General features: G+C 70.6%; 97 protein-coding genes and 4 pseudogenes (1 of these 101 only partly in view). 63 read left to right on the top strand and 38 right to left on the bottom strand.

Annotated features, from left to right (window positions below; all coding sequences use genetic code 11):
• Positions 1-203 precede the first annotated feature (203 nt).
• The 22 genes from ACFY8U_RS05510 (at position 204) to ACFY8U_RS05405 (ending at position 25147) form a co-directional block, all read left to right on the top strand.
• A complete protein-coding gene (locus ACFY8U_RS05510) occupies positions 204-866 on the top strand; it encodes a hydrolase (RefSeq protein ID WP_389565916.1) in 663 nt (220 codons plus the stop codon).
• 5 nt (positions 867-871) lie between these two features.
• Positions 872-1378, top strand: coding sequence for a DoxX family protein (locus tag ACFY8U_RS05505; protein ID WP_389565914.1), 507 nt, complete (start codon positions 872-874; stop codon positions 1376-1378).
• 92 nt (positions 1379-1470) lie between these two features.
• Complete coding sequence (locus ACFY8U_RS05500; protein ID WP_389565911.1) at positions 1471-2049, top strand: Dps family protein; 579 nt, start codon at positions 1471-1473, stop codon at positions 2047-2049.
• On the top strand, positions 2049-3476 hold the full coding sequence (locus ACFY8U_RS05495; protein ID WP_389565909.1) for a dihydrolipoyl dehydrogenase family protein: 1428 nt from the start codon (positions 2049-2051) through the stop codon (positions 3474-3476). The genes ACFY8U_RS05500 and ACFY8U_RS05495 overlap by 1 nt, the downstream gene beginning before the upstream one ends.
• A 79-nt stretch (positions 3477-3555) precedes the next feature.
• Positions 3556-4395, top strand: coding sequence for an alpha/beta fold hydrolase (locus ACFY8U_RS05490; RefSeq protein WP_389565906.1), 840 nt, complete (start codon positions 3556-3558; stop codon positions 4393-4395).
• A gap of 47 nt (positions 4396-4442) precedes the next feature.
• Positions 4443-5396: an alpha/beta hydrolase gene (locus tag ACFY8U_RS05485; RefSeq protein ID WP_389565904.1), complete on the top strand. Its 954-nt coding sequence runs from the start codon at positions 4443-4445 to the stop codon at positions 5394-5396.
• Positions 5393-7279, top strand: coding sequence for an amidohydrolase (locus ACFY8U_RS05480; protein ID WP_389565901.1), 1887 nt, complete (start codon positions 5393-5395; stop codon positions 7277-7279). The genes ACFY8U_RS05485 and ACFY8U_RS05480 overlap by 4 nt, the downstream gene beginning before the upstream one ends.
• Before the next feature lie 16 nt (positions 7280-7295).
• Entirely contained in the window at positions 7296-8033 is a 738-nt protein-coding gene (locus tag ACFY8U_RS05475; protein ID WP_389565900.1) for a GPR1/FUN34/YaaH family transporter, read from the top strand.
• Positions 8034-8078: 45 nt separating this feature from the next.
• Complete coding sequence (locus tag ACFY8U_RS05470) at positions 8079-8393, top strand: GNAT family N-acetyltransferase (protein WP_389565898.1); 315 nt, start codon at positions 8079-8081, stop codon at positions 8391-8393.
• A 64-nt stretch (positions 8394-8457) separates the two neighbouring features.
• Positions 8458-9183 carry an alpha/beta fold hydrolase gene (locus tag ACFY8U_RS05465; protein ID WP_389565896.1) on the top strand — a complete coding sequence of 242 codons (726 nt, stop codon included), beginning with the start codon at positions 8458-8460 and terminating at the stop codon, positions 9181-9183.
• Between the two features lie 102 nt (positions 9184-9285).
• On the top strand, positions 9286-10617 hold the full coding sequence (locus tag ACFY8U_RS05460) for an ABC transporter substrate-binding protein (protein WP_389565893.1): 1332 nt from the start codon (positions 9286-9288) through the stop codon (positions 10615-10617).
• Positions 10617-11582: a carbohydrate ABC transporter permease gene (locus ACFY8U_RS05455; protein ID WP_389565889.1), complete on the top strand. Its 966-nt coding sequence runs from the start codon at positions 10617-10619 to the stop codon at positions 11580-11582. The genes ACFY8U_RS05460 and ACFY8U_RS05455 overlap by 1 nt, the downstream gene beginning before the upstream one ends.
• Positions 11579-12466, top strand: coding sequence for a carbohydrate ABC transporter permease (locus ACFY8U_RS05450; protein WP_389565886.1), 888 nt, complete (start codon positions 11579-11581; stop codon positions 12464-12466). The genes ACFY8U_RS05455 and ACFY8U_RS05450 overlap by 4 nt, the downstream gene beginning before the upstream one ends.
• Positions 12463-15231: an ATP-binding protein gene (locus ACFY8U_RS05445; protein WP_389565883.1), complete on the top strand. Its 2769-nt coding sequence runs from the start codon at positions 12463-12465 to the stop codon at positions 15229-15231. The genes ACFY8U_RS05450 and ACFY8U_RS05445 overlap by 4 nt, the downstream gene beginning before the upstream one ends.
• 134 nt (positions 15232-15365) lie before the next feature.
• Complete coding sequence (locus ACFY8U_RS05440; RefSeq protein ID WP_389565881.1) at positions 15366-16202, top strand: alpha/beta fold hydrolase; 837 nt, start codon at positions 15366-15368, stop codon at positions 16200-16202.
• 104 nt (positions 16203-16306) lie between these two features.
• Positions 16307-17392, top strand: coding sequence for an LLM class flavin-dependent oxidoreductase (locus ACFY8U_RS05435; RefSeq protein WP_389565878.1), 1086 nt, complete (start codon positions 16307-16309; stop codon positions 17390-17392).
• Complete coding sequence (locus ACFY8U_RS05430) at positions 17389-18003, top strand: FMN reductase (RefSeq protein WP_389565875.1); 615 nt, start codon at positions 17389-17391, stop codon at positions 18001-18003. Before ACFY8U_RS05435 ends, ACFY8U_RS05430 begins: the two co-directional genes overlap by 4 nt.
• Before the next feature lie 60 nt (positions 18004-18063).
• Positions 18064-20937 (top strand): AAA family ATPase, encoded by a 2874-nt coding sequence (locus tag ACFY8U_RS05425; RefSeq protein WP_389565872.1) that lies wholly within the window; start codon positions 18064-18066, stop codon positions 20935-20937.
• Between the two features lie 137 nt (positions 20938-21074).
• Entirely contained in the window at positions 21075-22322 is a 1248-nt protein-coding gene (locus ACFY8U_RS05420; RefSeq protein WP_389565869.1) for a PucR family transcriptional regulator, read from the top strand.
• Positions 22323-22460: 138 nt separating this feature from the next.
• Positions 22461-23312, top strand: a complete 852-nt coding sequence (locus ACFY8U_RS05415; protein WP_389565866.1) for an alpha/beta fold hydrolase — start codon at positions 22461-22463, stop codon at positions 23310-23312.
• Positions 23313-23354: 42 nt separating this feature from the next.
• Positions 23355-24263, top strand: a complete 909-nt coding sequence (locus ACFY8U_RS05410) for a helix-turn-helix domain-containing protein (protein ID WP_389565863.1) — start codon at positions 23355-23357, stop codon at positions 24261-24263.
• A 170-nt stretch (positions 24264-24433) separates the two neighbouring features.
• Positions 24434-25147 carry an alpha/beta fold hydrolase gene (locus ACFY8U_RS05405; protein ID WP_389565861.1) on the top strand — a complete coding sequence of 238 codons (714 nt, stop codon included), beginning with the start codon at positions 24434-24436 and terminating at the stop codon, positions 25145-25147.
• Positions 25148-25306: 159 nt separating this feature from the next.
• Here the strand turns inward: ACFY8U_RS05405 and ACFY8U_RS05400 are convergent.
• Positions 25307-25537, bottom strand: a pseudogene (locus tag ACFY8U_RS05400) (DNA-binding protein); the annotation flags it as partial.
• Positions 25538-25762: 225 nt separating this feature from the next.
• Positions 25763-25948, bottom strand: a pseudogene (locus ACFY8U_RS05395) (CorA family divalent cation transporter); the annotation flags it as partial.
• Positions 25949-26428: 480 nt separating this feature from the next.
• Between ACFY8U_RS05395 and ACFY8U_RS05390 the strand changes: the two are divergent.
• On the top strand, positions 26429-32797 hold the full coding sequence (locus ACFY8U_RS05390) for an AAA family ATPase (protein ID WP_389565859.1): 6369 nt from the start codon (positions 26429-26431) through the stop codon (positions 32795-32797).
• A gap of 81 nt (positions 32798-32878) precedes the next feature.
• Positions 32879-34939, top strand: a complete 2061-nt coding sequence (locus tag ACFY8U_RS05385; RefSeq protein ID WP_389565856.1) for a Shedu anti-phage system protein SduA domain-containing protein — start codon at positions 32879-32881, stop codon at positions 34937-34939.
• 160 nt (positions 34940-35099) lie between these two features.
• Here the strand turns inward: ACFY8U_RS05385 and ACFY8U_RS05380 are convergent, their stop codons facing one another.
• Together ACFY8U_RS05380 and vsr are read right to left on the bottom strand one after the other, a co-directional pair.
• Positions 35100-36710, bottom strand: a complete 1611-nt coding sequence (locus ACFY8U_RS05380) for an AAA family ATPase (protein ID WP_389565854.1) — start codon at positions 36708-36710, stop codon at positions 35100-35102.
• 766 nt (positions 36711-37476) lie between these two features.
• Positions 37477-38004 (bottom strand): DNA mismatch endonuclease Vsr, encoded by a 528-nt coding sequence (gene vsr, locus ACFY8U_RS05375; RefSeq protein WP_389565852.1) that lies wholly within the window; start codon positions 38002-38004, stop codon positions 37477-37479.
• Positions 38005-38206: 202 nt separating this feature from the next.
• Here vsr and ACFY8U_RS05370 point away from each other — a divergent pair, with 202 nt between their 5' ends.
• The 6 genes from ACFY8U_RS05370 to ACFY8U_RS05345 all read left to right on the top strand — a co-directional run bounded on the left by ACFY8U_RS05370 (position 38207) and on the right by ACFY8U_RS05345 (position 43597).
• The gene (locus ACFY8U_RS05370; protein ID WP_389565849.1) at positions 38207-38335 is read left to right on the top strand and encodes a hypothetical protein; all 129 of its coding nucleotides are present in this window, start codon (positions 38207-38209) and stop codon (positions 38333-38335) included.
• Positions 38336-38398: 63 nt separating this feature from the next.
• A complete protein-coding gene (locus ACFY8U_RS05365; RefSeq protein ID WP_389565846.1) occupies positions 38399-39040 on the top strand; it encodes a Crp/Fnr family transcriptional regulator in 642 nt (213 codons plus the stop codon).
• A gap of 129 nt (positions 39041-39169) precedes the next feature.
• Positions 39170-40069, top strand: coding sequence for a hypothetical protein (locus tag ACFY8U_RS05360; RefSeq protein ID WP_389565844.1), 900 nt, complete (start codon positions 39170-39172; stop codon positions 40067-40069).
• 134 nt (positions 40070-40203) lie between these two features.
• Positions 40204-42138, top strand: coding sequence for a hypothetical protein (locus ACFY8U_RS05355; RefSeq protein WP_389565842.1), 1935 nt, complete (start codon positions 40204-40206; stop codon positions 42136-42138).
• Entirely contained in the window at positions 42135-43058 is a 924-nt protein-coding gene (locus tag ACFY8U_RS05350; RefSeq protein WP_389565840.1) for a hypothetical protein, read from the top strand. The genes ACFY8U_RS05355 and ACFY8U_RS05350 overlap by 4 nt, the downstream gene beginning before the upstream one ends.
• A complete protein-coding gene (locus tag ACFY8U_RS05345) occupies positions 43058-43597 on the top strand; it encodes a Pycsar system effector family protein (protein WP_389566187.1) in 540 nt (179 codons plus the stop codon). Before ACFY8U_RS05350 ends, ACFY8U_RS05345 begins: the two co-directional genes overlap by 1 nt.
• A gap of 125 nt (positions 43598-43722) precedes the next feature.
• Here the strand turns inward: ACFY8U_RS05345 and ACFY8U_RS05340 are convergent, their stop codons facing one another.
• The 7 genes from ACFY8U_RS05340 to ACFY8U_RS05310 form a co-directional block, all read right to left on the bottom strand.
• Entirely contained in the window at positions 43723-44754 is a 1032-nt protein-coding gene (locus ACFY8U_RS05340) for a serine hydrolase domain-containing protein (RefSeq protein WP_389565839.1), read from the bottom strand.
• 88 nt (positions 44755-44842) lie between these two features.
• Positions 44843-45940: a glycosyltransferase family 4 protein gene (locus tag ACFY8U_RS05335; protein ID WP_389565838.1), complete on the bottom strand. Its 1098-nt coding sequence runs from the start codon at positions 45938-45940 to the stop codon at positions 44843-44845.
• Entirely contained in the window at positions 45937-46473 is a 537-nt protein-coding gene (locus ACFY8U_RS05330; protein ID WP_389565836.1) for a deoxycytidine triphosphate deaminase, read from the bottom strand. Before ACFY8U_RS05330 ends, ACFY8U_RS05335 begins: the two co-directional genes overlap by 4 nt.
• A complete protein-coding gene (gene dcd / locus ACFY8U_RS05325; RefSeq protein ID WP_389565833.1) occupies positions 46470-47006 on the bottom strand; it encodes a dCTP deaminase in 537 nt (178 codons plus the stop codon). Before dcd ends, ACFY8U_RS05330 begins: the two co-directional genes overlap by 4 nt.
• Entirely contained in the window at positions 47003-48223 is a 1221-nt protein-coding gene (locus tag ACFY8U_RS05320) for a metallophosphoesterase (RefSeq protein WP_389565831.1), read from the bottom strand. Before ACFY8U_RS05320 ends, dcd begins: the two co-directional genes overlap by 4 nt.
• The gene (locus ACFY8U_RS05315; protein ID WP_389565828.1) at positions 48220-49539 is read right to left on the bottom strand and encodes a UDP-N-acetylglucosamine 1-carboxyvinyltransferase; all 1320 of its coding nucleotides are present in this window, start codon (positions 49537-49539) and stop codon (positions 48220-48222) included. Before ACFY8U_RS05315 ends, ACFY8U_RS05320 begins: the two co-directional genes overlap by 4 nt.
• Positions 49540-49543: 4 nt before the next feature.
• Entirely contained in the window at positions 49544-49984 is a 441-nt protein-coding gene (locus tag ACFY8U_RS05310) for an ATP-binding protein (RefSeq protein WP_389565825.1), read from the bottom strand.
• Positions 49985-50160: 176 nt separating this feature from the next.
• Between ACFY8U_RS05310 and ACFY8U_RS05305 the strand changes: the two genes are divergently transcribed.
• Together ACFY8U_RS05305 and ACFY8U_RS05300 are read left to right on the top strand one after the other, a co-directional pair.
• Positions 50161-51438: a helix-turn-helix domain-containing protein gene (locus ACFY8U_RS05305; protein WP_389565823.1), complete on the top strand. Its 1278-nt coding sequence runs from the start codon at positions 50161-50163 to the stop codon at positions 51436-51438.
• On the top strand, positions 51435-51989 hold the full coding sequence (locus ACFY8U_RS05300; protein WP_389565820.1) for a flavoprotein: 555 nt from the start codon (positions 51435-51437) through the stop codon (positions 51987-51989). The genes ACFY8U_RS05305 and ACFY8U_RS05300 overlap by 4 nt, the downstream gene beginning before the upstream one ends.
• A 109-nt stretch (positions 51990-52098) precedes the next feature.
• Here ACFY8U_RS05300 and ACFY8U_RS05295 read toward each other — a convergent pair whose 3' ends face one another.
• From ACFY8U_RS05295 to ACFY8U_RS05275, 5 genes are all read right to left on the bottom strand, one after another.
• Positions 52099-52482 (bottom strand): hypothetical protein, encoded by a 384-nt coding sequence (locus tag ACFY8U_RS05295; protein ID WP_389565817.1) that lies wholly within the window; start codon positions 52480-52482, stop codon positions 52099-52101.
• A 112-nt stretch (positions 52483-52594) separates the two neighbouring features.
• The gene (locus ACFY8U_RS05290) at positions 52595-54295 is read right to left on the bottom strand and encodes a relaxase/mobilization nuclease domain-containing protein (protein ID WP_389565814.1); all 1701 of its coding nucleotides are present in this window, start codon (positions 54293-54295) and stop codon (positions 52595-52597) included.
• Entirely contained in the window at positions 54292-54648 is a 357-nt protein-coding gene (locus tag ACFY8U_RS05285) for a plasmid mobilization protein (protein WP_389565811.1), read from the bottom strand. Before ACFY8U_RS05285 ends, ACFY8U_RS05290 begins: the two co-directional genes overlap by 4 nt.
• Positions 54649-55537: 889 nt before the next feature.
• Positions 55538-56236 carry an ATP-binding protein gene (locus ACFY8U_RS05280; protein WP_389565809.1) on the bottom strand — a complete coding sequence of 233 codons (699 nt, stop codon included), beginning with the start codon at positions 56234-56236 and terminating at the stop codon, positions 55538-55540.
• Positions 56233-57153 carry a hypothetical protein gene (locus tag ACFY8U_RS05275; RefSeq protein ID WP_389565806.1) on the bottom strand — a complete coding sequence of 307 codons (921 nt, stop codon included), beginning with the start codon at positions 57151-57153 and terminating at the stop codon, positions 56233-56235. Before ACFY8U_RS05275 ends, ACFY8U_RS05280 begins: the two co-directional genes overlap by 4 nt.
• A gap of 568 nt (positions 57154-57721) precedes the next feature.
• Between ACFY8U_RS05275 and ACFY8U_RS05270 the strand changes: the two are divergent.
• The 3 genes and pseudogenes from ACFY8U_RS05270 to ACFY8U_RS05260 all read left to right on the top strand — a co-directional run.
• Positions 57722-57958, top strand: a pseudogene (locus ACFY8U_RS05270) (helix-turn-helix domain-containing protein); the annotation flags it as partial.
• Between the two features lie 249 nt (positions 57959-58207).
• Positions 58208-58486 (top strand): helix-turn-helix transcriptional regulator, encoded by a 279-nt coding sequence (locus ACFY8U_RS05265; protein WP_389566184.1) that lies wholly within the window; start codon positions 58208-58210, stop codon positions 58484-58486.
• A 57-nt stretch (positions 58487-58543) separates the two neighbouring features.
• Positions 58544-59821: a tyrosine-type recombinase/integrase gene (locus tag ACFY8U_RS05260; RefSeq protein ID WP_389565804.1), complete on the top strand. Its 1278-nt coding sequence runs from the start codon at positions 58544-58546 to the stop codon at positions 59819-59821.
• Between the two features lie 26 nt (positions 59822-59847).
• Here ACFY8U_RS05260 and ACFY8U_RS05255 read toward each other — a convergent pair whose 3' ends face one another.
• Complete coding sequence (locus ACFY8U_RS05255) at positions 59848-63876, bottom strand: hypothetical protein (RefSeq protein ID WP_389565801.1); 4029 nt, start codon at positions 63874-63876, stop codon at positions 59848-59850.
• Between the two features lie 440 nt (positions 63877-64316).
• Entirely contained in the window at positions 64317-65444 is a 1128-nt protein-coding gene (locus ACFY8U_RS05250) for a magnesium and cobalt transport protein CorA (protein ID WP_389565798.1), read from the bottom strand.
• 154 nt (positions 65445-65598) lie between these two features.
• Here ACFY8U_RS05250 and ACFY8U_RS05245 point away from each other — a divergent pair, with 154 nt between their 5' ends.
• The gene (locus ACFY8U_RS05245; RefSeq protein WP_389565795.1) at positions 65599-66720 is read left to right on the top strand and encodes a winged helix DNA-binding domain-containing protein; all 1122 of its coding nucleotides are present in this window, start codon (positions 65599-65601) and stop codon (positions 66718-66720) included.
• Positions 66721-66775: 55 nt separating this feature from the next.
• On the opposite strand, the gene ACFY8U_RS05240 is transcribed toward ACFY8U_RS05245, so the two are convergent.
• Positions 66776-67801: a response regulator transcription factor gene (locus ACFY8U_RS05240; RefSeq protein ID WP_389565792.1), complete on the bottom strand. Its 1026-nt coding sequence runs from the start codon at positions 67799-67801 to the stop codon at positions 66776-66778.
• A 91-nt stretch (positions 67802-67892) separates the two neighbouring features.
• Here ACFY8U_RS05240 and ACFY8U_RS05235 point away from each other — a divergent pair, with 91 nt between their 5' ends.
• Both ACFY8U_RS05235 and ACFY8U_RS05230 read left to right on the top strand, forming a co-directional pair.
• Positions 67893-69593 (top strand): AMP-binding protein, encoded by a 1701-nt coding sequence (locus tag ACFY8U_RS05235; protein WP_389565789.1) that lies wholly within the window; start codon positions 67893-67895, stop codon positions 69591-69593.
• Positions 69590-71173 carry an AMP-binding protein gene (locus ACFY8U_RS05230; RefSeq protein ID WP_389565787.1) on the top strand — a complete coding sequence of 528 codons (1584 nt, stop codon included), beginning with the start codon at positions 69590-69592 and terminating at the stop codon, positions 71171-71173. The genes ACFY8U_RS05235 and ACFY8U_RS05230 overlap by 4 nt, the downstream gene beginning before the upstream one ends.
• A 28-nt stretch (positions 71174-71201) precedes the next feature.
• Here the strand turns inward: ACFY8U_RS05230 and ACFY8U_RS05225 are convergent, their stop codons facing one another.
• The 4 genes and pseudogenes from ACFY8U_RS05225 to ACFY8U_RS05210 form a co-directional block, all read right to left on the bottom strand.
• A complete protein-coding gene (locus tag ACFY8U_RS05225; protein WP_389565783.1) occupies positions 71202-71813 on the bottom strand; it encodes a GNAT family N-acetyltransferase in 612 nt (203 codons plus the stop codon).
• 20 nt (positions 71814-71833) lie between these two features.
• Positions 71834-72664, bottom strand: coding sequence for a TIGR04222 domain-containing membrane protein (locus ACFY8U_RS05220; RefSeq protein ID WP_389565780.1), 831 nt, complete (start codon positions 72662-72664; stop codon positions 71834-71836).
• 106 nt (positions 72665-72770) lie between these two features.
• The gene (locus ACFY8U_RS05215; protein WP_389565778.1) at positions 72771-73346 is read right to left on the bottom strand and encodes a hypothetical protein; all 576 of its coding nucleotides are present in this window, start codon (positions 73344-73346) and stop codon (positions 72771-72773) included.
• Positions 73347-73392: 46 nt separating this feature from the next.
• Positions 73393-73911: pseudogene (locus ACFY8U_RS05210) on the bottom strand (hypothetical protein); the annotation flags it as partial.
• 880 nt (positions 73912-74791) lie between these two features.
• Here ACFY8U_RS05210 and gcl point away from each other — a divergent pair.
• On the top strand, positions 74792-76579 hold the full coding sequence (gene gcl, locus ACFY8U_RS05205) for a glyoxylate carboligase (RefSeq protein WP_361443422.1): 1788 nt from the start codon (positions 74792-74794) through the stop codon (positions 76577-76579).
• A gap of 68 nt (positions 76580-76647) precedes the next feature.
• Here the strand turns inward: gcl and ACFY8U_RS05200 are convergent, their stop codons facing one another.
• A complete protein-coding gene (locus ACFY8U_RS05200; RefSeq protein WP_389565775.1) occupies positions 76648-77664 on the bottom strand; it encodes an ArsR family transcriptional regulator in 1017 nt (338 codons plus the stop codon).
• A 76-nt stretch (positions 77665-77740) separates the two neighbouring features.
• On the opposite strand from ACFY8U_RS05200, the gene ACFY8U_RS05195 reads away from it, so the two are divergent.
• Positions 77741-78943 carry an MFS transporter gene (locus ACFY8U_RS05195; protein ID WP_389565772.1) on the top strand — a complete coding sequence of 401 codons (1203 nt, stop codon included), beginning with the start codon at positions 77741-77743 and terminating at the stop codon, positions 78941-78943.
• Here ACFY8U_RS05195 and ACFY8U_RS05190 read toward each other — a convergent pair.
• The 4 genes from ACFY8U_RS05190 to ACFY8U_RS05175 form a co-directional block, all read right to left on the bottom strand.
• Positions 78879-79544, bottom strand: coding sequence for an HNH endonuclease family protein (locus tag ACFY8U_RS05190; protein ID WP_389565769.1), 666 nt, complete (start codon positions 79542-79544; stop codon positions 78879-78881). The two genes, ACFY8U_RS05195 and ACFY8U_RS05190, sit on opposite strands and share 65 nt — an antisense overlap.
• A gap of 505 nt (positions 79545-80049) precedes the next feature.
• A complete protein-coding gene (locus tag ACFY8U_RS05185) occupies positions 80050-81507 on the bottom strand; it encodes a catalase (RefSeq protein ID WP_361594323.1) in 1458 nt (485 codons plus the stop codon).
• 180 nt (positions 81508-81687) lie between these two features.
• Complete coding sequence (locus tag ACFY8U_RS05180) at positions 81688-82578, bottom strand: 2-hydroxy-3-oxopropionate reductase (RefSeq protein ID WP_389565766.1); 891 nt, start codon at positions 82576-82578, stop codon at positions 81688-81690.
• 84 nt (positions 82579-82662) lie between these two features.
• Entirely contained in the window at positions 82663-83496 is an 834-nt protein-coding gene (locus ACFY8U_RS05175; protein ID WP_389565763.1) for a TIM barrel protein, read from the bottom strand.
• Positions 83497-83636: 140 nt separating this feature from the next.
• Here ACFY8U_RS05175 and ACFY8U_RS05170 point away from each other — a divergent pair, with 140 nt between their 5' ends.
• The 9 genes from ACFY8U_RS05170 (at position 83637) to ACFY8U_RS05130 (ending at position 91897) form a co-directional block, all read left to right on the top strand.
• On the top strand, positions 83637-83885 hold the full coding sequence (locus ACFY8U_RS05170; protein ID WP_361443585.1) for a hypothetical protein: 249 nt from the start codon (positions 83637-83639) through the stop codon (positions 83883-83885).
• Positions 83886-83929: 44 nt separating this feature from the next.
• Positions 83930-84268 carry a helix-turn-helix domain-containing protein gene (locus ACFY8U_RS05165; RefSeq protein WP_389566181.1) on the top strand — a complete coding sequence of 113 codons (339 nt, stop codon included), beginning with the start codon at positions 83930-83932 and terminating at the stop codon, positions 84266-84268.
• A 156-nt stretch (positions 84269-84424) separates the two neighbouring features.
• Positions 84425-84952, top strand: a complete 528-nt coding sequence (gene uraD / locus ACFY8U_RS05160; protein WP_389565761.1) for a 2-oxo-4-hydroxy-4-carboxy-5-ureidoimidazoline decarboxylase — start codon at positions 84425-84427, stop codon at positions 84950-84952.
• Positions 84949-85341, top strand: coding sequence for a hydroxyisourate hydrolase (gene uraH / locus ACFY8U_RS05155; protein WP_361443398.1), 393 nt, complete (start codon positions 84949-84951; stop codon positions 85339-85341). The genes uraD and uraH overlap by 4 nt, the downstream gene beginning before the upstream one ends.
• 5 nt (positions 85342-85346) lie before the next feature.
• Complete coding sequence (pucL, locus tag ACFY8U_RS05150) at positions 85347-86270, top strand: factor-independent urate hydroxylase (RefSeq protein WP_361594331.1); 924 nt, start codon at positions 85347-85349, stop codon at positions 86268-86270.
• Between the two features lie 70 nt (positions 86271-86340).
• Positions 86341-87867, top strand: coding sequence for a nucleobase:cation symporter-2 family protein (locus tag ACFY8U_RS05145; RefSeq protein WP_389565756.1), 1527 nt, complete (start codon positions 86341-86343; stop codon positions 87865-87867).
• Between the two features lie 48 nt (positions 87868-87915).
• Positions 87916-89307, top strand: coding sequence for an 8-oxoguanine deaminase (locus ACFY8U_RS05140; RefSeq protein WP_389565753.1), 1392 nt, complete (start codon positions 87916-87918; stop codon positions 89305-89307).
• Between the two features lie 299 nt (positions 89308-89606).
• Complete coding sequence (locus tag ACFY8U_RS05135) at positions 89607-91055, top strand: nucleobase:cation symporter-2 family protein (RefSeq protein WP_389565750.1); 1449 nt, start codon at positions 89607-89609, stop codon at positions 91053-91055.
• A gap of 56 nt (positions 91056-91111) precedes the next feature.
• A complete protein-coding gene (locus tag ACFY8U_RS05130) occupies positions 91112-91897 on the top strand; it encodes an aspartate/glutamate racemase family protein (protein WP_389565747.1) in 786 nt (261 codons plus the stop codon).
• Between the two features lie 61 nt (positions 91898-91958).
• Here the strand turns inward: ACFY8U_RS05130 and ACFY8U_RS05125 are convergent, their stop codons facing one another.
• On the bottom strand, positions 91959-92555 hold the full coding sequence (locus tag ACFY8U_RS05125; RefSeq protein WP_389565744.1) for a TIGR03086 family metal-binding protein: 597 nt from the start codon (positions 92553-92555) through the stop codon (positions 91959-91961).
• Between the two features lie 30 nt (positions 92556-92585).
• Entirely contained in the window at positions 92586-93164 is a 579-nt protein-coding gene (locus tag ACFY8U_RS05120; RefSeq protein ID WP_389565742.1) for a hypothetical protein, read from the bottom strand.
• Positions 93165-93295: 131 nt separating this feature from the next.
• Here ACFY8U_RS05120 and ACFY8U_RS05115 point away from each other — a divergent pair, with 131 nt between their 5' ends.
• Together ACFY8U_RS05115 and ACFY8U_RS05110 are read left to right on the top strand one after the other, a co-directional pair.
• On the top strand, positions 93296-94246 hold the full coding sequence (locus ACFY8U_RS05115) for a fibronectin type III domain-containing protein (RefSeq protein ID WP_389565739.1): 951 nt from the start codon (positions 93296-93298) through the stop codon (positions 94244-94246).
• Positions 94247-94300: 54 nt separating this feature from the next.
• Positions 94301-96187 carry a hypothetical protein gene (locus ACFY8U_RS05110; RefSeq protein ID WP_389565737.1) on the top strand — a complete coding sequence of 629 codons (1887 nt, stop codon included), beginning with the start codon at positions 94301-94303 and terminating at the stop codon, positions 96185-96187.
• Between the two features lie 25 nt (positions 96188-96212).
• On the opposite strand, the gene ACFY8U_RS05105 is transcribed toward ACFY8U_RS05110, so the two are convergent.
• The 3 genes from ACFY8U_RS05105 to ACFY8U_RS05095 all read right to left on the bottom strand — a co-directional run bounded on the left by ACFY8U_RS05105 (position 96213) and on the right by ACFY8U_RS05095 (position 100154).
• Entirely contained in the window at positions 96213-97367 is a 1155-nt protein-coding gene (locus ACFY8U_RS05105; RefSeq protein WP_389565734.1) for a GDSL-type esterase/lipase family protein, read from the bottom strand.
• Between the two features lie 314 nt (positions 97368-97681).
• Positions 97682-99313: a malate synthase A gene (gene aceB, locus ACFY8U_RS05100; RefSeq protein ID WP_389565731.1), complete on the bottom strand. Its 1632-nt coding sequence runs from the start codon at positions 99311-99313 to the stop codon at positions 97682-97684.
• A gap of 226 nt (positions 99314-99539) precedes the next feature.
• Positions 99540-100154 carry an NTP transferase domain-containing protein gene (locus ACFY8U_RS05095; RefSeq protein WP_389565728.1) on the bottom strand — a complete coding sequence of 205 codons (615 nt, stop codon included), beginning with the start codon at positions 100152-100154 and terminating at the stop codon, positions 99540-99542.
• Positions 100155-100345: 191 nt separating this feature from the next.
• Here ACFY8U_RS05095 and ACFY8U_RS05090 point away from each other — a divergent pair, with 191 nt between their 5' ends.
• Together ACFY8U_RS05090 and ACFY8U_RS05085 are read left to right on the top strand one after the other, a co-directional pair.
• Positions 100346-100669 carry a DUF5955 family protein gene (locus ACFY8U_RS05090; protein WP_389565726.1) on the top strand — a complete coding sequence of 108 codons (324 nt, stop codon included), beginning with the start codon at positions 100346-100348 and terminating at the stop codon, positions 100667-100669.
• 81 nt (positions 100670-100750) lie between these two features.
• Positions 100751-102118, top strand: a complete 1368-nt coding sequence (locus ACFY8U_RS05085; RefSeq protein ID WP_389565723.1) for a pyridoxal phosphate-dependent decarboxylase family protein — start codon at positions 100751-100753, stop codon at positions 102116-102118.
• Positions 102119-102152: 34 nt separating this feature from the next.
• Here ACFY8U_RS05085 and ACFY8U_RS05080 read toward each other — a convergent pair whose 3' ends face one another.
• Together ACFY8U_RS05080 and ACFY8U_RS05075 are read right to left on the bottom strand one after the other, a co-directional pair.
• Positions 102153-102791, bottom strand: a complete 639-nt coding sequence (locus ACFY8U_RS05080) for a response regulator transcription factor (protein WP_361594359.1) — start codon at positions 102789-102791, stop codon at positions 102153-102155.
• Positions 102788-103960, bottom strand: coding sequence for a sensor histidine kinase (locus ACFY8U_RS05075; RefSeq protein WP_389565720.1), 1173 nt, complete (start codon positions 103958-103960; stop codon positions 102788-102790). The genes ACFY8U_RS05080 and ACFY8U_RS05075 overlap by 4 nt, the downstream gene beginning before the upstream one ends.
• Positions 103961-104072: 112 nt before the next feature.
• Here ACFY8U_RS05075 and ACFY8U_RS05070 point away from each other — a divergent pair, with 112 nt between their 5' ends.
• Positions 104073-105158 (top strand): ABC transporter permease, encoded by a 1086-nt coding sequence (locus tag ACFY8U_RS05070; RefSeq protein WP_389565718.1) that lies wholly within the window; start codon positions 104073-104075, stop codon positions 105156-105158.
• A complete protein-coding gene (locus ACFY8U_RS05065) occupies positions 105155-105835 on the top strand; it encodes an ABC transporter ATP-binding protein (protein ID WP_389565715.1) in 681 nt (226 codons plus the stop codon). Before ACFY8U_RS05070 ends, ACFY8U_RS05065 begins: the two co-directional genes overlap by 4 nt.
• Before the next feature lie 175 nt (positions 105836-106010).
• On the opposite strand, the gene ACFY8U_RS05060 is transcribed toward ACFY8U_RS05065, so the two are convergent.
• The gene (locus ACFY8U_RS05060; RefSeq protein ID WP_361443344.1) at positions 106011-106820 is read right to left on the bottom strand and encodes an IclR family transcriptional regulator; all 810 of its coding nucleotides are present in this window, start codon (positions 106818-106820) and stop codon (positions 106011-106013) included.
• 327 nt (positions 106821-107147) lie between these two features.
• Here ACFY8U_RS05060 and allB point away from each other — a divergent pair, with 327 nt between their 5' ends.
• Positions 107148-108482 carry an allantoinase AllB gene (gene allB, locus ACFY8U_RS05055; protein ID WP_389565712.1) on the top strand — a complete coding sequence of 445 codons (1335 nt, stop codon included), beginning with the start codon at positions 107148-107150 and terminating at the stop codon, positions 108480-108482.
• Between the two features lie 3 nt (positions 108483-108485).
• Positions 108486-109601, top strand: coding sequence for an allantoicase (gene alc, locus ACFY8U_RS05050; RefSeq protein WP_389565709.1), 1116 nt, complete (start codon positions 108486-108488; stop codon positions 109599-109601).
• 249 nt (positions 109602-109850) lie between these two features.
• On the opposite strand, the gene ACFY8U_RS05045 is transcribed toward alc, so the two are convergent.
• Positions 109851-110591, bottom strand: a complete 741-nt coding sequence (locus ACFY8U_RS05045; protein ID WP_389565706.1) for an SDR family NAD(P)-dependent oxidoreductase — start codon at positions 110589-110591, stop codon at positions 109851-109853.
• A 195-nt stretch (positions 110592-110786) separates the two neighbouring features.
• Here ACFY8U_RS05045 and ACFY8U_RS05040 point away from each other — a divergent pair, with 195 nt between their 5' ends.
• The 3 genes from ACFY8U_RS05040 (at position 110787) to ACFY8U_RS05030 (ending at position 112801) form a co-directional block, all read left to right on the top strand.
• Complete coding sequence (locus tag ACFY8U_RS05040) at positions 110787-111395, top strand: dihydrofolate reductase family protein (protein ID WP_389565704.1); 609 nt, start codon at positions 110787-110789, stop codon at positions 111393-111395.
• Positions 111396-111497: 102 nt separating this feature from the next.
• On the top strand, positions 111498-112424 hold the full coding sequence (locus ACFY8U_RS05035; protein WP_389565701.1) for a DMT family transporter: 927 nt from the start codon (positions 111498-111500) through the stop codon (positions 112422-112424).
• 11 nt (positions 112425-112435) lie between these two features.
• Positions 112436-112801 (top strand): hypothetical protein, encoded by a 366-nt coding sequence (locus tag ACFY8U_RS05030; RefSeq protein ID WP_361594379.1) that lies wholly within the window; start codon positions 112436-112438, stop codon positions 112799-112801.
• Between the two features lie 6 nt (positions 112802-112807).
• On the opposite strand, the gene ACFY8U_RS05025 is transcribed toward ACFY8U_RS05030, so the two are convergent.
• Positions 112808-113026, bottom strand: coding sequence for a hypothetical protein (locus ACFY8U_RS05025; RefSeq protein ID WP_389565699.1), 219 nt, complete (start codon positions 113024-113026; stop codon positions 112808-112810).
• Positions 113027-113172: 146 nt separating this feature from the next.
• Here ACFY8U_RS05025 and ACFY8U_RS05020 point away from each other — a divergent pair, with 146 nt between their 5' ends.
• The 3 genes in view from ACFY8U_RS05020 to ACFY8U_RS05010 are tightly spaced (at most 32 nt apart) and all read left to right on the top strand, a layout consistent with a single transcriptional unit that may run on beyond the window.
• Positions 113173-114390: a sensor histidine kinase gene (locus ACFY8U_RS05020; RefSeq protein WP_389565696.1), complete on the top strand. Its 1218-nt coding sequence runs from the start codon at positions 113173-113175 to the stop codon at positions 114388-114390.
• Complete coding sequence (locus tag ACFY8U_RS05015) at positions 114387-115055, top strand: response regulator (protein WP_389565694.1); 669 nt, start codon at positions 114387-114389, stop codon at positions 115053-115055. Before ACFY8U_RS05020 ends, ACFY8U_RS05015 begins: the two co-directional genes overlap by 4 nt.
• A 32-nt stretch (positions 115056-115087) precedes the next feature.
• Positions 115088-115343 carry the 5' end (the start) of a cytochrome P450 gene (locus ACFY8U_RS05010; RefSeq protein ID WP_389565691.1) on the top strand. The gene runs 923 nt beyond the window's last position, so 256 of the gene's 1179 nt are visible here — the first part of the coding sequence; it begins with the start codon at positions 115088-115090; its stop codon lies beyond the right edge, outside the window.

The raw sequence follows: 115343 nt of genomic DNA, 5'->3' as shown, positions 1-115343 counted from the left end.
CTCGGGGCGAGTGTGCTGGCGTCGCGACCTTGCGCGTTCGCGCCCGTGACACTGCGGGGCTCTGGCCCTTGACCGGTTGTGCGCTGTCGTGCCAACCCCTGGGCGCAGGAGGTCAACGCGGTCGGTCGGGTCGCTCGTAGCTTGAAGAAGTGCCGAGCCGCGGACGTGGCGGGCACGATACCGATTGCTTCGAGAGGACCCTCATGTTCGACATCACCAAGGTGCAGGCCGCCCCGAGCAAGGACCTGCTCACGCCCGACAACTCGGTCATGCTCTTCGTGGACCACCAGCCGCAGATGTTCTTCGGCACCGGCAGCGGCGACCGTGCCGCGATCATCAACAGCACCGTGGGTCTCGCCAAGGCGGCTCAGGCTTTCGACGTTCCGACCGTTCTGACCACGGTGGCCGCCGAGTCGTTCTCCGGGCCCCTGCTGCCGCAGCTCGCCGAGGTGTTCCCCAAGAACGAGATCATCGACCGCACCACCATGAACGCCTGGGAAGACGAGGCGCTCGTGGCGGCGGTCAAGGCGACGGGGCGCAAGAAGATCATCCTGTCGGGTCTGTGGACCGAGGTCTGCCTGGTGCTGCCCGCGCTCTCGGCGCTTGAGCAGGGTTACGAGGTGTACGTCGTGACCGACGCTTCCGGTGGCGTCAGCCCGGCCGCCCACGAGCACGCGCTGCAGCGGATGATCGCCGCCGGCGCCGTCCCGGTGACCTGGGTCCAGGTCCTCCTGGAGCTGCAGCGCGACTGGGCGCGTCAGGAGACGTACGGCGCGGTCATGGAGATCGTCAAGGCTCACGCGGGTGCGTACGGCCTGGGCGTCGTGTACGCGCAGAGCGTCATCGGCGCGCACGCGGCCGGCTGACCCCTGTGGACACCGGCATTCTGATCCTGCGTCTGCTGGTGGGACTGCTCGTCGCCGGCCACGGTGTGCAGAAGATCAGCTCGCACCTGGGCGGCAAGGGACTTGAGGGCGGTACGGAGGAGTTCCGCGCCGACGGCTTCCGCGGCGGTGCCCTCACCGCCCTGGCGGCGGGCGGCGGCCAGATCGGGTCGGGTCTGCTGCTCGCGGCCGGCCTCCTGACCCCGCTCGCCGCGACCGGGGTCATCGGGGTCATGACGGTCGCCCTCACCGTGAAGTGGCGCCACGGCCTCTGGGTGCAGAACGACGGGTACGAGTACCCGCTCGTCCTCATCGGCACCGCCGCCGCCCTCGCCGCCACCGGACCCGGTGACTGGTCCCTCGACGCGGCCCTCGGCCTCACGCCGTACCCGCTGTGGTGGGCGGCCCTCGCGCTCGTGGCCGGTCTCGGCAGCGGCCTCCTCACCCGGCTCGTCCTGCACCGGACCGCCGCCCCGGCGATCGCCGAGCACTGAGCGCGAGCCGCACAGACCGGGTCCGGCCGCCCGCGTACCCCCGACCGGGCGGCCGGGCCCTTCCCGCCTTCCCTCCCGAACAGGAGCACTCGATGGACACCCTCACGACCCCGCACGGCGGCGGCCAGCCGCTGCTGCACCAGAAGGGCGCCGAGACCCAGGCGTTCGGCACGCTCAAGCAGTTGCCGATCGGCCTCGGCCACGACACCCGCATGTACGCCTGCCAGCGGCTGAACCGCGTCCTCGCCGACACGCAGATCCTCTACTCCCTCTACAAGAAGCACCACTGGCTCATGCGCGGGGCGACCTTCTACTCGCTCCACCTGATGCTGGACAAGCACGCGGAGGCCCAACTGGCCATCGTGGACGAGCTGGCCGAGCGGGTCCAGAGCCTCGGCGGCGTCGCCGTCGGAGACCCGCGCCACGTCGCGGAACTGACCGCGATACCCCGGCCGCCGGACGGCGTCGAGCCGGTGCCCGTCATGCTGTCGCGGCTCCTCGACGCGCACGAGCGGATCCTGATCGACGCCCGGGACGCCGCCGCCCGGCTCTCCGGGGAGGGCGACGAGGGCAGCGCCGACCTGCTCGTCTCCGATGTCATCCGCACCGGCGAGGCGCAGGTGTGGTTCCTGGCCGAACACCTGGTGGACACCCCACTGGTGCACGGCTGATGGAGGACACGTACGACGTCGTCGTGGTCGGCGGCGGGCCGGGCGGCGAGGTCGTCGCCGACCGGACCGTCCGGTCGGGGCTGACCGCCGTAGTCGTCGAGGCCGACGCCGTCGGCGGCGAGTGCTCCTACCGTGCCTGCGTCCCGAGCAAGGCCCTGCTGCGACCCGGCGCCGCCCGAGCGGTGGCCCGGTCGGTCGACGGGGCCCGGCAGGCGGTCACGGCAGCACTCGACCCGGCGCGCGTCCTGGCCCGCCGTGACCGTTTCACCGGGCGGGGCGACGACACCGGCCAGGCCCACTGGCTCGACGGTGCGGGCATCGCGCTCGTACGGGGGCACGGACGGCTCGCCGGTGAGCGCCGGGTGGAGGTGACCGGGGCCGACGGCACGGTCCGTACCCTGCGGGCCCTGCGCGCGGTCGTGGTCTGCACCGGCACGGAGCCCGCCCTTCCGCCGGTCGAAGGGCTCGACCGGATCGGTGTGTGGACCAACCGGCAGGCCACCACGGCCGACGCGGTGCCCGAGCGGCTCGTCGTCATCGGCGGGGGAGTGGTGGCCTGCGAGATGGCCACCGCGTGGCGCACGCTCGGCTCCTCCGTCACGCTGCTCGTCCGCGACCAGACCCTGCTGACCGGCTGGGAGCCCTGCGCCGGCGAAGAGGTCGCCCGGGGTATGAACGATCTGGGCGTCACGATCCGCTTCGGGGTGTCGGCCGTCCGGGTCGCCCGTGACGAGGACACCCGCGCGGTGACCGTGGACACCGACGACGGCACCGCCCTCGTCTGCGACGAGGTCCTGGCCGCGGTCGGCAGACGCCCGCGGACCGCGGACCTCGGCCTGGGCTCCGTCGGACTGGCGGCACGCGACTGGCTCCCGGTCGACGACACCTGCCGCGTCACGGCAGTCGAGGGCGACTGGCTCTATGCCGTCGGCGACGTGAACCACCGTGCGCCGCTGACCCATATGGCCAAGTACCAGGCCCGCGCCTGCGCGGCGGCGATCGCCGAGCGAGCCGCGGGGCGCCCGGCCGTCACCGGAGGCCGGCAGCCGTGGAGCGCGGAAGCCGACCACGTCGCCATCCCGCAGGCCGTCTTCACCCGTCCCGAGGTCGCGAGCGTCGGTCTCACGGAACGCGCGGCACGCGAAGCGGGTCTCGCGGTACGCGTGGTCGAGTACCGCATCGACGACGTCGCCGGTGCCGCGCTCCACGCGGACGACTACCGCGGCCTCGCCAAGCTCGTCGTCGACGAGACCCGAGGAGTCGTCGTCGGCTGCACGCTCACCGGCCCGATGGCGACCGAACTCATCCACACGGCAACGGTCGCCATCGTGGGAGAAGTCCCGCTCGAACGCCTGTGGCACGCCGTCCCCGCCTTCCCGACGGTCAGCGAGATCTGGCTACGGCTCCTGGAGGCGTACGGCCTCTGAGGTGAGGTCTTGCCCGACCGAGGCACCCCCGCCCGCCCGAGCGCACCCGAATGCTTCACCACCCGACAAGGGAAACCCCATGCATCCCAAGAGGCGCACCCTCGCCCTCGCCCTGCCGGCCACGCTGGCCGCCCTGATGGGCGCCGCACCCGCCACACCTGCCGAACCCGCGAGCGGCCCGGCCGCCGCCGGCGCCGACCGGCACGGACCCAAGCCCACGATCGTCCTGGTCCACGGGGCGTTCGCCGACGCCTCCAGCTGGAGCGGCACGATCAGGCGGCTGCAGCGCGCCGGCTACCCCGTCCTGGCCCCCGCCAACCCGCTGCGCGGTCTCGCCGCGGACACCGCCTACCTGCGCAGCGTGCTGGCCGCCGTCGAGGGACCCGTCGTCCTGGTCGGCCACTCCTACGGCGGCGCCGTCATCAGTGGCGCCGCGCTGGGCGACATCCGTGTGAAGGCCCTCGTCTACATCGCCGCGTTCACCCCGGACAAGGGCGAGAGCGCGGCCGAGCTCGCCGCCATGTTCCCCGGCTCCACCCTCGGCGACACCGTGAACCCGCGGTCGTACCCGCTGCCCGGCGGTGGCACCGGCACCGAACTCGTCATCGAACGGGCCAAGTTCCACCGGCAGTTCGCCGCCGACGTCCCCGCCGCCGACGCGGCCGTCATGGCCGCGACCCAGCGCCCGGTCGCCACCGCCGCGCTGGAGGAGAAGGCCGGGGAAGCGGCCTGGAAGACGATCCCTTCCTGGGCGCTGATCGTCACCGCCGACAAGAACATCCCGCCGGCCGCCGAACGGTGGATGGCCCGGCGCGCCGGCTCGCACATCACCGAAGTGGACGCGTGGCACGCCGTGGCCGTCTCCCGTCCGGCCGTGGTCACCGACGTGATCCTCGACGCCGTACGGGCGACCCGCTGAGCCCCCGACCTGCGACCTCCCGTACATCCCCAGAAGGAGAACCCCTGATGAAGAACCGACCGATCCTCGAACCCGCTGCCCAGGCCTTCGCCGACGCCACCGCCCAGCCGCCGTTCCTCTACCAGATCCCCGTCGCCGAAGGCCGTAAGGCCGTGGACGGCGTCCAGAGCGGTGAGGGCGTCCCCCTGCCCGAGGTCGACGAGGAGTGGGTCACCGTCCACGGCGGCCCGACCGGCGACGTCCGCGCCCGGATCGTCCGCCCCCGCGGCGCCACCGGCCCGCTTCCCGTCATCCTCTACATCCACGGCGCCGGCTGGGTCTTCGGCAACGCCCACACCCACGACCGGCTCGTCCGCGAACTCGCCGTCGGCACCCGGGCGGCCGTGGTGTTCCCCGAGTACGACCTCTCGCCCGAGGCGCGCTACCCCGTCGCGATCGAGCAGAACTACAGCGTCGCCCAGTGGGTCGCCCGCGAGGGCCACCACAAGGACCTCGACGGCACGCGGATCGCCGTCGCGGGCGACTCGGTCGGCGGCAACATGAGCGCCGCCCTCACCCTCATGGCCAAGCAGCGCGGCGACGTCACGCTCGTCCAGCAAGTCCTCTTCTACCCGGTCACGGACGCGAGCTTCGACACCGACTCGTACCACCGGTTCGGCGAGGGCTACTTCCTGCGCCGCGACGCCATGAAGTGGTTCTGGGACCAGTACACGACCGACGAGGCCGAGCGCGTCCAGATCACCGCCTCCCCGCTGCGCGCCTCCACCGAGCAGCTCACCGGCCTGCCGCCGGCCCTGGTCATCACCGCCGAGGCCGACGTCCTGCGTGACGAGGGCGAGGCGTACGCGGCGAAGCTCCGCGCCGCCGGCGTCCCCGTCACCGCCCTGCGCGTCCAGGGCGTCATCCACGATTTCGTGATGCTGAACGCACTGCGCGAGACGCAAGCCGCGGAACTCGCCATCGGTCTCGCCACCGACATCCTGCGCAAGGCCTTCGCATGACCGGGCCGTCGACGAACATGCCGGTGGCGGGCCTCGTCCCCGCCCCGCGTCGGGAACACGAGCACGCCGACCTCCTCGTCCGTAACGCCAAGGTCTTCACCGGTGACCCCGACCGCCCCGAGGCCCGTGCCGTCGCACTCCGTGACGGCCGGGTCGTGGCCCTCGGCGACGACCACGACCTCGCCCACCTCGTCGGGCCGGGAACGACGGTCGTCGACGCCCTCGGCCGCCGGGTGATCCCCGGCCTCAACGACTCGCACCTGCATGTCATCCGGGGCGGCCTGAACTACGTCCTGGAGCTGCGCTGGGACGGCGTACGAAGCCTCCGACACGCCCTCGCGATGCTGCGTGAGCAGGCCGGCCGCACCCCGAAGGGGCAGTGGATCCGGGTGGTGGGCGGCTGGACCGCCGAGCAGTTCGCCGAGCGCAGGATGCCGACCGTCGCGGAGCTGAATGCCGCCGCCCCCGACACCCCGGTCTTCGTCCTGCACCTGTACCAGTCGGCGCTGATGAACCGGGCCGCGGTGCAGGCAGCCGGATTCACCCGCGACACCCCGGATCCCCGCGGCGGGCAGATCGTCCGCGGCCGGGACGGCGAACCCAATGGCGTGCTCCTCGCGGCGCCGAGCGCCCTCATCCTGTACTCGACCCTGGCCAAGGCGCCGGCCCTCGACGAGGCCGACAAGCGGACGTCGACGCGCCACTTCCTGCGCGAGCTGAACCGCTTCGGACTGACGTCCGCGGTCGACGCCGCCGGCGGGTTCCAGAACTTCCCCGACAACTACGCCACGGTCGTCGACCTCGCCCGGTCGGGGGAGCTGACCCTCCGGATCGCCTACCACCTCTTTCCGCAGACGGCCGGTCAGGAGCTCGCCGACCTGAAGCGCTGGACCGAGATGGTCAAGCCCGGGGACGGGGACGAGTGGCTCCGGCTCAACGGCGCGGGAGAGAACCTGACTTGGGCCGCCGCCGACTTCGAGAACTTCTCCGAACCCCGGCCCGAACTCGCCGCCGGCTACGAGACCGAATTCGAGAGCGCCGTCCGGCTGCTGCTCGAGAACGGCTGGGGCTTCCGGCTCCACGCGACCTACGACGAGACGATCCGCCGCGACCTGGCCGTCTTCGAGAAGCTCGCGGCCGAAGGGCTCTTCCCCGGCGGCAACCGCTGGCTCTTCGACCACGCGGAGACCGTCTCCACCGACAGCCTCGACCGGATCGCCGCCCTCGGCGGCGCCCTCTCCGTCCAGAACCGCATGTCCTTCCAGGGCACCGCGTTCCTCGGCCGCTACGGCGCCGAGGCTGCCGCCCACACCCCGCCGGTCCGGGCCATGCTCGACCGAGGCCTGACCGTCGCTGCCGGAACCGACGCCACCCGCGTCTCCTCGTACAACCCGTGGGTCGCACTCCACTGGCTGGTCACCGGGCGCACCGTCGGCGGCACGGCCCTCTACCCGGCCGGCAACCTGATCGACCGGGAGACCGCCCTCGGCCTCTACACCCGCGGCGGGGCGGAGCTCACCGGCGAACAGGACGTCAAGGGCGTGCTGCAGGAGGGGCGTTACGGCGACCTCGCGATCCTGTCGGACGACTACCTCACCGTGCCCGAGGCCGTCATCCCCGACATCGAGTCCGTCCTCACCGTCGTCGGCGGCCGCATCGTCTACGCGACCGCCGAGTACGAGGGCCTCGACGAGGCAGTCCCGCCGGTGAGCCCTGAGTGGAGCCCGGTGGCCCACTTCGGCGGTTACCGGAGCGGTGCGCAACAGGCGGTGTCCGTGGCCGAGGCCGTCGCCGAGTCCGAGCAGCACCGCCGCTGGCGCGTCGCCCGCGGCTCCGTCCCCGACAGGACGCCGTCCTTCGTCGACCCCTGCTTCGAGCACTGAAAGAGAGATCCACCCGATGTCCGCAGCCTCCCCCGCCGCCGACAGCGGCGACACCCCGGCGGCCTCGCCGGACGCGCCCCAGGGACGCCGTTTCGAACCGGACCTCCGGTCGATGACACGGATCAACCTGCGCCCCATCGCCTCACCCATGCCGCTCGGCTTCTTCACGATAGCCATCGCCTCCGTGATGACAGGCTGCCTGCAGCTCGGGATCTTCGACGAGACGGCCCGCAGCGCCGTCGCCTTCACCGTGCTGCCGGCCTTCGCCCTGCAACTCCTGGTGAGCTTCCTGGCCTTCGGTGCCCGTGACGTGATCGCGGCGACGCTGATGGCGGTCTTCGCCGGCAGCTGGCTGCCCTACTCGCTCATCATGCTCAGCGGCGCGGCCGACGGCCTTCAGGTCCTCGGCGTGTTCAACCTGGCGCTCCTCTGCTTCGGGGCCCTGATGACCGCCGTGACCCGGCCCAAGCGCGCGCTGTGGCTCGTCCTCGCGGTCTCCCTCCCTCGCTGGGCGGCCACCGGCCTCTCGGGCATCACCGGCGCCGAATGGCTGACGCGCACGTCCGGTGCGCTCGGCCTCGTGGTGGCGCTCGTCGCGATGTACACGGCGTTCGCCCTGATGCTCGAGGACATGCGCAGCGAGCAGGTCCTGCCCATCGGCCGCAGCGGCCCCGCCCACCTCGCCGTGGAAGGCGACCTGTCCGTCCAGCTCCGCAACCTGGAACGCCAGGCAGGCGTACGCCGCACGCTCTGACCGCACCCACCCACCCCGTCACACCACGACCGCACAGGAGCACCCATGGAACCCCGAGTGACCGACCGGCCCGAGAAGTCCCGGTACGAGATCCTCGCCGGCGAGGACGGCGCCGAGACCGCGGGCTTCGCCGAGTACCACCTCTCGGAGGGCGAGATCGCCTTCATCCACACCGAGATCGACGGCCGGTTCGCCGGCCGGGGCCTGGGCGGGCTGCTCGCCCGCGGGGCCCTCGACGACGCTCGGGCCCGAGGGCTGCGTGTCCTGCCGTACTGCCCCTTCATCCGGGGCTGGATCGGCAAGCACCCCGAGTACACCGACCTGGTGCCCGAGGCGAGGCGCGCCCGCTTCGGCCTGTGAATCACCACACGAACACCACACATCCGCCTCCCGCATCCCCCATCACGCACTAAGGAGTTCCCCCGTGCCCCGACACGCCCGCCCCACCGTCGTCCTCGTCCACGGCGCTTTCGCCGACGCCTCCAGCTTCGCCCGCGTCATCCCCGAACTGACAGCCGCCGGCATGGAGGTGCTGGCCCCGGCCGTGCCCAACCGCAGCCTCGTCGACGACGCCGCGTACATCGCCTCGGTGATCCGCGCCGTCGAAGGCCCCGTGATCCTGGTCGGGCACTCCTACGGCGGTGCCGTCATCACCCTCGCCGGCGCGGAGGACAACGTCCGTGCACTGGTGTACCTCGCGGGATACGCACTGGAGGAGGGTGAGAGCCTGGGCGAGCTGCAGGGCCGCTTCCCCGACTCCGGTCTCGCCGACGCGCTCGTCTACACCCCGTTCCCGGTGGCCGGCTCCACCGAGACCGGCACCGACGTCTCGGTGGAGATCGAGAAGTTCCCCTCCCTCTTCGCGGCGGACGTCGACCCCGACCTCGCCGCGGTGCTCGCCGTCTCCCAGCGCCCCCTGGCCGCACGTGCCTTCTCGGAGGCGGCGCCTGTCGCGGCGTGGAAGACCAAGCCCTCGTGGGGCCTGGTCGCCTCCTCCGACCGCACGATCAACCCCGATGTGGAGCGCTACGGGTACGAGCGCGCCGGCATGACCACCGTCGAGGTCGACTCCTCCCATCTGGTCATGCTCGCCCAGCCCAAGGCCGTGGCGGAGCTGATCCAGGACGCGGCCCGGTCCACCGCCCACTGATCCGATCGTTCAGGATCGAACGATTAGTCGATGATGTTCGAGCGCTGGTAGCTTCTGATCGCCCCCGAGGAACCTTCGGCGGGCGATCGGAGAAGATGCACCATGAGGTTCGGCGCGAGGCTCGCGCTCGCCGTCATCGCCCTCGCCGCCCTCGCCACCGCCTGCGGTGTTCCGCAGGACAGTGGCTCGCAGTCGCACACCGCCGTGGACTGTGGGCCGTACGCCAGCTACGGCAAGCACCCCGGCACCAAGGTCACCGTCTACGCGGAGAACCGGGACCGGGAGGCCGACCTGTTCGAAGAGACCTGGGCGGACTTCGCGGACTGCACGGGAATCGACGTCCAGTACGAGGGGGACGGGGAGTTCGAGGCCCAGATCCAGCTCCGGGTCGACGGCGGGAGTGCGCCGGATGTGGCGTTCTTCCCCCAGCCCGGGCTCCTGGAACGCTTTGCGCGAGCAGGGAAGCTCAAGCCGGCGAGCGCCGGGGTCGTGGCCCTCGCGAAGCAGGGCTGGTCGGCTGACTGGAACAGTTACGCGACCGTGAACGGCACCCTCTACGGCACGCCGCTGGTCGCGAACGTGAAGTCGTTCGTCTGGTACTCGCCGAAGTTCTTCCGCGACAGGGGACTGAGCGTTCCCCGCACGTGGTCCGAGCTGGTGGCCGTGACGGAGAAGGTCGCGGCGTCGGGAGTCAAGCCGTGGTGCGCGGGCATCGAGTCCGCCGAGGCGACCGGCTGGCCCGTGACGGACTGGATCGAGGACGTCCTGCTGCGTCAGCAGGGCGCGGACGTTTACGACCAGTGGGTCGCCCACAAGATCCCGTTCAACGACCCGCGGGTGATCAAGGCCATGGACACCGTGGGGTCCATCCTCAAGAACGACCGGTACGCCAACGGCGGTTTCGGTCCGGCCCGTTCGATGGCGTCGATCTCCTTCCAGGAGGCCGGCACACCGATTCTCTCCGGCGACTGCGCGATGCACCGCCAGGCCTCGTTCTATGCCGACATGTGGCCGAAGGGCACCGAGATCGGATCGGACAAGGACGTCTACGCCTTCCTCCTGCCGGCGGCCGACCCGGCCAACCGCCCCGTACTGGGCGGTGGAGTGTTCACCGCGGCGTTCGCCGACCGTCCCGAAGTACGGGCCTATCAGGAGTATCTGGCCTCCGCGGACTTCGCGAACGCGCGTATGAAGAAGGGCCCGTTCGTTTCGGCGAACAGGGGCGTGGATCCGGCGAACGCCGCGACCCCGGTCGACAGACTCTCGATCCAGCTGCTCCAGGACCCCGGGACACAGTTCAGGTTCGACGGTTCGGACCTGATGCCCGCGTCGGTCGGCGCCGGGACGTTCTGGAAGGGATCCGTCGACTGGATCGGCGGCGCGAGCACCCGGCAGGTCGCCGACTCCATCGAACGGTCCTGGCCGAGCCACTGATGTCGTTCGACGTCGTCGCCCAGCAGCCCAAGCTGCTGTACCTGCTCCAGGGCGTCGCCGCCTTCGCGGCGGTGGTCTCCCTGATCCTGCTGGCGCTGCACCGGGGACCGGTTCGGAGAAGGGCCGCGGCCCTTCTCCTGCTGGCCCCCGCGCTGCTGCTGCTCACGGTGGGTCTCCTCCTGCCCGGTCTGCGAACCCTGGCGCTGTCGTTCACGGAGAACGGGGGAGACGCGTGGGCCGGCTTCGACAACTACGTGTGGATGGTCACCGACCCCCGGGCGCTGGTGGCGCTGCGCAACACCCTGGCGTGGGTGGTGCTCGTGCCGTTGCTGGCAACCTCGGTCGGTCTGCTCTACGCGGCGGCCGTCGTACGGTCGCGGATCAGAGCGTTCGCGCTGTCCCTCGTCCTGATGCCGATGGCGATCTCCTTCGTCGGCGCGGGTGTCGTCTGGAAGTTCGTCTACGCCTACCGTCCCGCGGAAGCCGGGCAGATCGGGCTGCTGAACCAGCTCGTCGTCGCGTTCGGCGGTGAGCCGAGGCAATGGCTCGTGGACACTCCCTGGAACGTCCTGTTCCTCATCGTGGTGATGGTGTGGACACAGGCGGGCTTCGCGGCCGTCCTGCTGGCCGGCGCGATCAGGGCCGTTCCCGGAGAGCTGACCGAGGCGGCCCGACTCGACGGCGCGTCCCCCCGGCAGATCTTCTGGCGGATCACCATGCCGTCGATCAGGCCCACTCTGCTCGTCGTGGTCCTCGCCCAGGCGATCGGCACCTTCAAGGCCTTCGACATCGTCAAGACCATGACCGGCGGACAGTTCGACACGGGCGTCATCGCCCACGAGATGTACGACCAGGCCTTCCGCTACGGCGATACGGGCCGCGGTGCGGCACTCGCCGTGCTCCTCTTCGTCCTCGTCACCCCCTTCGTCGCCCACCAGGTCCGGGCACAGCGGAGGGCAGCGTGAACGGCGTCCGGGAGCGTCTGGCCTCCCGCGCCTTCACGTCGATCGCCGTGGTGATCGCGGTCCTCTGGACGACACCGACCCTCGGCCTGCTGCTCTCCTCGTTCCGCCCCGAGGAGGAGATCAAGACGACAGGCTGGTGGACCGTGTTCGGCACGCCGCACCTCACGCTCGACAACTACGGCGAGGTGCTGTCCGGCGGCGGGAACGGGTCGGGGCGGCTCGCGGAGTACTTCGTCAACTCCGTCGTCATCACGCTTCCCTCGGTGCTTTTCCCGCTCGTGCTGGCGTTCTTCGCGGCGTACGCCCTGGCGTGGATCGACTTCAGAGGGCGGGACGCGCTCGTCGTCGGCATCTTCGCGCTCCAGGTCGTGCCGCTCCAGATGGCGCTCGTCCCCCTCCTGAAACTGTTCTCCCAGGGCTGGCTGTTCCTGCCCGCGTGGAACCTCACCGGTCCCGCGCGTTTCGGCCAGGTCTGGTTCGCCCACACGGTCTTCGCGCTGCCGTTCGCGGTGTTCCTCTTGCACAACTTCCTGGCAGGGCTGCCCCGGGACCTGATCGAGGCCGCCCGCGTCGACGGGGCCTCGCACGGGGCGCTGCTGCTCCGGATCGTGCTGCCCCTGGCCCGCCCGGCCCTGGTCTCCTTCGCCATCATCCAGTTCATCTGGGTGTGGAACGACCTCCTCGTGGCACTGACGCTGTCGGGCGGAACGGCCGAGACCGCGCCGATGACGGTCAGACTGGCGAGCCTGGCCGGGACGTACGGCAACGAGTGGCAGCGGCTCACCGCAGGAGCCTTCGTGACGGCGTTCGTCCCGCTGCTCGTCTTCATCTGCCTCCGGCGGCACTTCGCACGGGGACTGCTCGCCGGATCGGTCAAGGGATGAGCCCCGACCGGCCCGAGGGAGAAGGCATGGCGGTGCCCGGGAGCGCGGTGCTGAGCCGGCCCGGGCTGCGGGGCCGTGAAGCCGAGCTGGAGCGGCTGCGGGCCCTGATCGAGGCGGTGCGCGACGGCGAGGGAGGAGCGATCGCGCTGCTCCTGGGCGAGCCCGGGATCGGGAAGACCGTACTGCTGCAGGAGACCGTCTCGATCGCGCGGGCTCACGGGTTCGTCGTCAGCCATGGACGCGCCGAGGAACTGCACGAGCTGGCACCACTCGCCTCACTGGCCTCCGGCCTCCTGCACGGTGACCCGCCGCTGCTGTCCAGCACGGACTTCGCAGACCTCGCGGGCCATCACGACCAGCGCATCTGGCTCGTCGAACGACTGGCCCAGCTGATCGAGGAACGCTCGGCGGGCACACCCGTACTGATCGCGGTCGACGACGTCCAATGGGCCGACCCGCTGAGCCGGTTCGCCCTGAGTGTCATGCCGGCACGGCTGCTCAGCTCCCCGGTCCTCTGGCTGCTCACCGGCAGGATCGACCCGGAACTGTACGGGCAGGGGCCGCGGACGACGACCCTCCCCCTCCGGCCGCTGTCCGACACGGCCCTGGCCGAGCTGGCACGGGACGTCCTCGGCGGGGACGTGCCGACGCAGGTCGCGGAACTTCTCGACGGGGCGGGAGGCAACCCTTTCCTCGCGGCCGAGATGCTCACGGGCATCGCGGCTTCGGGCGCGGACGCGCCGGAGCCGCCGGAGCGGCTGGTCCTCGGTGTACGCGACCGGCTGGCCGACCTCCGGCCGGACACCCTCCACTTCCTGCGGATCGGCTCGGTCCTCGGCCGCGCGTTCTCGCTCGCGGACGCCGCCGCCCTGTGCGGCCGGCCCGCCTCCGGACTCAGCGCCGAAGTGGACGAGGCGATCGCGGCCGCCCTCCTCCACGACGACGGCGAACGACTCCTGTTCCGCCACGACCTGCTCCGCCAAGCGGTGTACGCCGATCTCGCCCCCTCCGTACGCCGGGCGCTCCACCGTGAGGCAGCGAGCCGGCTCGTCGCAGCGGGCCGGAGCTCCACCGACGCGGTCCCGCATCTGCTGAAGAGCGCCGAACCCGGCGACCAGGAGGCGATCGGGCTGCTCGGCACGGCCGCCACGGACGTGATCGCCGTGATGCCCGACCTCGCAGCCGACCTGGCCGTACGCGCCCTGGAACTCGTACCGCCCCATGCACCCATGGCGTTCGACGTGGGAGAACGGGCCATCGTCGCGCTGACCCGCGCGGGCCGGTACACTCAGGCGCGGGATACCGGCGACACGCTGCTCGCCCGGCAGCCGCCCCTGGATGTCTTCGCCCGTCTGCAGTCCGTACTCGGCGACACGCTGTGGCACCTCGACGACATCCACGAGCTGATCCGACGGTCGACGGCAGCACTGGCCGCCGTCACCGACCCGACGATCCGCGCCCGGCTCACCGCCCGGCACGCCCTCGCCCGGTCCCGCGGGCGCGACCTCGGGGCCGCTCGCGAGACCGGCGAACGGGCGCTCGCCGAGGCGGAGCGGTCCGGTGACCGGGAGGCCCGTGTCCTCGCGCTGTGGGGCCTCGGCGAGATCGCCCTCAACGCGGGCGACTGCGCCGCCGCCGTCGAACACCACACGGTGCTGAGCGTGTTCGACACGGCCTTCCTGCCCGAGGAGGCCGTCGCCCGGATACACATGGACGACTTCGACACCGTACGGCGACTGCTCCGGACGGCGGGCGACGCTCCCCTGCGCCCCGCCATGCTGATCTGGGCCCAGGGAACCCTGAACATGGGGCTCGGCCGGCTCGACGACGCGGACGCCGACCTCGTCACCGCCGAGCGTCTCGAAGCGGACCTCCACCTGCCCGGCAACCTGGTCAACATCCGCGTCAACCGCGGCCTCCTCGCGATGCTGCGCGGCGACCGCGAAGCCGTCTGGGAACACCTGGACGTCGTGCGGGCGACCGTGGCCGACCGCCCGAACACGGGCAACCACGCCACGCACCAGTACTTCGAGGCCGTCGTCGCCGACGCCGACGGCGACCACGCGGCAGCGGCCGAACTGGTCCGATCCGTGCAGCGTGACCACCCCTTCTTCCGATGGCGGCTCCTGCGCCCCCATGTCGTCCAGGCCGTGCGGATCGCCCTGCGCGGCGGGGACCGGAACCTGGCCGAGGACCTCGCGGCCCAGGCGGCAGAGCACGCCACCCGCAACCCTTCCGTGCCGACCGCACAGGGGACGGCCGCCCACGCGGCCGGCCTGGTGAACGCCGTCCACGGCCTCCTGGAGCGATCGGTCCGCGTCCTCATCACCGGCCCCCGGCCGCTGCCCCTCGCCGCCGCATCCGCCGACCTCGGGCGCGCTCTTCTTGCGGCAGGCGACCCCGCTGCGACACCCGCCCTGACCAGGGCCCACGACATCTACGCCCAGGCGGGGGCCGATGTCGAGGCCGACCGGGTCCGGGCCGATCTGGAACGGGCCACCAGCCGCTCCGGCCGGCGCACCGGAGGCATCCGGCCGCGCCCCGGCCAGGGCTGGGACGCGCTCACGGCCTCGGAACGCAAGGTGGCCCGGCTGATCGCCGCAGGCCACACCAACCGGTCGGCCGCGGAGGCCCTCGTCGTCTCCCCGCACACGGTCAACACCCATCTGGCGTCGATCTTCCGCAAGCTCTCGGTGCGCTCGAGGGTCCACCTGGCCCGGATCGTGCTTGCGGAGGGCGACGCCGGAACAGCCACCGGCGGCTGAGTGACCTCTGCGCCCCCGTGCAAGGTGTGGTGCGCGGTACGGCAACAGGAGGTGCAGGACCGGTCCTAGCGTGACGGGCATACCGCGCCGCTTCGACGCGCGGACCAGCCGACCCGAATCGAGGAAGCATCCCCATGCCGTACATCACCGTGGGCCAGGAGAACACCAACCCCATCGAGCTGTACTTCGAGGACCAGGGTGCCGGGCAGCCCGTCGTCCTCATCCACGGCTTCCCGCTCGACGGCCACTCCTGGGAGCGCCAGAGCGCCGCGCTGCTCGACGCCGGCTACCGCGTGATCACGTACGACCGCCGCGGTTTCGGGCGGTCCTCGCAGCCGACCATCGGCTACGACTACGACACCTTCGCGGCCGACCTGAACACCGTGATGGAGACCCTCGACCTGAAGGACGCCGTCCTGGTCGGTTTCTCCATGGGCACCGGCGAGGTCGCCCGCTACGTGTCCGCGTACGGCTCCGGCCGTGTCGCCAAGGTCGCCTTCCTGGCCTCGCTCGAGCCCTGCCTGCTGAAGAGCGACGACAACCCGGACGGCGTCGCCCCGAAGGAGTTCTTCGACGGCGTCGTTGCCGCCGTCAAGGCCGACCGCTACGCCTACTACACGGCCTTCTTCAACGACTTCTACAACCTCGACGAGAACCTGGGCACCCGCATCAGCGAGGAGGCCGTCCGCAACAGCTGGAACACTGCGGCCCGCGGCGGCTCCTTCGCCGCGTCCGCCGCGCCGGCGACCTGGTACACCGACTTCCGCGCCGACATACCGTCCGTCGACGTGCCGACCCTGATCCTGCACGGCACCGCCGACCGCATCCTGCCGGCCGAGGGCACGGCGCGCCCGTTCCACAAGGCGCTCCCGTCGGCCGACTACGTCGAGATCGAGGGCGCCCCGCACGGTCTGCTGTGGACCCACGCCGAGGAGGTCAACACCGCCCTCCTCGCCTTCCTGGCGAAGTGACGCCGCACCGTTGACCCGCCGGGTGACGCCGGAGCCCCCGGCGCCACCCTGGCCCCCGGTTCCCCGGCGCGGGAACCGGACGAGCTCAGGAGAGCAGACACCCCATGCAGTTCGGCATCTTCACCGTCGGGGACGTGACCCCCGACCCCACCAACGGTCGCACGCCGACCGAAGGCGAGCGCATCAAGGCGATGGTGGCCATCGCGCTCAAGGCCGAGGAGGTGGGCCTGGACGTCTTCGCGACCGGTGAGCACCACAACCCGCCGTTCGTACCGTCGTCGCCGACCACCATGCTCGGCTACATCGCCGCTCGCACCGAGAAGCTGATCCTGTCCACGTCCACGACGCTGATCACCACGAACGACCCGGTGAAGGTCGCCGAGGACTACGCGATGCTCCAGCACCTGGCCGACGGCCGGGTCGACCTCATGCTGGGGCGCGGCAACACCGGTCCGGTCTACCCGTGGTTCGGCCAGGACATCCGCCAGGGCATCAACCTCGCCAAGGAGAACTACGCGCTGCTGCGCCGGCTGTGGCGCGAGGACGTCGTGGACTGGGAGGGCACGTTCCGGACGCCGCTCCAGGCCTTCACCTCGACGCCGCGGCCCCTGGACGCCGTCCCGCCCTTCGTCTGGCACGGCTCCATCAGGTCCCCCGAGGTCGCGGAGCAGGCCGCCTTCTACGGGGACGGCTTCTTCCACAACAACATCTTCTGGCCGGCCGACCACACCAGGCGCATGGTGCAGCTCTACCGGCGCCGGTTCGCGCACCACGGCCACGGCCGGCCGGAGGACGCCGTCGTAGGCCTGGGCGGACAGGTCTTCATGCGCAAGAACTCCCAGGACGCCGTACGGGAGTTCCGTCCCTACTTCGACAACGCTCCCGTGTACGGCCACGGCCCGTCGCTGGAGGACTTCACCGAGCAGACCCCGCTGACGGTGGGCTCTCCCCAACAGGTCATCGAGCGGACCCTGTCGTTCCGGGAGAGTGTCGGCGACTACCAGCGCCAGCTGTTCCTGATGGACCACGCGGGCCTGCCCCTGAAGACCGTCCTTGAACAGCTGGACATCCTCGGCGAAGAGGTCGTGCCCGTGCTGCGGAGGGAATTCGCCAAGGGGCGTCCGGCCGACCTGCCGGAGGCTCCCACGCACGCGTCCCTTCGAGCCGTCCGGGAGGTGTCCGCCGCATGAAGCTGATCGTCGTCTCCGCGGGGCTGAGCACCCCCTCCTCCACCCGCCTGCTCGCGGACCGGCTGGCCGAGGCGGCCCGCGACGAACTCGCCGCCCGGGGGCAGGCGCCGTCGACCCAGGTCGTGGAGCTGCGGGAGCTGGCCGGCGACATCGCCAACCACCTCGTGACCGGCTTTCCGCCGCCGCGACTGAGCGCCGCGATCGACGCGGTGACGGCGGCCGACGGCCTGATCGTGGTGACTCCCGTGTTCGCGGCTTCCTACAGCGGTCTCTTCAAGTCCTTCTTCGACGTGATCGATCCGGACTCCCTCTCCGGGAAGCCGGTCCTGATCGCGGCGACGGGCGGTACCGCCCGCCACTCCCTGGTCCTTGAGCACGCCGTGCGCCCGCTCTTCGCCTATCTCCGCGCCGTCGTCGTCCCCACCGCCGTGTTCGCGGCCTCCGAGGACTGGGGCTCGGGGGGAGACGAGTACACCGACGGCCTGCCCGGCCGCGTCCGCCGGGCCGGCGTCGAGCTCGCCGCGCTCATGGCGGCGCGCCCGGTCAGTGAAGAGCCAGAGGACGACGTCACCGTCCTCGAACGGCAACTCGCCGACCTGCGCTTCGACTGAGACGGGCACCTGGGGCGGGCGACGGCGGGGTGGTTCATGTGGTTCATACTGTTCCGCCGTATGAGCGTGAACCGAGCGACGACAAGGACCGTGCCCGAGGAACTCGAGGGTGTACGGACGCCCCTCCGCGGCAGGGACGCCGAACTGGCGTTCATCCAGGCGCGGCTCGACGCGCTCGACCGGGGCGAAGGCGGGATCATCCGCGTCGAAGGCCCCGCCGGCATCGGCAGGTCCAGGATCCTCGCGGAGGCCGCGGCAGCCGCGAGGCGGCGCGGGGCGAGGGTGTTCGAGGGAGCGGCGGACCCCGACGAACAGTTCGTGCCGCTCGGCCCGCTCCTCGACGGTCTGCTCTCCGGCGAGGAACCGCTGTCGGGCGCCGTCCGTCTCAGGGACCTCGCCACGACGCCCGGCCAGCGCTTCTGGCTGCTCCAGGAACTGGGGGACCGCCTGAGGGAGACGGCTCGAAACGGCCCCCTGCTCGTCGTCCTCGACGACCTCCAGTGGTGCGACGACCTGACCCTTCTCACCTTCAACACCCTCGCGGCCGGACTCTCGGCGCACGCCATCCTGTGGCTGGTCGCCGTGCGCGGCGGCAGCGTGCCGTCGGGAGTGCGCACGACCCTGGACCGGATCCGGCAGGCAGGCGCACACGAGCTGGCGCTGGGAGCGCTGGACGACCAGGCGACCACACGGATCACCGAAGACGTCCTCGGCGCCGCTCCCGACCCGGACGTCCTCCGCGTCGCCCGCCGCGCCGAAGGAGTCCCGCAGCTGCTGGTCGAGCTGCTCGGCTCGCTGCGGGAGGCAGTGACGATCGAGAACGGCACGGCCAAGCTGTCGGCCGGACTCCGCGCCCCACGGGAACTGCCCTCTGTCGTGCGCCGCCTCGACCAACTGTCCGGCGAGGCACGGGAGCTGGTGCAGACGGGGGCCGCCGTGGGCGGCCCGGTCACCGTCGCGCTGCTGGCCGAACTGCTCGGCAGGTCCCCGGCGGCGCTCATCACAGCGGTACGGGAATCCCTCGACGCCGAGCTGCTCACCGAAAGCGGCGATCGCCTCGCCTTCCGCCACGACCTGATCCGTGAGGCGGTGGAAGCCGGCCTCCCCCTGCCCCTGCGTCAGGCCCTGCGTGGTCAAGCCGCCGAGCTGCCGCCGGGTAGCGCGGCCTCCCCCGTCGAGCGTCCCGGGCCGTCGGCCGGAAGAGCACCGGCAGATGCGGCGGAGGCCGGGAGAGTGGGGCCGGGAGACGCGGCGGAGGCCGACCGGCTGCGCGCTGCCGCGGCGGAACTCGCGGCCACCGCTCCCGGACCCGCTGCGGAACGCAGCCTCAAGGCCCTGGAACTCACCACGGCGGACGCTCCGGAGCGGCCGCGGGTCATCGCCGAGACGATCCCGCTGCTCTGGCAGACGGGCCGGGCCGCCCAGGCGCGTGAGCTGGGAGCCTCCGCCCGGGCGACCGGCGGTCTCGGACCTGAGGACGAGGCGCGCATACGCCTTGCCCTGGCACGCCTCGCCGTACCGTTCGACTTCTCCGAGGCGGTCCGGCAGGCCCGCGCCGGGGCGGCACTTCCCGGGATCCCCGTGGACGTGAGGGGGCGACTGCTCGCCATGCTCGCTGTCGGCCTGTCGATGGCGGGCGAGCACTCGGCGGCCGAGCAGGTCGCCGCAGAGGCGTGGGAGACCGCAGCGGCAGCGGGGGACCGCTCCGCCGAGGCCACGTTGACGACGGTCCGCTCGGCAGTGAGTTTCCACCGCATGGACTTGACCGAGGCGTTCCGGCAGGCCGAGCGGTCCGCCGCGCTGGCCGACGCCCTGGGCGTCAGCACCTCGCTGTGGGTTCCGGAGGCCTTGTGGCACGCTCTCCTGTCGAACACCACCGGACGCTCCGCGGAGGCGCTCGCCGCCGCGGAGGACGGCATACGGATCACCAGGGAGCAGGGCCGTACGGCGGCCACCCGTATGTGGCTCATGACCCGCTCCCGCATCCTTCTGGAGGCCGGACGGCTGACGGACGCCCGGGCCGACGCCGAAGCCGCGTCCGCGACGACCGACGATCTCGGCCCGGGCAACCTCGCCGATGTCACGCTCCGGTACGTGATGATGCGCGTCGCTCTCCACACCAACGACCAGCAGACCGCACGAGCGTACGCGGCGGAGGCGAGGCGCATGCGGAGCGACGGCGCACCCGTCGTCCGGCACTTCGGCTCCTGGATGCTGGCACTGATGGCCGACTTCGAAGGCCGGCCCGACCGTGCCATGGCCGAACTCGACGAGGTGATGACGTCGCCCGCCGCGGACCGGCCGGCCTACGCCGGCTTGGTCGACCCCGCCGACGCCCCGGTCCTCGTCCGCCTGGCGCTGCGTGCCGGCGCGCACGAACGGGCCGCGCAGGCAGTCGCCCTGGCCGAGCGACTGGCCGTGCTCAACCCGGACCTCACGTTCCTCGCCGCCACCGCCGCGCACGCCCGGGGGCTCCTCGACAACGACCTCGCCCCTCTCGTACGCGCCGTCCGGCTGTATGAGGACTGTCCTCGGCCGTTGGCCCGGGCGTCGGCGCTGGAGGACGCCGGACGCAAGCTGGCGGCCACCCGCACGTCCGAAGCGGTGCCGTACTTCGACACGGCCCTCGCGCTCTACGCGCGAGCGGGCGCCGAGCGGGACCTCGCACGCGTCCGCCGGCGCCTGCGGGCCGCTGGTGTCCGCCGCCGGCCCTCGACGGCCGGACTCTCCGGTGCATGGCCCGAGCTGACGGCCGCGGAGATACGAGTGGTACGGCTCGTGGCCCGAGGGCTGACCAACCAACAGGTGGCCGAGCACCTCTCCCTCTCGCCGCACACGGTGAGTTCGCACCTGCGCCGGGCCTTCACCAAGCTGGACATCACCTCGCGCGTGGAGCTGACCCGGCTGGTGAAGCATCGCGACAGCGGAGAGTAGTCGCTTCGTATCCCCCGTGGGTGTCATGGCAATGGACGATTCGTGTGATGTGCCGACGTCGTCGCTTCCTCAGAATGATCAAGAGCCGCGGAATGGAGAAGTTCGCGGGGAACCGTTGGTCGAGAGAGGAACAGCGCATGACCGTAAGGCTCCAGCGAGCCCGCCCCGGCAGCCCCGAGCTCCAGGAGCTTGTCGACGAGCTCGCGGAGCGGCTCGGCCGGTCCGTCGCCGTCGACGACCCGCTGGTCCGCATGGTCTGCACGAGCCGCCACTTCGGCGACGAGGACCCGGTCCGCATCGGCACCCTGTTGCAGGGCCGCGCTGACAACGCGACCATCCGCTACGTCCTCGCCCAGGGCGTGACCCAGTGGTCCCGAGCCGGATTCATCGACGGCCGTGACGATCTCGGACTGCTGCCCCGTTATGTCGTGCCCCTGCGCGAGCGCGGGCATCTCCTCGGACTGCTCCTGGTGGTCGTGCCCGAGAAGACGCTCGCAGAGCACGAGACACGTGCCATCGCCCGGGCCGCGGACGCCATGGCCGCGCAGATGCACGGAGAGCACATCGCCACCGACACCCGGAAGGCCGACGAGCGGGACCTCGTCCTCGAACTCGTCGGCACCGACGTCGCCGCCCGTACCACCGCACGGCGGCGAGGCAAGGAAATCGGACTGCTCGGAGCAGCCGAGCACGTCCTGGTCACCGTCGTCCAGCTGAGCTGCGCGACCGAGCTCGTGCGGCAGTCCGAGGCGGCCCTGTGGGGGGCACTGGAGGGTTTCCGGCAGACGCGTTCGGCCCAGGGCCTCATCGCGATCGGCAAGGAGCGGGCGACACTGCTCCAGCTGCGCGACCGCCCACCCGGCCAGGACGAGGTCACCGCACAGTCCGCTCGCATCCTGGACGAACTCCGCACCTTCCTGGGCCCGTCGGCGGACCCCGTGATCGGCGTCGGCGGCCGGCACCCCAGCCTGGACGACGCATGGACGTCGTACGAGCAGGCGCTCGTGGCGGCACGCGCGGCACGCCGACTGCCCACCCTGAAGAGCGCCGGTAACTGGGAGCTGCTCGGGGAGCTCGCGGTGCTGCTCCAGCTCCCCGAGCACGCCCTGAACGCGTCTTTGGTCCCGAAGCCGCTCCGTACCCTGAGCGACACTCATGGCGGCGACCGCCTGCGGGACACCCTGCGCTGCTTCCTCGAACACGCGGGATCGATTCCCCGGACCGCGGACACGCTGGGAATCCACCGCACCTCGCTCTACTACCGCCTGCGCCAGATTCAGGAGATCACCGGACTCGACCTCGACGACGGCGCCCACCGGCTCACTCTGCACCTCGGCCTCAGGATCGAGGAACTCCTCGCCCCGGGCGGCGACGGGGCCGTCTGACCACGGACTCGCTTCGACAAAGCGAGGAGGATCCACGGCCCGATTCCTACAGCTCGCGGTGGTGCGGGCGGCGGGCCCCATTCGATGATGTTCGGGACGGGCGGGAACGATGTACCGCCTCTGACCAGGGGAGAGGTCATGAAGGAACTGATCACGACGGACGGCGCACGGCTCGCGTACCAGGACACCGGCGGCGAGGGCGTCCCGCTGGTGATGCTGCACGGCTGGGGGCAGACGCAGGCGATGTTCCGTCACCAGATCGAGGGGTTGGCGCCCTCCCGTCGCGTCGTCACCGTCGACCTCCGAGGCCATGGGAAATCCGGCAAGCCGCGTCACGGCTACCGGATCGCCCGGCTCTCCCGCGATGTGCTCGAACTCGTCGACCATCTCGGGCTTGACCGTTTCGACGCACTGGGCTGGTCCATGGGTGCCTCGGTGTGGTGGAGCTTCATCGACCAGTACGGGACCGGACGGATCCGGCGCTTGGTCGCCGTCGACCAGCCCGCGGCGGTCGCCGCCGTGCCCTGGATGACCGAGCGGGAACAGCGGGACTCCGGCGCCATCTTCGACGTGTCGGGGCTGCTGTACCTGGGTGCGGCCCTCGCGGGGCCGGAGGGCGACACGGTCCGCGCCGACTTCGTGCGCAGCATGTTCTCCGGGGAGCCCGACCCCGAGGTGCTGGCCTTCGTCGGCGAGGAGATCCGGTCGACACCCGCCTACGCGGGCGTACCGCTGCTGTTCGACCACTGCGCGCAGGACTGGCGAGACGTGCTTCCCCGGATCGATGTGCCGACCCTGGTGATCGGCTGCGAGGGAAGCCATGTGCACCCCGATTCGCAGCGCTTCGTCGCCGAACGGATTCCCGGCGCACGCCTGCACGTCTTCGCCTCCGACGTGGCGAGCTCGCACTTCCCCTTCCTGGAGAACCCGCCGGCCTTCAACGCCGTGGTGGACAAGTTCCTGGCCGAGGAGCCGGCAAGCCTGGCCTGAACTCGCCCGCCGCCCGCCCGAACCGTACGGCTTGGAGTTCCCATGACCCTCTCACTGATGTCACGTGCGCCCGAACGGGTGCCCCGGCAAGCGCCCGATGCGACCTCGCCCTCCTCCCGCTCGGGGTGGCTGGTCCAGGTGCTCTCCGAGATGCCGGGCACGAGTGACCGGAACCACGTCTACCTCGGCGTCCATGTCCGGGGGCGCGTCACCGTCGTCCACGAGCGTGCCAAGACCCCGTTGGAGCCGAACGACCTGGTCTTCTGTGACCCGGCCCGACAGCACCTGCTGCAGTTCGGCGAAGACTGCCGAATGATCTTCTTCCGCGTGCCCCGCTGCTATCTGGGCGTCTCGGAGTCGGAACTGAACCAGGTGCTCGGCGTACCCGTGCGCGGCGGGGAGGGGGTGGGGGCGCTGGTGTCCGACTTCCTGACCGCCCTCGCCGCCAAGGCGGAGTTCCGTCAGTCCGCGATCGGGGACCGGCGTGCCCGGACGGCCGTACATCTCCTCTCCGTCCTGGTCATGGAGCTCCTCGAAGCGGACACGACGGACGAGGCCGACGACGCGTCAGGGACCGTCAACGAGATGCTGTCCCGTATTCGCGCCTACATCGAAGAACATCTGATGGACCCGGACCTCTCACCGGAGTCGATCGCACGCGCCCACCACATCTCCGTCCGGTACCTGCAGAAGCTCTTCCAGAACGACGGCAGCACGGTGAGCCAATGGGTGCGGGAACGCAGGCTCGAGTTCTGCCGGCTCGAACTGGGCCGCTCCAACCGGAGAATCACCATGGCCGCGGTGGCCCACCGCTGGGGCTTCAGCAGCCCCTCGCACTTCAGCCGCACCTTCCGTGGGGCCTATGGCATGAGCCCCAGCGAATGGCAGGCGCTGGCGACCTCGGCCTTCGCACCGACGACTGCCGACGCCCAGGACGAGCGAAGGCGCTGAGCCGCGTGTGCGCCGTCATGACAGCGCGGATGCGCGCACGTACAAGAGGTGCTACTTCCACGGCTCTACCGTGAGCAACAGTCGCACGGACCTCTTGCCGGGTTCCGGGCCGCCCTCAGACCGTCGTGACGACGCCCCCCACGTGGCCCGACACCGAGAAGAGAACTCGCATGACCAACCCCACCGTCGTCCTCGTGCACGGCGCCTTCGCCGACGCGACAGGCTGGATAGGAGTCATCTCGGAACTGCGCAGCAGCGGTATCCCGGTGATCGCTCCGTCGAACCCGCTGCGGGGGCTGACGTCGGACGCCGCCTACCTCACCTCCGTCCTCGCGCAGGTTGACGGCCCGGCCGTACTCGTCGGCCACGCCTACGGCGGTGCGCTGATCACCGTGGCCGGCACCGCGGAGAACGTCGTCGCGCTGGTCTACGTCGCGGCCTACGTGCCCCGCGAGGGCGAGAGCCTGGGCCGGCTCCAGGCGAGCTTTCCCGAATCCCCCGTGACGGGCAACCTGAAGGAGTGGACGTACCCGCTCCTCGACGGTGACTCGGCGGTCGAGGTCACCATCGAGGAGTCGGCCTTTCCCTCCGTCTTCGCGGCGGACGTGCCCGAGAACGTCGCCGGCGTCCTGGCAAAATCCCAACGCCCGCTCGCCACGGCCGCCTTCACCGAGACCGCGTCCGCGGCGGCGTGGCGGACCAAACCGTCATGGGCCCTGGTGGCCGGGGCGGACCGCACGATCAGCCCCGAGGTCCAGCGCTTCGGCGCCGCACGGGCCGGCGCCGTCGTCGTCGAACTTCCGGACGCCTCCCACGCCGTCGTCCTCTCCGAGCCCACACGGGTCGCCGACCTGATCAGGGACGCGGTACGGGCGGCGAGCTGACCGACCGACCTCCGCGACGACAGGGGCGGGACCGGGCCGGTCGGGGTGCCACCCCTCGCTCGGGCCGGGCTCGGACCGGAAGGCCTGCCCACCTGGCCGCGCGAGCGCAAGTAGCGGTAGCGGTGCCGGCGCTGGCGTAACGGATCGAAGGGGCGCGACGGCGGCGGACTGGGCGACGGCCTGGGTGACCGGTTCGACCCGCAGCCGGGACAGCGTCCGCCTCAAGGCGGCGTCGTCGATCCGGGGGTGGATCACCTCGACGAGCACCGCGGCCGAGGTGATCGCCGGTATGTCGGCGTCACGGGCGGCGGTGAGCCACTCGTGGACCTCACGGTCGCGCTGCACGGCCTTGGCCAGGCCCTCGCTGTCCAGGACGAGCGCGCCGCTCACGCGGCTGCTCCGGCATCGGAGGACGTACCGCCGGTGAGCTTGGCCCTCTTGGCGGCCACAGCCTCGGGATCGGCGGGGCCGTTGACTTCGTCGAGTCGGCGATCAACTCGTCGAGGTCGTCCCGCTGTTAGCCGCTCCGCTTCTCCCCAGACCCCGAAATGGACGGTTTGTGGAGGGGGTGCAGAAGCAAACCATGCGCGCGGCATGAGCGGGATCGATCGCTTCCTAGAGCCAGTCCCGCCGCTTGAAAATCACGTACAAACCGGTGCAGACAACCGCCATCAAGCCGATCGCGAACGGATATCCGCCCGTCCAGTGCAGCTCCGGCATGGTGTCGAAGTTCATGCCGTAGATGGTTCCGACGAGTGTGGGTGCAAAGAGAATGGCGGCCCAGGCGGAGATCTTCTTGAAGACGTCACCCTCACACCGCTGACCTGCGGAAATCGACTGTGGAGGCCGTCTGACCTGCGACGATCCGCCTTTCCAGTCCTTTCGCCGTGCTGCTCGTTGATGCGGCCGATTCTCCCCAGCCGCTCCCCAAAGAGGCTTCATTCTCCCCAGATTCTCCCCAGCGGGGGTGGTCCTCGAAGGGTTAGTGCCGCTTGTCGGGACCCCGTGATTCGCACGTCAAGGCAGGCTACGCGGCGTAGTGAATGCGAGGCAGGAGCGGGGCGGCCGCTTGGCGGTGCATGAGGTTGGGTGTGGCGGCCCTTCATGACGGGGTGTCTCTCGGCCTTGGTGTCGACCAGCGGTGGCGGCAGTGGTTCCTTGGGGCAGAGCATGCCCACGCTTCGCTGGACTCCTGACTTCCTGCCCCGACTGCAGAGGTCGCCTCGTAACTTTCGGAACTTCTCCCTCCGGTAGGGTCCGACCGGAGATAATGCTCACGACATGGGTGACCTGACTGCCGCGCATCGCGGGTACGAGTACCAGGATCTGCTAGAGGCCTGTCGCGTGGTGGATCTGCCACTGGGCGGGATCGTCGCCGTGCACGTCGACGAGAAACTGGTGCCGGACGACCGCTTCGACGACCTCACAGTCATCGGAGCGGACGGATGCCGTGAGCGAACCCAGTTCAAGCACTCAGACAACGACGATCACCCCCTCGCTTACAGCACGTTCACGTCAGACAGCCGTGGACTGCAGCTGGATCGTCTCGTGGCGGCAGCCGTCGCCGATCGTGACGGGCCGGGGGCCTCCGCGCGTACGGTCCGGCTGCGCATCGTGATGCGAGACGCACTCCCGGACGATGCCGTACTGCGCAACGTTATGGTGCCCGCACGTGCGTCCGACGCGCCGTTTCTGGCGGGCATGAACACGACGCTCATGCGGTTCGATGCCAAGGCACTCTGGCAGGGGGTCGAGCTGCCGGCACAGGGTAGGCGTAAGGCCGGAAACGTCTTCGGGTTCCTGACTGAAGGTGACACGGCCGTGTCCAGGGAGGACCTGGAGTGGCTCTGCGAGCACCTGGTGGTGGAGCTTGCCGCGCCGCCCATGACGATGGACCTCCAGCGGCCGGGGGCGGCCGAGCAGCTCCTTCTCCAACGGGTGCGCCGCGAACTCGGCGCGGGGATCCACCCCAACGAGGGGCGCTCGGCCGTCGACGTGGCGGAGGCGCTGATCCGCACGGTACGGGCAGCTCGTCAGCGAGGCATCGAAGTCACGTCACAGGAGCTACTACGCCGGGCCCAGCTGCGTCAGGACTTTGGCGCCGTCCGTCGTGCGCATCCCGTCGACCGGACCTTGGAAGTGGCGCGGCCCGATGCGGTCGGTGCCCTGGTGGAGGCTTCCGGGACCGCCGCAGCCGATGGGGGCGTTCTGTTGGTGACCGGCCCGCCGGGGCAGGGAAAGTCCTGGGCGTGCCAGCAACTGGTTGAACAGCTCACCCGTGACGGATGGCTGGTCGCCGAACACTACTGCTACCTGGGCGACGCCGACGGTGACCAGCTGACTCGGGTGATGACCGAGGCGGTTTTCGGCAGCCTGCTCGGCCGGCTGGCCGAGGCGGATCCGGGACTTGTCCACGAACAGCGCCCGCGGTTCGCCGCCGACGAGGAGGCGCTGACCAACGCGGTGACGGCCGCCCTACGCAAGGATCCCGCCCGGAGGGTGGCCCTAATCGTGGACGGGCTGGACCACGTCACCCGTGTACGCGGCGGGAGGACCAGAAGAACGGACCCATCCCTGGCGCTCGCCGAGGTACTCAGCTCGCTGCCGCTTCCGACTGGCAGCGTGCTCATCGTCCTCAGCCAGCCCGGGACCCATCTCGCCCCCTTCAGGCAGGCAGGTGCAGCCACCCTAGCCGTACCGCCGCTCGCGCCGGAAGATTTCCGCAGCATGGCCGAGCGGCTCGGGCTCATCCCGAGGGCGGGAAGCAGCACCGAGGCACTCCTGACCGATGCCCGGGACGTCACGGACTTCCTCCACGCGATACAGGAACGCTCGGGCGGGAACGCCCTGTACACGACGTACCTCTGTCGTGAGGTCGCTCTCCGCCCTGAGGTTGTCACGAACGCCGCGGCGACCATCCGGGCACTCCCTCCGTACCGCGATTCACTAGAGGACTACTACGCGCACCTTTACGAGACCCTCGGCGCCGAAGCGGATGTCGTCGCGGACATCATTGCCCTTCTCGGCATGCCGGTCACCCGAGACGAGCTTGGGCAGATCATTCCGGACCGGGACCACCGGATCGACGGTGCGCTGAAGGTCCTGGCTCCGGTGCTCTCTGAGCGGACCGGGCACGGCGAAGTCCGCGTTTACCACGAGTCGTTTGCCCGCTACCTGCGCCTGGGGTACGAGGACCATCACGGCGCCCTGGAGTCAACGCTGGACCTGATCGCCACATGGCTGTCCGGGAAGGGACTGTTCGAGGACCCGAGAGCCTTCCGCCGACTCCTGCGCATCCTCGCCGAGGCTGGGCGAGACACAGAGGTGCTCGGCCACATTGGCCGGGACTTCGTTGCCCGTGCCGTCTCGGCCGCGTTCCCGGCCTCGGCGATCAGGGACAACCTGGCCACGGGGTTGCGCTGCGCCGCCAGATCGAGCGACTGGCCGCTCGTGGTGCGCTGCGTCGAGCTCGCCCGGGCAGCGGATACATACGAGGGCGAGCGCTACGACTCAGTGCTGGTGGACTTCGTCGACGTACCGATTGCCCTGATCGGGGCCCAGAGCATGGCGGACCGGCTCCTCCACGATGGCCGGACGGTCATGCCTGCCCGGGCGGGCCTGCAGATGTGCGCGGCTCTCGATGCGGCGGGTGCTGTAGCACCCTGGCGCGCGTATATGACGGCACTCGAGCACGAGGACGAGTCCGACAACACCTCATACGGCGAAGACTCCGACCGGGCCGTCAGTCTGGCCTGGCTGCGCGGCCGACTGCGACTGTCCGCGGCGTGCCGGGAAACAGAGGAGGGGTCGGGGCAGGACGGACTCGGCGCGCCAGTGTCCCCGGACGCTGTTGCCCAGTGGCTCGATGAGCACAGTGACCAGGCAGCGGCCGATGTCGTCATGAAGGTGCTGCTCGACACCGAGGGAGCCGATGCCGTCACTGGCCTGGTACCGCGACTCGCAGCGGGGGGCCCGATGTGTCTCGCATTCGCCGAGCAGATCGCTACCGGTGCGGTCCCCGGACAGCCGGGCAGCGCAGCACAGTGGGCCCGGAAGGCCGCCAGTCTGGGGCATCTGCCCGGAACGGCGCACCGGCTGTTGGCGCTGGGGGCCTCTGCGGACGACATTGCCAGAGACTTGGCGGGAGCCGGGTCCCCAGCCCGGCGCGACATGCTGCTCTCCCTTACCCGCGACGTACAGCAGGAGCGCGTCCGTTGGAGTCCTGAAGCAGTTGCCCAGTGGCTCGATGCGCTGGCGGTTGGGGCGGGGGCCGATCCCGTGGTGCTGGGCGCAGCGGAGGCGCTCATCCAAGGGCCCGGCTGGTACCCCTGCTGGCTGCGGTTCGCGATCGCCCTAGTACGCGCCGAATCCGCGGCGGCAGGCCTCCGGTCCGGTCTGGCGGTGGAAGCCTTGAGGCTCCTGACAGAGGACCTCCGGCCGTTCGCAGGCAATCCGCGTGCCTGTGACCTCTACGCGATCCACCCGCTTGTCGAGGGGACTGTACGCCGGGCAGCCATGCTCGTGTCCGACGAGGACTGGTCGCAGGCATGGGACACGCTCACCGACGTCAGCCGGGGAATCAGCACCACCCTGCGCGGTGAACTCGGCGGGCCGATGCCCACCGACGTACTGCTCTCGATCGCCGTCGAGCACGCGACGCCCGCACGCCGGGCGAGTGTGGACGAGGCCATCCGGAGCGAGTTCGAGCACCAGGCCGGCGGACGCTACTACAGCGACCTGGCCGGGTACCTCCTCATCCACGCGCGCCTCGCCCTTGCCGTGGGCGATCCCGCAGGGGCGGAGGCACGCTGGCTGGAGGCCTGCCGCTTCCTAGCGGCCTACGGTTGGCACAAGGACATCACCATCTACGAGGTCCTGGACCCCCTGCCCGCCCTGGTCGCCGCCGACCCGGCCCGTGGCAGGGCACGGGTGGCGCAGTTGCAGTCGTTGTGTGAACGCCTGGTCCTCCACACTGACGGGAAGGAGACCCGCGCTGCGCGGCCGCGGTGGTGGAGTGTACTGGCCGGGGCAGATCCTCGGGCTCTCGCCAAGCTCGCCGCCACCGGGCTCCTCAGCGACTGTAACGGCCCGAACGACCTCCTCCACGGCGCGCGCGAGGACCTCTGGCACAGATGGAGGGACGATGCCGATCCGGTTGTTGCAACGGCGCTTCGCCTCACGCTGGACAGCCCGCTCTTGGAAGGGGACGCGGGGGTGCTGGAGCGGCTCGTGCGGACGGCCGGCCCTTCGATGCCTGATGGGGTGTCTGAGCTGCTCCGCTGTGCACTGAGCCGGGCGGACGAGCGACAGGTGCGCTACGACTCCTCCAACGGTGACGAGATGAAGGCGTTGGACGAGCGACGGGTCGCGGCGCTGAACAACGCGGCCGAATCTGCCGGTGCCCCGAGCATCGAGTCCCTTCCCGACCTGCCGGTCGCAAGGGACTCCGGGCGCTGGAGCGGTCCGCCGAGGCCAACGCGGCCACCCAGGGCCAGAGACTTGCTGGCCGGTTTGGTCGTTTCACCCGTACCCAGTGGTCCTGTCGGTCTGATCCGGGCACTGAGGGAATGGCGTCTGCGGCCTTACGGCGCCGGTACACCACAGCAGGACCTCGACTGTATGACGAACCTCGTCGGTTACCGGCTGCTCGGCCTCGCCAGCGAAGGACGTGTCGATGAGGCCGCACAAGTCCTGCGGGCCATCGCTGGGCCGTTCGACTTCCGCGACGGCCCCCTTCTCCTGCGCCAGATCGCGGAGGGACTCGAACGGCATGGCCAGGACGGCCTGGCCGCCGAAGCATACGCACTGACCTGGGTGCGGACACGCGGGCAGGGCGGGTGGCTGAACTTCGGCGGGGAGACGTCCCTCGACGCCCTGAGCAGAGCCGCGCAGATCGATCCGGCCCTCACCTTCCGTATCGTCGCAGAAGAGGCGGAAGCCATCGTGGGCACCGGCCGGTACGGTACCCACGGTGTCACGCAGGCGCTGATCCTCGCATTCATCCGCCAAGCCGTCAGCTTGCCCGAGCACAGCTCCCTTGATCTGGGGTTCGCGCTGTGGGACGAAGCGGCGGCGGTGATCGAGGGCAGGGCACCCCGGGTCCACGACAGCGACGACCCTGATCACCTTTACCACGCTCCTAGCCGGGACACTGGCGCAGCTGTACGCGGGAATTTGGATTGCGCCTTCGCGACCGCAGCGCTGGCGGGGCTGGCCCATGCGGGACGCGAGGCCAAGCGGAGGTCGCTGATCGCCGCGCGGGCTCTTGTCTCTCTGCGTCCGCAGACAGCGGCACCCGCTGTCGCCCTGGTGCTGGAGCATGCGTCCGATCCGGCGACCCTGACCTGGCTGCTGTGCCTGCTCGAGGAGCAGGGGGCGGCCAGCCGGCCCGTCGTGGAGCACTGCCAGGAAGCGCTCGAAGCGCTGGCCCGAGGACCTCTGCTCACCGTCAGGGCTCTTGCGCGACGACTGCTCATTGACGCGGGGGACATCCCCATCGGGCCTTCGAATCCGGATTCGTTGAAGTATCCGAGCGGCCTGTGGACATCCTCCGGAGTGGAAGACGGCCGGGACGATCAGACCCTGGAAGGGCTCGTAGGAGAACTGGCCGGCGCGCGGCTGTACGAAGCCGAGCAGTTGCAGCCGGGGCTGGCCCGGGCGGTCCTGGCCGACGCCCGCCGCAGGCTTGGAAGCGAGCGCACGAAGGGCAGGTGCACGGCCCAGCTCCGTGCCTACCGGGGCGCCGACGAACAACTGCTGCCAGACGCCTACCTGGCCACCGAGGAGGCAGTCGAAGAGGCGGTCCAGAGGACGGCGGCAGGCAGCCGCGCTCACCGTCTCTCAGCCGGTCTGGGAGTGTCCGACCCGCGCGCTTGGGAGGACCGACTGGCCACCGCGCTGACGGACAGTCCGTCTGTCTCCCTGACCTTTGAGGCAGCGCGCTGGCCACGCCCCAGCCTTCGGATGCCGCCCGGCCCGGACGATCCAGTCGGCTCGGCGGCCGAAGCATGTGCGGAGACCGTTTCCGTACGGCCTTTGGCGGAAGCGGAGGTCCTGAGCGGCCAGCCGCTGACCGGCTGGTACATCCTCGGTTCCGTGGAGAGGCGTAGGTTCCTGTCGCCGCACAGTCGGACGATCGGCTTGGTCAGCCTGAGGTTCTCGGGCCCGGAGGTATTGGGCCGCGGGAGCCAGGGGCACCTGGGCGTTCCTCCGTTCTCGGACGGTGACCTTGAGGAATGGGCCGAGGGGCCGGAACAGCCTCTTCCGGGATTTCCACAAGGCGGCCTTCCGCTGCTTGGCGTCGACCGCGACATGCTCGCGGCGGGGGACGCCGCTCACGGTCTGGGACTGCCCGACCTCACGCTGACACCTGGCTGGTGGCTCCGTGCCGCGCTGAGCCTGCGGCCCGGGGTTCCCCTGACCCTGGAGGACGACGGCGGACCGGCTCTCCGGCTCATCTGCTGGCGCACCGAGTATGAAAGGAGTTCTTACCAGCTGGCCTGGCCACGGACGACCGGCTGTGCCGTCGTGATTCGCCCCGATCTGCTCGAAGTCCTGTCCGAACGGGCGCCTGCACCCGTCGTCATTCGGGACTTCGTCATGCGCCTGAGGTACGGGGGAGAGGAGAAGAGTCGCGGGAGCTCTGCATAACGCCGGCACCCATTGAAGTCATGAGGTTCAAGAGTCTCCAACAGCCCCCGTGGTGGACCGAAGAACGTCCATCCTGGGTGCATGACTCAGTCCGAACCCTTCCCTACGCCGCGTAGTAAGCCGAGGATCACGTCGGTGACGCGACGCGGCATCTTTGACTATCTGCATGGCGAGGGCGGCCCCTGGTGGGGACGGCTCGACGAGATCGACTTCCTGGAGAGCCTGTACGACCTGGATAGCTTGCTGTCGACAGACTCCAGGTTCACGACGGCGCGTGACGACATCGTCCAGCACCGAGTCAACAATCCGTTGGACTGGCTCGACGACTGGATCTTCGAAGATCCTCGCTTCCAACTCCTGGACGGTCCCGACGAGGTGCTTCTCGCCTTCCTGGCGCGGCTCGTCCATCCAGAAGCACAGCCCGATGTCGACCACTCGTCCCAACGTGCCGAGAGGCTGAACCACCTCCTTGGACCCGACGGCTGGGCCCTCCGAGCCTTCGAGTTCCTCTCGGGCCGGCCCGTTTACACGCCGGTCCCCACGCAGGCCACCGGCCCGCTGGTCTCGCTTCCCCTTGATGACGACGACACCGGCAAACTCGACCTCGTTCTCGGGCAGACGTACAGCCTCCTCGATCGTGACGGAGAGGAAGCCGCCCGAGACCTGCTCCGCCCGGCAGTTCTGACGCTGCGCCGTGACGGTGGCTTCTACCACCCTATGCCTGGTGATGGTTGGACGGCCGATACGTACGAAGCTGTCCTCATGGTGGATTCCGTGCTTCTGCCTGCGTTCGCCAAACCGGTCACTGACGCGATCTGGCAGCGGCTGCAAGCCGTGCTCACGCGCCTCCGCCGCGCAGATGTCCAGTCCCTCGTGGTCGAGGGCGACATAGGGCCGCTCCCAGCCATCCCGCAGGACTGGAGCAGCCGTACGGCCCAGCCCGATCCCCAGGTCGTTCGTGGCTTCCGCATCAGCTTCCCGTCGACAGAATTCGATGTCACACGCCAGGACTTCGCCGACCTTGAAGTCCGAGGCGACGGATTCTCCTACTTCTACGACACCCACACGGGGCGGATGGTCACTGACTTCCTCCTCGACGACCGGCCGCTGGTGGCAACACTCTGCAACGTCACCCTCATCAACAAGGACGGTGTCCTCTCGCCGAGGATCAAACTGTGGAAGAAGGACAAGGCCAAGGCCGCGAGGGCAGCGGTCATGGAGGTCATACCCGGCACCGAGACCACTCAGATCGTCAAGGCGCTCGTAGACACCAGCGATGTCCACGAGAACTTTTGGAAGGTCATCTGCTTCGTACAGAACTGTGTGGGGTTGGAGAACATCCCGGGAGGCAGACGACGGCTGGCAGTCGGCGACGAGGCCGAGTTGGCCCGCCTGCTCGCTGACCAGGACCGCAGGACGCTCCTCGAAGCCGTCAGGACCGCCATCGGTGGCACCCTCACTGATGAGGACATTCGCCGAATCAGTAACCGCAAGTCGCAACTCCAGCGGTTCAAGAATCTGCTGGCTGACCCCGAGTTCTTCGAGCAGGAGCGCGGCCAGCTGGCAGGGCCGGAGGCGGTCTGGCAGAGCTTCTTCGAGGAGAACCCATGGATCTTCGGGTATGGCCTCAACCTCGTCGCCTGCGAACCCCTCGACGACGGCAAACTGGAGCGCATCACGACTGGCGCCAACATCTTCACTGGGGCGGGAAAGCGTAGTGACGCCGTCATGCGTTCCAAGGGCTTCATCAGTAGCCTGCTGCTCTGCGAGATCAAGACCCACATGACCCCCTTGCTGGCCAGTGCGCCGTACCGGCCTCCGGACGTCTACCAGGTCTCCAAGGAGGTCGTTGGTGCCGTGGCGCAGGTGCAGAAAACTGCCCACAAGGCTCTACGACTGGTCACAGGCCAACTACACAGGCTCTACCAGGACGACGGTGCCCCGACCGACATTGAAATCTCCACCGCCCGCCCCCGACAGGTGTTGGTGATCGGAACCCTCAGCGAGTTCACCGAGCGCGGTGCGGCGAACCCGGAGAAGATCACCTCCTTCGAGCAGTACAGGCGGTCGATTCAGGACGTCGAAGTCATCACCTTCGACGAACTCTACGAACGGGCGTGCTTCATCGTGGAGGACCGCTGAACACCCCTGACCGTACCAAGGTGGGACGTTGGTCGGCCCCTGCCCTCGGGGCCCCGCAGCCGCGGTGTGCCCCGCTGGAGCCGTATGACCCCGTGGAAGGCCGTGCGATCCAGAAGCTGCGGTTCAGCCGAGGTGGAGCCGAGCAGGCGAAGCCACGGCATCACCCCGGCACGGCCACAGCCACTAGCTTGCCGTCGCCGAGATGTAGCCAGCCCCGGCCCGGGGCGATGGGCCGGCCGATGACGGAGTCGCCGACCCTGACGCCTATCACATCGCCGGTGCTCCGTTCCTGCGGGGACAACAGAAGGCCACGATGGGCTTTCACCGTTTCTCCGAGCCAGCCGAGGCGGAGATGGCGTGTGTCTTCGCGGAGGGCCGCGACCAGGGCCGTACCCTCCTGAAATCCGTGCTGCACCAGGCTCTCGAGTAGACGCCTCGCTTCGCACTCGGCGAGGACGTCCGCGTCGTCGATCAGCACGACGACCGGTTCATCGGGGGACGCCGACGCCAGAACCTCCTCCAGATCTTCGCTCCCGAGTTCGTCGCTCACCCAGCAAGCCAATACGTCGCTTCGGTCAGCCAGTTCTCGCATTGGGGATGCTTTGGGTGCAGCCAGCGCGACGCGGGTGCCAGCGGCGAGCAGCGAGAGTGCGATGTTCATCAGCGCAGTCGATCGTCCAGATCCCGGCGGTCCTGTCACGACGAAAGCCGGCGCAGTTCCGGTCGCCAGGTCAGGGCCGCAGACTCGTTGCTCTTCCCCCGCGACGCCCGCGAGCACCCATGTCCGCGGGGTCGCCGACTCTCGCATTGACCACGCCTCTTCGAAGCTGATCCGTGTCGGCAGAGCATCGAAGCGACGCTGCGCCTCCAGTGCTTCATGGGCAGCGTCCCAAAGGCCGAGCAGGAGGACGTGGTCTTCAAGCGTCAAGCGTGCTACGTGAGAGAAGGCCACGATCGCGTCACGACGTGGTAGTTCCTTGTGTGTATACCAACGGATCCATTCGTCAGACGAGACAGCAGTCCGATTCCCCAACTCGGTGAACGACAGGCCGAGCTTCATCCTGCGTTCGTTGAGAAGGCGGTGCAGCATGACAAGCTCGTGTCGTGCCGGAGAAGGATCAACCTCGAACTCCCTGCTCCTGACTCCGTAGAATGTTGCGTTCGCCGGCCGGCGCTCGGACACTGCGTCAGCCATCCTGACGAACCCCTCACTGCGACGCACGATGCCGAGGAAGACCCGCAACGCATCCTTGTCATCCCATAGGGCCTGCGCCGCGTTGATGATCAACCCCTTCAGGGACTCCTCCGCGTAGTTGACGCGTGCAGCCGCTTCGTCGACGTCAGGAGGCGTCTCCTCATCGGCTGATGTGCCTTGCTGATGCGCTTCTTCGGCCTCTTGTGCAGGTGCATCCACAGGATCGGTGGGGATTCTCGCTTCGTCGCTGACGCCCGAAGCGGCGGCTTCGGTCGGTGGCTGCACGGATGCTTGCGCGACCGTCTCGTCGTACGCCTGCTTCCATAGCCCCTTGAACCGTTTGACTTCGCCGTCGGGGTCGTCGCGACCCGCGTCCTCAGACAGGACGGCGACGATGAGCTCCAGACGGCCAAGCTTGGGGAGGTCCGGCCTCTGGAAGGTGTCCAGCACCGCCTGGTGGTTCACGATCCAATAGTCCTGCGCGTCCTTCCCGATCCGGTCGCGGATGCTTCGTGCAGACGGGAGCCCAGCGTCCAGTCGTAGATCGTGCAGGCCGTCGTTGAGCCTCTTGAGCACGGGGCGCCCGTGTAGGTCCGGCTTCCTCCAAGACGGGACACCCGCCATGCGATTCCCCCTTGTCGGCCTGTGTCAGATCCTGTCAATCAGACGGGCCGACAGGTATGCACGAGATCTGCGATTCTCGGCCGAGATCATGTCGGGCGGCGGGGAATTTTGGCCGAAGCTGTCAGGTGGCGTCTCAGGTCGTCAAGGTCTTCGGTGAGGGACACACGCTGGATGCACATCCCCGTTCTCTCCCGTACGGAAGGCGAATGTCCATGGAACCCGCAAGTGTGCGTGTTGCTGTCCTTCTGCTGGTCGGTGTGATCGTCACAGTCCTGGCTCTGTACGCACCAGAGGCTGGTGCCGCTGTCGTGGGAGCCGCCACGGTTGTGGCCCTCCTCGCCGAGCTCACAGCCCGCAAGTGATTCCGGGCCGTTCGAGCGGATCGCCCAGGAGTCCTGGTTCCATGATGCGCCCGGAGACGGCCATGGTGAGCCTCTGGGTCGCCCGGCCCGATCGCTTCTGTCCCCCGCCGATACGGATTGCGCGGGGATGGCCGTGGTAAGCCAGTAGCGTTGTCACTCTGGCGAAGGCGTCTTCAACGCTCCGTGTTCCTAGATGCGGAGCGATGAACAGCCCGATAGGGAGAGGCGGGCATCAGTCTCCTCGCAGTAGCCGTCCCGGCACTCAGGAAGATGGGCAGCTCCACCGTTCTCGTGGTCCTCCGCAGGTGGGCTGCTGCTGGAGGCGTGTGAGGGGATTCGCCAAGGTGCGGACGGTGTCACGTCCACCGGTCAGCCGCGGACGACCGGTGGCCAGCTGCTGGGCGATTCTCATCCTTCCTGATGCAGGACGGGTACTTCGTGTTCTTTTCGATCTGCAGCCGCAGGGCCAGGGGATGGTCACGAGCGGCGAGGGTTGCCGTTACTTTGCCAACAGCACCATCTACGCTTTCGTGCTCCCAGATGCGCAGCGGCAGCCAGCCCAGGAGTAAGAGATGTGCGTCGGTCTCCTCGTCCCGGAGAACGTTGCCCTGAAGTTTCTGGCTCCACCACTCGGAGTTGTGGTTCGGCGCGTGTAGGTGTTTTTGGCACGCGTGCCAAAAACAGCCTTGGACGAACACTGCGGTCCGCCACCTAGTGAAGGTGACGTCGGCACGGCGCCGCGGCATCCCAGGGATGGGCAGGTTCACGCGGTATCGGAAGCCCAATGCGTGCAGGGCACGCCGCAAGGCGAGCTCCGGCGCCGTGTCTCGGCTGCGCTGGGCCACCATCACCTTCCGCGCATTGGCGTCTCGCGGTGCCGGCACGCCAATGCGCCTCTCTTGGATCCCCACCTCCAGACAACTGCTGAGCGATCGATTCGGTCACTAGTCGTGGTCCGGCGCCGTAGGTGGTCCGTCATGAACAGACTCACCTGGCCGCCCCGATGGCGGTGCGGTGCATGGTTTGATCTGGAGAGCTTTGGCACGCGGCCCGAGATCCCCCATCGAGAAGCACGGCGGGTCACCGATGGGCTACGACGAGCCGTTGTCGGCCTTTACCAAGAGCAGGCACCGGCCCCTGCGTTCGAGCGGCGAGCTGAGCTGGACCTTCACGATTGCTTTCGGCCAACGTCACTTGATCGTCGATGCCGCCTGACACATCGGCGTAGAACTCGTGGGTCCGATGTGCACCGGTGTGGGCGTGACGGGAAGGCGACACGTGCTGTCCGATGAAGTCTGGCGTGACCTGCGCAGTCAAGGCGTGACCAGGATGTTTCCGGAGCGCAGCGTGATGCTGCGGCAAGGTTCGCCCGGGACACACCTCCTGGCCCTCACCTCCGGGTTAGCCAAAGTGGTGTGCCGAGAGCCCAACGGTGCCAAGACCTGGCTCGCGTTCCGAGGGCCGGGGGACCTCCTTGGCGAGGTCTCGGTCTTCAATGGAACTTCACGCACGGCAGACGTTGTCGCCTTAACGCCCTGTGTTGCGGTCGTCCTGGACGCCGAGCGCTTCGTGCGGTTTGTCGAGGAACGCGGACTGGTCATCCATCTGATGCGCCAGGCACTCGCCAGGATGCGTGAGTCAGACCTCCACCGAGGTGAACTGCAGACCATGCCCCTGGTCGTGCGACTGGCGCGCACGCTGCTGAGGCTGGCCGTGCTCACTGATCAGATGCCCGGGAGCAGCCCCGTCCGGCTAACGGGACTGAACCAGGAAGAGGTCGCGCAGGCGATCGGTGTCACACGCAATGCGGTCATCAGCGGGTTGGGGCAGCTGCGGGCCGTCGGGCTGGTCGAAACGGCGCGGCGGGTGATCGTCATCAGGGACGTGGAAGCCCTGAAGCGCTGGGCGGCGGCCGACTGAGGACGGCAGCCTGTGACCCGGGACACATCCTGTGCGCCCAGCACTGTGCACTCGGTGGAGCGGCGCGGATGGAACCTCGAAGCAGCCCGACTACGGCTGCTTACCGGACCATCCGTGAGGAGATCCCGCATGTCTGTACCCATGCCTGTCCCGTACGCCGAAAGCCGACCGCTCCCGCCCTACCGCGCCCTGTTCGCCGTTGACGCGAAGGACTTCACCGGCCTGCCGGCCGCTCAACACGGCCCGGTCAGCCAGCTCATTCCCCAGCTGGTGGACCAGGCCCTGGAGCGGGCCGGCCTGCACCAGCTGCGCGATGCCCAGCGCTTTCCCGCCAATACGGGGGACGGCGTCGTCTTCGGGTTCGATCCGGTGCACCTGCCCTTCGTGCTCTGGCCGTTCCTGGGCGTTCTGGACGACGTGCTCGGTTCGTACAACCGGCAGGCCGTCGGTCCGCGGATCAGGCTCCGGGCCAGCATCCACGTCGGCCCGCTGCCCGACGGGGGCGAGCCCGGGGACGGCAACGGTACGGCCCGCAACGACATGCACCGGCTCCTGGACTCGCGTCCGGTCAAGGCGATCCTCGCCGCGGCAAGCGAGGAGGTGACTCACCTCGCCGCAATCGTCTCGGAACGGGTCTACGAAGACGTCGTGCTGGGCGCCTACACGGGGCTCCACCCCGACCGGTGTGTCGAAGTGTCCGCCACCGTCGAAGGCAAGAACTTCTCGCAGCGGGCCTGGCTGTACGTTCCTTCGCCCTCCGGGAACCTCGTGCGGGCGGGCATCCAGCCGCGTGAGGAAACTATAGGCGCGGTGCCGACTGCGCCCGCCGTGGCACCGGACAAGGGTTCCGGAACGGAGTACCGCGGGAACTCCCAGCACGTCGGGGAAGGAGCCGCAGTGATGGGCAACGTCGGTCGTGACTTCACCTATACCGCGCCCGCGACCACGTACCGCGGTACCAACCAGCACTGGGGCAGCGGAGACAACGTTGCGGGTGACAAGCGGACCGGTGACGGGGACCACCGGTGAACGCCGGACCTGGACCGGCCGCCGAGCCGGACGACCAACCGGACGCCGATCAGTCCGATCCGTCTGGACCGGGGACCGGGCAACAGGGCTCCCTCCGTGAGGGCCACCAACGGGTGGACAGCGGAGTTGCGTTGATGGGGAACGTGGGAGGCGACTTCAACTTCCTGCACATCGCCGCGTCGAACGACGAAGCCATCGAGGGAATCCTCAAACCGCGCCTGCGCGAGGGGCCTTATCCGGCGGAGGAGGTGCGCGACCGGCTGCACGGATTCGTCGAACCGCCGTCGTACGTACGCTGCCGGAAGGCGCTGGACAGCCGGATCGTGCTGCTCAGGGCGAGGGCCGGAACGGGCGCCGGCACGGCGGCGTTCGCCCTTCTTGCTGAAAGGCACGGCGAGGACGGTGTCACGGGCCTGGATGCGATGGCGGATCTGTCGGCATGGCGGCCGAAGGCCAGCCGCGGGTACCTCCTACAGGGGTTGCCGGCGGCTTCGGCCTGGGCGCTCGACGAAGTGCGGCTGACGGGCCTGGCCGAGGCTTTGCACGGCGCCGGGGCTCACCTGGTCGTCACCATGGCGCAGGATGCCCGGTTGCCGCCAGACGCCAGCCGGTGGGAAGAAGCACATGCCGCACCCGGACCGCACGAGGTCGCAGAGAGGCGACTACGGCTGGTGGCTGCCAAAGGGGGGCTCGATAGCCCGCAACTCGACGCCGCACTGGAGCACCTGGCCTCCCCCGAGTCCACTGACTACCTCTCGACCCATCCACTGCCCGGTGACGCCGTCGACCTGGCGGAGGGGTTGCGGCAGGCCGCGAAGACGTCGGCACCGATCGGGTCCGTGCTCGAGGAACTCCTGACCGGCACCGAGGCCGCCGCCCGGTCCGCGCTCGCTCAGGCTCGGCACAGTGCCGACAAGGTCTCCTTGATGGCGGCCGTCGCTCTGCTCCCGGGACAGGACCGCACGGTGATCGAGCAGTTCGCCACCGCGATGCGGCCATTGCTCGGTGCACGTGCTGCCCAGACGGGGCAGAGCCAGGCCCCGGACGATCAGTTGCCGGATATCCTCGGCCCCTCGTTCGAAGACCGGCTCGAAGCCATCGGTGCACGCCCGGAGACACCACGCAGTTCTCCCGCGGACCGGTTTCGATACCCGGTGCAGCCGATCGTCTTCTCGGGCAGGCACCGCTCGGCGACACTTCTTCGCCACCTTTGGCTGGACTTCGAAGGCATGCCGGCGGCGCTGTGGGGAGCTCTGGAGCAGCTGAACTATCAGCCGGGCCTCGATCTGGCAGCTGGAAAGGCGATCGGCCGGGTGCTCGCGCATGCCACCGGCCCCGGCGTGCTGACTCAGCTGGACCGATTCGCCTCCTCGGAGGACCGCTGGCGCCGACGGCTGGTCGCGGTGGCGTTGGGAGAGCTCGTCCAGTACCCCTTGGTTTCCGGTGTGGTCAAGGAGCAGATGCGTCGGTGGAGCAGCCGGTCATCCGTAGTTCTCCGCTGCACGGTCGCCGAGACCTGCGGGGGCAGCTACGGTCTCGCCCGGCCGGCCGCGGCACTCAAACTCCTGGACAACGTCCTCGGTGGCTCCTCTCCCGAGTTGGACGCGAAACTGCGTTCCGCCGTCTCCTTCGCGCTGGGCGCCCTCCTCACCGAGCAGGCGAACCACATCGAGGTCCTGGCGGCGGTGACGAGGTGGCTGGGAGACGGCCAGGGAACACCACGTCACACGCTGGCGGTGCACGTGATCCACTCCATGTCCCTCTCGACGTTCCCTCAGCCGGGTACACCGGGTGCGGTCCGGATGAGCCTGGCCCGCATTCTGGAGTGCCACCCGGCTCAGGGTTTTGCCCTCGTCGTGCTGGGTCTTGACGACCCGGCCACGTACGAAGCGGTGGCCCAAGGGCTTGGGCGGGTCGAAGCCGACCCCGACATGTTCCAGAGGACCGCCTTCGACCTCGTGGTAAGCGAGCTCTCCCGTACCGCTCGCCATCGTCGGGGAGTCATCCGCTTCTTACTGGGGCGCCACCGAGATCACACGAACACATCGCGAAGGAGGAGTGCGTCATGAGCAGGCCACTGTTTACGTCGGTCAGGTCTTCACCAGTTCGGCTGCTGCTGCGGCAACGGTTCGGATCGTCTTCGGACCGCGCGCTCGTCTTCCTCTCGGATCAGGAAGCGGACCGCCTCGAGCCGCCCCGGGGCGGAGACATCTGGGGATACCCCCGACCGTCGATCGGGGCGGCCTTCCGAAGGGAGTTCGACTCGATCGGGTGGGTCTCGCTGGCAGAACGCCGGACCGTGGTGGAGGTGACACGCCGGGGTCCTGCGACATCAACGCCTTCGCGAGCGCGCTACGAAGTCGCCTGGAACGTCAGCAATCCGGTGGTCGCGGCACGCAGCGGTCTGACGGAGGACGCCGCGCGTCGGCTGATCGACCAGGCCATCCGTGGAAGTGCCGGACTGCCGGGTGCTTCTGATCCCTTTCGACAGCCGCCGACCCTGTACGGGACCGCTCAGGTCGAGCCCCCCGGTCAGCCGCGGAACATCGACGGGGCGGGCCTGACCTACTGGTTCCTGGACCCTCCAGCCGGCCTCCTACCGGCTTCGAACCATCCTGCCGAGCTCCTCCTTCCGCCGGGCTTCGGCGAGGCCCATCGCGAGGCGTACCGCTTCTACCGCGAGGTGGTGGCTGGTGGGCCGGTCGGCCTGGCGGCGCTCTGGCTGCTCCACCATCCCGACCAGGCCAGAGAGGTGCTCGACTGGACGGTCGCGCACGACAAGCTGCTCACCGAGCGGGACGGATGGGAGCGGACGCTGGCCGCAACGCTCCAGGGACTGACGAAGGAGGACCGGGGCTTCGTCGGGGTGAACCTGGCGCGCCTCCTCAGCGAAGTCGGCGTACCCCAGGGCGATGAGGTCTTGCGCAGGATCGGTGACGCGGGTGTACCGCACAGCGGCATAAACGGCTTCCACGGAGGGGCGCCGTGATGTGGGCTCTAGCGTCTCGCCTCGCCCAATTGAGAACCCGGCCTGAACGCCCTGCTTCGGGCGCGGACCACGTGGTCGTTCTGTCGCGAGAACTCATCGCGCAGAACTATTTGGAGATCGGCCGGGCTGACGGCAAGGCAGCCATTCTTCTGGCTACTGGGGGAACACTCTTCGGGCTCCTTCTCGTACGGCGTCCCCTCGATGTCTTGTGGGCCGTCCCTTTGTGGTGGACGGCAGCGGCCACCACGACCGGGGCGTTGGTCTTCCTGCTCCTGGCTCTCGCCCCGCGGCGTGGGGCGAGAGCCAGCGAGAGGCACGGCCTCCTCGCATACTACGAAGACGTGGTGCGTGCAGAGACGCGCGCCGACTTGTCGGCTGGGCTCAGGCGGGACGGCTCAGATCCACAGCCCCGGCTACTCCGTGCGCTGAGGGAGACCAGCAGGATCGCCAGAGCCAAGAACCGCTGCGTGCGGTACGCCATTGTCATGTTGCTACCGGCGATCACCGCGGCCTTCCTGGCCGTTGCGCTCGGTCGCTGACCAGCCTCGAGTGGGAGGTTCGGTGCTGCTGTACCTGGACCCGCAAGGCATTGCTCGGCTACGTCGTTCGGCATCGTCGTGATTATGTTGCGGGGCACCGTAGCGCGGCGCGCCAAGGGACTTGGCTAGGCGAACAGAGTGGCTCTGAACCTGTTCCGGATCTCGGTCAATGGTCCGCGGTCGCGGGTGAAGTAGACCTTGTTGGTGAGCAGGACAGCCCAGCTGCTCCGGGCTGGGCTGATCCACATGCCGGTGCCAGTGAAGCCGTAGTGGACCCAGATGTCCTCAGCGGGGTCGGTGCCGGGGGTGGGGTGCCAGAAGAGGCCGCGGGCTGGGGTGAGGCCGCCTGTTTGGATGCGGAGGGACTCCTTGATCCAGCTGGGTCCGAAGGCGGCCGGAGTGGGCTTGAGCATGTGGCGGAGGAAGCGGGTGAGGTCGTCGAGGGCCGAGAAGGTGCCGGCGATGCCGCAGACGCCGTCGAGGAGGCGGGCGGAGAAGTCGTGGGCGGTGCCCTTGAGGTGGGTGCCGGTGGTCTCGTCGTACTCGGTGGGGGCGCAGCGGACTGCCTCGGCATCGGGGAGCGGGCCGAAGCGGGTTTGGGTCATGCCCAGGGGGTGCCAGATGCAGTCGGTGGCGAGCTGGTCCAGGGGCTGGCCAGAGAGGTGCTCGGCGAGGTAGCCGAGGACGAGGGCGGCTCGGTCGGTGTATTCGACGGCTTCGCCTGGCGGGCGGTGGAGGGCCTCGTGGAGGACGCCGTCGCGGATGTCCTGGGGGTCGGTGCCGTAGAGGTTCTTCAGGTTGGCGCGCAGCGGCAGGCCGGCGGTGTGCGTGAGCAGGTGGTGGGCCGTGGCCCGGGCTAGGGGGTGGCCTGCGACTTCGTCCCAGAAGGTGCCCAGCGGGGTGTGGAGCTGGAGCTTTCCCTCTTCGACCAGGGTGCCGATCGTGGACCAGACGGCGAGGACCTTGGTGAGGCTGGCCACGTCGAAGACGGTGTCCAGCCGCATCGGCTCGTCCGGGTGGTCGGGGTCGAGGAGGCCGACGGCTCCGCTGGCCTCGATGCCGTCGGCGTTCCCGACCGCCCACACCGCGCCGGGGTAGACCTCGTCGCGGACACCGGTCTGGAGGAGGTCTTCGATCCGGTCGGTGGTGTGGGTCATGGTCTCCCGATCGTCGTGGGCCCGCGGGTGGTCCGTTGGACAGGTTAGTGACGCGGCCGGGGCGGTGCCGGCTGCGCCACGGGTGGTGTCAGGCGAGCTGCCGGCCGAGGTCGGCGATGGCCGTGGCGGTGGCGCTGAGGGGGAAGCGGGCGGCGTTGGTGCGGCCGGATGCGCGGAGCATCTCCTGGAGGCCCGGAGTGGCGCGCAGGCGGTGGAGGTCGTGGGCGGCGGTGGTGGGGTTGGTGAAGTCGGTGGCCAGTCCGGTGCCGGAGAGGGCTTCGCTGAGTCCGGGAACGGGTTGGTAGAGGACGGGGAGTCCGCAGGCCTGGGCTTCGAGGGCGACGAGGCCCATGGCCTCCAGGGTGGTGGAAGGCACGGCGAGCACGTCGTGGTCGGCGAAGGCCTCCCAGAGTTGGGGGCGGCGGAACCAGCCGAGGTAGCGGACGTGGACGCCGAGCTGGCGGATGACCGGGGCGAGGTCGAGGAACTGGGCGCGCGGGGCGGCGATGCTCAGCTCGACCGAGCGGGTGGCCGCGACGGCTTGGAGGAGGGGTTCGAGGCCCTTCTCGGAACTGAGGCGGCCTGCGAAGAGGATCCGCAGGTGGCTGGTGGGCCGTCGGGCGGGCCGGGGCGGTGGGCCGGTGAGGAGGTGGTCGGGGATGCCCCAGGGGATCTTCTCGATCTTGCGCCTGTCCGTCTTGGGGGCGAGCTTGAGCAGGCGGTCGGCCATGGCGCCGGTGGGGACGACGATCGCGTCGGCAGCGGAGGCGGTCTCGCGGAGAACGCGTAGCTGCGTGGTGTGGTTCTCGGCGTGCAGGAGGTCGGTGCCGTGGACGAAGGCGATCCGGGGGTGTGCGGGCAGGGCGCGCAGGAGAGCGGGGGTGGCGCCGAAGGCCAGGTGGTGCAGGTGCAGCACGCTGATCTGGTGCGGGTCGATGGCGGCCGTCATGGCGTGGCGCAGGTTGGTGACGTACCGGCTGAAGGCGTGGCCGTCGAGGCATTTGCCGGCGGCGTGCAGCAGGTCGATGCCGGCCGGGGTGCGGGGTCGGGGGCCGTCGGGGGCGAGCATGAAGGCGCGGGAGGGGATGGCGGGCTGGGTGCCGGCGTAGAGGTCGAGGAAGAGTTCGACGCTCCCGCCGGGGCTGGGGAACGGCAGGTCGAGGGCGGTGGCGACAACGCGGTTCACCGGCGGCCTCCAGGGTTCTCCTCGTAAAGGCGTGATGTCTCGATGCCCTCGCTGGTGCGGTACTTGAGGCCGTGCTGCTGGTAGCTGGCGGGGGAGCCGTGGGTGCGGAGGAAGACGAGCTTGCCGAAGGTCATGCCGGGCCGGACGCGTACGGGGCGGGTGGCTCGGATCTCCAGGGTCCAGCGGATCGCATGGCCCTGGTGCCCGAGCGGCGCGGAGACGTGGACCCAGATGCCGAGGGAGCCGGTGGTCCGGTCGCCGTTGAGGAGTTGGGCGTACGTCTCGGAGCCGGTCCGCTCCAGGGTGTGTCCGAGGTAGAGGTGGCCCGGCTCCAGGACGTAGCCGTCGTCGGGGAGGGTGAGTTCGGAGAAGGCGGTGGGACTGGCGGCGTCGAGGTCGCCCTCGCAGACGCGGAGCGTGCTGCCCAGGCGCCAGTCGTACGCGTTGGGGGACAGGCGGTTCGGGTCGTACGGGTCGATGGTGATGCGGCCCGCCTCGCGGGCGGCGGCAATGGCTGGTCCGGTGAGGATCACGGGGTCACCGCCGTGGCGTCGAGGTCACGCCAGTACGCGGAAGGCTGGGGCCCGGAGGCCGCCTGGTACTTGCCCTCGTACAGGTCGATGGCGCCCTCGGAGACGAAGAACATGATCTGCCCGATCTTCATCCCGGCGTAGACGCGCACGGGGCGGGTCGGGGTGAGCATCAGCGTCCACTGGCCGTGGAAGCCGATGTCGCCGATGGGTGCGGTGATCTCGACGAACAGCCCCAGCCGGCCGACGGAGGAGCGACCGAAGAGCAGGGGGACGAAGAGGTCGGATCCCACCTCCTCCAGGGTGTGGCCGAGATACAGCTCGCCGGCCTGCAGGACGTGGCCGTCGTCGCCGATCTCTGTGCGGCGGGTGGGGTTCGGGCGGTGGGTGTCGAGTACCTGGTCGGTGTAAGTGAGCAGGGTCCCGCCCAGGCGGACGTTGTAGCTGTTCGGGTTGACCTGGGTCGGCGTGAAGGGGGAGATGCGCAGCCGTCCGTCCTTCGAGGCGGAGGTGATCTCGTGCCCGGTGAGGATCACTGGTCGTCTCCGTTGGTCAGGATGCTCCGGATCGCCGAGCCGAGGCTGAGGCCCGAGGGCTGGGCTCGGCTGCCGAGACAGGTGTCGGCGAGGTAGTCGGTGGTCAGCACGCTCGCCAGGCCGGCGGGAAGCGGATCGGGGGAGGTGATCAGGGGTCCCGCCGGCTCGGTGAGGTGGGTCAGCAGTGCAGCGGGGTCGTTACGGAAGGCTGGCGCGACCTGGGCCTCGACCAGGCTGTTGTCGAACGGCTCGATGGCCAGCAGATCTCCGGCGGTGAGGACTTCGCCGAGCAGCGTCGTGCGCACGGCGGTCTCGTTGAGGACGACGGCCTCGCTACCCAGTCCGCTGCGCAGCCGGTCGGCCAGTTCGCGGAGCAGAGCGTGGCGGTCGAGCGGCCTGTTCCGATAGGGCGCGACGAGACGGCCCAGCGGCTCGGCCAGCTGTGCGTCGATGGAGGCGATCTGTTGACGGACGGAGGCCAACTCGGTCGGTAGGACGGATCTCGAGGCGTCGGGGAAATGGGCGGTCCGTCCGACCCAGCCTTCGGGGGAGCGCTCGGCGACTGCGTAGCCGACGGCGAGTTCCTGGCCCTTGAGCACGATGGTGCTGCCGACCCGTTCGGGTCCCGTGTGTTCGCTGTGGCAGTGGCCGGCGAAGACCACGTCGAGGAAGGGGCACGCCTCGGCGAGCTGGAGGTCCTGCTCGAAGCCGGAGTGGCTGAGGAGGACCCAGGAGTCGACCTCGTGGTGGCGCGCGAGCATCAGCTCGCGCAGGGCGTGGACTGGATCGGTGACGCGGTGGCCGGACCGCTGTCCGACCGGGATCGACTTGAATGCCTGCTGGCCGATCACGGCCGTGACGGCCGTCCTTCGGCCCGCGATGTCCACGATGCGCAGACGTCGGAAGAGCGCGTTGCCGGTGGAGTCCTCGACGACGTTCGCGCATACGGTCCGCCGGTGGAGGGCGGGCTCGAAGTAGTGCGGCCAGCCGTGGTTCCCGGGAGCGACGACGTCGTACAGGGCGAGCAGGATGTCCCGTTCGAGCGAGCCCCGGCCGAGGCGGTAGTACCCGGTGCCCTCGAAGAAGTCACCGCAGTCCACCAGCAGGCTGTCTGTGCGCGCCTGGTGGAGGTGCCCGAGCAGCGGGCCATCGGCGCCGAGGGCGGAGTGGACGTCGGTGGTGGCCATGATCTGTCCTAGGGAACGGGCCGTGGTCATGGCGCGACCTCGCAGATGTCGGCGCCGAGGTGGAGGAGCTTGCCGGGCAGGTCGGCGTGGCCGCGGCGGAGCTGGTCGACTCCGCCGAGGGTGGTGATGCCGCGGGCGGTCAGGGCGGCGACCATGAGCGCGGAGCCGGTGCGGATGTCGGTGGCCTCTACCCCGGCTCCGGTGAGGCGTTGCGGGCCGGTCAGCCGGCATTCGGTGGGGGAGATCTCCTCGATCTTCGCGCCGAGCCGAGCCAACTGGGGTAGCAGGTTCCCGTGGCGGCCGGGGTTGATGGAGTCGGCGAACAGGTGTGTCCCGGGCTGGCCGAGAGCCAGTGCCATCAGGGGAGGTTCGAAATCGGCGTCCAGGCCGCCGGTGGCGAGTGTGGCGATGGCGCGAAGGGGACGACCCGTGGGCCGGGCGGCGCTCCCGTCGACCAGGAGGACGTCTTCCCGTACCGAGGTGGGGATGCCCAGCCGCTGCAAGGCTGCCTGCAACGGCACCACATCCCGACCTTGGACGCCCTCGATGCGCGCGGTCCCACCGGTGGCGGCGACGGCGCAGGCCAGGGTGCCTGCCTCGATCTTGTCGCCTGGAACGCGCCAAGCCGGAGCCTCGGCCGGTGATGCCGCTGCCGGGCTCAGGTCCAGGACCTGTTCGCCGGCTCGGGCCTCCCATCCCGCCGAGCGCAGGGCGTCCAGCACGGCGAGGACTTCCGGCGACAGGTTCGGCCGACCGAGGCGCAGCGCACGGCCCGCGACGACCGCACGCAGGACGGCGACGACCGTCGCACCGCGCGACCGGAACGGCAACGTGTGGGAGACCGTTCCGGTGGCGGGTCGACCGGCCGCGACGTCATAGCCCTCGTCATGGACGGCGACACGGTCACCGAACGCCTCGTACACCTTGAAGTGCAGGTCCATGCCGCGCTCCCCGATCCGGCATCCCCCCGGCCAGGGCAGCCGGGCGTTCCCCTGTAGGGCGAAGAGTGCGGGCACCAGGTAGTACGACGCGCGGATCCGTGCGGCCGGGGCCAGGTCGGGTTCCGCGGGTACGGCGTCAGGGGCCATGATCACCACGCTGTCGGGCCGTCCCACAGCTCGGGCGACGTGCCAGCCCGCCCCTTGGATCAAGGTGAGCATCCAGTGGACGTCGGCGCTGGCGGGGACGTTCTCCAGCTGGATGGTCCGGCGCACGGCTGCTGCGGCGGCCAGCAGCGGCAGGGCGGCGTTCTTGGAGCCGTCGACGGTGACCGAACCGGAGAGGGGACTCCCCGGACGTACGGCGATCACCTCCGCGCTCGTCGCAAGAGCTCGATGGGGTGCCATGCGTTCAACTCCTTTGCAGGGGAGGTTGCGTGATGGATGGCGTGACCGAGGTGGGTACGGACAGATCGAGCTCGGCCCAGCAGGACTTGCCGCCGGCGCTGTGGTCTACGCCGTGCCGGTCGGCGAGGGCGTCGATGATCAGCAGCCCGCGGCCGTCCTCGGTGTCCGTACGGGGTGGGCGTGCGTGGGGGAGGACGGAACTCCGGTCGCGGACCTCGAAGCGCAGTCGGCTCCCGAGCAGGCGAGCGGTTACGGAAGCAGCTTCGTTTCCCGTGTGCTGAACGGCGTTCGCCAGCAGTTCGCCGGCCACGACCTCTGCCACGCACATGCCGTCGGTGCCGATGACCGTGCGCCAGCCCCTGATCTCGTTCATCACCTGGTGCCGGGCACGAGCGGCGCCCTCGGGCGTACTCGTGACGGCCAGCGTGACCTCGTGCACTTCCATGAGCAGCCTCCTGGAGGGGTGCGGTTCCACCAGGCAAGCGGGTCAGGAGGCGGCCTCGCGACGGGCCGCGCAGCCCCTGCATCGTTCATGCACGTTGTGCATGGCGGGCAAGTTCGTTGCAGCTAGGCTCGGTTGAGCAGGCAGGATCGGTCTCGGCAGAAGGGGCCGTGGCGGAGATGGTCGACACGCAGGGCGAGGTGTACCGGATCGGTGAACTGATCCGCCGGGCTCGGGTCTTACAGGGCCGCTCACAAGCGGACGTGGCCGGCGAGCTGGGGTATCACCAGTCGAAGATCAGCCGGCTGGAGGGCGGACGCGGAACGGACGACATCCGCGTCCTGCGCGACGTCGCCCGCATCCTGCGCATTCCTCCGGCCCGACTCGGTCTGGCGGAGGCCGCCCCGGAAGCCGATCCCCACGACCCGGAGACAGAAGAAATGCTGCGCCGCCGTACCCTCCTTGCCGCCAGCGTCACCGCGCTCACAGCCTCGGTCGCGCCGACGGCTGCGCACCCCGCGCTCGTCCAGGCGCTCCTGCCCGGGATGCCGACGACTCCGACGACGGAAGCGCCGGAGTCCGGGCAACTGCGAAATCGGGCCACGGCCATCCGGCGCCTCTGGAGCACTTGCGACTACGCGGAGTTGGAGCGGACTCTTCCCGGCCTGATCGCCGATCTTCGGCACTGCATCGCCGACTCCCCGCAGGCCGAGGAGCTTCCTCGCTTCCTGGCCACGGCCTACCAGACCTCGGCCAGCCTCCTGCTCAAGCAGGGAGACCCCGGCACGGCGTGGCTCGCCGTCGGGCGCGCGATGGCCGAGGCCGAACGCTCAGGTGATCCACTCGTCCTCGCCGCCAGCGTCCGCCTCCACGCGCACGTCCTGGTCCGCGAACAGCACGCCGGCCAGGCCGTCACGCTGATCAAGCACACGGCCTCACAACTCACCGGTGCGTACGACCGGCAGCCCCACCACCACCTCTCCGTGCTCGGGTTGCTGCTACTGCGCGGAGTTACGGCTGCCAGCAGGGCCGGGGACCGCGCTGCCACCGCAGAGTTCCTGGCCGAGGCCAAGGAGGTGGCGAAGTACGTCGCCCTGGACCACCCCGACGCCTGGGCCAACTTCAGCCCCACCAACGTGGCCCTCCACGAGGTCAGCGCGGCCGTGTCCTTCGGCGACGCGGGCGTCGCCATCGACATCGCCCGTCCGCTCATGCGCCGGCACATCCCGGTTCCCGAGCGCCGGGCCGCCCTATGGGTGGAAGCCGCCCGTGCCTACGCGGAGCAGGGCCGCCTCGCCGACGGCTACCAGGCCCTGCGGATCGCGGAGACCTGCGCAGCCCAGGACGTGCGACGCCCAGCCGTCCGGGACCTGGTCGCCGACATGGCGGCGCGCGACCGTCGGCGTACGCTGCCAGAGCTCCACCACTTCAGCCGCCGACTGGGAGTACCCGCGTGACCGAGCCGCAGCGCAAGCCCTTCCTGTACGTCGTCGTCTGCGCAGCCGGGATCGCGGGCGACGTCGGCAAGCTGATCGATGCCGCGCACGAGCGGAGCTGGGACGTCGGGGTCGTCGCCACCCCGCAGGGGCTTCCCTTCCTCGACGTATCCGAGATCGAGGAGCGGACGGGTTACCCCGTCCGCTCCGCCTGGCGCGCGCCCGGCGACGCACGGTCCTTCCCGCCCGCCGATGCGGTCGCCGTAGCCCCGGCCACCTTCAACACGGTCAACAAGTGGGCGGCCGGCTTCGCGGACAACCTCGCCCTCGGCATCCTCTGCGAGGCTCCGGGCATGGGCATCCCCACCGCCGTCCTGCCCTACGTGAACACCGCCCTTGCGGCCCATCGCGCGTACCAGCGGAGCCTCGCAGAGCTGCGCGAGATGGGTGTTCTGGTCGGCAGCTACGAGCCTCACCGCCCGAAGTCCGGCGGCGGTGCCGACCGCTTCCGCTGGGAGGAAGCCGTTGACCTCCTGGCTCCGTTGCTGGCGGCAGGGGCCGCCCACCACTGATCCTGCGACTGCCAGTGGGTAAGGCCTGCCGGATTTGCACATTGGGAATGCCTGCGACCGGTGACCGGGAGGTACCCGGTCACCGGTCGCAGAGTGCTGTTCAGGCCCGTCAGTCTTCGTAGGGGAGGTATATGCCGCCATCCGGAGCGGCGATGGCGCACAGGCGCTCGTACTCGGCGCGGTCTTCCTCTGTCATGTGCGGGAGTACGTCCATGACCATGCGGGCTTCGGGGTGCCGAGCGAAGTACGAGAACAAGAGCTCGGTGAGGGCCCCCACGGCGGTGTCCTGCTCGAGGGCAGCCGCGGCGTTGCGGGCGCTCAGTGCTGCCACGGCTTCGAGTTCGGCGCGCGTGGCCTGGAAGGCGGTGACCTGTTCGGCCCGTGTGAAGGGGCGCCCGTCACTGTGGGACCAGGTGTTGGTGTCGGGTCGGAGCTTGAAGTCCGCGTCCAACAGCAGGGCGATGATTTCGATGCGCAGTTCGGTTTCGGGCATGCGGGGGTTCCTTACGGGACGGGGCCGGTGGTGATGTTTTCAATGCTCCGGAGAAACCCCGGTTTGGCTGACCGGGGATCGTCGGCTATGTAGGGACGGCCACGTCCGGGCGTCAGCGGCGGCGGGAGGCGTTGTTCGCGACCTTCGGAGCCGGTTGTGTGGTCGCCGCGCGCCGGGGGAGCGATGCTGCGGGATCGGCAGGCAGGTGCGCGAGACGGCGGAGACGCCAGACGAGGACGTCGCTGACGGAGGTGGCGCTGTCCAGCTCCCGGTGCCGCGTGGCTTCTGCGAGGAGGCGGTCCGGGTTGTGGCCTGCGGCCCGGGTATCGGCGAGGGTGGCCGCCAGGGCGGGCCAGCCCGGCTCGGCCAGAACTTGTTCGGCGATCTCGGGCAGCGCCTGGCGTAGTACGGCTGCCTGTCGTCGCTGCAGTGACAGGGAGCGGCCCCGCTGGTGGAGCACGGACATCGGATGGGCGGCCGCGATCTCGTAGGCGGCGCGCAGGTGTTCGGCGGCTTGATGGGCGGCTTCGGCTTGCTGGGCGTGGTGCTTCTTGGCGTGCCAGTTCGCCGCCGTGGTGACGAGGAAGAACGCGGTGTCGATGAGCATGGCGGTGGTGGCGCCGTCCTCTCCGCTGCCGAGGGCTGGTCCGCTGTGGGTGAGGTCGTGCGCGGCCTGGCGCAGGGCGCGGTCGTGCCCGCGTACGGCGCGGACGTGGGAGCGCGAGGCCCGCTCGAACGCGAAGGCTGCATCCCGGAGTTCTCGGTGGGTGTGGGCGGCGGAGGTCCCGGCGAGCGCGTCGAGGACCTCGCCGGCAGCGGCGATCTGGGCTGCTGCCGTGCCGTCGTCGCCGTGCTCGATGAGCAGCAGCGCCTGCCAGGTCGCCGTGGTCGCGCGGCGGCGGGCGTACGCCGGGCCGGTCACCGGCGGGAGGGCGGGCTGCTCCTGTGAGATGACCTCGTCCGAGGAGGGTTCTGCCGGCAGGGTCCAGCGTTCGCGGATGCGGGGCAAGGAGAGGTCGGGGGCGAGCTTGGACCCCGAGTAGAAGACGGGCTCACCGTGCTTGTTTCGGTCGTCGGGCAGGGCCACGGTGTAGCCGAGGAGGTCCCCGGACGGCGCCACGCGCTGCTTTACGAGGACACCGGCATGGGTGAGGCGGCCGAAGAACTCCTCCTCGCTCCGGGCACCGGCCGCCGCGCGTCGGACGCTCTCGCGCAGTTCCTCCCTCGGGGTGCGTTCCCGCTGGTGGCGGGCGGCTTTGTGACGCTCGGCGCTGGTGGGGCGCTGGGCTGCGGTTCCGTCACCGGTGTTGAGGCGGCGCAGGCCGTAGTCGGCCTCGACGAGACGGGCTTCGGCCTGGGAGCGCTTGGCTTCGTTGTGGCGGCGGGGCCGGCGGCCGTCCTCGCGGACGGTGGTGGCGATGATGTGGACGTGGTCGTCGGCGTGGCGGACGGCTGCCCAGCGACAGGCGGCGGTGTCGCCCGCGGGGGCCATGCCGGTGGCGGCAACCATGCGGCGGGCGATGTCGCCCCACTGCTCGTCGCTGAGGACCGGGTCCTCGGGCGCGGCCCGTACGGACAGGTGCCACACGTGCTCGGTGGGGCGCCGTGACGTGGGCAGGGCTTCGACGGGCTGGTCGAGGAGCCTTTGCAGGTCCGCGTAAGTGGCTTTCGGGTTGCGTCCGGGGTCGGGGACGAGGCTGTCCCAGGCCGCCACGAGGTGCGGGTCGGTGTGTTCCTCGTGGGTGCCGGGGCCGAAGAGGTAGCGGATCAGGCCGATGGTGCGGGTGCCCATCTTGTGGACGCGGGGGATCATCCGGCGGGAGTCTCCGTCTCCAAGTAGCGCTGGGTGAAATCCTCCACGCGCTCGGCGGTCCGTTGGACGGCGTCGAGGACCGCCTTGGCGTGCGGGGCGTCGGCGCCGGAGTTCAGGACGGTGGCGACCTGGTTGAGGTTGTTTCCGATCTGGCCGAGGGCCCTGCGCAGCGCGAACAGCTCTCTGGCCATCTCCCGATGGGTGGCGATCTCGGCTTCGGTGTGTTCGAGGTCGCGTGCGGCCTTCAGAGCGGCGTGGGCGAGGAAGCCGGCGATGCTCATGTGGCAGGCAGACGCGGCGTGGGTGAGGAGCTGGAATTCGTCGTCGTTCATGCGGCAGCTGGGCTGGTGCACGCGCTTCTTCTCGGCGAGTAGGCGTTCACGCTGGCGCGCGTGCGATGTCGTGGGGGTGGTGTGCGTGCAGCGGGGTGTGTGGCAGGTGTGTTGTCCCTCCGATTCGTGGTGCGATCCGGCCTTGGCCGCGTCCCGAAGGACCGGCACCCCCCGGTGCCGGTCTGCTCCCGCCACCCCTGGGGCGGGGGCGCCCAGAGCATTGCTCCCGACGGGAGCAATGCTCTGGGTACAACTTGCTCCTCCTGAGGCTGGAAGCGAGGGCATGTGCTCGTCGTGGCTGGGACCATCGTGCGGTGGGTTGTGCATGCGTGTCCTTGAAGCGGTAGAGGCTGGTCGTGTGAAGGGGCTGTTGGGCGGGGTCGACCGGTTGGGGACCGCTCGCTCGTGACGCGAGACGCTGCCGGTGCTGTCCGGGGACCGGGCGGGGACGGTCCCCGTTTCGGGGAGGCGCTCGGTCCCCGGCGGCAGGGGTGTGGGGGACCGGTCCCGTCTCGGTCCCCGTAGTCGTGGGTGGACGGTCCCCGACGTGGTGACCTGACGGTCCCCGAACCGCCGCAGGGTGGTCCCGGATGGTGGGGACCGTGGGGACGGTCCCCACTGAGTAGGGGGACGTCAGGCGGGGGTGACCTGCGGAAACAGAGTTGGGGACCGGTCCCCGTGGTGGCCGGCGCGCGCAGCGCAATCAGGGGACGGTCCCCGATCGACTGTGTCGGTCCCCTCCTGGGGGAGGGCGCTGTCAGGCGGGACCGGGGTCAGTTTGGGGACCGGGACCGGGTTGGGGACCGTGATGGGGACGGGACCGGGACTGTGGGGACGGCCCCCGAACGGCTCGGGTCAGTGGTTCGGTCCCCACGATGACGGGGACCGACCCGGGTGGGGACCGTGGTGGTCAGGAGCCCGACGGCTGGGTGCGTCGGCGGTCCGGGCCGGTGAGGATGACGCGGGTGGTCATCTCTGCCAGGCGTGAGGCGACGCGGTCCCCGACTGCGTTGCGGAGTTCCGCGATCGGCAGGTTGGTGGTGATCAGGGTCGGGAGCATCTCGGTGTAGCGGCGGTTGATCAGCCGGTACGTCAGCTCCTCGGTCCACTCGGACTGCTTGGCCGCGCCGAGGTCGTCCAGGATCAGCAGCGGGCACCGGCCGAGCTCTTGGATCTCCCGCTCGGGGTCGTGGTTGGGCCGGGGCCGGAGCTGGGCGTAGAGGTCGGCGGAGGTGACTGCCTGCCAGCGCAGGCGTACTCCGGCGGCCAGCAGCGAGCGGACGGCTCCGTAGGCCTGATGTGTCTTGCCGATGCCGGTGGTTCCGGCGATCAGCAGCGAGGGACCGTAGGCGATGCCCCGGGTACCGGCCGGCCCGCTTCGCCCGGCGCGGGTGACCGCCTCCACCCAGCCCAGGACTTCGGGTTGGGTGGCGAGTGCCTCGCGGTAGCGGGGCGGGATGCGGCGGTCGGCGAGTTCCAGGGCGGTCACCGGCTCCACCGTGGGCCCGGCGGGTGCGGTGTCGGGGTCGATGCCCTTGGCAGCGAGAATGGCCTGGAGACGGGCTGCCAGGGTGCCAGCACGCTGGGGTTCGCGGGTCGCGGCGGTCACAGCTGGCCTCCGTAAGCGGCTTCGGCGTCAACGGGGTTGGTGTACGGCTGTGGAGCTCTGCGGGCGCCAGCAGTGGCCTGGGGCGGGTTCATGGCCTCGTTGACCAGGCTGGGCAGCAGGCCCGGGTGGAGGCTCTTGACGCGCATGCGCTCGACGCCGGCCCGGACGTGCTCGGGGGCGATGCCTTCGCGCAGCAGCTTCTTGATCTCCCGGCCGACATGGCCCAGAACGCTCTCCGGGGGAAGTTTCCCGCATGCGGCGGCGTACTCGCCGACCATTTGCTGGGCTGTGACGGTCTGGGATGGGGTGGGGGCGCTCGCGCCTCCCAACGGAGATCCTAGATCCATGATCCTAGGTCCTAGATCCGGACCGTGAGGGCTCGGCGCAGGCTCCCGCACCTCTCCCTGACGCTGCACGGAGGGTTCAGTGAACCCGTCCTGACCTGCGGATATAAGGTTCGCTGAAGCGGCATGAGGTGTGCGTGCGAGCTCCGGGGCGGGTGCCTGATGGTGCACGGACGCCTCACGGAGCCCTCCCTGCGCCAGCGGTGAAGTCAGGGGCACCCGGCCACCGTCGTGGTAGGGGCAGTTCGGGTGTCGGACACCGCTGGGGCGGTTGACCTTCTGGTGCTTGGAGAAGGTCACGATGTGCAGGTACCGCTTTCCGTCCTCGCCCTCGTACCGGCAGATGAGTTCATTGCCGGCGAGCTGGGTGAGGTCGTCCTCGACCTCGATCGGGCCGTGTTCGGGGCGCAGGGACCACAAGAGGCCCGCGATGACGGCGGACTGGTCACGGAACCGGCCGTGGTCGTCGGCCTGGGTGAGCAGACCGAAGAACGTCCGCTCCGCGGTGATGCTGACGGCGGCCAGCGATTCGGAGCTGAAGGCTTCCGGCTTGATGGTGCGGATGCGTGCCATGTCTATCGCCCCGCCTTCGCCTGCTGCTGGGACGGCGATGCCGGGGTGGGCGCGAGTGTGCGGACGGCTGCTTCGGCCGTAGTGTGGGGCATAGACGTTCCTCAGATCCGTTCAGGAGTGGGCGGTTTGGACAAGGGACTCCCATCGGCTCTCGGCGCTGCAACGCCGGGAGCCGATTCCTTTGTCAGGGGTGCTTGGCCAAGACAGCCACACCCGGCCCGCGCAAGTCCAGCGAATCCGCACTCGAAAAGCGTCAGAGCGCATCGCTGATCGCGAACGTCTTCACAGTAAGGGCGAATCCCCGGTTGACCAAAAAGTCGACGGCGTAGGGAGAGCGGCGAAGATCGCACCCCGAAAGCCATTGACCGGGGTAGACGAGGCGATCTATGTTTCCGCCGTCCGGAGCCCCTGATGGTGTGCGCACCTCTGTGGTCCGAGATGGGCCGTAGTTCCGCAATGGCTGCCTATGCGGGAATCATCAGTTCGTTCTCCGCGAAACGAGCCCCAAAGTCCCATGTCTGGGCTTCCGCGATTACGTGAACCCGGGAACCCGAGCTACAACAGACGCATGCCCCGAAGAGCTACGGAAATCGGTCCCGCCGGAGAACGGACCGCCGGTGCCATCGAGCGCCTGCGCACCTCGCGCGGGTTCGCCCAGCGCGAGCTCGCCGCCCGTGTCACCGAGCTCGGCCACCCCATGACCAACACCATCCTGTCCCGCATCGAACGCACCCGCCGGCGCTGCGACGTGGATGACCTCGTCGCCATTGCTGCCGCCGTCGGTGTCTCCCCACTCGCCCTGCTCCAGCCCGCGACGCAGAGGTCCGGCGGGGTGCGCGGTGACGTCGCCCCGGCTTATACCCGACGATCCCCGGTCAGCCAAACCGGGGATTCTCCAGACCATAGAAGTAGTCCGCTCCACCTGCCTGACAGCAAGTGGGGGCGGACTCGTCATGCCCGATGTCCGTCGCCACAGGCTGTCGACGGAAGGCCCCGAAGGTTTCGATACGTGCGAAGTGCTGCTTGTGACAGTGAATTGCTGGCGAATGTCCGCATGTCTCCCCGCGTGTCGCCGCTGCGGAGGGGTTTTCTGAACGTGCGTGAAGCCGCCGAATACCTGGGGCTGTCGCCCGCCACTCTTTACGTGTGGCGGCACCGTCGCCAAGGTCCGCCGAGTTTTCGGATGGGGCGGAGCGGACGCGTGATGTACCGGATCGAAACCCTTGACGAGTGGATCCGGGAACAAGAGCAGGCGGACTCCCGTAGTAACACTTCCCTAAATCCGGTGAATGCCGCCCCGCAGCGCCGTGCCGGGTACTCGGCCACGGCCTGACCGATCTACCCGGCCTTACCACCCGCCCTACGCCCAACCCTTACCCCGAGGAATTCTTTGGCTGGCTATATCGAAGACCGTTGGATCAAAAAGAAGAAGGATCCCGTCACAGGGAAGCGTGAGCGTACGACCCGTTACGGCAAGGGGTCTCGGTATCGTGTCGCTGGAATCCCGGGCGTCCGGGACATGTCGTTCGATGTGCTGGAGGACGCCAAGGGGTGGCTCCGGCGGTCCGGCACCGACAGCGAGCGGGGCGAGTTCGTCGACCCGCGCGACGGCTCCATCACCTTGACGGACTTCGTCACGCGCCACTGGCGCGCCGGCGTTCGCGGCGCGCCGGGCACGGTCAAACGAGTTGACGAGCGTGTACGACTCCACATCCTTCCGCACCTCGGTGCGGTGGCGCTGCGCGACGTGTCGGCGACCGTCCTGCGCGGCTACATAGCCACGCTCGAAGGCGAATGCTCTCCACGGTACGCCCGGCAGATCCTCACCTCTCTATCGAACATCTTCGAGACCGCGATCGACGACAAGCGCCTCGTCCGCAACCCGATGCGGGCCAAGACGGTGCGTTGGCCGAAGGCCCCAGACGAGGATCGTGACGCGTGGCCGCTGGCAACGGCGCAGCGGGTACGGGACGTGATCAATCCTCGGTACCGGATCGCGGTCGTCGTCGCGCTGGGGTGTGGGCTGCGCCAGGGAGAGGTGTTCGGGCTGTCGCCGAAGGACATCGACTTCGAACGCGGCGTCATCCGAGTGCGCAGACAGGTGCAACTTCTCTCCGGGCGCCTCTACTTCGCCCTGCCCAAGGGCGGCAAGACGCGCATCGTCGACATGCCCCGCTCGGTGGCTGCGGAACTGGCCGCGTACTTCCCCGACCATCCGGCGGTCGACGTCGAGCTCCCCTGGGGCGGACCGGAGCCCGACCGGGAGAAGCAGAGCTTCCCGCTCGTCCTCACGACGACGTACGGCAACGCCATCCGCGCCAACATCTTCAACGACGAGGCCTGGAAGCCGGCCCTCGCCGCGGCCGGAATCATTCCCGTACGGGAGAAGGGTGCGCGGTGGAAGGCTTCACGCAAGGACGGCTTCCACGTGCTCCGGCACACGTACGCCTCGGTCCTCCTCGAAGCGGGGGAGTCCATCGTGACGCTCGCCCGGTGGCTCGGTCACTCAAGTCCGACCATCACCCTCGACCACTACGCCCACTTCATGCCGGAGGCCGGCGGCAAGGGCCGCGCGGCCATCGACGCACTACTCGGCACGGTGCCCGAGTACGTACCTGAGGACCTGGTTTCGTCGCACCGGAGCACTACCGCTCTCACCGAAGGGTGACGAACCACCTCGACCCGCCGATGCCCTCAACCGTCGGTCGCAGCGAGGAGACGCGCCGCATGGTCGGGGTCGAGGTCCCATTGCAGGGTGATGGCCGTCATGCCGTCCAGCTGGAGGTAGTCCTCTGTTGGATGCGCGGTCGCCCCTTGGGCGATGGCGCTAGCGAGGTTCGCCACGCCAGAGTCCTGGAAGGCAGGGCCCTCGGCGATCTCTCTCTCCACCCGACGAGCGAGGGTGTCGAGGAAGTCGAGGATCGCAGCGATGACCGGATCCCCCTGGCGTAGTCCACCAACCACGCTGCGTGCCTGTTGGAACTGCGCCATCGCCTCGTCGGCGGTGCTCTGGTGCCTCGCGTCTGTGTCCCTGAGCGTCGCGAGGTGAGCCAGCCCGGAGAGGCATTGGAGGGCCTGGTGGGCGTCGATGGCAGCGTCGGTGAGTGGGGTCGGGTGTCCTTCAGGAAGCTCGGTGCTCCAAGCGTCGAAGAGGCCGGTCCCCGGCCACAGGGCCGTCTGAAGCTGTTGCGCCATGAGCCTGACTGGCTTGCCGTCGACAAAGGGAACGAGCAGGACGGCCCTGCGGCTGCCCTGGGAGCCGGGATCGTGCTTCAGCAGCGAGCACAGCTGTTCCACTGCCGTCGGCCACTGAGTGAGTTCGGCGAGCTCCACACCCACCGCAAGTTCCGCGGCAGGCCACTCCGTTGAGTCCGCGTCTGAGACAGGTCTGGTGTACACGCTGATGCGGATCCCTGCTGCCCTGGCGCTGGACTGGAGTTTCAGGGGCAGGGCCTCTGCTCGTGCGCCGGCGGCTCGGCGGGCAAGGTCTGCTGCCCGAGAGAGTGCCTGCGCGGATGGTCCTGATCGCGCCGCGGCCCTGAGCTCCTTGTGTCCGAGGGTGCCCCAGGCGAGTTCGGCCAGAACGGCATGCAGGTCTGCGAGGTTCCTCACGAGGTGATCGAGGACATCCGGAGGGTCCTGGCCGATGAGGTGCCAGCGCTCCTCATCCCGCACCTGCATGGCGAGGCTTGGCAGGCTGTCGCCGACGTAGCTGGCGAGCGCTGCATACCCGTTGGGGTCGGCGAGCCTTCGCGTGAGGTTCTCGGCGATCCCGTTCACCAGGTGTTGCAGGTGGTCGCTTCCACCTCCTGGAACGTCGTCGCCGACGGGGAGCGTGGACAGGAACGAAGTGTCGACGGGGAGCGTCAGTGACGCGGCCCAGTCCAGTAGCGCTGCCTGCGTCGTGCGTAGGCCTTCGACCTCTTTGGGTCGACCGCGACCGACGCACCAGGCTTGGGTCAGATCCGTCAGGTATTGGTGGAGCACGGGGAGTGAGGAGGCTGCGGTTGCGGTGCGGGTGGTCCAGTCGGTATGGCCAGCCACCGTTGCGCCGATCAGTGTGCGGGTGCGAGTCCACGCCACCGTGGCGGGCGATCTGTCGTATTGCCGCTTCAGAAGGCTGACCCCGCTGGTGAAGTCACCAATGGTCAGGGGCAGCCCACCGGGTAGCAGATTTTGGATGTCGGCACTCTCGCACTGTGGAAGGCAGCGCAGCAGCATCCGCCCGAGCTCCCTGACCTCCTGTTCGGCGTCCGGTCGTGCCTGGTCCGATACGTGGAGGAGACGGGCGTATGCGACCCGGCTCCCTTCGCGATCGACGATGGACGCCTCAGTGACCCACGGTGAACGGGCCACGAGGGTGTCCAGCACACGTTCCTCCCCGCCTGCGAGTTGCAAGAGCTGTTCGGCCAGGGGCACCGATGCGGTCCGGGCTGTGGAGAGGATGTCCCCGAGGAGATCGACCGGTGCGCTGGCGAGTAGCTGGCCGAATGGCGAATCGGCGAGCACCTTCGGCCCACCCGCGAGATCCAGACCAGTCCCGGCAAGGACGGCGAGCAACCGCTGGGATTCGACGGGCTCCTCGCACTGGGACAGGAGGAGGCAGATCGCTGCTTTGCCGAGCCGTTCCACGAGCGCGTTGCGCAGCGGCGAACCGGAGGTATCCGCCGCTCGGATCTCGGTGATGGCCGCGGCGATCTCGGGTTTGAGCTGCGGCAGCAGGTCCCCGTCCACGAGCGCGAACTGAAGGGTGGTGCGGCGCAACGCGGGTGGGATCCGGTGTCGGTCGAGGGTCCGGAGCCAGTCGGCCGCAGTGCGGTTGACGTCGACCAGCCGTAGAGCCTGCAGAACGCCGGTGGTCGCCTTTACGGAGGGGCGCTGGCCGAGTTCGACCGCGAGCTGGTCCAGTACGACGGGATCCAGCACGGGGTGTTCGGTGAGGACGCCGGCGATGAACGGCTGAAGCTGTGAGTCCGTCAGTATGCGCATCACCGCGAGTACGGTCTCGTCCAAGATCGGCGGCGGAATCGCGTGTACGGCGTCGGCCAGATGCGCCGAGCGCAGTTGGTGCAGCCCGGACAGGAGTCCCCGCCGTTCGTGGACGAGATGCTCATCGGCAAGGCGGGACAACGCCGTGCGAAGGTCCGTGTCTCCAAGGCCCAGCTGTTGCTGAAGTGCCCGTACGGGCAGATCGACGCCCCACTGGTGGGCGATCGAGATCCTGGCCAGGATCTCGATCTCTGCCTGGCGTCCTTCGGCCACGCGCCGCTCGACCTGCTCTGACAGGACATCCGAGAGCCTGCGTCCGCGGGTGAGTAGATGCGTGAATTCCAGGGTCAGGCCGTTTGCCGCGTCGTACGCTTCCCGCCAATGCGCGGCAGCCGTGGTGCCGGTGGCCGACAACCCGGCGTGGATCTGCTCGGCGACCTCCTCATCGAGGGTGACCTCGATCTGGGTACAGTCGACCCGGCTTCGGAGGGGCAGAAGGTCCTCGCTCCGGACCGAGCCGAGGAGCAGGACACCGGGGATCGGGGCGAGCTCGCGGTAGAGGACATCCCATGCCTCGGCCGCTCCGATACCGATGCCGTCCACCACGAATCCGACCGGAGAGCGGGTCGTGGGTTGCAACGCCCTCGCAAGCCTTACGAGCGGGACCGCATCGTCCGCCTGGAGCCGCCTGATGCGGTACCAGAGCACGTGTCTGGTCACGTAGGCAGCCGTCCACATCACGGCGGACTTGCCGATGCCCGACGGGCCGGTCACGAGGACGCTCTGCCCCCGATGGATCGCATCCGCCACCCGCCCGGTCAGGACAGGCCTGGGGGCCGGAAGCCCGGCAGTGATGTGGCCGGGCTGCACGTTGACGCCTTCGTGGAAGCCGGCGGCCTGGAGCGGCCGGTCGAAGTCGACAGGCTCGCAGAGGCCCGTGGCCAGTGCCTCCTCCAGCGATGCACGGTCGATGGTTTCCGCGACCTCGGTCGCAATCCCTGCAATGTTCGTTCGACTCAGTCCTGCCGCTCCCGACAGGGTCGTCTCAGCGTTGGCATCGGCCCGTCTTGCGACGGCGCTGCGCAGGGCCAGCACGACTGCCTCCGCAGCTACCGGCAGCAGCCCGAGCCGTTGGGCTACAGCGGTGCGGGTGTCGTCGGCGGCGGCACGCCATGGCAAGACGTAGAGACTGGCGGCATTGCACCATGCGTCGATTTCATCTTTGGTCAGGCCGGCCTTCGAGGCCTTCGCGTTGAATGCCTGTAGCAACCGGTGGCCTCGCGGTAGGTCACTCAAGGGGTCGCCCCACTGGGTGAACCATTCCCCTTCAACCGGCCGCTCGAGGACAAGAAGGGGCCGACCCTCCAGTCGAGCCTGTACACGCTTCGCGTGCGCCAGGGCCATGGCGACGAGGTGCTCGGCGACCTCGGGTGCGGTGAAGTCGCCGATCCGTTCCTGGCGGGACTTCACCTGGACGTGCCAGGGTGTCGGTCCATCACACGAGAGGTCTTCCAGGCCCTCCGGGACGATGCGATCGGAGTCGAGGGCGCCGGACAGAATGCGGCCGCACAGCCACGCCCCTACAGCGTCTTGGTAGTGGAACCCACGGCCGGCGCGTGCTCCCGAACGCGTCGACACCCACAAGGCCTCGCCAGGTCCGCTGTTCGGTTCGCTTTGCTGCACAGGCACGGGGACCTGGGCCCGCTTGCTACGCCCCCTGCTCTTGCTGGTCATCCGAGAAGCATTGCAGGCCCGTTGGCCAGCCGTATGGCTTACCAGCACGAAGTCTCCGAGACGGTCGCTGAGGAGCTTCCTCAACGGTTGCTTGTTTTCGCGCTGCCCAGGGCGACGGGAGCAGAATCGCCACGGGTGACTCGACACTCGCAGGAGCCGATGGAGTTGGTCCAGGGCACGCCGGTGTGGTGGATGCTCTGCGGGCCGTTCGGCGGCTCCCAGGGAAGCGCTGGCGTGGTGCTCGCCAGCACTCTCGGTGACGGTAAACAGCGGCTGTCCGACCCAAGCAGAAGCGCACGGAACGCGTGGAGCAGCAGGTGGGAGAGGCGCGGCTCGCTCCCTGGCACTGCGCATTCTCCCCAGATTCTCCCCAGGGCCCCGGATTGACCCCGCGGAGACGTTCGCTGTAGCGAATTCGATCAGGGGCTCTTGCCGACTGTCTACAGCCAGTCGCGCTTCTTGAAGATGACGTACAGGCTCACGCAGACCACTGCCATCAGCAGGATTGCGAAGGGGTAGCCGCCTGCCCACTTCAGTTCCGGCATGTCCTCGAAGTTCATCCCGTAGATGGTGCCGACCAGGGTGGGTGCAAAGAGGATGGCTGCCCACGAGGAGATCTTCTTGATCTCCTCGTTCTGTTCGAAGCCCGCCTCCGCCAACGCCCGCATCTCCGCGTTCTGTTGCTGTGTCACCAGTGTCGCGTTCACCGTCAGGATCTCCGTCAGGGCCTGGCGGAAGCCGTCCACGCGTTCGCTGGTGTGGGTGACGTGGTCGGCCACGTCGCGGAGGTAGCGCTGGAGTTCCTCGTCCGTGCCGTACTTCGCGAAGCCCGCCATCAGGCCGTGCAGCATCCCCACCAGGGGGCGGGTGGCGCGCTGGAACTCGACCATTTCCCGGGAGAGTTCGTAGATGCGGCGCGAGACCGCCGGGTCCCCGCCGAAGACCTCGGTCTCGATCTCGTCGATGTCGTTCTGGACGCCCGCCACCACCGGGGCGTAGCCGTCCACGACCGCGTCCAGGATCGCGTACAGGACTGCCTCCGGGCCCAGGGCCAGGAGGTCCGGGTCCTCCTCCATGCGGAGGCGGACCGCCGAGAGGTCCGGGGCCGCTCCGTGGCGGACCGTGATCACGAAGTCCCGGCCCACGAAGATGTGCAGCTCGCCGAAGTCGACCTCCTCCTGGGCGTCCAGGTAGCGGGCGGCGCGCAGAACCACGAAGAGCGTGTCCCCGTACCGTTCCAGCTTCGGGCGCTGGTGGGCCTCCAGCGCGTCCTCGACCGCCAGCTCATGGAGGTCGAACTCGCCTGCCAGCGAGTGCAGTTCGGACTCCGTCGGTCGGTGCAGGCCGATCCACGCCATGCCGTCCGGGTGCTCGCGCAGCTGCCGGAACGTGTCCGCGAGCGTCGCGGGGGAGGCCACCTTGCGTCCGTCCCGGTACAGGGTCGCCTGGACCACGCTCGGCCGGTCCGCCGCCTCGGAACCGGGTCCGGACGGCTGCGGCTCCGGGCGTTGCGCCGCCGGCGGTTCCGGCTGGCGGCGCCAGGCTGCGCGGGGGCGACGCTCCGACATCGTGGGGTCCATCTCCGTCTGCATGATCGGGGCCAGTGGCTCCCCGGCAGGATATACGGGGTGAATCGGCGTAGCTCGGCGGCAGTGGCAGCCCGTGCAGGCCGGCTTCGCATTGCGGACCGTTACTGTCCGCAAGTCCGGGTAGCGTGCTTCCATGGCCTCCAGCTCGACGAACCCGGTCCTCTCCGCCCGCGCCCTGGGCCGTGCCACGCTGGCACGCCAGCTCCTTCTGGAGCCTGCCGCGATCTCCGCCAAGGACGCCGTCTCCCACCTCGTCGGGCTACAGGCGCAGAACACCAAGCCGCCGTACTACGCCCTCGCCGCCCGGCTCGTCGGCTTCCGGCCCGAGCACCTCTCCGACCTCATGGAGTCCCGCGAGGTCGCCCGGATCGTCACCATGCGCTCCACCATCCACACCCACACCGACGACGACATCCTCACCCTGCGGCCCCTCGTCCAGGCCGCCCGCGACCGCGAGCTCACCATGTTCCGCAAGGGCCTCGACGGCGTCGACCTCGACCGCCTCGCCGTCCTCTCCCGCGAGCTCGTCGAGGAGGCGCCCCGTACCCCCAAGGAGATCCGCGAGGCCCTCCTCGTCCACTGGCCCGACGCCGACCCCCAGTCGCTCTCGGTCGCCGCCCGCTGCCTCCTGCCGCTCGTCCAGGTCACCCCGCGCGGCCTCTGGCGCCGGAGCGGGCAGGTCCGTCTCACCACCGCCGAGAACTGGCTCGGCCGCCCCGCCGAGCCGACCCCCGCCCCCGACGCGACGGTCCTCCGCTACCTCTCCGCCTTCGGCCCCGCCTCCGTCAAGGACATGCAGACCTGGTGCGGCCTCACCCGGCTCCGCGACGCCTTCGAGCGGCTGCGCCCCCAGCTCCTCACCTTCCAGGACGAGCACGGAGTCGAACTCTTCGACCTCCCCGACGCCCCGCGGCCCGACGCGGAGACGCCGGCCCCGCCGCGCTTCCTTCCCGAGTACGACAACCTTCTCCTCTCCCACGCCGACCGGACCCGCTTCGTCTCCGCCGAGGCCAGGAACCGCACGTGGAAGGGGAACCAGGCCTTCTCGGTCTTCCTCCTCGACGGTCTCGTCGCCGGACTGTGGCGCCTGGAGGAGACCAAGGAGCGCACGACGATGACCGTCCAGCCCTTCGGCCGTACCACCAAGGCCCACCGCGCCGCCCTCACGGAGGAGGCCGAGCGGTTGGCCGGATCCGGGGTGATGGGGGCGGGTGGCGTTCCGTTCGGGGTGGCGTTCGGTGTCGTGGACGCGTAACCGGCCCGTCCTGCAGAGCGCCCCCCCGGCGACAGCCGCTCACGCCCAGCGCTCCCTACGGCAGCAGCCCCGCCCTCCTCGCCGCCACCACCGCCTCCAGGCGGGTGTGAGCTCCCAGCTTGCGCATCGTCGAGCGCAGGTAGCCCTTCACCGTCTCGGGGCGCAGTCCCAGTCTCAGCGCCGCCACCGCGTTCGTCGCCCCCGACGCCACCGCCGCCAGGACGTCCAGCTCGCGCGGCGTCAGCGACACGCCCGGCGGGCGCTCCGGCCCCGCCGAGGCCGTCTCCAGACGGCCGCACACCGCCAGGAGCCGGGCCCGCAGCTCCGGGTCCGTGATCCGGGGGGCCAGTTCGCGCAGCTCGCCGTGCGCCTGGCGGACCTCCTCCCACGACGGCGACGGCACCTCGCCCGACCCCGACCCCGACCCCGACCCGGACCCCGACCCCGCCCCGGACCCCGACCCCGACCCGGACCCCGACCCCGCCCCGGACCCCGACCCCGACCCGGACCCTCGCACCGACCCCGACCCGAGCCCCCGCACCGACCCCCGCCCCACCCCGAGCCCCGGCCCCACCCCGAGCCCCGCGCCCGGCCCGAGCCCCAGCCCCGCCCCAGGGCCCGTCAGCAGATCCCGCACCTCGTCCCGTACCGCCAGGGCCTGCTCCACGTCCCGGGCCGCCGACACCGCCGCATCGAAGACGCGGTCGCCCAGCGGCAGCGCGTCCCGCAGCGCCCCGTACAGCACCCCCCGCACCTTCCGGCGTACGACGACGGGCACCGCGATCACCGAGCGGAGCCCCTCCGCCGACACCGGACCGTCGTACTCGTGCGTGATGTGCCGCGCCGACGGATAGTCGACGACGGCGCAGGGCCGTGACAGCGCCAGGCACTTCCCGCCCAGGCCGCTTCCCGCCGAGATGGCGAGGCCGCGCAGGGCAGGCGTCAGCGCTCCGTTCAGCTCCGCGATCCGCAGCCGGCGACCGTCGTGCAGCAGACCGCCGAAGACGACCGCGAGGCCGGTGGTGCGGCGCATCCGCAGCAGCGCCGCGCGCAGCTCCGCCGATTCGATCCGCTCAGGCACGCGACCACTCCTTCACCCCCGAACGGGGGTAGTGAGACCTGGGTCACTGATTACACGATGTCCGTGACCGGAACCGCAACGAGGAGGACATATGACGGCTACCACCGCGACGGAGAGGTTCCGGGCCGCCCGCGACTTCCTGCTGGAGCACCGCGAGGACTACGAGACGGCGTACGAAGGCTTCGCCTGGCCGCGCCCCGACCGGTTCAACTGGGCCCTCGACTGGTTCGACGTCGTCGCGGCCGGCAACGACAGGACCGCCCTGCACATCGTCGAGGAGGACGGCGCCGAGACGCGGCTGAGCTTCGCCGAGATGTCCGCCCGCTCCAACCGGGCCGCCAACTGGCTGCGCGCGCAAGGCGTACGGGCCGGAGACCGGATCATCGTCATGCTCGGCAACCAGACCGAGTTGTGGGAGACCGCGCTCGCCGCGATGAAGCTGCGGGCCGTCGTCATCCCGGCCACCCCGCTCCTCGGCCCCGCCGATCTCCGCGACCGCGTCGAGCGCGGCCGGGCCCGGCACGTCGTCGTGCGCGCCGAGGACACCGCCAAGTTCGACGACGTACCGGGGGAGTACACCCGGATCGTCATCGGAGGCGAGCGCGCGGGCTGGATCTCGTACGAAGGTGACTCCGTGGGCACCTACGAGGGTGCGCACGAGGCGTCCGACCGCTTCGAGCCCGACGGTGTCACCCGCGCCGACGACCCGCTGATGCTGTACTTCACCTCCGGCACGACCGCCCGCCCCAAGCTGGTCGAGCACACCCACACCTCGTACCCCATCGGCCATCTCGCCACCATGTACTGGATCGGCCTCCAGCCGGGCGACGTGCACCTCAACATCTCCTCGCCCGGCTGGGCCAAGCACGCCTGGTCCAACCTCTTCGCCCCGTGGAACGCCGAGGCGACCGTCTTCATCCACAACTACACGCGCTTCGACCCGGCGCGCCTCATGGCCGAGATGGAGCGGCACGGCGTCACCAGCTTCTGCGCCCCGCCGACCGTCTGGCGCATGCTCATCCAGGCCGATCTCACGCAGCTGAAGCATCCGCCGCGCGAGGTCGTGGCGGCCGGCGAGCCGCTCAACCCCGAGGTCATCGAGTCCGTGCGCCGGGCCTGGGGCGTCACCATCCGCGACGGCTTCGGGCAGACGGAGACCGCCGTCCAGGTCTCCAACAGCCCGGGCCAGCGCCTGAAGGAGGGCTCCATGGGGCGCCCGAGCCCCGGCTACCGGGTCACGCTCGTCGACCCGGCGAGCGGGAAGGCGGATGTCGAGGAGGGCGAGATCTGCCTCGATCTGTCCAGCGACCCGGTCGGCCTGATGACGGGCTACCACGGCGACCCGGAGCGCACGGCCGAGGCGATGGCGGGCGGCTACTACCGCACCGGTGACATCGGCTCCCGCGACGCCGAGGGCTACATCACGTACATCGGCCGCAGCGACGACGTCTTCAAGGCCAGTGACTACAAGATCAGCCCCTTCGAGCTGGAGAGCGCGCTCCTGGAACACGAGGCGGTGGCCGAGGCGGCGGTCGTCCCGGCCCCGGATCCGCTGCGGCTCGCCGTGCCGAAGGCGTACGTCGTCCTCGCGGAGGGCTGGGAGCCCGGCGAGGAGACGGCGCGGGCCCTGTTCGCCCACTCGCGCGCCGTGCTCGCCCCGTACAAGCGGCTGCGGCGCATCGAGTTCGCCGAGCTGCCGAAGACGGTCTCGGGGAAGATCCGCCGGATCGAGCTGCGCGAGCGTACGGCGAAGGGCGAGGGCACGGAGTACGCGGAAGGGGACCTCGCATGAGCCTCTCCTACGCGCACGGCGCGAGCCCCACCCCGCTCCTCGGCGACACGGTCGGAGCCAACCTCGACCGGGCCGTCGCGACCTGGCCGGAGCGCGAGGCGCTCGTCGACGTCCCGACCGGACGCCGCTGGACCTACGCCCAGTTCGGCGCGGACGTCGATCGGTTGGCGGGTGCGCTGCTCGGCAGCGGGGTCGCCAAGGGGGACCGGGTGGGGATCTGGGCGGTGAACTGCGCCGAGTGGGTGCTCGTCCAGTACGCCACCGCCCGCATCGGCGCCGTCATGGTCAACATCAACCCGGCCTATCGCGCCCACGAGTTGGAGTACGTGCTCCGGCAGGCGGGGATCTCGCTGCTCTTCGCCTCCCTCACGCACAGGACGAGCGACTACCGGGCGATGGTCGAGCAAGTCGGCGACAACTGCCCGGAGTTGCGGGAGGCCGTCTACTTCGGGGACACGAGCTGGGACGAACTGCTCTCCCGTACGCCGGGGGAGCTGCGTCCCGCGGAGCTCTCCTGCGACGAGCCCGTCAACATCCAGTACACCTCGGGCACGACGGGCTTCCCCAAGGGGGCGACGCTCTCCCACCACAGCATCCTCAACAACGGCTACTTCGTGGGTGAGATGATCGCCTACTCCGAACAGGACCGGATCTGCATCCCGGTGCCCTTCTACCACTGTTTCGGCATGGTGATGGGCAACCTCGCGGCGACCTCGCACGGCGCCTGCATGGTGATCCCCGCGCCGTCCTTCGATCCGGCGGCCACGCTCCGCGCGGTCCAGGAGGAGCGGTGCACCTCGCTGTACGGCGTACCGACGATGTTCATCGCCGAGCTGGGCCTCCCCGACTTCGCCTCGTACGACCTCTCCTCGCTGCGCACGGGGATCATGGCGGGCTCGCCCTGCCCGGTGGAGGTGATGAAGCGGGTCGTCGCCGAGATGAACATGGCGGAGGTGTCCATCTGCTACGGCATGACGGAGACCTCGCCCGTCTCCACCCAGACGCGCCGCGACGACGACCTGGAACGCCGGACGGGTACGGTCGGCCGGGTCATGCCGCACGTCGAGGTGAAGATCGTCGACGCGGCCACCGGCCTCACCTTGGAGCGCGGGGTGGCCGGCGAGCTGTGCACCCGCGGCTACAGCGTGATGCTCGGGTACTGGAACGAGCCGGACAAGACCGCCGAGGCGATCGACGCGGGCCGCTGGATGCACACCGGCGACCTCGCGGTGATGCGCGAGGACGGTTACGTCCAGATCGTCGGCCGCATCAAGGACATGATCATCCGCGGCGGCGAGAACGTGTATCCGCGCGAGATCGAGGAGTTCCTCCACGGGTACGACAAGATCGCCGACGTCCAGGTCGTCGGTGTCCCCGACCCCCGCTACGGCGAGGAGATCCTCGCCTGCGTGATCCCGCGCGACCCGGCGGACCCGCCGAGCCTGGACGACATCACCGCGTACTGCCGCGACCGGCTGGCCCACTACAAGATTCCGCGCCGGGTGGAGATCCTCGCCGAGTTCCCGATGACGGTGAGCGGAAAGGTGCGGAAGGTGGAGCTGCGACAGCGGTACGGGTGAGGCGCGCCGGTTCTGCGCAGCAGAGGCGCTACGGGGCCGGTGCTCGCTCCGGGGCTTCCGCTCGCTCGGGGGCCGGCGCTCGCCCGGGCGGCGGGACGGAGCGGGGTGCGGGGGCCGCCCCCGCCCCTGCCAGCTCGCGGCGCATGCAGACGCGGGGCCAGGTCGCCAGACCGTGGGCGGCCTCCGCCCGCTGGATGGCGCGCAGGCCGGCGGTGAGCTGTGGATCGGAGTCGGCGAGCGGGCGGAATCCGAGACGGGCGTAGTACGGGGCGTTCCACGGGACCTCGGTGAAGGTCGTCAGGGTCAGCGCCGTGAGGCCCTGCGCGGCCGCCTCCGTCGCGAGGTGGTCGATGAGCGCGCGGCCGACGCCCCGGCGGGCGGCGGCCGGGTGCACGGAGACCTGCTCGATGTGGGCGGCGCCGTCGACGGTGTCCGCCAGCAGGTACGCGACCGGGCGGTCGGCCTCGTCGGCGGCCACCCAGGCGCGACCGGCCCGGCGGTAGGCGTCCAGGACGTCCAGCGGCAGGGGCTCGTCGTCGGCGATGACCGCCATGCCGAGCGAACGGAAGGGTTCGCCCGCGGCCCGCTCGATGTCCTGGAGCAGCGGGAGTTCGGCCGGTGCGGCCGCTCTGATGCGCATACGACGAGTATGGCGCGCCCTCAGTCCGAGCCGCCTCCGCCTCCGCCACTCGATTCGCCGCCTCCGCCGAACCACCCGCCTCCGATCCCTCCGCCGAACCAGCCGCGCCCGGTCGCATAGCCGTCGGTACCGCCACCCCGGGCGAGGAGTCCGCCGTCGCGCGAGAAGCGGGGGAGGAAGAGGGCGAGCGCGGGGTCACCGTAGAGGGCGACGTACAGCAGCACCAGATTGCCGTCCGTCACCTCACGCCGGTGCGTCGGCAACGGGTGCCGCTCACGGAGCCCGGCGAGGAGCCGGCGGGCGGCGCGGGTCGTCGGCGGCAGGAACAGCAGGGCGAGCGCCGCACCGGTCGGCACGGCCGAGAGGGCCAGAGCGAGCGCGAGTCCCGCGCCGGACGGGCCGGTGACGAGCAGGCCCGCCACCACCGTGGCCACCGTGGTCACGAGCAGCGTGCGCGCGGCGGTCAGGCGTCCGTGCGGGCGGAGCAGCCCCTCCCGGCCCAGCTCGGCCCGCAGCGCGTCCACCGCGCGCCGTGCCCTGGGCTGAGAGGCCAGGACGCGCAGCCCCAGGGCCCGGCGCAGCGAGCTGTGCACGCCCAGCTGGACGGCGTCACGGGTCCGGCCGGGGCCGCCGTTGGCCCGAATCGTTCCCTTGCGACCGGCCGCGACCGCGCCGCGCTGGTGCAGCGCGACAAGGGCCACGACGACCGCGGCCTGCCGCCCGCCGCGGAGCAACGCCAGTGCCTGCGGGGGGAGTTCGGTCCGCTGCGGGCTGCGCGTTCGCAACAGGGCGAGCGCGCACAGCAGTTGCGCGCAGGACGCGCCGATGAACCACCACGTGTCCGCCCCCATGACGCTTCACCCCCCGAGAGTGTTGTGCCCGGAGGAGGGTGATCGTCACGCGTGAATGGCCGAAATCTGAGGTTATTCTGAGGTTTTTTCGAGCCGGAGACCCGATTCAGAGCTTTCCCCACACCCGGACGACACGATGACCGCCGAGCGCCGCGGCGAAGGCGTCGAGAAAGCGGGGCGCGAACTCGGTCCAGTCCCAGAACTCGAACCCGAGGTGCCCGAACGCGTAGTAGTCGTCGGCCCAGGCCCAGGCGGTCAGTTCGCCCGCCCGTCCGCAGTGGGCGCAGTCGACCGTGGCCGAACCCGTGGTGTGCCAGGTGGACATGGCCCGGCCGAAGGGCTCCCAGGCGCCCTCCACCTCGTCCCACTCCTCGCCGTAGAACGCGGTGCGCGCGGCGCAGTGCGGACACGTCGCGTACTCGGCCTCGCCCTGGCCCCCGTGGAAGACCGTGCGCCCGGCCTCGATCCGCAGTCCGCCGCCCGGCTCCCAGTCCTCGATGGCGACGGCCGAGGCCCAGTGCGGACCGGGCGGATGCCCGAGGGGCGCGCCGAAGACGCAGTCGGTCTGCTCGGCACGGACGATCCCTTCCGCGACGAGCCAGTCCAGGGCGCGCCGGGCGAGGACGGGGGCCTCGGCGGCGGTGGCGTCGAGATCGACGACGGTCTGGAAGTGGTTACCCATGACCGCGACCGTAGCGGGCCCCACCGACAGTCCGCTCCGGCGGCGGCTAGGCGCCGGTGGTGATCAGTTCGTCGGCCGGGGTGTTGACGGGCTGGGGCGTGCCGGTGAGGTCGAGGACGAAGAGCGGTATGCCGAGCTCGTCGGCGCGGGACCGGGCCTCCGGGGTGTAGCCGGCGAGGGAGAAGAACACGCTCACCGACGAGCTGCTGAGGCCGTTGAGCCAGAGGCATTCGACGGCCCGCAGGGCGGCGGGGCGGGTGCTCGGGTCGACCTGGGCGACGAGTCCTGGCGCCCGCAGGTCGATGCCGGACGCGGTCCGCTCCTCGGGCTGGACGACGTCCCGGTACCCCAGCCAGCGCAGATACCCGGCGGACGTGGCGACCGCGTCCCGTGCGGTACGGATGGTCATGGGCCGGAACGACGGCCTCGGCGGGGCCGGGTGCGGGGCGGTGGGCGGCAGCGGGACGTGCGCGGGGTAGCGCTCGGCGAAGGTGCGGTGCCCGCCGTTTCCGGGTGTGGCGTGGGCGCGGCTCTCGGAGGGCCCGGCCGGCGGGTGTGGGCTGCCTCCCAGGCCGCCGTCCTCGCCGGCCGCGCGGCCCATGCCGCCCGTACCGTCCGAGGCGCCGGCACCGTCCGAGCCGCCAGCGCCGCCAGCGCCGCCAGTGCCGCCGGGACCGCCCGTACCGCCTGGTGCGCTCCTCGGCGTGAACCAGCCGCCGGGGGCCGATTCCGTGGCGCCGTGCGCCTCGGAGCCGGTCCCGTGGTCCGTCCCGGGCCGTCCGTCCACCGCGGCGTCCGTGGCCGGGCCGGCGCCCCGGCCACGCGGCCCGGAGCTCACCTCGGCGTCCGCGCTCCGTCCCGTGGCCCCACCGGCCGCCGTCCCCGTCGCCTTGCCCGTTCCCAGGCCCGTCCCCGTCCCCGTCCCGGTCCTCGCGCCCCCGCCCGTCGCGGAACCGCTGTCCGGCGGGCGGACCGGGACGCGCAGGACCGTGCCGCAGGCGCAGCCGAGCTCCGGGTGGGGCCACTCGTCCTCGCGGCCGCAGGCGGCGCAGCGGACCGTGACCCACTCGTCCGTCCAGTTGCGGTGCGTGACCGGCTCGCCCGTCGCCCCGGCGATCACCGGCGGCACGACCGGGGTGCCGCACGCGCAGGGGAAGACCGGTGCCGCGTACGGCTGCGTACGGAGGCATTCCGGGCAGCGCACCGGAACCGAGTCACCCACACCGAACCCCACGCCGAACCCCCTGTCTTCCCGCCCCCATCGTCCACCAATCCGCCACGCAAGGGGAGTGAGTTCGGCCAACGTCCGAGCCCGCTCCCTTGACGACCCTCGACCCCCCGACCTACATTGCTTCCACATAGTAGAACAATACTTCCGCAATACGGAAACGAGCCCACGAGTCGGTGGCGCACCCGTTTCCGCCTGGCCGAAGCAGGAGCCCTCCATGCCTCGTATGACCGCCGCCGCAGCGGCCGTTGAGATCCTCAAGCGCGAAGGCGTCACCAACGCGTTCGGCGTGCCCGGCGCGGCGATCAACCCCTTCTACCGCGAGCTCAAGAACGTGGGCGGCATCGCCCACACCCTCGCCCGCCACGTCGAGGGCGCGTCCCACATGGCCGAGGGCTACACCCGCGCCAAGGCGGGCAACATCGGTGTCTGCATCGGTACCTCCGGCCCCGCCGGAACCGACATGATCACCGGCCTGTACTCCGCGATCGCGGACTCGATCCCGATCCTGTGCATCACCGGCCAGGCCCCGGTCTCGAAGCTCCACAAGGAGGACTTCCAGGCCGTCGACATCGCCACGATCGCCAAGCCCGTCACCAAGGCCGCCACCACGGTCCTGGAGGCCGCGCAGGTCCCCGGTGTCTTCCAGCAGGCCTTCCACCTGATGCGCTCCGGCCGCCCCGGCCCCGTCCTCATCGACCTGCCGATCGACGTCCAGCTGACCGAGATCGAGTTCGACCCGGAGACGTACGAGCCGCTGCCGGTCTACAAGCCGACCGCGACCCGCGCCCAGGCCGAGAAGGCCCTGAACTTCCTCCTGGAGTCCGAGCGGCCGCTGATCGTCGCCGGTGGCGGCATCATCAACGCCGACGCCTCCGACCTGCTGGTCGAGCTCGCCGAGCTGACGAACATCCCGGTCATCTCCACCCTGATGGGCTGGGGCACCATCCCGGACGACCACGAGCTGGCCGCCGGCATGGTCGGCGTCCAGACCGCGCACCGCTACGGCAACGCGACCTTCCTGGAGTCGGACTTCGTCCTCGGCATCGGCAACCGCTGGGCCAACCGCCACACCGGTTACAACATGGAGGCCTACACCAAGGGCCGGAAGTTCGTCCACGTCGACATCGAGCCCACCCAGCTCGGCAAGATCTTCGCCCCGGACTACGGCATCGCCTCCGACGCCAAGGCCGCCCTGGAGCTCTTCGTCGCGATCGCCAAGGAGTGGAAGGCCGCGGGCAAGCTGCCCGACTTCTCCGCCTGGGCCGCCTCCGCGCAGGAGCGCAAGGCCACCCTCCAGCGCCGTACGCACTTCGACAACATCCCGATGAAGCCGCAGCGCGTCTACGAGGAGATGAACAAGGCCTTCGGCCCGGACACGCGCTACGTCACCACCATCGGCCTCTCCCAGATCGCGGCCGCGCAGTTCCTGCACGTCTACAAGCCGCGCCACTGGATCAACTGCGGCCAGGCCGGCCCGCTCGGCTGGACCATCCCGGCCGCCATCGGTGCCGCCACCGCGGACCCGGAGACCCCGGTCGTCGCGCTCTCCGGCGACTACGACTTCCAGTTCATGATCGAGGAGCTGGCGGTCGCCGCCCAGCACAAGGTCCCCTACGTCCACGTCCTCGTGAACAACGCCTACCTGGGTCTGATCCGTCAGGCGCAGGGCGGCCTGGGGATCAACTTCGAGGTCAACCTCGAGTTCGAGAACATCAACACCCCGGAGATCGGCGTCTACGGCGTCGACCACGTCAAGGTCGCCGAGGGCCTGGGCGTCAAGGCGATCCGCGTCGAGGACCCGAGCAAGCTGGGCGAGGCGCTGGAGCAGGCCAAGAAGATGGCCGTCGAGTTCCAGGTCCCGGTCGTCGTCGAGGCGATCCTGGAGCGCATCACCAACATCGCGATGAGCAAGACGGTCGACATGAGCGACGTCACCGAGTTCGAGGAGCTCGCGACGGAGCCCGGCCACGCGCCGACCGCGATCAAGGCCCTGAAGGTCTGATCATTCCGTAGAGGTACCGGCCCCCGCTCCGAGAGCACCGGAGCGGGGGCCGCTCCGTGCCCGCACACTCACGACAGCCCGCCCTGCGCCCGCGCGCCCTGCGCCCGGACCGGCCCGCCCTGCGCCCGGACCAGCGCGGCCCCCGCCTCCGTCCAGTCGTAGAGGACCGACCTGCCCGCCCTCCTCCGCCGTACCAGCCGGGCGTCGAGCAGCACCTTCAGATGCCGCCCCACCGATCCGAGACCCTGCCCCGTCAGTGCCACCAACTGGCTGGTGGACAGGGGGGATTCGAGCCGTACCAACACCCCGGCCCGCGCGCTCCCGAGCAGCGCGCCGAGCGCCTCGGGAACGGCCGGGGCGTCCGCGCCCGCCAGGGCTCCCGCGCACGGGTAGACGATCGCGTACCGCTCCGTCCCCTCCCAGGAGACCCATCCCCGGCTCGGTGTCACCGGCACGAGGACCAGCTGGCCGCCCGTGACGGAACGCGGCGGATAGTCACGGGAGTTGACCTGGAGCCGACCGTCACCGAGCCAGCGTGTCCGGCCCGGGTTCAGCTCGTCCAGGGCTGCCGCCCAGCCTCCCCGGGTCAGCAGCGCCGTGCGCGCCAGTACGTCGGCCTCCAGGATCCGCCGGCGCCGCGGCCAGGTCGGCAGAACCGTCTCCCGCCACACCCAGGTGAGCAACTCGGCCATCCGGTAGGGAAGATCGGTCGCCGAGGCCAGCGGCTCGGGGACCGCTCCGCCGAGCGACACCGCCAGGTCCGCCACGGCGGTCCCGGGCGGGGTCTCGCGGACCCGGGTCAGCTCCTCCTCGAAGCTCCGCTCGCCGTCGCCCGGCGGGGTGGGCGTCACGAAGTCGGCGTTCCACGTGGTTCCGAGCGCGGCGGACACGAGCAGCGCGTCGACCGGGTCGGCGGCCAACCGGGCGCGGTAAGCGGGAAGATGGGCTTCCAGCCACGCCCGTTCGCCCGGATGGGCGGCCATCGTGAAGTCCAGCGTCTGGAGCGCGGCGGTGGTCTCGGCCAGCGGCGAGAGCATGAACCTGCTTCCCGCGAGCGCGTCCGCGTCGATCTGCCACCAGCCCATGATCCGCCCCGCCCCTTGTTTCGCTCCTCCGCGAAACAGTAACGGCCGTCGCATCGGCGCCCGCAGACTCCGCCGCATGCGCAGCTACCGCGAGCTCTTCCGTACGCCCGAGTTCACCCCGCTCTTCCTCACCTGCTCCGTCCAGGTCGCCGCCCAGACGGTGGCCGGCCTCGGCCTTGCCACGCTCGTCTACAGCCGGACCGGCTCCCCGCTCCTCTCCTCCCTCGCCCTCTTCGGGCCCTCGCTCGCCCAGCTCCTCGGCGCCGTCACCCTCCTCTCGGCCGCCGACCGGCTCCCGCCGCGCGCCGCGCTCGCCGGGATGGCGCTGTTCTTCGCCGTGGGCAGCGCCGCGACGGCCGTCCCCGGCCTGCCGGTCGGGGCGGTCTTCGCGATCCTGCTCGCGCACGGGCTCGTCGCATCCGTCGGCGGGGGCGTGCGCTACGGACTCCTCGGCGAGATCCTGCCCCGCGAGGGCTATCTGCTGGGCCGCTCCGTGATGAACATGGCGGCCGGAGCCTGCCAGATCGCCGGGTTCGCGGCCGGCGGCCTGCTCATCGTCGTCCTCTCACCGAGGGGGAGCGTCCTGACGGGCGCCGCCCTCCACCTCGCCGCGGCCCTCCTGGCCCGCTCCGGTCTCTCCCGGCGCGCCCCGCGTGCCGCCGGCCGGCCCTCGGCGGCCGAGACCTGGCGGACCAACCGGCGGCTCTGGTCCTCCCGCGCCCGCCGCCGGGTGTACGTCGCGCTGTGGGTGCCCAACGGGCTGATCGTGGGCTGCGAATCGCTCTTCGTGCCGTACGACCCCGAGCACGCCGGGCTGCTCTTCGCCTGCGGCGCGCTCGGGATGCTGGCGGGGGACGCGACCGTCGGCAGGTTTGTGCCGAGCGGCCTGCGCGCCCGGCTCGCCGCCCCGCTCCAGGCGCTCCTCGCGGCCCCGTTCCTGTGCTTCGCGCTGGATCCGGGGCTGCCCTGGGCGCTCGTTGCCGTGACCGTCTCGGCGGTCGGTTACGGCGCGAGCCTGCTGTACCAGGAGCGGCTGATGGCCCTCGTACCGGACGAGCTGAGCGGTCACGCCCTGGGGCTGCACACCTCGGGCATGCTCGCGCTCCAGGGGCTGAGCGCGGCGCTGGCGGGCGCTGTCGCCCAGTACACCTCGCCGCGTACGGCGATGGTCGTGCTCGCCGTCGCCTCGCTCGCCGTCACGCTGACGCTCGCCCTCACCGAGGGGCCTTCGAGCGGACCACGACGGTCTCCTCGCACGGCCCGTCAGCGAACAGCTTGAGCGCCTCCACCTCGTCCTTGTCGGCGCTCAGGCCCCACCGCAGCTTGGTGCCCACCCACTCGGCGACGTAGCGGCAGTACTGCGTGGAGGCCGACGGCACCCAGTCGGCGGGGTCGCGGCCCGCCTTGTCCTTCTGGCTGCGGGCGGTGACGGCGACGAGCGTGCCGGGCGAGCCCTGGTCGTTGGCGTACTTCTCCCGCCGGGCCGCGGTCCAGGCCGAGGCGCCCGACTCCCAGGCCTCGCTGAGCGGGACGACGTGGTCGACGCGGAGCGCGGCGGGGTCGGTGACGGTCTGGCCGTCGTAGTACGAGGTCCACCTGCCCCCCGTCAGGACACACCCGGTGCCGGTCTTCGGTGCGTCGACGGCTTCCTCCAGGAGGACCTCCCCGCGGGTGTCGCAGCCGTCCGCCGGGTCGAGGCCGGCGTTCCAGTGACGGAAGGCGGAGACCTTGTAACCGGCGGGGTCCTCGGAGGCCTCGGTGAGGTCGGCGAGGGCGTCGGGGAAGAGGACGACGTTCGCCGACAGCGCGGGGGAGGGGACGGCGAGCGGGGACAGGATGAGCGCGAGCGGGGTCAGGCCCCGCACCAGGTTCTTGATCACGTGCGACTGGATAGCGGCGGGGGAGGGGCGCACGAGGGGCGAATCGCGGTGCGCTCGCCCGAGCGGGTGTGGATCTTCACCGCAGAAACGATGCGCTGGGACGCCGTACTCGACACGGGCGCGAGAGGGCTCCCGGACGGTGTGCAAGAGGGCCCTTGCGTACGCGAAAGAGCGCGGAACCAGGGACCGTAAACCTGGTTCCGCGCTCTCGTTGTGCCCGCCCGACGGTGCGAGGCTGGCGCGACAGGACGTTCGCGCCGCCGGGCGGAGTCTTGGGGGGAGGTGGGGCGTTGGGACCGCGGCGACGGCGACGGATGGACCGGGATCCCTTCCTTCAGGTCAAGAAGGGGCCTGGTCCGCCCTTACCACCGCACTGGCTCGTCGCCGCCGCGGTCCTCACGCTGTCCGTACCGCCGGCCACCCCTCATCCGGGCCGTCGGTCCGGACGGCGTACGGCATCTGACCTCCCGTCATGTGCCGTACGCGGTCTGGATACCGCCGTGGATCAGTCCTCGCGCAGGGCGCGGACCGCCTCGGCCACGCGCTTGCCGTAGTCCGCGTCGGCGGCGGCGAAGTGCGCGATGTTCTTCTCGATGACGTCCTCGCGGGACACCTGGGACAGGCCACCGGCGATGTTGGCGACCAGACGGCCCTTCTCGGCCTCGGACATCAGGCGGTAGAGCTCGCCGGCCTGGAAGAAGTGGTCGTCCTTGGCGTGCTCGGGCGCGGCGTGGGCGCCGGTCCAGCCGTGGATCGCCAGCGGGGCGGAGAGCGCCTCGTCGGTCTGCGAGGGACCGGAGTACGAGTTGGGCTCGTAGTTCTTGTCCGTGCGGCGGCCGTTGCGGGTGGCCATGAAGCCGTCGCGGCCGTAGTTGTCGGCCTCGGTCGCCTTCGGGGCGTTCACGGGCAGCTGGGTGTGGTTGACGCCGAGGCGGTAGCGGTGGGCGTCCGCGTAGGCGAAGAGGCGGCCCTGGAGCATCTTGTCCGGCGAGGGGCCGATGCCGGGGACGAAGTTGTTCGGGGAGAACGCGGCCTGCTCGACCTCGGCGAAGACGTTGTCCGGGTTGCGGTCGAGGACCAGGCGGCCCACGCGCTGCAGCGGGTAGTCGGCGTGCGGCCACACCTTGGTGAGGTCGAACGGGTTGAAGCGGTAGTCCGCGGCCTCGGCGGCCGGCATGACCTGGACGTACAGGGTCCAGGAGGGGCTCACGCCGCGCTCGATGGCCTGCAGCAGGTCGGTCTGGTGCGAGTTCGCGTCCTTGCCGACGAGCTCGGCGGCCTGGTCGGCGGAGAGGGAGCGGATGCCCTGGTTCGTCTTGAAGTGGTACTTGACGAAGAAGGCCTCGCCCTTCTCGTTGGTCCACTGGTAGGTGTGGGAGCCGTAGCCGTTCATGTGACGGTACGAGGCCGGGATGCCGCGGTCGCCCATGAGCCAGGTGATCTGGTGCGTCGCCTCGGGGGCGTGCGCCCAGAAGTCCCAGACGTTGTCCGGCTCCTGCTTGCCCGTGAAGGGGTCGCGCTTCTGGGAGTGGATGAAGTCGGGGAACTTGATCGGGTCCTTGATGAAGAACACCGGGGTGTTGTTGCCGACGAGGTCGTAGTTGCCCTCTTCGGTGTAGAACTTCAGCGCGAAGCCGCGCGGGTCACGGACGGCGTCCGCGCCGCCGAGCGAGTCGGCCACGGTGGAGAAGCGGATGAACGTCTCGGTCCGCTTGCCGACCTCGGAGAGGAAGGCGGCCTTGGTGAAGCCGGTGACGTCGTCGGTGACCTCGAAGTACCCGTACGCGCCGGAGCCGCGGGCGTGGACCACGCGCTCCGGGATCCGCTCACGGTTGAAGCGCGCGAGCTTCTCCAGGAGGTGCTGGTCCTGGAGGAGGATGGGGCCACCGACGCCGGCGGTGGCGGAGTTCTGGTTGTCGGCGACGGGGGCGCCGGACTCGGTCGTAAGCACGCGCTTCGACATCGTGACCTTCCGTACGGGAGCTGCACTGGTGACGGTGTCAGGAGCGTAAGGAGCCGCTGAAGCGAACGTCAACAGTTTGTTGAAAACGAAGGAGGGTGTTCCGGGCGGCGGCGGCGCCTGGGCGCGACAGGACAGGTTGTCAGCGCCGCCGCCGACCGGAAGTCATGGGGTGGACCTGCGTCAGACCTGCTGGCCGGAGAGGCGCTCGACGGCGCGCAGCAGGGCCGAGTGGTCCAGGCCGCCGTCGCCCTGCGCGCGCAGGGAGGCGACCAGCTGGGCGACGACGGCGCCGACCGGGAGGGCCGCGCCGACGTTGCGGGCGGCGTCGGTGACGATGCCCATGTCCTTGTGGTGCAGATCGATCCGGAAGCCGGGCTTGAAGTCCCGGTTCAGGAAGTTGTCCTTCTTGCGGGTCAGGACCGTGGAGCCGGCCAGGCCGCCGTTGAGGACGTCCAGGGCAGCCTGGAGGTTCACGCCGGACTTCTCCAGGAAGACCACGGCCTCGGCGCACGCCTGGATGTTGACGGCGACGATGAGCTGGTTGGCCGCCTTCACGGTCTGGCCGGAGCCGTGCGGACCGCACAGCACGATGACCTTGCCGAGGGTCTCGAGGATCGGCAGGGCCTCGTCGAAGTCGGCCTGCTCGCCACCCACCATGATCGACAGCACGGCCTCGATGGCGCCGGCCTCGCCGCCGGACACCGGGGCGTCGATGACGCGGATGCCCTTCTCGGCGGCGTTCTTGGCGAGGTCCACGGAGGTCTGCGGGGTGATCGACGACATGTCGATGATCAGCGCGCCCTGCCTGGCGTTCTCCAGGATCCCCTCGGGGCCGTAGGAGATGGCCTCGACCTGCGGGGAGGCGGGCACCATCGTGATGACCACGTCGGCGTCCTTGACGGCCTCGGCGATCGACGCGGCGGCGGTGCCGCCGGCCGCGGCGAGGCGGTCCAGCTTGTCCTGCTCCAGGGTGAAGCCGGTGACGGAGTAGCCGGCCTTGATCAGGTTCTCGGACATGGGCGAGCCCATGATGCCGAGACCGATCCACGCGATCTTGGGGAGGTTGCTCATTGGGGGTACCTCTCGGGGTTGTGCGATGTCAGGGGGGACTGACGCCCGGCTCGGGCGGACGGGGGTGTCGGCCCCCGTCCGGTGTCAGCGGGCCGCGCGGGCCTCGGCGGGGAGCCACGCGAAGGAGGCGGCGGCGTCGGCGGCCTTGTACTCCAGGCCGACCCAGCCGTCGTAACCGGCCTTCTTGAGCTCGTCGAGCAGCTGCTCCAGGGGGAGCTCGCCGGTGCCCGGCGCGCCACGGCCCGGGGTGTCGGCGATCTGGACGTGGCCGGTCTTGTCGGCGTACTCCGCGATGACCTGGCTGACGTTCTCGCCGTTCATCGACAGGTGGTAGATGTCGAGCAGGAACTTGGCGTTGCCGAGTCCGGTGGCCGCGTTGACCTTGTCGACGACCTCGATCGCGGAGGGGGCGCTCACCAGCGGGTAGAGCGGCGACTCCGGCTTGTTCAGGGTCTCGATCAGCAGGATCGCGCCGATCCGGTCGGCCGCGCGGGCCGCCAGGACCAGGTTCTCCAGGGCGAGGGCGTCCTGGACCTGCGGGTCGACGCCCTCGACGCGGTTGCCGTAGAGCGCGTTGAGCGCCTTGCAGCCGACCGAGGCGGCGAAGTCGGCCGCCACCTCGATGTTGGCGCGGAAGCGGTCCGACTCCTCACCGGGCACGGAGAGCGCGCCGCGGTCGGGACCCGGCAGCTGCCCGGCGTAGAAGTTCAGGCCCACCAGCTGGGTGCCGGCGTCGTCCAGAGCCTGCTTGAGAGCGTCGAGCTCACTCTGGGCGGGGGTGGCGGTGTCGATCCAGGGCCACCACAGCTCGACCGCGGTGAAGCCCGCCGCGGCGGCGGCCGCGGGACGCTCCAGAAGCGGGAGTTCCGTGAAGAGGATCGACAGGTTCACATCGAAGCGCTGGTCCGTGTATCCCATGAGGGGCGGCGCTCCTTCCGTATTGCGGAAGTAACTTTCTGTCTGACGGAATGTTGCAAGGGGAGCCGCGCACTTGTCAAGAGGGTCCGGCAGCTCAGGGCTGCCGTCGGTGCCGTTCCGGCCAGTAGCGTGGGGCCATGGTGCGTTTGAGAGTGGAGTTCACGACCGAGCCCTTCGACCTGGACGAGGCGCCGGAGCACGCGGTCGTGGCTCGTGAGGTCATTCAGGCGGCGGAGCTGGACGCGGTGGACGTCGGCCCGTTCGGCAATACGGCGGAGGGCGGCTCCGACGAGGTGCTGACCGCCGTCGACGCGCTGCTGCGCAAGTCGCTGGCGGCCGGCGCGACCCGTGTCTCCCTCCAGGTCAACGTGATCGGGGAGGAGTCGTGAGCGAGCACCCCCTGGTTGCGGCGGTCAAGCCGCTGGTCGACGCGATGGGCGCCGAGATACTCGGCCCCGAGCAGGCCGAGCCCGACGACGTGGTGCTCGCCTGGGAGGGTGAGGACGTGATCGCCGTACGCCTTCCGCAGCTCTCGGACTCGCTGGACCACATCCTTGCCGCCATGGAGCGCAGGCACGGGACGCCACTCGCCTCACTCGACCGCAAGGCGAAGCAGGAAGCGGTCCGGATGCTGGAGGCGCGCGGCGCCTTCTCCGTACGTCATGGAGTGGAGACGGTGGCCGGGGCACTGGGTGTCAGTCGCTTCACCGTGTACAACTACCTGAACCGGGAGACCGCCCTGAACAGGGAAAAGGCCGCCGAGAACGGCTAGTTGATCATGCGTTGCCACAGGCCGTCGTCCAGATGTCGGGACGACGGCTTTTGTGTCACCGAGTTTTCAACAAAGTGTTGACGTGGTGTTGCGGGAGGGCGTTAGCTATCCGCAGCCCGTCCGACGCACAGCGAAAAACAGCCACGGAGGCTTCCCGTGACTTCAGGTACGACACCGGGTCTGACCCGGTTCAACACCTCGGCGGACAGCGACGCTGTCGCCGCGCTCCACGAGGTGTGCTCCAGCTCGGCGTGGGGGAGCAAGATTCTCGCCCAGCGCCCGTACGCCACCGTCGAAGCCCTCTTCCTCGCCAGCGACGCCGCCATGGCCGAACTGACCGCGGAGGATCTGGCCGAGGCGATGGCGGGCCACCCGCCGATCGGTCGTCCGAAGGCAGGGGACCCGACCTCCTCCCGCGAGCAGAGCGGGATGGCCGGTGCCTCCGAGGAGCTCAAGGCGGAGATGCTCGAACTCAACCTGGCGTACCAGGACAGGTTCGGTCATGTCTTTCTGATCTGCGCGACCGGCAAGACCGGTGAGCAGATGCGCGACGCGGTCCGTGAGCGGATCGAGAACTCGCCCGAGCAGGAGCGGGAGATCGTCCGCACCGAACTGGGCAAGATCAACCGCATCAGGCTGACCCGTCTCGTAGAGCGCGCAGAGAACGAGGAAGAGAACGCATGAGCACCGACACCACCGCTTCGGTGTCCACCCACATCCTGGACACCAGCATCGGCCGCCCCGCCGAGGGCGTGGCCATCACGCTCGCGGCCCGCAGCGGCTCCGACGCGCAGTGGGTCCCGCTCGGTGGCTCCGCCACCGACGCGGACGGGCGCTGCAAGGACCTGCCGGCGCTGCCGGAGGGCACCACCCACGTACGTCTCGACTTCGAGACCGAGACGTACTTCTTCAACAAGAAGCAAGCCGAGGCGCAGCAGGACGCCCCCCGCGTAAGGGACAGCGGCGCGTTCTTCCCGGAAGTGACCATCACCTTCGCGGTGACTCCGGGCGAGCATTACCACGTACCGCTGCTGCTCAACCCGTTCGGCTACTCCGTTTACCGAGGGAGCTAGCAGACATGCCCACGATTCTCGGCCAGAACCAGTACGGCAAAGCAGAGAACCGCGTCGTCAAGATCACGCGGGACGGCGAGACCCACCACATCAAGGACCTGAACGTCTCCGTCGCCCTCTCCGGCGACCTCGACGACGTCCACCTCACCGGCTCCAACGCCCACTGCCTGCCCACCGACACGACCAAGAACACCGTGTACGCCTTCGCCAAGGAGTACGGGATCGAGTCGGCCGAGCAGTTCGGCATCCACCTGGCGCGCCACTTCGTGACGAGCCAGGAGCCCATCCACCGGGCCCGGATCCGGATCGAGGAGTACTCCTGGGAGCGCATCGCGACCTCGGACGCCAACTCCAAGTTCATCGGCGCCGACGAGGTCAACCACTCCTTCGCCCGCAAGGGCCAGGAGACCCGCGTCACCCAGATCACCTACGACGGTGAGAAGTGGGAGATCATCTCCGGCCTCAAGGACCTCATCGTCATGAACTCCACCAACTCGGAGTTCTGGGGCTACATCAAGGACAAGTACACGACGCTCCAGGAGGCGTACGACCGCATCCTGGCCACGCAGGTGTCCGGTCGCTGGCGGTTCAACTGGACCGACGACGAGCAGCGGATGCCCAACTGGGAGAAGTCCTACGAGCAGACGCGGAAGCACATGCTCCAGGCCTTCGCGGAGACGTACTCGTACTCGCTGCAGCAGACGCTGTACCAGATGGCCACCCGGATCATCAGCCACCGCTCGGAGATCGACGAGGTCCGCTTCTCGCTCCCGAACAAGCACCACTTCCTGGTGGACCTGGAGCCCTTCGGGCTCAAGAACGACAACGAGGTCTACTACGCCGCCGACCGCCCCTACGGCCTCATCGAGGCCACGGTGCTGCGTGACGGAGCCACGGCGCAGATCCCGGTCGACATGACCAACCTCTAGGCGGCACCGCGTGGCCGCCCCCGCCCGCCCGCAGTCGGGCGGGGGCCGCCACCACCGGAGGGACGTACCCATGGCACAGCCCGCAACGGGGCCGGCACCTGCCGAAGGCCCTTGTTCCACCCCGTCGGACACCTTGTCGGCCACCACGGCGGTCACGACTTCGGTCACGACGCCGGTCACGGCTTCGGTCACCTCGTCGGCCACGGCGCCGGTCATCGCGGCGGCCACTCAGCCGGTCGTCACGGCGGTCACCTCGACCGAGATCCACCCGGTGGACGAGAAGCTCCCCGCCTCGCGGCTCGTTCCCGCCGCGCTCCAGCACATCGCCGCGATGTACGCGGGCGTGGTCACCCCTCCGCTGATCATCGGCCAGGCGGTCGGCCTGGACGCCGCCGGGATGACCCGGCTCATCGCCGCGAGCCTCCTCATCGCCGGCTGCGCCACCATCCTCCAGACCCTCGGGGCCGGCCGCTTCGCCGGAAACCGGCTCCCCTTCGTCAACGCCGCCTCGTCGGCCGGCATCGCCCCGATGCTCGCGATCGCCGAGACCAGCGCCCCCGGCCACCAACTCCCCGCCATCTACGGCGCGGTGATGGTCGCCGGTGTCTTCTGCCTCGCCGTCGGGCCCTTCTTCGGCCGCCTGCTCCGCTTCTTCCCGCCGCTCGTCACCGGCGTCGTGATCACCCTGATCGGCGTCACCCTGATGCCCGTGCCCGTGAGCTGGGCGCAGGGAGGGAACAAGGAAGCCGCCGACTTCGGCGCCATGAAGTACCTCGCGCTCGCCGCCTTCACGCTCGTCGTGATCCTGCTCTTCCAGCGCTTCGGCAAGGGCTTCGTCAAGCAGATCGCCCTGCTGCTCGGCCTGTTCATCGGAACGCTCGCCGCGATCCCGTTCGGCATGGCCGACTTCACCGCACTGCGCGCGGCGCCCGTCGCCGCCCTGCCCGCCCCCTTCGCCTTCGGCGCACCGGAGTTCCAGCCCGCCGCGATCCTCTCCCTGTGCATCGTGATGCTGGTCCTGATGACCGAGTCCAGCGCCGGAATGCTCGCCCTCGGCGAGATCTGCGAGCGCAGGAGCGACGGAAGCACCATCACCCGCGGCCTGCGGACCGACGGCATCGCCACGCTCATGGGCCCCGTCTTCGGCGGATTCCCCACCTCGGCCTTCGCCCAGAACGTCGGAGTGGTCTCGCTGACCCGGGTCCGCTCCCGCTACGTCGTCGCCGTCGCCGGTGGCGCCCTGCTCGTCCTCGGCGCCTTCCCGGTCCTCGGAGCGGTCGTGTCGATGGTCCCGATGCCGGTCCTCGGGGGTGCCGGTATCGTCCTCTTCGGCTCGATCGCCGTCTCCGGAATCCGTACCCTGTCGGAAGCCGGACTCGACGACAGCTCCAACATCATCCTGGTGGCCGTCGCGCTCGGAGCGGGCATCATCCCGCTCGCCGCGCCCACCTTCTACGCCGACTTCCCGGCCTGGGCGCAGACCGTGCTCGGCTCCGGCATCAGCGCCGGAGCGCTCGTCGCGGTCACGCTCAATCTGTTCTTCCACCATCTCGGCACCCGGAGCCGTCACCCGGCCCCGGCACTCAAATCCTCCTAGGGTCCTGCCGTGCCCACACCACTCCCGAGGAATGAAGGAAGCACCGCCATGGCAGCACCTTCGGCAGCAGTCGAGCGGATCGTCATCGAGAACTGTGCGATCGCGACCGTGGACGCCAACGACACCGAGTACGCCTCCGGGTACCTCGTCGTCGCCGGCAACAAGATCGAGTCCATCGGCGCCGGCAAGGCGCCCGAGGGCCTGGAGAACGTGGTCCGCAGGATCGACGCCACCGGTCATCTGGTGACGCCCGGCCTGATCAACACGCACCACCACTTCTACCAGTGGATCACCAGGGGCCTGGCCACCGACCACAACCTCTTCAACTGGCTGGTCGCGCTCTACCCGACCTGGGCCCGCATCGACGAGGCCATGGTCCGCGTCGCCGCCCAGGGTTCGCTGGCCATGATGGCCCGCGGCGGTGTCACCACCGCCATGGACCACCACTACGTCTACCCGAAGGGCTCCGGCGACCTGTCGGGTGCCATCATCGGTGCCGCCCAGGACATGGGCGTCCGCTTCACCCTCGCCCGCGGTTCGATGGACCGCAGCGAGAAGGACGGCGGCCTGCCGCCGGACTTCGCCGTCGAGACCACCGAGGGCGCCCTCGCGGCGACCGAGGAGACGGTGAAGAAGTACCACGACGCCTCCTTCGACGCGATGACCCAGGTCGCCGTCGCCCCCTGCTCCCCCTTCTCGATCTCCACCGAACTGCTGCGGGAGGGCGCCGCGCTCGGCCGCCGCCTCGGTGTACGCATGCACACCCACGGCTCGGAGACCGTGGAGGAGGAGAAGTTCTGCCACGAACTCTTCGGCATGGGCCCGACGGACTACTTCGAGTCCACCGGCTTCCTCGGCGAGGACGTGTGGATGGCGCACTGCGTCCACATGAACGACTCCGACATCGAGGCCTTCGCCCGTACGAAGACCGGTGTCGCCCACTGCCCGTCCTCCAACGCGCGTCTGGCCGCCGGCATCGCACGCGTCCCGGACATGCTGCGCGCCGGCGTCCCGGTCGGACTCGGCGTCGACGGCACCGCCTCCAACGAGTCGGGCGAGCTCCACACCGAGCTGCGCAACGCGCTCCTCATCAACCGCCTCGGCGCCCACCGCGAGGCCGCGCTCAACGCCCGCCAGGCCCTGCGCCTCGGCACGTTCGGCGGCGCCCAGGTCCTCGGCCGCGCGGACTCGATCGGCTCGCTCGAAGCCGGCAAGCTCGCCGACTTCGTGCTGTGGAAGATCGACGGCCTCGGCCACTCCTCGATCGCCGACCCGGTCACCGCGATCGTGTTCGGTGCCGCCGCCCCGGTGACGGCCTCGTTCGTCAACGGCAAGCAGATCGTGGAGAACAACCGCCTGCTGTTCGCGGACGAAGAGGCGATCGCCCGCGACGCGCGCGCGGAGGCCCAGCGCCTGGCCCGGATCACGGCCCAGAGCTGACCTCCCCAAGGAGTCCGACCGAGGGGGACGGCCCTCGGTCGGTCGCCGCGGACCCGAGCGGGGTCCGTGGCCGGCTGGACGGGGGGTGCCCGTACGAAAAGAGGTACGGCACCCCCCGGACGGTCGACGTGTGTCAGCCTCCCCGCCTCCCCGGGCACACGACGCATTTCTCAAGAACGAAGAAGCACCCCCCACTTCCTCATGAGCCGCACCCGTGAGGCGCACGACCTGCACCGCTTTGCACCACCTCCATGACACCCACGTCCCCGCCGACGTGTTACCCGACCGGAGGAACCTCCGTGGCCACCAAGCCCAGGTTTCGCAATGATGCGCAAGACGCCAGCGCCGACACCGAAGACCAGAAGCATCCGGTCGACGAGACTCTGCCGCCCCTGAGAATGTTCACCAGCGGTCTGCAGCATGTGGCCGCCATGTACGCGGGGGTCGTCGCCCCGCCCCTGATCGTCGGTGCGGCCGTCGGACTGTCCGGCAGCGAGCTGACCTTCCTCACCGGAGCCAGCCTCTTCACCGCGGGGCTCGCCACCTTCCTACAGACGCTCGGCATCTGGAAGATCGGCGCCCGGCTGCCCTTCGTCAACGGCGTCACCTTCGCCGGTGTCGCGCCCATGCTGGCGATCGTCGACACCACGGACGACAAGGCCGACGCGCTCCCGATCATCTTCGGGGCGATCATCGTCGCCGGTGTGCTCGGCTTCATAGCCGCCCCGTACTTCTCCAAGCTCGTCCGCTTCTTCCCACCGGTCGTCACCGGCACCGTGATCACCCTCATCGGTGTCTCGCTCCTGCCGGTCGCCTTCGGCTGGGCCCAAGGGCCCAATCCGGCGGCGAAGGACTACGGTTCGACGACCTATCTCACGCTCGCGGCGATCACGCTCGTGGTCGTCCTCGTCCTGCGCCGCTTCACCCGCGGCTTCCTGAAGCAGATCGCGGTTCTCGTCGGCCTGGTCATCGGCACGCTCATCGCGATCCCGTTCGGGGTCACGGACTTCAGCCCGGTGACGGAGGCATCCGTCGTCGGCTTCCCGTCGCCGTTCCACTTCGGCGCCCCGCAGTTCGCGCTCGCCGCGATCATCTCGATGTGCGTGGTCATGCTGGTCTCGATGACCGAGTCGACCGCCGACATGCTGGCGCTCGGTGAGATCGTCGAGCGGCCGGCCGACGAGAAGACCATCGCGGCCGGACTGCGCGCCGACACGCTCGGCTCGGCCATCAGCCCGCTCTTCAACGGCTTCATGTGCAGCGCCTTCGCCCAGAACATCGGGCTCGTGGCGATGACGAAGATCCGGAGCCGGTTCGTGGTCGCCTGCGGCGGCGGTGTCCTGGTCCTGATGGGCCTCTCGCCCGTCGCCGCCTCGCTGATCTCGGTCGTCCCGCGGCCGGTTCTCGGCGGCGCCGGCGTGGTCCTCTTCGGGTCGGTCGCGGCGAGCGGTATCCAGACGCTGGTCAAGGCCGGTCTGGAGAAGGACAACAACGTCCTGATCGTGGCGGTCTCGCTGGCCGTCGGCATCATCCCGATCACGGTGCCGGAGTTCTACCACGCCTTCCCGGAGACCGCGAAGATCATCCTGGACTCGGGCATCTCGACCGGCTGTGTCGCGGCGGTCCTGCTGAACCTGGTCTTCAACCACCTGGGCAGGCGCGGCGACGAGGACACGGTCACCGCACCCATGGAACCGGGCGAGGAGATCTCCGAGACCCGGGGCGCGAAGGCGGCGCACGTCCACTGAGCGCGCCCTCTCCGTCCGACGAGCCGGTCCCCGCGTGTGACGCGGGGACCGGCGTCGTGCGTGTACCCGCGGACCTCGGCGCACGCGTGGACGTCACCGGGTCCAGGGAGCTCGCCGTTTCCGCCGGCCGCGGTGCGGCGCCGGCGGTCGTCCTGATCAACCCCAACACCTCGACGTCCACGACCGGGATGATGACCGCGATCGCCCGGCGGACGCTGGGACCGGACGTCCGAGGGGTGACCGTGGCGCGTGGCCCGCGGATGCTCACGGACCCGGCCGCCCTGCGCGCCGCCGCCCCCGAGGTGGCCGCGGCCGGCGGCAGGGCCCTGGCCTCCGGTACCTGCCGGGCGCTGCTGGTGGGCGCATTCGGCGACCCGGGACTGGCGCACCTGCGGGCGCTGTCCCTGGCCTTGGCGCGAGGGCCGGTGCCGGTGCCGGTGCCGGTGCCGGTCGTCGGTATCGGGGAGGCGGCCTTGCTGGAGGCCGCCGCTTCCGGGCGGCGCTTCGGCATCGCGACGACCACACCCCTGCTGGCGGAGTCCATCGTCGAGCGGGTCGCCGCCCTCGGCCTCTCCGACCGCTTCACCGGCCTTCGCCTGACCGGGGGAGACCCCCAGGCGCTGTCCGCCGACCCGGAGTCGCTCCGCGAGAGCCTGGCGCTCGCGGTCCAGGAGTGCGTCGTACGGGACGGGGCCCGGGCCGTCGTCATCGGCGGCGGCCCCCTGGGCGAGGCGGCCGACTCCCTGCGCGCCCGGTTCGAAACGCCGGTGATCGCCCCGATACCGGCGGCCTGCCGCAGGCTCGCGCGCCTTTTGACCGCCACCCCGGCCACCCCCCACTGATCGTCACTTCACCCCTTCCCGCACGATCGACCCGGACAGCCGAAGCCCGCCTCCTGGCCGGTCAGGACGTCGGCGGACGCCAGTCGGGACGCCGGCCGCTCAGGCCCACCACCCGGTCCAGCAGGGGCGCGTCGTCAGGGACCGGGACGACGGGGCCGAAGAAACCCCCCTCGGCCGGGGCGCCCTCCTCCGGCGTCAGCAGGGCCTCGGACACCGCCAGTTCCTCCTCGGTCACCTCGTACGCCTGGCCCGTCGCGCGCGCCAGGTCCCAGCCGTGGATCAGCAGCTCGTCGAGCGCGACCATGCCCATGACCGCCGCCGGCATCTCGACGCCACCCGCCTGTGTGTCCCCCTCCCAGGCGCCCGGCTCGCGCCAGGCCGCCGCCAGTTCGTTCAGCGCCTTCGGCAGGGCCGCACGCCAGTCGTCCTCCAGGACCGGCCGGACCGAGCCGGGCGGTGTGCCGGTCGTCGCCCCGAAGTCCTTGCGGGCGGCGTCGCGGAAGGCCACGCTCAGGCTCGCGACATGCGCGAGCACCTCCCGTACCGCGTACTCCGGACAGGGCGTCGGGTCCCCGAGCCGCTCGTCGCCGATGCCCTCGGCGAGCCGTGCCACCCGCTCCGCGGCCGTTCCCAGGTCGATGCGCTCCGTGTTCTCCATGCAAACAAAGACCGCAGGGGACGTCGGAACTCATCGGTCCGTGCCGATGCGACGTCCGCACTCCTTCGCCAGTACGGGATAGGCCGCCGCGATCGCCTCGTAGACCCTGCGGCGCAGCAGTCGTTCGGCCTCGGCCCGGCCTGTCGACCCGTACAGCCCGTCGAGCAGGTACTCGTACCGCGACAGCGCGTGTCGCAGATAGCTCACCTGCCACCGCACCAGCGCCCCGGCGGCGACCCCGCCGGGGCTGCGGGCCCCGAGCAGGTGGCGGTGGCGCACCGCCCGTCGCTCCAGCTCGGCGGCGGGGAGGCGTGGCACCTCGATCGGCTCCGCCCTGATCGCGGCGAGCACCGCCCGCCGCCGGGCCTCGGCCCCCGCCTCCGCCGCGGAGGAGCGGCGGCCCGAGGCGGCCGCGCACCGGGCGAACTCCGGTGTCCGTTCCACCGCCTCCACGCGCGCCAGCAGGTACAGCCGCACGGGCGCGAGGGACCACCGCCGCGGGTCCCGCCCCTGCACGTCGGGCGCTCCCAGCAGATCGCGCACCATCGGGTCGGTCCAGCCCCGCCGGCGCAGCCCGGTCAGCGTCACATAGGTCGTACGGTCCGTCATGATTCCCCCTCATTCGGTCACGGAGAGTGACGAATTCAGTGAAGCGCACCCCACTGACAACGACCCCTTGCCGGGTGCCTCCACGTCGTGGGATACAGGTCTGGACCATTCCGACGGACGGAGGCATTCCTGTGCAACGCCCGCTTGCCGCAAGCGTGTTGACCGTCGCCGCCCTCGCTCTCACCGCCTGTTCCGGCGGCCCCGAGAAGGACACCCGCGGCCCCACCGCCCCCACCGGAGTCACCGCGTCCGCCGGCAGCGCCAGCACCGTCCACGTCATGTGGAGCGCGGCCGCCGACGACCGGGCCGTCACCGGCTACGAGGTCTACCAGCAGGGCCGCAAGGTCAAGGACCTTCCCGCGACGACCCTCATGACCGACATCGTGAACCTCACGCCCGCGACCCCCTACGCCTTCACCGTCCGCGCCCGCGACGCCGCCGGAAACCGCTCCCCGCACAGTGCGACCGTCCCCGCCACCACCCTCGCCGCGACCGCCCAGGACCGCGCCGCGCCCTCGACCCCCCAGGCCCTGCGCGCCACCCCCGACGGCAGCCACGCGGCCACCCTGACCTGGACCCCGGCCCGCGACGACACCAAGGTCACCGCGTACGACATCTACCAGGCCGACGCCCGGATCCACACCGTCCCCGGCACGGCCACCACCGCCCGCCTCACCGGCCTGCGCCCCGGCACGGTCTACTCCTTCACCGTCCGCGCCCGCGACGCCGCCGAGAACTCCTCCCCGGACAGCGCCCCCGCCGACCTCACCACCGCCCCGGCCCCCGGCGCCGCCCCCAACACGGCCCCCACCGACCTCACGGCGAAAGCCGCGAAGGGCGAGATCACCCTCACCTGGACCCCGCCCCGCACCGGCGCCCCGGTCACGGAACACCAGCTCTTCCTGAACGAAGCCTTCGCCACCACGATCATCTGGGGCACCGACCCCCCGCCCGCCGAAGCCACCTACACCTTCACGGTCCCCACCACCGAGGGCACCCGCTACAGCGTCAAACTCCGCGCCCGCCTCCCCGACGGCACCTGGGGTGACTTCTCGGCCCAGCGCACCGTTGTCGTCCCATGACGGCGCCGCCCCAGGCCTCGTCGTCCGGCCCGTGCCGGAACTACCCTGGGAAAGGTGGCAGGGACCGTGCTCACCAACACCGGGCTCGACGCGTTCCTCGACGGAACACCGGAGCTCCGTGACCCTTCGTCCGTACGCGCCGCCGACGCCGTGCTCGCGCTGCTCGCCCTGCGCGGGGCCGACCGGCGGAGCGGGCTGCCCGAGCCGAGCGTGGAGCTGGTGCGGCGGCTGCTCGTCGAGGACGCGCCGGCGTTCGTGTTCGCAACGCCCGAGGAGCTGGCGGCCTACCCCGCCGTGCTCGTCGCGCTCACCGAGCGGGTGCGGGAGGCCGGGCGGCTGAACGGAAAGCGGCAGGCGCGCATCGTGGCCGCGATCGAGGACATCGTGCCCGACTTCGAACGGGCCATGACCGACCCCGCCAACTACACCTGGCAGCGCTGGTACGCCTCGCTGCTGCGGGCCGACGGCGCCGATCCCGGCGACCCCGCCGCCGTACGGGCCTGGCTCGCCGGACACGACGGCGTACGGCCGCCCGACGGGCTCAACCGGGCGGACCTGATGAACCGGAGCGACTTCGCGGACATGCTCCTCGCGGACGCGCTCACCGGGGCGTACGTACGGGAGGCGGAGAAGCCCTCGCCCGCGGGACCGCTGCTGACCGACGCGGACGTCGCGCACGGCGTGGCCAAGCTCGGCGGTCAGTTGGTCGACCGGTGGACCGCCGAAGGGCTCTCGGGCGCGCTCGCGGGGCCGTACGCCCATCTCGCCCCCGGCCCGGAGGCGTTCCCGCACCTCGTCCTCGCCGACACCCTCCTCGACGAGCACCTGAACTACTACGGCGACTCCACCATCCCGCTGCCGCCCCCACCCATGGAGGCCCACGAGCCCCAGCGGTCCGTCGAGGCCGGCGCGGACCTGCTCGCCGCGGCGGTCGAGGAGATGAAGGGCGAGGAGGGCGGTCTCTTCGACGGCGAGGCCGCGCATCTGCTGTACGCGCTCTACCAGCGGGGCTCCTGCGCCGAGTCGGTCGCCCGCCGCGCCGCCGAGTTCGAGGACTGGCCGGTCGATCCCCGGCTGGAGGACGCGCCCGTCCTCGTACCGGCGACGGCCCCCGAGGAGTACCGGGTCCCGCCGGCCGACGAGCTGGCCCGGCTCGTCGGATCACCCGTCACGGACGAGGACAGGTCCCGCCTCGAACCCGCCGCGCGGGCCATGGCCGACACCGTCGACCGGCTGGCCCGCACCGGCATGGTCTTCCGGACCGGCGACGCCTTCGGCCTCACTCCCTGGGGCGTCGAGGTCCTCCACTACCTGCTGCGGGTGCGCTGGGTCGCGGCGCCGGACGCCAAGGAGGCCGCGGCCTGGGACGCCCCCACCGTGATCGCCGCCGCCGAGGGCTGGTCCGCCTCCGCCGCCACCCGCGTCCTCGCCGAGTGGCTGCACGCGCACGGCGACACCGTCGAGGCCTGGTCCGCGCTGATCGACGCCCTCGGCACCGTCAACGCCGGCACCTTCGAGGCCGCCTACACCCGCGCCCTCTTCGGCTTCCTCGACCCCGCCGCCGCCCCCGTCGAGGCGCTGCGCGAGGCCCTGGACGACCCGGTGATGGGCGCGTACGCCTGCGGGGTCCTGCGCGCCCGGGGCGAGCCGGCGGACGAGGCCCGTGTGCCGCTGTCCGCCCGCGCCGTGCTGATCCTGGACCGGGTCCACCGCCGCCCGGCCGCCGGGCGGGCCATCCTCGACTCCGCCGCCGAGGGCTGGCCGGGCGGTGTCGACGCCCTGGTCGGGGAGATGGCCGCCGCGGACCCGTACCGCGCGGAGCGGACCCTCGGCGAACTCGGCATCGCGCTTCCCGGTACCCGTGCCCGCCTCGGTATCGGTACCAGGAGGACGAGCGAGCGGGCGCGGCGTCGCGGTCGGCGCGGACGCCGCGCCCGCTGATCCCCGTGGGGGGCTTGCGCGACCGTCAGGAGACGGCCGTCAGATACATGCCGGAGGCGCCGGTCCCCGTCGTGTTGCGGCAGGAGAAGTCGCCGCTCGGCCGTGCGTGGATCAGCGCGAGACAGCGGCCGAGCGCCAACTGGCCGTAGTGGTTGGGGTGGACGTTCTCCTGGATCGGCCCCTGGGTCTCGTTCGGGTCGATCCACCGCGCCCACTCGCTGGTCGCGGCCGAGGCCGGCACCGTCGCGCTGACCAGCTTGCTGGTCTTCGCACACACCTCACGCCCCTGGAGCATGTCGCGCAGATCCATGAACTGCGCCCCCTTGTTCGCCGCGACCCCCTTGAGCCGCTGGGAGACCTGGGGGACCAGTGTGTCCCGCGCCCAGTCGGAGTCCAGGTTCCAGAAGGGGCAGCCGCCCGTGTTGGTACGGCTCCAGCCGCTCTCGCCGTACCGGTTCTCCGAGGCGCGCGGGATGGGGGAGGGGTACGACTGGAGCACGATCCGGTAGTCGGAAGCCGCGTATCCCGCGCCCGACATCACCGCGCGGATCTCGTCGACGGACTTGCCGACGTTCGCCATCACGGTGTCGATCTTCGCGTCGACCGCGGCCTGCTGGTCGTCGTGGCAGTACGAGTACCAGACGATGTAGTCGGTCGCGCAGCTCCGGATGATGTCGGCGAAGCCCAGGTCGTTGCCGCCGATCGACAGCACGATCGTCTCGACGTCGTGGGAGGCGGCGACGGCCGCCAGCTGGTCGGCCTGCGGTGCCTCGCCCTTGTACGCCACGCCGCCGTTCGACGCGCGGAAGACGTTCCGGGTGGTCGCCCCCGAACAGGCCAGGTTGACCAGGGCCGAGGCGATCCCGCCCGCGCTCCTCACCTCGGCCGAGTCGGAGCGGTGGCAGCCGTTGGCCGCCGTCGCGCCGTACACCCGGGAGGGGTCGTACGCGCTCCCCGTCCACGCCCGGTCGGTGCCGTTCCGGCTGCCGGAGGTGGTCAGGCTGTTGCCCTGCCAGCGTCCGGCCTCTCCGGAGATGTAGCTGTCACCCATCGACACGACGGCGGTCGGGCCCGCGCCCTGGGCGGCGCCGGCGGGGCTCACTCCGGCAGCCAGGAGGCCGATCAGCGACGCGGCGGCGGCGAGGGATCTTCGGACCGTGCGGTGGGGGGTTCTGGGCATGGCGGTGTTCTCCTGCGTCGGTGCAGAGGAGTGGGGGACAGCCGCCGGCCGGTGGCATGCGGAATCTGACATGCCGTGGCTTGTTACCGCTAGGTAGGGGTCGGTTTCGGTTGCGTCACGTGCCCTGTGGAACACACCGGAGCGAAACTCCCCGGAGCGAAACTCTCCCGAGAGAAATTCTCCGGAGGGGGAGCCTCCCGGGCGAAGGAACGGCTCCGCCCCCGGTGCTGTGCGTTCACCGGGGGCGGAGCCGTTTTCGCGGAGTCACCGCGTGTTGTTCGGCCGCTGTGCGGGTCGGCCGAAGTCGGGGGAGCTCAGCCGATCAGCTGGTCGTACGCCGGAAGCGTCAGGAAGTCCGCGTAGTCGGCGTCGAGGGAGACGTGGAGCAGGAGGTCGTGCGCCTGCTGCCACTTGCCTGCCGTGAAGGCCTCCTCGCCGATCTCCTCGCGGATCGCGGCCAGCTCCTCCGCGGCGACCTGGCGGGCCAGCTCCGGGGTGGCCTTCACGGTCTTCCCGTCGTGCTCGAACTCGACGCCCGCGTTGATCCACTGCCAGATCTGCGAGCGCGAGATCTCGGCGGTGGCCGCGTCCTCCATCAGGTTGAAGATGGCGACCGCGCCGAGGCCGCGGAGCCAGGCCTCGATGTAGCGGGTGCCGACCTGGACGGCGTTGCGAAGACCCTCGTACGTCGGCTTCGCGTCGAGCGAGTCGATCGCGATCAGGTCGCCCGGCGCCACCGAGACGTCCTCGCGCAGCCGGTCCTTCTGGTTCGGCCTGTCGCCGAGGACCGCGTCGAAGGAGGCCATGGCGATCGGGACCAGATCCGGGTGGGCGACCCAGGAGCCGTCGAAGCCGTCGCCCGCCTCGCGGTCCTTGTCCGCCTTGACCTTCTCGAAGGCGACCTTGTTGACCTCGGCGTCCTTGCGCGACGGGATGAAGGCCGCCATGCCGCCGATCGCGTGCGCACCGCGCTTGTGGCAGGTGCGGACGAGGAGTTCGGTGTACGCCCGCATGAACGGGGCCGTCATCGTGACCGCGTTGCGGTCCGGCAGGACGAACTTGGCGCCGCCGTCACGGAAGTTCTTGACGATGGAGAAGAGGTAGTCCCAGCGGCCCGCGTTGAGGCCCGCGGCGTGGTCGCGGAGCTCGTAGAGGATCTCCTCCATCTCGTACGCGGCCGTGATCGTCTCGATCAGGACGGTGGCGCGGACGGTGCCCTGCGGGATGCCGACGTACTCCTGCGCGTAGACGAAGATGTCGTTCCAGAGGCGGGCCTCCAGGTGCGACTCCGTCTTCGGGAGGTAGAAGTACGGGCCCTTGCCGAGCTCGATGAGGCGCTTGGCGTTGTGGAAGAAGTACAGGCCGAAGTCGACCAGTGCGCCGGGGACCGGGCGGCCCTCGAAGGTGAGGTGGCGCTCGTCCAGGTGCCAGCCGCGCGGCCGCATCACGACCGTGGCCAGCTCGTCGGCCGCCTTGAGCGCGTACGACTTGCCCGAGCGCGCGTCCGTGAAGTCGATGTTCCGGGTGTACGCGTCGATCAGGTTGACCTGACCGAGGATCACGTTCTCCCAGGTCGGGGCCGAGGCGTCCTCGAAGTCCGCGAGCCAGACCTTGGCGCCCGAGTTCAGCGCGTTGATCGTCATCTTGCGGTCGGTCGGGCCGGTGATCTCGACACGGCGGTCGTTCAGGGCCGCCGGGGCCGGCGCGACGCGCCAGGAGTCGTCCGCGCGGATCGAGGCGGTCTCCGGCAGGAAGTCGAGGGTCGAGGTACGGGCGATCTCGGCGCGGCGCTCCGCCCGGCGGGCGAGGAGCTCGTCCCGGCGCGGGGTGAACCGCCGGTGCAGCTCCGCCACGAAGGCGAGGGCCGCGTCGGTCAGCACCTCCTCCTGCCTCGGCAGGGGCTCGGCTTCGACGACGGCCAGGGGGGACGGCGCTGGTGCGGACATGAACTGTCACTTCCTTCAGCGGGCTTCACGGGCGGTGCCTTGCGGCCGCCGGGCGTCACGGGTCGGCACGGAGTGCCGCTAGCGCCGAGATACGGCCGCGGAGCGCCGTCAGGGGATCAGGCGCTTCTGAACAGTGGATACTAGTTTCCTCATGGTGGAAGTTCAATGGTTTGTTGATGTCGAGATTCTCCGGATCGACAGAACATGGCGCTCAGTGCCACACCCTTCACTCAAGGTGCGCCAGATCCGCCTCCGTGTCGATGTCGTAGGGCTCGGCCACATCGGAACAGTCCACGAGCGTGATCGCATCCCGATGCTCCTTGAGGTAGTCCCGCGCGCCCTGGTCGCCCAGCGCCCCCGCCGCGATCCCCGCCCAGCGGTCCGCGCCGAACAGCACCGGATGGCCGCGCTTCCCGTCGTACGACGCCGCCGCCAGGGAGTCGCGCGAGCGGTACGCCGACAGGACCCGCGCCACCGCCTCCGCGCCGATCCCCGGCTGGTCGACGAGCGACACGAGCGCCGCGTCCACCGGCAGCGCCTCGGCGGCCAGCGAGGCGAGACCCGCCCGCAGCGACGACCCCATGCCCTCGGCCCACTCCGGGTTGTCGACCAGGACGCAGCCCGGCAGCTGGGCCCGCTCCCGTACGGCGTCGGCCGAGGCGCCGAGGACGACATGGATCACCTCGCAGCCGCCCTCGCGCAGCACGCGCACCGCGTGCTCGACCAGCGGCCGGCCACGGTGGGTCAGGAGCGCCTTGGGGCGGCCGCCCAGACGTCGGCCGCCGCCCGCGGCGAGGAGCAGACCGGCCACGAGAGGGGTGGATTGCCGTGTGTTCGTCATGCTGACTGCATACCGCATGACACGGACGCCTGAATTGTGTCCGCACAGTGGCGCGCCGGGCGCGCGATGGCGTTAACTTGCTCGCGACTCCGGGCGCCCGACCACCGTTGCACAGGTCGGGTCGGTGGTCGCCCAGGGCGCGAGGGGGGACGGCGGAGTCCGGCGCACAGTGTCGTGCGAGGGGGAGAACTTTGTTGCGTAGCGTTGGGCAGAGGCGTGTGACGACCGGCAGCGGCGTGGACCCGAGGGTGGTGGAGCTGCGTGCCGCCGTCTCCCGGCTCCGGCGCGAACTGGCGGGCCATCCGGTCGAGTTCACCGACCGGGGCATCGCCGAGGACGAGCTCGCCGCGCTGGACGCGATGGCCGTCAGCGGAGTCCCCGAGGTCCGTAGGCTGCGCCGCTCCCTGCTCCTGATCGCCGGCTCGATCGGCTCGGTCAGCGCCCTGTCGAACGGACTGACGAGCGTCCGCCGGGCCGTCGAACTCTTCGGGGAGCCTCCGCGCGAGCTGCCGTGACCTGGTCCGGCGTGACATGGCCGGCGTGGCGGGGGCGGCCGCGGCTTGCGGGGTGGCGGCGGCTGTCCCATAGTCCGAGATATGGACGCGCGCGAGGCGGCGCTCCGCCAGGCGTACGACCATGCCGTCCGATGGCTGGCCAGCCTGTCCGACCGCCCGGTCCCCGCCCGCGCCTCGGTCGACGAGATCGTGCGCGCGCTCGGTACCGCACTGCCCGAAGGCCCCAGCCCGCCCCCCGACGTCGTCGACCTGCTGGCCACGGCCTGTGAACCGGGGCTCACCGCCTTCCCCAGCGGACGCTTCTACGGCTTCGTCGTCGGCGGCGGCGAACCCGCCGCGCTGGCCGCGGACTGGCTGGTCAGCGCCTGGGACCAGAACTGCGTGATGCGCACCGTCACGCCCGCCTACGCGGCGGCGGAGGAGATCGCCGGTGCCTGGCTGCTCGATCTGCTCGGGCTGCCGGACGGCAGCGCCGTCGGCTTCACCACGGGCGCCACGATGGCGAACTTCACCTGCCTCGCCGCCGCGCGCGACGAGGTGGTCCGGCGCGTCGGCGGGGACGTCGCCCGTGAGGGACTCGCGGGCGGCCCGGCCGTGCGCGTCGTCGCCGGCGAGCACCGCCACATGGCCGTCGACCTGGCGCTGCGCTACCTGGGCCTGGGGAGGCCGGAACTGGTGGCGGCGGACGACCAGGGACGCATCCGGCCGGACGCGCTCCGGGACACCCTGGCGGCCGGAGGGCGGAGCCCCACCCTGGTGATCCTGCAGGCCGGGGACATCCACTCCGGCGCCTTCGACCCCTTCCCCGAGACGATCCGGGCCGCGCGCGAGGCGGACGCCTGGGTGCACGTCGACGGCGCCTTCGGACTCTGGGCCGCCGCCTCCCCGCGCCACGCCCACCTGGCGGCGGGCTGCGCACAGGCCGACTCCTGGGCGACCGACGCCCACAAGACCCTGAACGTCCCGTACGACTGCGGGCTGGCGATCGTGCGCGATCCGCCCGCGCTCCGGGCGGCCATGGGCCTACGGGGCGACTACCTCATCCAGCACGAACTCGGCGACCCCATCGACAAGGTCCCCGAGCTCTCCCGGCGCGGCAGGGCCTTCCCCGTCTGGGCGGCCCTCAGGTCCCTCGGCCGGTCAGGCGTGGCCGACCTCGTCGAGCGGCTGTGCCGGCACGCCTCCGCGTTCGCCGCCGGCATCGCCGCGATCGACGGCGCCACCGTCCTCAACGACGTGGTCTTCACCCAGGTCTGCGCCGAGTTCGGCGACGACGGCCGTACGGAACGGGTCCTCACCCGGCTCCTCGACGACGGTACGACATGGATCAGCGGCTCCACCTGGCACGGCAGGCGGGTCATGCGCATCTCGGTCAGCAACTGGTCCACGACCGACGACGACGTGACGCGCGCGCTCGACGCGATCCGGCGCGCCGCAGACAGCGCGTGAGACAGGAGCGCCGCCCGCCCGTGTCCCAGGGCCGTCAGCGGCGGATCAGGCGCCGCGCCGTCGCCGTCGCCACCGCCGCCGTACGGGAGTCGACGCCCAGCTTGGCGAAGACGTGCACCAGATGGGACTTCACCGTCGCCTGGCTCAGGAACAGCGCCTTGCTGATCTGCTGGTTGGACAGGCCCTCACCCACCAGCTGGAGCACCTCCAGCTCCCGCTTGGTCAGCGCCTCCGCCGGGGTCCGCATCCGGTCCATCAGCCGGTGCGCCACCGCCGGGGCCAGCGCCGACTGGCCGGCCGCCGCCGTACGGACCGCCGCCGCCAGCTCCTCCGGCGGGGCGTCCTTCAGCAGATAGCCCGAGGCACCCGCCTCGACGGCCGCCAGGATGTCCGCGTCCGTGTCGTACGTGGTCAGGACCAGGACCCTCGGACCACCCGTATGCGCGGTGATCGCAGCCGTCGCCTCCGAGCCGTGCATCCCGGGCCCGAACTGCAGGTCCATCAGGACCACGTCCACCCCGTCCGCCGCCGCGAGCTCGGTCGCCAGCTCCACCGCCCGCTCGGCCGTGGCCGCCTCGCCGACGACCGTGAAGTCCGGCTCCGTGTCCAGGACCGCGCGCAGCCCGGCCCGTACCACCGGATGGTCGTCGGCGAGCAGAAGACGGATCGTCATGTCGACACTCCAGTGGGAAGGGGGAGGGACACGGCGACGGCCGTGCCCTGACCGGGCGCGGACTCCACCGTGAACACGCCGCCCAGCGACTCCGCACGCGAGCGCATCGCCGGCAGCCCGAAACCGCCGTCCGCGGAGGACGAGAGCAGCGCGGGGTCGAAGCCCTTGCCGTCGTCGACGACGTCCAGCGTCACCGAGGCGTCCATGAACGACAGCGTGATCTCCGCCCGCGCCGCCGCGGAGTGCCGCACCGTGTTCGCGAACGCCGACTGCGCGATCCGGAGCAGCGCCACCTCGTACGGCGTCGGCAGCTCCACCGGTGTCCCGCTCACCGTGAAGCGCGCCCGCAGCGCCACCTCGGGATCGGGGCTCGGCTCACAGAGCCGCTCCAGGGCCGCGGCCAGGGAGCCGTGCTCCAGGTCCGGCGGCGACAGCGCCCGGACGAACCGCCGCGCCTCCGCCAGATTGTCCTGTGCCGCCCGCCGCGCACGCTCGATGTGCCCGGCGGCCGGTGAGCCCTCCGGCAGCGCCCGCTCGGCGGCCCGCAGCAGCAGCTGGATCGAGGAGAGCCCCTGGGCCAGCGTGTCGTGGATCTCCCGCGCCAGCCGCTCGCGCTCCGCCAGCGTGCCCGCGTGCCGCTCGGCCGCCGCCAGCTCCGCCCGGGTCACGATCAGCTCCTCCACCATCCGTCTGCGCCGCTCGCTCTCCCGGTACAGCGCCTGATAGCCGAGAACCGTGGCCACGGCCACCGCCCCGCCGAGCAGCGGTCCGATGAAGACACCGGGGCTGAGCGTCGCGCCATGGCGTACGTACGACGAGATCGCCGCGCCCGCCGTCAGGGCCACCGCCGGCAGCGCCCAGCGCACCGGCAGCAGATGCAGCTGGAGGAAGTACAGCGGGAACGCCACCCACAGCCCGTCGGGCGTGGCCCAGAGCAGCGCCAGCCAGGACGCGCACAGCACGGTCAGCCAGAGCGCTGCGGCGCGTTGCGATTCCCATACGGACGGGACGGCGGACCCGGTCGCGTAGACCACGCCCGTCAGCACCGCGAGCGCGACACCGGCGCCGGAGTCCGCCCGGACGGCCGCGAGGGCCAGCAGTCCCGCCATCAGCAGGTGCAGACAGAGGCGCAGCGCACGCAGGACGGGGGTGAGGGAACGCGGATCCATGATCTGACCAGCGTAGGCGGGGGCAGACAATCCGGACTCAACCGAAAGTTTGATTGCGGAGCCATCCGTGGCGCGATGCCGCCGGGCGCCGGGGCCCGGAAGGCTGGGCGGCATGTTCGTGGCATGGAGAGACCTGAGATTCGCCAAGGGGCGATTCACCCTGATGGGCACGGTGATCGTGCTCATCACGCTGCTCGTCGGGCTGCTGTCCGGGCTGACCGCCGGACTCGCGCGCGAGAACATCTCGGCGATCACGGGCCTGGCGGCCGACCGGCTCGCCTTCGCCGCCCCGCCCTCCGGCCAGTCGGTCTCCTTCACCAACTCGACGGTGACGGAGAGCCAGTGGCGGCGGTGGGCGGAGCGGCCCGGCGTCACGGATGCGCAGCCGCTGGGCATCCGCACGCTCAACGGCGCCGCGGGGGACCGTACGGCGGCCGTCTCCGCGTTCGGTACCGAGCCCTCGGCGGGCCTGGCGCCCGGGAGCGGGAAGCTCGGGCCCGGCCGGGTCGTCCTCTCGGAGTCCGCGGCGGAGGAACTGGGCGTCGGCGTGGGCGGGGCCGTACGCCTCGGTCCGCTGGAGGCCACGGTCGCGGCCGTGGCGGGCGATGCCTCGTACAGCCACACGCCCGTCGTCTGGACCGCGCTGGACGACTGGCAGAGGCTGGGGCACGACGGCACGACGCCGGAGGAGCAGGCGACGGTCGTCGCGCTGCGTCTCTCCGGGGACGTGGATCCGGGGGCCGGGGACGAGGAGCTGGGCACGGAGTCGCGGACGATCGACGAGGCGCTCACGGCCATAGGGTCCTACCAGGCCGAGAACGGATCGCTGCAGTTGATGCGCGGCTTCCTCTTCGTCATCTCGGCGCTCGTCATAGGCGCCTTCTTCACCGTGTGGACCATCCAGCGCAGCGGGGACGTGGCCGTCCTGAAGGCGCTCGGCGCCTCGACGCCGTACCTGCTGAGGGACGCGCTGGGGCAGGCGGTACTCATGCTCGGCGCCGGGACGCTGCTCGGCACGGCTCTCGCGGTCGGCGCCGGCGTGCTGATCAGCGGTGGCGACGTGCCCTTCGTGCTCGAACCGCTGACCGTGCTCGGGCCGGCGGCCGTGATGATCGTGCTCGGTGTCCTCGGCGCGGCCCTGTCCATCCGGCGGATCACCGCCGTCGACCCTCTGACCGCGCTCGGGAGCGCCCGATGACTCTGCTGCTGGACGACGTGACCCTGACGTACCCCGACGGCGACGGGCGCCTGACCGCGCTCGACGCCGTCTCCCTCGAGGTGCCCGCGGGCCGGGTGACCGCGGTCGTCGGACCCTCCGGCTCCGGCAAGTCCAGCCTGCTGGCGGTGGCCGCGACGCTGGTGACCCCGGACCGGGGGCGGGTCGTCGTGGCCGGTACGGAGACGGCGGCGCTGGATCCGGCGGGCCGGGCGGCGCTGCGGAGGGAGCGGATCGGGATCGTGTTCCAGCAGCCGAACCTGCTGCCGTCCCTGACGGCCGTGGAGCAGTTGCAGGTGATGGCGCATCTGTCGGGGGCGAGGCCGAAGGCGGTACGGGAGAGGGCTCTGACGCTCCTGGACGCGGTCGGCCTCGTGGATCTGGCGGCGCGGCGCCCGCACCAGCTGTCAGGCGGGCAGCGGCAGCGGGTCAACATCGCGCGGGCGCTGATGAACGAGCCGTCGGTGCTGTTGGTGGACGAGCCCACGAGCGCCCTGGATCACGAGCGGGGCGGGGCGGTGGTGGACCTGCTGGTCGCGCTGACGCGGGAGCGGGGGACGGCGACGGTGCTGGTGACCCACGACGAGGCGCACGCGACGCGCGCGGACACGTTGGTCCAGGTGGAGGACGGCCGCCTCACGAGCCGGGCCGTGGCCTGACCGGTTGCGGGCAATCGTTCCGCAGGGCGGAACGGGTGGGCACAACCCCCACGACGGCGCCGCATCCGCGGGCACCGTAAAAGCACGGGGAACATGGGCCCGGCAAGGGCGCCGTCCCGTTGTGTCCACCCGTTCCGCCTCAGCCGAACGGTGCCCACACCTTCCGGGGCAGGCGTTACGCGGTGCCGTTGCCCGCCGTGTTGGCCAGGGCCGTCGAGAGTTCTCGGGCCACCTCCTGGAGGATCGGCACGATCTTCTCCGTCGCCGCCTCCGTCACCCGGCCCGCCGGGCCGGAGATCGAGATGGCCGCCGCGGTCGGGGAGTCGGGGACCGAGACCGCGAGGCAGCGGACTCCTATCTCCTGCTCGTTGTCGTCGACCGCGAAGCCCGCGTCCCGCACCACCGCGAGCGCGTCCAGGAAGCCCTCCGGCGTGGTGATCGTCTTCTCCGTGGCCGCCGGCATGCCCGTACGGGCCAGCAGCGCGCGTACCTCGTCCGCCGGGGTGTGGGCCAGCAGCGCCTTGCCCACGCCCGTGGAGTGCGGCAGCACACGCCGGCCGACCTCGGTGAACATGCGCATCGAGTGCTTGGACGGCACCTGTGCGACGTACACGATCTCGTCGCCGTCGAGCAGCGCCATGTTCGCGGTCTCGCCCGTCTCCTCGACGAGCCGCGCGAGGTACGGCCGCGCCCAGGTGCCGAGCAGCCGGGAGGCGGACTCGCCCAGGCGGATCAGGCGGGGGCCGAGCGCGTACCTGCGATTGGGCTGCTGGCGTACGTAACCGCAGGCCACGAGCGTGCGCATCAGTCGGTGGATGGTCGGCAGCGGCAGCCCGCTGCTCGCGGAGAGCTCGCTCAGCCCGACCTCGCCCCCGGCGTCGGCCATCCGCTCAAGAAGGTCGAAGGCACGCTCGAGGGACTGGACGCCACCGCTCGCGGCGGCGGGCTTGGCGGCGTCGGTGGTGCTGGCGCTGGACGTCGGCACGTCAAGGTCCTTTCGGGGCAGGCGGGCAAGGCAGCAGCCTACCGGGCCGTCCGGTCGGACACACGGTCCCGGTCCTGGTGTACGGGCCGGTCAGGGGGGTGTTTGTCCGGTGTCGGCGGCTGCCCGGCGGCGTCCGTCTCCGCCCCGCATGTGCGGAGCTACGTTCTACTGTACGAAATTCCCATTCCACTTCATGGAAACATCCAAGTGGGGGGCGGCGCGAGTCCGGGTGACGGGGTCATGCTGGAAGTGCACCCTTGACGGCATGTCGTCCCGAGTGAAGACTCCTTCAACAGTTCGTTGAAATTCTGCTGGAAAGGGGTACGGGTGGACGTCAACCTGGTACTGCGCTCGACTCGCGTCATCACCCCCGAGGGGACGCGGCCCGCGTCGATCGCCGTCTCCGGCGGGACCATCGCCGCGGTGCTGCCGTACGACGCCGAGGTACCGGCCGGTGCCCGGCTGGAGGACGTCGGCGACGACGTCGTGCTCCCCGGGCTCGTCGACACCCATGTCCATGTGAACGACCCCGGCCGCACCGAGTGGGAGGGCTTCTGGACCGCCACCCGCGCCGCGGCCGCCGGTGGCATCACCACGCTCCTCGACATGCCGCTGAACTCGCTCCCGCCGACCACCACGGTCGACCACCTGCGGATCAAGCAGGACGTCGCCCGCGCCAAGGCCCACATCGACGTCGGCTTCTGGGGCGGCGCGCTGCCCGACAACGTCAAGGACCTGCGCCCGCTGCACGACGCCGGGGTCTACGGCTTCAAGTGCTTCCTGTCGCCCTCCGGGGTGGACGAGTTCCCCGAGCTCGACCAGGAGCAGCTGGCGAACTCGCTCGCGGAGATCGCCGGCTTCGGCGGCCTGATGATCGTGCACGCCGAGGACCCGCACCACCTGGCCGCGGCGCCGCAGAAGGCGGGCGGAAAGTACGCCGACTTCCTGGCCTCCCGGCCGCGCGACGCCGAGAACACGGCGATCCAGAACCTGATCGACCAGGCCCGCCGGCTCAACGCCCGCGTCCACGTCCTGCACCTCTCCTCCTCCGACGCGCTCCCGCTGATCCGCGCCGCGAAGGCCGAGGGCATCACGATCACCGTCGAGTCCTGCCCGCACTTCCTCACGCTCACCGCGGAGGAGGTCCCGGACGGGGCGACCGAGTTCAAGTGCTGCCCGCCGATCCGCGAGGCCGCCAACCAGGACGCTCTCTGGGAGGGGCTGGCGGACGGCACGATCGACTGCATCGTCTCCGACCACTCGCCCTCCACCGCCGACCTCAAGACCCCGGACTTCGCCTCCGCCTGGGGCGGCATCTCCTCCCTCCAGCTCGGTCTGCCCGCGATCTGGACCGAGGCCCGCCGCCGCGGCCACGACCTGACCGACGTCGCCCGCTGGATGTCCGAGGGCCCGGCGAAGCTCGCGGGCCTGGAGCGGAAGGGCGCGATCGAGGCCGGCCGCGACGCCGACTTCGCGGTCCTCGACCCCGAGGCGACGTTCACCGTCGACCCGGCCGAGCTGGAGCACCGCAACCGGGTCACCGCCTACGCGGGCCGGACCCTGCACGGTGTCGTCACGTCCACCTGGCTGCGCGGAGAGCGCATCGCCGACCGCGGCACCCTGGCCGAACCCTCCGGCCGTCTCCTCGAAAGGACCCACTGAACCGTGACCGGCATACCCTCCTTCACCGGCGACGCCAGCCCCTTCGGCGGCGGTGACCCGTACGCCGACTACCGCACCGCGGACTTCCCGTTCACGCAGTACGCGGACCTGGCCGACCGCCGCCTCGGCGCCGGTGTGATCGCCGCGAACGACGAGTTCTTCGCCGAGCGCGAGAACATGCTCAAGCCCGAGGCCGCCGAGTTCGACCCCGAGCACTTCGGGCACAAGGGCAAGATCATGGACGGCTGGGAGACCCGCCGCCGCCGTGGCGTCTCGGCCCAGCAGCCCCACCCGACCCAGGACGACCACGACTGGGCGCTCGTACGCCTCGGTGCCCCCGGTGTCGTCCGCGGCATCGTCGTCGACACCGCGCACTTCCGCGGCAACTACCCGCAGGCCGTCTCGGTGGAGGCGACCTCCGTGGCCGGCTCCCCGTCGCCCGAGGAGCTCCTCGCGGACGACGTGAAGTGGACGACGCTCGTCCCGCGCACCGCGATCGGCGGCCACGCCGCCAACGGCTTCGCCGTCGACGTCGAGCAGCGCTTCACGCATCTGCGCGTCAACCAGCACCCCGACGGCGGCATCGCGCGCCTCCGTGTGTACGGAGAGGTCGCCCCTGACCCGAAGTGGCTGGGCGTCCTCGGTACCTTCGACCTCGCGGCGCTGGAGAACGGCGGCCAGGTCGAGGACGCCTCCGACCGCTTCTACTCCCCGGCGACCAACACCATCCAGCCGGGCCGCTCCCGCAAGATGGACGACGGCTGGGAGACGCGGCGCCGCCGCGACAAGGGCAACGACTGGATCCGCTACAGCCTGGCCGCCGAGTCCGAGATCCGCGCCGTCGAGATCGACACCGCGTACCTCAAGGGCAACAGCGCGGGCTGGGCGGCGCTGTCCGTCGCCGCCGAGGGCTCCGAGGACTGGACCGAGATCCTGCCCCGGACCCGCCTCCAGCCCGACACCAACCACCGCTTCGTGCTGGACACGCCGGCGGTCGGCTCCCGGGTCCGGATCGACATCTACCCCGACGGCGGCATCTCCCGCCTCCGCCTCTTCGGTTCGCTCACCGAGGAGGGCGCGGCGCGCCTGACGGCCCGCCACCAGGAACTGGGCGGGTAACGACACCCCGCCCGGCCCGCGAGGGCGCACCGGCCGACAGCACCGGCGCGCCCTCGCGGCTCTTCTTTTCTGGCTCGGTTCGCCTCCGGGCGCCCGAGCCGGGCTCACGACCCCGACCGTGCTCGCCTCCCTCGTTCCTCGGGAGGCTCCGCGCGCTCGGGGCCGTTCCCCCGGCGCGCCCTTCGGCTCACTCGCCGGGCCCACGGGGTGGTCGCCGGCGAGGGGCATTGCCCGGTCGGGGTGGACGGCCTACGCCGCGTGGCCGCCGTCCACGGCGAACTCCGCGCCCGTCACGTACGCCGCGCCCGGGCCCGACAGGAACGCCACCGTCGCGGCGACCTCGTCCGGGGTGCCGTAGCGGCCCAGGGCCGTCATGGACGCCTGGTCCGGCGCGTACGGGCCGTCCGCCGGGTTCATGTCGGTGTCGACGGGGCCCGGGTGGACGAGGTTCGCGGTGATGCCGCGGCCGCCCAGCTCCCGTGCGAGCGCCCTGTTCAGCCCGGCCAGCGCCGCCTTGCTCATCGTGTAGAGCGTGCCGCCCGGCCCCGGGACGCGCGCTGTCATGCACGAGCCGATCGTGATGATCCGGCCGCCCCGCTCCATCCGCGCGGCCGCCGCCTGCGCGGCGAGGAAGGCCCCCCGTACGTTCACCGCGAGGACCCGGTCCACATCGGCCAGGGCCAGCGACTCCAGCGGGGCGATCACCCCGACCCCGGCGTTGTTGACCAGCACGTCGAGCCGGCCGAGCGCGTCCGCCGCCCACTCCACCGCGCCCGCCGCGTCCCCGGCGTCCGCCGCGTCGGCCCGCAGGGGGAGCGCCTTGCGTCCGGCCGCCTCGATCCGCGCCGCGACCTCCTTCGCCCGCTCCTCGCCCGCCACGTACGTGAACGCGACGTCCGCGCCCTCCCGGGCCAGCCGCAGCGCCGTCGCGGCACCGATCCCGCGGCTGCCGCCCGTCACCAGGACCGCCTTGCCGTTCATCGTGGACATCCCGAACCTCCGTAAGAAGCACCGTGTGGTTGCGGGTTCAATCAAAGTCGGGTGGCGGTCCCGGTGCTGGCGGCAATCGGACGCCGACGCCGACGCCGATGCCTACGCCGATGACTTTCGCCGAGCGGTGGAGTCGGAGCTTGTGAGACACGATGGACCGGGGGATCCCGACCCGGCCGAGCGAAAGGCAGGACCATGGGCAAGCTCTCCCTCACCCAGTTCGTGACGATCGACGGCGTCTACCAGGCACCCGGCGGGCCGGAGGAGGACCCCAGCGGCGGGTTCGAGCACGGCGGCTGGTCCGTCCCGTACGGCGACGAGGACTTCGGGGCCTTCATGAACGAGGTCTTCGCGCGGCCCGCCGCCTTCCTGCTCGGCCGCCGTACGTACGAGATCTTCGCGAGCTACTGGCCGAAGCAGACCGACGCCGCCGACCCCGTCGCCTCCAAGCTCAACGCCCTCCCCAAGTACGTGGCCTCCAGCACCCTCACGACGGCCGACTGGGCAGGCACCACCGTCCTCGGCGGCGACGCCGTCCAGGAGGTCGCGGCCCTCAAGGACCGCGTCGACGGTGAGGTGCAGATGCACGGCAGCGGCGGCCTCGCCAAGTCCCTGCTGGCCGCCGACCTCATCGACACGCTCCACCTGCTCGTCTTCCCCGTCGTCCTCGGCACCGGCCTCAACCTCTTCGACGGCGCCCGGCCCACCGCCTTCCGCAACGTCGGGTCCAGGACCACCGGCTCGGGCGTCGCCATCAGTACGTACGAACTGGCGGGCCGCCCCGAGTACGGCAGCTACGTCTAGGCGAAACATGTAGCCACCACCCGTCTCTCCGGGTACGGTGATCGTCCCGCGTGCGAGCCGCCGAAGTCTCCACCCCGCCCGACGTGTTGGAGCAGGCCCACGATGTCCTCGATCGCCGCTTCCGTGCCCTTGCGCGCCCCGCGCCCTGCCTGGCTCACCGACCTTCCGGTCCTCCTCGTCGCCGTCGTCTGGGGCGCCAGCTATCTCGCGGCCAAGGGCATCACCACCACCCACACCGTCGTCGCCGTCCTGGTCCTGCGGTTCGCCGTCGTCCTGCCCGCACTCGTCGTCGCCGGATGGCGGGGGCTGCGGGCACTGACCGCGGTCCAGTGGCGCGGCGCTGGCCTCCTCGGTCTGATCCTCAGCGGGATCTTCCTCCTGGAGACCTATGGCGTCGTCCACACCTCCGCCACCAACGCCGGCCTGATCATCAGCCTCACCATGATCCTCACGCCGCTCGCCGAGGCGGCCGTCACCCGGACCCCCATGCCCCGCGCCTTCCTGGCCGCCGCCGGTCTCTCGGTCGCCGGTGTGGTGCTCCTGACGCAGGGCGGCGGCTTCACCGCACCGTCCCTCGGTGATCTGCTGATGCTCCTCGCCGCGCTCGCGCGGACCGTGCACGTCCTGGCGATGTCGCGGATCACGTCCGTCCGGAGCGCCGACTCGCTCTCCCTGACCACCGTGCAACTCGGCTCCGCCGTCGTCGTCTTCGCCCTGCTCGCCACTCTCCCCGGCACCGGCGCGTCCCCGTGGTCCGTGGCGCTCGACTTCGGTCCGCGGGAATGGGCCGGGCTGCTCTTCCTCTCCGTCTTCTGCACGCTCTTCGCCTTCTTCGTGCAGATGTGGGCCGTCCGCCGCACCTCCCCGTCCCGGGTCAGCCTGCTGCTCGGTACGGAGCCCCTCTGGGCCGCCACCGCGGGCATCGCGATCGCCGGCGACCGCCCGGGTGCGCTCGGCATCGTGGGAGCCATCCTCGTACTGGCGGGCACGAGTTGGGGCCGCCGGGCGGCCGACGAGAGCGCCCGGTAGGTTCTTGCCCCATGCGTTCACTGCCGTACGACATAGAATTCCGGAGCCGTGCCCGGCGCACCCAGGGGTGGGGTGTCGGGCTGCTGGCCCTCGCCGGCCTGATGTGGATCTGGCTGGCTGTGCTGATCTTCGCGCCGTACGAACTCGAAGAGGGCTACGGAAGCGACGAGTGCGAGTCCCGCTGGTCCAGCGAGTACCTGCACAAGAGCAGCAGCCGGTGCGTCAACGAACGTGACTGGCCCGAGCTCCTCACGGTCCTCGGCGGCTCGGTCCCCCTCGCCGTCGTCGGGGCCGTCCTCTACACCAGTGGCTCCGTCTCCCACCGCATGGCCGAGCACCTCGCCGAGGTCACGCGCCTCAACGAGGCCGCCCGCTGACCCTCGTCACGTGCGGCGGCTCGTGTCCGCGATCATCACGATCACGAAGCCGATGACCGCGATGACGATGTTCGCGAACAGCGCCCTGTCCTCCAGGAACGACACGTTCTCCGTCAGGGCCCGGGTGAACCCCATGAACGGGAACCAGCCCGTCAGCTCGCGCAGCACCCCCGCGAGGCCGCCGACCAGCACCACACCGCCCACGAACTCCAGAAACTTCTTCATGGGCCGATCATGGTTCCCAGCGCCACAGGCCCGCGTCGGTCCAGGGGACAGAGTCGGTGCTACCGAAGTCTCGGACCGCGCGACTTTGGTAGCTTCCCGGCCTCCGTGACCGGCCGCGCGCCCCTGACGTGCGTACTTTGGTGCGTATGACACGTACGGACCCGCACGCCTGGCTGCTGCCCTCAGCCATGGCCGACCCCACGGCCGCCGGTACGTCCGGACGCAGGCCGCGGCGGACCGTACGGGACTGGGTCGTCGACAGCCTTCTCTTCCTCTGCGCCGCCTTCATCGGGCTCCTCGCCGCCGAGGCCGTCGACCAGTACAACAGCGAGACCGTCGCCTTCGTCGACCAGATCGTCGGCGCCGCCGCCTGCTGCGCCCTCTGGCTCCGCCGCCGGTGGCCCGTCGGTCTGGCCGTCGCGCTCTCCCTGCTCAGCGTCGTCGCGCCCGTCGCCGGCGGCGCGTTCCTCGTGAGTCTGTTCAGCGTCGCCGTCCGGCGGCCCTTCCGCGAGATCGCCTGGATCGGCGCGCTGGCCGCCGCCTGCTCCGTCGCCCAGGTCTTCGTACGGCCCGACCCCAGCACAGGCACCATCCTCGGGATCGCCATCGGCCTCATCCTGATCCTGCTCATGACCGCCTGGGGCATGCTCGTACGCTCCCGGCGCCAGCTCGTCGAGGCCCTGCGCGAGCGCGCCCGGCGCGCCGAGGCCGAGGCGGAGCTCCGCGCCGAACAGGCGCAGCGCCTCGCCCGGGAGGCCATCGCCCGCGAGATGCACGACGTACTCGCCCACCGCCTCACCCTGCTCAGCGTGCACGCCGGAGCGCTCGAGTTCCGCCCCGACGCCCCGCCCGAGCAGGTCGCGCGCGCCGCCGGAGTCATCCGCGACAGCGCCCACGAGGCGCTCCAGGACCTCCGGCAGATCATCGGCGTGCTGCGTACCCCCGGTGAAGGCGGTGACGGCGACCGGCCGCAGCCCACGCTCGCCACCCTCGACGCGCTGGTCGCCGAGTCCCGCGAGGCCGGGGCCAAGGTCGTCCTCGACTCCACGATCGACGATCCGGACGCGGTCCCCGCCGCCACCGGCCGTACCGTCTACCGCATCGCCCAGGAGGGGCTCACCAACGCCCGGAAGCACGCTCCCGGCGCCGAGGTCACCCTCACCGTGCGGGGCCGCCCCGGCGACGGACTGACCGTCGAGGTCCGCAACCCGGCCCCCACCGGACCCGTGCCCCACGTCCCCGGCTCCGGCCAGGGCCTCATCGGCCTCACCGAGCGCGCCACCCTCGCGGGCGGTCGCCTGGACCACGGTCCGGCACCCGACGGTGGGTTCGCCGTGCACGCCTGGCTACCGTGGCCCTCATGACCATCCGGCTGCTCATCGTCGACGACGACCCCCTGGTCCGCGCGGGCCTCACCCTCATGCTCGGCGGCGCCGACGACATCGACATCGTGGGAGAGGGCACCGACGGGCGCGACGTCCCCGAGCTCGTCGCCCGCCTCGCCCCGGACGTCGTCCTCATGGACATCCGGATGCCGCACGTCGACGGCCTCACCGCCACCGAACTCCTGCGGGCCCGCCCCGAGGCCCCCGAGGTCATCGTGCTCACCACCTTCCACGCCGACGAACAGGTCGTGCGCGCCCTGCGGGCCGGCGCGGCCGGATTCGTCCTCAAGGACACCCCTCCCGCCGAGATCGTCTCCGCCGTCCGCCGCGTCGCGTCCGGTGACCCCGTGCTCTCCCCGGCCGTCACCCGCCAGCTGATGAGCCATGTCGCGCAGAAGCCGGAACAGTCCCGCAGCGCGACCGCCACGGCCCGGATCGCCGAACTCGCCCAGCGTGAACGCGAGGTCGCCGTCGCCGTCGGCCGCGGCCACTCCAACGCCGAGATCGCCGCCGCGCTGTACATGAGCGTGCCGACCGTCAAGACCCACGTGTCCCGGATTCTCGCCAAACTCGGCCTCAACAACCGTGTCCAGATCGCCCTCCTGGTCCACGACGCGGGCCTCCTCGACGACGGGGAGGCTTAGTGCACGGGAACGGGCCCGCCTAGGCTGAGGCGATGTCCACCATCGAACTGGGGGAGTGGGGCGCGGACTTCACCGCGAATCCGTATCCCTACTACGCGAAGCTCCGCGAGAGCGGTCCCGTCCACCACGTCCGTATGCCCGACGGCTGGGAGTTCTGGCTCGTCGTCGGCCACGAGGAGGGGCGCGCGGCGCTCGCCGACCCCCGCCTGGCGAAGTCGCCCTCCGTCATCGGCGTCACCCCGGTCGACGAGGAACTCATCGGCCCCAACCTGCTCGCCGTGGACGCCC

Origin of the sequence: Streptomyces sp. NPDC012508, from assembly GCF_042902595.1 — a bacterium.
Taxonomy (GTDB): Bacteria; Actinomycetota; Actinomycetes; order Streptomycetales; family Streptomycetaceae; genus Streptomyces.
This window is presented reverse-complemented; position numbering and strand designations above follow the sequence as displayed.

Coding starts and splice junctions, on each gene's coding strand:
- ACFY8U_RS05075 (WP_389565720.1), bottom strand. CDS start 103,960: ATGGATCCGCGTTCCCTCACCCCCGTCCTGCGTGCGCTGCGCCTCTGT.
- ACFY8U_RS05265 (WP_389566184.1), top strand. CDS start 58,208: ATGTCTCCCCGCGTGTCGCCGCTGCGGAGGGGTTTTCTGAACGTGCGT.
- ACFY8U_RS05410 (WP_389565863.1), top strand. CDS start 23,355: ATGACCCTCTCACTGATGTCACGTGCGCCCGAACGGGTGCCCCGGCAA.
- ACFY8U_RS05070 (WP_389565718.1), top strand. CDS start 104,073: ATGTTCGTGGCATGGAGAGACCTGAGATTCGCCAAGGGGCGATTCACC.
- ACFY8U_RS05470 (WP_389565898.1), top strand. CDS start 8,079: ATGGAACCCCGAGTGACCGACCGGCCCGAGAAGTCCCGGTACGAGATC.
- ACFY8U_RS05225 (WP_389565783.1), bottom strand. CDS start 71,813: ATGCGCATCAGAGCGGCCGCACCGGCCGAACTCCCGCTGCTCCAGGAC.
- ACFY8U_RS05385 (WP_389565856.1), top strand. CDS start 32,879: ATGACTCAGTCCGAACCCTTCCCTACGCCGCGTAGTAAGCCGAGGATC.
- ACFY8U_RS05420 (WP_389565869.1), top strand. CDS start 21,075: ATGACCGTAAGGCTCCAGCGAGCCCGCCCCGGCAGCCCCGAGCTCCAG.
- ACFY8U_RS05140 (WP_389565753.1), top strand. CDS start 87,916: ATGGCAGCACCTTCGGCAGCAGTCGAGCGGATCGTCATCGAGAACTGT.
- ACFY8U_RS05180 (WP_389565766.1), bottom strand. CDS start 82,578: ATGAGCAACCTCCCCAAGATCGCGTGGATCGGTCTCGGCATCATGGGC.
- ACFY8U_RS05145 (WP_389565756.1), top strand. CDS start 86,341: ATGGCACAGCCCGCAACGGGGCCGGCACCTGCCGAAGGCCCTTGTTCC.
- ACFY8U_RS05125 (WP_389565744.1), bottom strand. CDS start 92,555: ATGGAGAACACGGAGCGCATCGACCTGGGAACGGCCGCGGAGCGGGTG.
- ACFY8U_RS05080 (WP_361594359.1), bottom strand. CDS start 102,791: ATGACGATCCGTCTTCTGCTCGCCGACGACCATCCGGTGGTACGGGCC.
- ACFY8U_RS05200 (WP_389565775.1), bottom strand. CDS start 77,664: ATGGGCTGGTGGCAGATCGACGCGGACGCGCTCGCGGGAAGCAGGTTC.
- ACFY8U_RS05040 (WP_389565704.1), top strand. CDS start 110,787: ATGGGCAAGCTCTCCCTCACCCAGTTCGTGACGATCGACGGCGTCTAC.
- ACFY8U_RS05480 (WP_389565901.1), top strand. CDS start 5,393: ATGACCGGGCCGTCGACGAACATGCCGGTGGCGGGCCTCGTCCCCGCC.
- ACFY8U_RS05215 (WP_389565778.1), bottom strand. CDS start 73,346: ATGGGTAACCACTTCCAGACCGTCGTCGATCTCGACGCCACCGCCGCC.
- ACFY8U_RS05435 (WP_389565878.1), top strand. CDS start 16,307: ATGCAGTTCGGCATCTTCACCGTCGGGGACGTGACCCCCGACCCCACC.
- ACFY8U_RS05305 (WP_389565823.1), top strand. CDS start 50,161: ATGGTCGACACGCAGGGCGAGGTGTACCGGATCGGTGAACTGATCCGC.
- ACFY8U_RS05355 (WP_389565842.1), top strand. CDS start 40,204: ATGGGGAACGTGGGAGGCGACTTCAACTTCCTGCACATCGCCGCGTCG.
- ACFY8U_RS05175 (WP_389565763.1), bottom strand. CDS start 83,496: ATGGGATACACGGACCAGCGCTTCGATGTGAACCTGTCGATCCTCTTC.
- pucL (WP_361594331.1), top strand. CDS start 85,347: ATGCCCACGATTCTCGGCCAGAACCAGTACGGCAAAGCAGAGAACCGC.
- ACFY8U_RS05310 (WP_389565825.1), bottom strand. CDS start 49,984: ATGGAAGTGCACGAGGTCACGCTGGCCGTCACGAGTACGCCCGAGGGC.
- ACFY8U_RS05495 (WP_389565909.1), top strand. CDS start 2,049: ATGGAGGACACGTACGACGTCGTCGTGGTCGGCGGCGGGCCGGGCGGC.
- ACFY8U_RS05045 (WP_389565706.1), bottom strand. CDS start 110,591: ATGTCCACGATGAACGGCAAGGCGGTCCTGGTGACGGGCGGCAGCCGC.
- ACFY8U_RS05340 (WP_389565839.1), bottom strand. CDS start 44,754: ATGACCCACACCACCGACCGGATCGAAGACCTCCTCCAGACCGGTGTC.
- ACFY8U_RS05350 (WP_389565840.1), top strand. CDS start 42,135: ATGAGCAGGCCACTGTTTACGTCGGTCAGGTCTTCACCAGTTCGGCTG.
- uraH (WP_361443398.1), top strand. CDS start 84,949: ATGAGCACCGACACCACCGCTTCGGTGTCCACCCACATCCTGGACACC.
- ACFY8U_RS05290 (WP_389565814.1), bottom strand. CDS start 54,295: ATGATCCCCCGCGTCCACAAGATGGGCACCCGCACCATCGGCCTGATC.
- ACFY8U_RS05085 (WP_389565723.1), top strand. CDS start 100,751: ATGGACGCGCGCGAGGCGGCGCTCCGCCAGGCGTACGACCATGCCGTC.
- ACFY8U_RS05035 (WP_389565701.1), top strand. CDS start 111,498: ATGTCCTCGATCGCCGCTTCCGTGCCCTTGCGCGCCCCGCGCCCTGCC.
- ACFY8U_RS05025 (WP_389565699.1), bottom strand. CDS start 113,026: ATGAAGAAGTTTCTGGAGTTCGTGGGCGGTGTGGTGCTGGTCGGCGGC.
- ACFY8U_RS05510 (WP_389565916.1), top strand. CDS start 204: ATGTTCGACATCACCAAGGTGCAGGCCGCCCCGAGCAAGGACCTGCTC.
- aceB (WP_389565731.1), bottom strand. CDS start 99,313: ATGTCCGCACCAGCGCCGTCCCCCCTGGCCGTCGTCGAAGCCGAGCCC.
- ACFY8U_RS05295 (WP_389565817.1), bottom strand. CDS start 52,482: ATGCCCGAAACCGAACTGCGCATCGAAATCATCGCCCTGCTGTTGGAC.
- ACFY8U_RS05405 (WP_389565861.1), top strand. CDS start 24,434: ATGACCAACCCCACCGTCGTCCTCGTGCACGGCGCCTTCGCCGACGCG.
- ACFY8U_RS05455 (WP_389565889.1), top strand. CDS start 10,617: ATGTCGTTCGACGTCGTCGCCCAGCAGCCCAAGCTGCTGTACCTGCTC.
- ACFY8U_RS05490 (WP_389565906.1), top strand. CDS start 3,556: ATGCATCCCAAGAGGCGCACCCTCGCCCTCGCCCTGCCGGCCACGCTG.
- ACFY8U_RS05440 (WP_389565881.1), top strand. CDS start 15,366: ATGCCGTACATCACCGTGGGCCAGGAGAACACCAACCCCATCGAGCTG.
- ACFY8U_RS05415 (WP_389565866.1), top strand. CDS start 22,461: ATGAAGGAACTGATCACGACGGACGGCGCACGGCTCGCGTACCAGGAC.
- ACFY8U_RS05345 (WP_389566187.1), top strand. CDS start 43,058: ATGTGGGCTCTAGCGTCTCGCCTCGCCCAATTGAGAACCCGGCCTGAA.
- ACFY8U_RS05185 (WP_361594323.1), bottom strand. CDS start 81,507: ATGTCGAAGCGCGTGCTTACGACCGAGTCCGGCGCCCCCGTCGCCGAC.
- ACFY8U_RS05245 (WP_389565795.1), top strand. CDS start 65,599: ATGGCCTCCAGCTCGACGAACCCGGTCCTCTCCGCCCGCGCCCTGGGC.
- ACFY8U_RS05195 (WP_389565772.1), top strand. CDS start 77,741: ATGCGCAGCTACCGCGAGCTCTTCCGTACGCCCGAGTTCACCCCGCTC.
- ACFY8U_RS05445 (WP_389565883.1), top strand. CDS start 12,463: ATGAGCCCCGACCGGCCCGAGGGAGAAGGCATGGCGGTGCCCGGGAGC.
- ACFY8U_RS05370 (WP_389565849.1), top strand. CDS start 38,207: ATGGGCTACGACGAGCCGTTGTCGGCCTTTACCAAGAGCAGGCACCGG.
- ACFY8U_RS05315 (WP_389565828.1), bottom strand. CDS start 49,539: ATGGCACCCCATCGAGCTCTTGCGACGAGCGCGGAGGTGATCGCCGTA.
- ACFY8U_RS05235 (WP_389565789.1), top strand. CDS start 67,893: ATGACGGCTACCACCGCGACGGAGAGGTTCCGGGCCGCCCGCGACTTC.
- ACFY8U_RS05500 (WP_389565911.1), top strand. CDS start 1,471: ATGGACACCCTCACGACCCCGCACGGCGGCGGCCAGCCGCTGCTGCAC.
- ACFY8U_RS05275 (WP_389565806.1), bottom strand. CDS start 57,153: ATGGCACGCATCCGCACCATCAAGCCGGAAGCCTTCAGCTCCGAATCG.
- gcl (WP_361443422.1), top strand. CDS start 74,792: ATGCCTCGTATGACCGCCGCCGCAGCGGCCGTTGAGATCCTCAAGCGC.
- ACFY8U_RS05120 (WP_389565742.1), bottom strand. CDS start 93,164: ATGACGGACCGTACGACCTATGTGACGCTGACCGGGCTGCGCCGGCGG.
- ACFY8U_RS05255 (WP_389565801.1), bottom strand. CDS start 63,876: ATGACCAGCAAGAGCAGGGGGCGTAGCAAGCGGGCCCAGGTCCCCGTG.
- ACFY8U_RS05460 (WP_389565893.1), top strand. CDS start 9,286: ATGAGGTTCGGCGCGAGGCTCGCGCTCGCCGTCATCGCCCTCGCCGCC.
- ACFY8U_RS05390 (WP_389565859.1), top strand. CDS start 26,429: ATGGGTGACCTGACTGCCGCGCATCGCGGGTACGAGTACCAGGATCTG.
- ACFY8U_RS05220 (WP_389565780.1), bottom strand. CDS start 72,664: ATGGGGGCGGACACGTGGTGGTTCATCGGCGCGTCCTGCGCGCAACTG.
- ACFY8U_RS05485 (WP_389565904.1), top strand. CDS start 4,443: ATGAAGAACCGACCGATCCTCGAACCCGCTGCCCAGGCCTTCGCCGAC.
- ACFY8U_RS05360 (WP_389565844.1), top strand. CDS start 39,170: ATGTCTGTACCCATGCCTGTCCCGTACGCCGAAAGCCGACCGCTCCCG.
- ACFY8U_RS05320 (WP_389565831.1), bottom strand. CDS start 48,223: ATGACCACGGCCCGTTCCCTAGGACAGATCATGGCCACCACCGACGTC.
- ACFY8U_RS05095 (WP_389565728.1), bottom strand. CDS start 100,154: ATGACGAACACACGGCAATCCACCCCTCTCGTGGCCGGTCTGCTCCTC.
- ACFY8U_RS05165 (WP_389566181.1), top strand. CDS start 83,930: ATGGGCGCCGAGATACTCGGCCCCGAGCAGGCCGAGCCCGACGACGTG.
- ACFY8U_RS05430 (WP_389565875.1), top strand. CDS start 17,389: ATGAAGCTGATCGTCGTCTCCGCGGGGCTGAGCACCCCCTCCTCCACC.
- ACFY8U_RS05030 (WP_361594379.1), top strand. CDS start 112,436: ATGCGTTCACTGCCGTACGACATAGAATTCCGGAGCCGTGCCCGGCGC.
- ACFY8U_RS05020 (WP_389565696.1), top strand. CDS start 113,173: ATGACACGTACGGACCCGCACGCCTGGCTGCTGCCCTCAGCCATGGCC.
- ACFY8U_RS05015 (WP_389565694.1), top strand. CDS start 114,387: ATGACCATCCGGCTGCTCATCGTCGACGACGACCCCCTGGTCCGCGCG.
- ACFY8U_RS05475 (WP_389565900.1), top strand. CDS start 7,296: ATGTCCGCAGCCTCCCCCGCCGCCGACAGCGGCGACACCCCGGCGGCC.
- ACFY8U_RS05105 (WP_389565734.1), bottom strand. CDS start 97,367: ATGCCCAGAACCCCCCACCGCACGGTCCGAAGATCCCTCGCCGCCGCC.
- ACFY8U_RS05230 (WP_389565787.1), top strand. CDS start 69,590: ATGAGCCTCTCCTACGCGCACGGCGCGAGCCCCACCCCGCTCCTCGGC.
- ACFY8U_RS05425 (WP_389565872.1), top strand. CDS start 18,064: ATGAGCGTGAACCGAGCGACGACAAGGACCGTGCCCGAGGAACTCGAG.
- ACFY8U_RS05250 (WP_389565798.1), bottom strand. CDS start 65,444: ATGTCGGAGCGTCGCCCCCGCGCAGCCTGGCGCCGCCAGCCGGAACCG.
- ACFY8U_RS05065 (WP_389565715.1), top strand. CDS start 105,155: ATGACTCTGCTGCTGGACGACGTGACCCTGACGTACCCCGACGGCGAC.